Genomic DNA, 114,764 nt, shown 5'->3' with positions numbered 1-114,764 from the left:
AGCGCCAGGGTCAACTCGTTCTTGGCGAACTGCTTGCGCACCACGTCGATCTGGACGCGGTAGGCCTCCGACTGCGTCGTCGACGCCTCGCTCAGCATCACCTCGGCGTCCTTGACCAGGCCCGGGACGGCCTTGCGACGCGCCTCGTTCTGAGCCTCCACCAGCGGCGTCTCCCCGCCCCCGAACAGCGTGGACGCGGACGCGCCGTAGTCCAGGGTCGCCGAGATCGCCTCCCCGGCCGCGGTGGTGATCTCAACGGCGCTCTGTTCGAGTACGACGGTGTAGTTCGAGGCCAACTCGTCGACAATCGCGGTGATCTGGTCCCCGGCCGTCTCCGCGTTGGATCGCACCCGGGCCAGCGCACCGGAAGAGGCGGTGGCGACCAGCCCGCGGCCACGCCCCAGGGCACGAGCAAGACCGACGGTCCCCTCCTGGTACGCGGTATCGACGGTTTCCAGCGCCTGGACGCGCAGATCGTCCAGCTCGCTCTCGGCCCCCGCGACCCGGGAACGTGTCCGGGCGTCCACCTGGTCATGACGGTTCAGCGCGGCCCGGCCGAGCCGCTCCAGCAGCGACAACTGGGCGTCATGGGCACGCCGGGAGCGCTCGACGAGCCTCGCGTACGCCTGCGAGGCCCTGGCGAGCGCGTCCCGGTCGGCGGCGGCGTCCGCCCGCAACGGCGGCAGCGTGGGCGGCGCGTTGAACCGGCGTGCGAACGACGGCAACGAAAGCCGCTGCGGCCCGGCCAGGCTCACACGCTCGACGCGACGGCCGACGACCCCTCCGGCGACCCCGACGACGGCACCCGGCGTCCGGGGGCGCGCGGCTTCCTTCTTCGTCGCCCCCTTGTCCGGGCGGCCCGTGGTGCCCTTCGTGTCCTTCGTGCCATTCGTGTCCTTCTGGTCAGGGCGAAGTGCGGGCGGAACCTTCGCCTTCCGGACAGGCTTCGGCTCCGGCTTCCCCCCGGGCTCCGGCTTCTTGGGCGGCTGTTGCTGTGCCGGCTGCTGTTGCTGTGGCGGGGTGGGTTGCAGTGGCGGGGCGGGTTGTGGCGGGGCGGGTTGCAGTGGCGGGGTGGGCTGCAGTGGCGGGGTGGGCTGCAGTTCCGGGGCGGGTTGCAGCGCGGTGGGCAACGCACCCGCCTGAGCCGCGACGGCCTGGTTACCGATCAGGTCCTGCCCGGCCAACATCAGCTGTCCGGCCCACGCGGGGCCGGCACCCGGAGGCGACCCGTTCATCGCCGCGGTCACCGCCGCGTTTCCGATACCCGCCCGCGCCCGCTCGACCTCCGACGGCCCGGTCTGCATCGCCGAGCCCGACGCGCACACGGCCGGCGCGCGCAGGTCCGACGCCTCCGCCCCGGTCTGCACGCCTGGGTCCCGGCCCGGACACACCACCTGTGTCGCCGGCTGTGGCATACGGGCTTTGAAGGGCACAGACATGGTTGCCGCAGATTCGCACCCTGGGCGTCGCGACCTCGCCTTCACGGCGTCACGGGGGCATCACCAGTGCAGCGGTGACGCCGGGCGGAGGCGTCCGCCCGGCGCAAGAAGGGTCCATGAGCTCGGATCCCCCCTCCAAGGTGCAGAGTCTCCGCCCCGGGTTTGAGATCCGTCCGTCCCGGTTCACCGACGCGGCGGTCACGTCGATCACAAGACAAGGGGGCAACTGTGGGAGCGGACGGGGTAGTTGGGGACGGCGGGAACGGGGCTCCGTTCTTGGGCCGCTCCGTCGAACCGGCCCGGTTCGACGCGCTGCTCGACCGTGCGGCAGACGGCGCGCGCGGCACGCCACGGGGCGAGGAGTTCCGGGCCAACGGCCGTTCCCGGCTCGTCGACATCACCGGTGAGGCCCGCATCGGCAAGAGTCGGCTGCTCGGCGAGGTCCGCGCAAAAGGAGGCGGAACGACCGGGGCCGGCGATGCAGCGGGCGTCCGCGCTGCTCAGCGCCGCCCATCTGCCGCTGGCGCAGGGGGACACGGCAGCGGCGGCGGACCTGTTCGCGGAGGCCGCGGCGGAGAGCGCCCGCTGCGGCGCGGTCTTCTGGAAGGCCCACTCCCTGCTGCTCGGCGCCCCGCTGGAAGCGGCGGCGGGCCATGGCTGGGGCGGCCGCACGCCTGGCTCAGGGGGCGCCGGCTCGCCGAGGCGGGCGGCAGCGGAATGCTGTGGTCGGCCTCGCCGACGCCACCCGTCCGCCCGGTGGCGGCTCCGAGGCTCCGTACGGCCCCCGGACCGCGCCGAACTCACCCAGCGGCCGGCCGCCCTGACCGCCCGGGAGCTGGAGACAGCCGAGCTGGTGGCGCAGGGGCTCACCAGCCAGGCCATCGCGGACCGGCTCTACGTCAGCCGCCGTACCGTCGAGACCCATGTCTCCCGCGCCTTCCGCAGGACCGGGGTCGCCTCACGTACCGCCCTCGCCACGCTGATGGCCCGCCGCCGCACCGGGAGCCGTTTTCGGGGACGCCCGCACGGATCAGGAGACTGAGCCCGGTCCAGGTGCCCTCGGGGCGGTGATCGGTCAGCCTCCGCGAACCGGCCTCCGCGAACCGGCCACCGCGATCCCAGCCGGGAAGCCGCCTACCTGACGTCCACGAAGTCGCCGGGCGCCGTCGCGGAGCCGGTCGTGAAGGTGCCGGCGAAGACGAAGCGGTAGTCGCCGTCGGAGCCGGCCTTGGTGGTGGTGCTCAGGGCGCCGGTGCGGCTGGTCTTGATCGTCTTGAGGGTGGTCCAGGCGCTGCTGCCCTTCTTGCGGAACTGCAGCTTCACCGGCTGGGTCGCGTATCCCGTGGTCCTGCCCGTGGACCAGTCGGCGCGCGTCAGCTTGCCGGTGACCGTGATGGTCTTGCCCTTCTTCACCGGCTCCGGGGAGGCGTTGACGGTCAGCTTGGCGGCACGCTTGATGCTGGCCTTGGCGACGTCGTCGTCGGCGCTGGCGTTCGCGTAGAGGTCGTAGGCGCCCAGGAAGAGTTTCCAGGGCCCCGCGATGCCGTTGCCGTCCTTGAAGTCGACCGCGGGGTCGATGGTGAAGACCGTCTTGCAGCTGTAGCTGTAGCCGCCCTCGACCGTCGTCTCCGTGCAGACGGGGTTGTCGTCCGTCCCCAGGGCGCCGGTGATGGTGTCCGTGCTCGAACTGTCGGTGCCCTGCCACAGGAACGCCATGGTGAGGGCCAGGCCTTCCTCGTCGAAGGCGGTGAACGTGACGGGAACGGCCTTCTTGCCCGTCACGCCGAGAACGATGTCCTTGCCCTTGTTGACGACGCCGTTCTTGAAGGTGGTGCCGCCCAGCGCGTCCTTCGGCTGGACGCTCTGCGAGGCGAGGGCTCTGAGATCCGTCGCCGCGCCAGGGTGCTCCGCCGCCTGGGCGCCGCCCGGAAGAACGAGCGCCGAGAGTACGAGGGCGCCGGAAAGGACGGTGGCCGCAGTGCGCATACGCATGTGATTCCCCCCAGGGTGAGATGAAAAGGTGAGGTGAAAAGAGGTCAAGAGGTCGGTGCACGCCCGGATCCGTGGAAGGGGATCAGGGCGTGGGAGAGCGGAGGACGTCGTCGATGTCGAAGCTGTGGTCGGGCGTCGGGTAGAGCTCTGTCGGATAGAGATCTGTTGGATAGATGTCCGTCGGCTGGGAGCCCGGTGGGGGTACGTCGGCCGGGTCGGCGGTGGGCTTGCCGTCCGGGCTGCACACCTGCGGCGCCGAGGGCTCGGACAGTTCGTAGTCGGCGACCCGCTGGGACCGGAAGTCCACGGTGGCGCCACGCCAGACGGACCCTCCGCCGCCGACCTCGACCTCGACCTCCTCGGGCAGTTCCTTGCTCGTCAGCGGCTTGCCCACGGTGATCGAGAGGAGGGCGCCCTCGCAGGGACTGCGGTCCGTCGCGTAAAGGGAGGCAGGCAGGGCGATCTTCCGCTCGACGCTCGCGTCCGCATGGAGTTCGACGCGTTTCACCCGGCGGATGTCGAAGTAGTAGTCGGGCCGCGCCCCGTCCGAGAGGCGCCCGCCGTCGGCGCCGTTCGCGACTCCGTACACCAGCTTCCAGAACTCGACCTGCACGGTGATCTTCCGGCAGAGCGGTCCGTTGTACCCCGGCAGACTGACAACCCTCAGCCCGGCGCTCGCATAGTTCTCCTTGGGCGTGTCGACGACGAGCCGAACCCAGTCCCTGGACTCCTCGGCCGTCCACCCCGTGTTGTCGTGGCAACCGGACGCCCCGGTCGGATACGGAGGGGTGAGAGACGGGGTCGGCGAAGGACTCGGCGACTCGGACACCCCCGTCGCGCTCTCCGACGGATCCCCGGAAAGGGAGGTGCCGTGGGCGCTCGAACACCCCCCGGTGAACAGGACGGCCACGGCGAGGGCCCCGACGACAGGCACGACGGAGTCTTTCCGCGCTTTCATGCTCGGTGTCGTCATGAATGCAAGAAAACGGCATACGTGTCAGGGAGGCGTCGGTAGGAGTACGTAGTCCATGTACGTATGTGCCGACTGTAGGCTTGTCTGCTCGTTGACCTGCTGGCGGCGGCCGGCCGCCTGGAACGACGCCGTCGTCCGGGACCAGCTCCATTCGCGGTGTCGGGCGAGGGACCGGTCGGCTCCTTCTGAGTCAGCCGTCGCAGGGCGTCCGCTCCGGCGGACGCCCCTCTCGCGTGCTGTGGCTGACCGGGCCGGCCCTGTGTCAGCCTCCGGAACGCGCTGCCGCGACGTCCTCGCGCAGGGCGGGAAGGTCGCCGTAGAACGTGGTGCCGGGGCACTCGGTGGCCAGCCAGTCGCGGTGGCCGCTGATCATCTGGACGTTCTTCTTGACGCCGTTGACAGGGTTGACGAAGGTGACGGCGGCCTCGGGGTCCAGGTCGTGGTAGTCGGACAGCGCCGCGAGCAGCTTGGTCAGCGACGCGCGGGCCGCGGCGGTCGGGGCCTGGCTCTCGAAGGTGCCGAGTACGGCGATGCCGAGGTTGCCGGAGTTGAAGCCGGTGGCGTGGAAGGCGGTCACCATCTTCCCCTCGGCGTTGTGGGCCGGGATGCCGTCCGTGCCCGTGTAACGGCCCTCGTAGACGAGGCCTGCCTCGTCGATGAGGAAGTGGTAGCCGATGTCACCCCAGTCGTTGGTGATCGCGTGCAGGTAGTAGTACGCGCGAATGGTGGCAGCCGGGTCCAGGTCGCCGTTGGCGCCCGCCGTGTGATGCACCGTCAGCGTCTGGGCCTGGTAGTAGGTCTGCGGCGAGTTCTCGGTGCCGTCCGCCTTGAAGCGGAGGGATTCGTCGGCGCCCCAGCCGGCCCGGGTGATGAACTCGACGCCCCGGAACGACGCGGTCTCGGTGGCCACGGAGACCTTGAAGGTCGGACCGTTGACCGTGTCGATGGCGGTGGAGCGCACGTCGGTCGCCCCGTCCGGCATCGTGAGTTCGTAACCGGCGGCCCCGCCGGTCGGCACCAGCACGCTCGCGTTCTTCGCAGGTGTCCCGGCATCCCCGTCCGCTCCGGCGGCGCAGACCGGCTTCAGCGTCTGCCACGCGCCCGCCTTGCCGTCCTGGTCGAGCAGTCTGATCGCGGCCCCGCGCTGGGCCCCGGTCCAGGTGACCCCGACGTATTCGACGGGGAAGCCCGGCTCCGCGGACTTGGCTGCCGCGCCCGAGAACGTCTTCGCCCGGGTACGGGGCACACTCTCCTGCCGCGTCGTGGCCTTGGTCGGGGCGGCCGAGGCTAAACCCGGTACTGCGGCTGCCGCGCCGGCTGCGAGACCGGCCGCTCCGAGGACGGTGCGACGAGTCATGGCGCGCTTCTTGTGACTCAAGGACTGATCCCTTCGGGTCGTGCACGGCGTGACGAACGCTGCCCTGACGTCCCGTCACCTCGCATGGCCACGGGACAGGAGACAGGAGACAGCATCTGCCACTCCCTTCTCACCTTTAACATGCGTATCGCGCCGCACCGGTTGCTATGAGCCGCACCACATCCGTCCCCGCCAGACAGGCCCCAACTCCGTTGCGGTTTCCGCTATTTGACGGTCTTTCTGGACACTTCAGGCTGGGTCGACCTGAAGGGCGTGAGCCTCGACTGCTGGTCGCGCGAGGAGGCGAACGGGTTGTGGCCGAGGGGGCGTACTTGTGGGGCATGTTCTCTGGCGCGGACGGGCAACTCCGCGTCCGGCCAGGCCCATGCCTTCGTGGCGCTCATTGATCGAACTCCACACCATGTGATCCTGTGCCGCCTGTCGATGAGGCTCTGCCGTTGCCCGTGGCCCCGTCGTGCGCCGGTGTCGCCGTGCGCGAGTTCCCACTCCCAGGAGATGCGCGCGATGACAACCGCCCGCGACGAACCTTCGGAGCTGCCCCCGGTGCGGGAGCACCCGGTCCCCTGGCGGGCACTGAGCGTGGCCCGGAGGATCGTGACGCCGGGGGTCATCGAGTGGGAGCAGCCGCCCTCGGACTGGTTCCGGATCGTCGCGCATCTGCGGGGTACCGCCCGGTTCGAGGCGGACACCGGTGACGGCCGGTGGCGTTCGGCGTCGTGTGCGCCCGGCGACGCCTGCCTGGTTCCTCCCGGACGCCGCGTCAGGCTGCGCTCCCGGCTGCTCGGACCGGGCCCCCTGGAAACGGTGCACGTCCTCCTGCCTGCGGACGTCTTCGAACGCCATACGGCCGAGGTGCCGGCCGCCGGCCCGCCGATCTCCAGTCCCTGGAGCGGCTGGCGGAACAGGATCCGCTGATCACCTCCATGGCCGCCGCGCTGCTCCGGGCCCGCGACGCCGGAGCCGGGCAGCTCTACGCCGACTCCGCCGCGGAGTATCTAGCGGCACACCTCCTTGCGCCGCCGCACAGCGGACCCGCCGAGCCCCGTGCCCTCGGTACCCGGCAGATGGACACGGTCACCGCGTACATGCGGGCCCATCTCCACGACCGTATCGGCCTGGACGACCTGGCCCGGGAGGTAGCGATGAGCCGGTTCCACTTCCTGCGTCTGTTCTCCGCGGCGACCGGGCAGACACCCCATCAGTTCCTCACCGGACTGCGGATCGAGGCCGCGCGCCGGCTGCTGGAAGCCGGTGACGAACCGGTGGGCAGGATCGGCCTGTTATGCGGGTTCAGTACGGCCAGCCACTTCACCACCGTGTTCCGCCGGCACGTCGGTCATACGCCCACGGACTACCGGCGGCTTCGGCGGGAGACGGGTGAACAACGGGACAGGCCCGGCCGAGGGGGGCACCCGGCCGGGCCTGCAGAGGAAAGGGAATGGAAGGGAATGGAAGGGAATGGATCAGATGTAGTCGGCCCAGTAGGTGCTGAACCTGCCGACGCCGAGGTCAGCGATCACGCCGAACGCGGCGGGGCTGAGGTCCACGTCGTACGCCGCGCATTGCGCGCACCTGTCGACGATCTTGGCCCACGTGGCCTTCCCCGTCGGACCATAGACGATCACGTACTTGCCGCACACAGGGGAGTTGTTGGGGTTGGGGTAGCTGCCGTACATCTGCGGGGAGACCGCCGCCACCAGCTCGTTGTCACCGTGCCACTGACCGCACGCCCCGACACCGGCGCTCGGGTTGTACCAGGTGACGCTCCCGTAGTGCCAGGTCTCGGCGGAGGCGGGGGATGCGCCCAACGCGGTGGTGACGGCGACACCGGCGGTAACTGCGCCGACCGTGAGAGAGCGCCGGGTGGCGCTCTTCATGGCTTTGAGGGACTCCATGATTCTGGACACGTTCCAACTCCAGGGGAGAGAAGGCGAGTTCGCGGAGTCCGGATCCGGGACTGTGCACTTGCTGTGGCCAGCGCAGACAATACGCAATTTCTACGCGGGAACTCTGTCGCAAAATTGCGGTCAGTTGTCGGGAAGTTGCGGCATTCTCGATGCGCACAACCGCCCTGCACGACTACCGAGCGGCAACGTCCCGAACCGCCACCAGGCCGGACAAACCCTCGACCATGCCCGGTGCCCCATGCCCGCGATCGGCACCCTCACCGGTGCGACCGACGCCGCGACGGGCGGGCCGCGCTCACGGCATCCTCGTCCACGATCGTCTCCGCTTCCAGGAACGTGCCGTCGGTCTCGGGGACGCGGACGAGAGTGGCGCCCTTGAACGTCAGCACGGTCCGGATTCCATCCGCGCCGTGGACGGTACGCACCCGCAGCTCCCCACCCGCCTTCTCCAACGCCTTCAACATCCTTCGGAACCCTCGGAACAGGGGCCCGTGCGCCGTCTCCATCACCTCGTACGTCACGCTCTCGTGGCCCTCCCACCCCGAGTCGAAGGCGCTGACGAACATGGCGGCGTCCATGCGGATGAGCCGCCAAGTGGGCAGCATGCGGTACCGGTACACCTGGATGTCGCAGTCATCGGCAAGCAACTCCCGCAGCCGGGCCTCCGTCAGGCGTACTCCGCCGACGAGGGACTCGGCGGACTCTCCGATCTCGGCGGCTCGCCGGGTGAGCGCGTCGGAGTCCGGGGTCGAGGAGCAGCACCCGGACGCGGAGCCCCTAAACGCGGACGACCTCACGAACGCGACAAGGTCGAACTCGGAACCACCGGTGCGCTTCTCGCAGCTCGCGGCGAGGCCGAGCAGGTGCCGGGCGCCGTCCGGCATGTGGAGGCCGTCGGCGATCCGCTCGTACACAACGAGGCGGGACACTTCACAGTGGCCGTTGATGATCTCGTTGACGCGGTGGAGGTCGCCTGAGAGCACGTGAACTCCGGACCCGGCCGCAGCATCTGGGCCCACCGCGAACACGCCGACCTCGTCGAACCGATCGGCCCCGACCCCCTGCGCACCCTGACTACTGAACCGCCGCCCCGCACCCCGTGGAGCCAACGATCACCGAAGACGAAAAAGGCCCCTCGCCTCCCGAGGGGCTGACCACCCGTCCACAGGTGAAAACGTTCCTGCGCCAGTGACACCGAGGTGGGGCGGGTGGGACTCGAACCCACGGCCGACGGATTATGAGTCCGCTGCTCTAACCGGCTGAGCTACCGCCCCATTACGGCGCGTCGCGCACATTTGTGCGCGCCGTCTGCCGCAGCATAGCCGCTCATACGATCTCCTGCTTCGGATGGTCGACTTCGCATGACCATGAGGACCCTGGCGCGGCTCGCGCGGTTCCTCCGGACATGAAAAAGGACCCCAACGGGGTCCTCGTTCAGGTGCTCTCCCGACTGGACTCGAACCAGTAACCTGCCGGTTAACAGCCGGCTGCTCTGCCAATTGAGCTACGGAAGACCGAAGCTCCCCCGACTGGACTCGAACCAGTAACCTGCCGGTTAACAGCCGGCTGCTCTGCCAATTGAGCTACGGAGGATTGCCTCGTTTGCATCGAACGTACCTCCCTGGGTATTCGCCAGGGGGCGTGTGCTCGCTGCGACACATACATTAGCGCAAGCAGGGGGGTGCTCCGCCAATCGGTTCCCCGCGCCGCGCACCCCTCGCCCGTCGTCAGCCACTCGTCTCACTCGTCTGCTACTGGTCTCACTCGCCTCACTCGACACTCGTCAAGGAAAGGTGGCCGTCATGCGCTACCGGCTCACGTTCGTCGCCGGACTGGCCCTGGGTTACGTGCTGGGCACACGGGCCGGGCGCGAGCGCTACGAGCAGTTGAAGAAATCCGCCCGTCAGGTCGCGCAGAACCCGGCCGTCCGCAACACCGCCGAGTCGGCCGCGCTGCAGGGACGGGAGTTCGCCGGCAAGGCGTTCCACACCGTGAGCGAGAAGGTCGGCGACCGGGTACCCGACTCCGTGGCCGACCGGGTGCGCTCCCTGCGCGAGCGCAACGCCACGGGAGGTGGCGAGGACGACTGGGGCACCAGTAACACCTGAGCCACCCGGGGCGGAGGTGTCCGGGGTATCGGGAGTGCCTGGGGTATCGGGAGTGCCTGGGGTGTCGGCATCGCCACATCTGGCGCATCCGCACGGCCTCTGGACACCGACAACGCACAGCTTGTCCCTGACGGAACGGCGACCCGGCGCGTTCACCTCTCCGCGTACGGCAGAATTTTCGCCATGGGGATAGTCGCCGGGTTGGACAGTTCGCCCGATTTCACTCGTATCGTCGTCTGCGACGCGGACACGGGGTCCGTGCTGCGGCAGGGCTATGCGCCGCATCCGATGGAAGGCGCCGAGGGTGGGAGCGGCGGGCGGCCGTCCGATGTCGATCCGCAGGCGTGGCTGCTCTCCCTCGGTGAGGCCGCCGGGGGCGGGCTCCTCGAAGGCGTGCAGGCCATCGGTGTGTCCGCGCAGCAGAACGCGCTCGTGCCGGTCGACGCGCAGGGCAACACCGTCCGGCCGGCGATGGTCGGTGGGGACAAGCGGGCGCAGGTCGCCGCCGCCGATCTGATCGACGCGCTCGGCGGGCGCGAGGCGTGGGCGCAGGCCGTGGGGTGTGTGCCGCAGGCCGCGCAGCCGGTGACCAAGCTGCGCTGGCTGGCACGGAACGAGCCGGAGGCCGCCCAGCGGACCGCCGTCCTCATGCAGGCGCACGACTGGCTGGTGTGGCAGCTGCTCGGGCGGCCTGTGCGGAGGACCACCGACCGGGGTGGGGCCTCGGGAACCGGGTACTGGTCCGCCGCCATGGGTACCTATCGCGGCGATCTCGTCGAACTCGCGCTCGGGCGTCAGGCGATGATGCCCGAGGTGCTCGGACCTTCCGACGCCGCCGGTACGACGCCCGAGGGGCTGCTCATCTCCGCCGGGACCGGGGAGACCATGGCCGCCGCCTTCGGGCTCGGCCTGGGGCTCGGGGATGTCGTGGTGTCGCTCGGGGCCTCCGGGTCCGTGATGGCCGTACACCCCGAGGCGCTCTTCGACTCGACCGGGATGATCACCTCGCTGGCCGACGCGACCGGGCTGCATCTGCCTGTCGTCACGACGCTGAACGCCGTACGGACTCTGCGGGGGACCGCCGAGTTGCTGGGGTTGAGTGATCTGGAGAGTCTCTCCGACCTCGCCATGAAGTCGACTCCCGGCGCCCATGGGCTCGTCATGCTGCCCTACCTGGAGGGTGAGCGGACGCCGAATCTGCCGCACACCGCCGGGACGCTCGCCGGGCTGCGGCGGGAGTCCATGAAGGCCGAGCATCTCGCGCGGGCCGCCTTCGAGGGGATGCTGTGCGGGCTCGCGGATGCCTTGGATGTGCTGCGGGGGCGGGGGGTGGACGTACAGCGAGTCTTCCTGCTCGGGTCCGCCGCCGAGTTGCCCGCCGTACAGGCCGCGGCGCCGATGCTGTTCGGGGCGCAGGTCGTCGTACCGCAGCCCGCCGACTACGCGGCCGTCGGTGCCGCGCGGCAGGCCGCCTGGGCGCTCGGGGTGACGCAGGGCACGCTCGATCCGCGTACCCCGCCGGCCTGGCAGGGGGCCACCGCGCAGGTGCTGGAGCCCGGTGAGGAACTGGCGGTGGGACAGGCGGTGCGGCAGCAGTACGTGTCCGTGCGGGAGCAGACCCATCCCGGGGCGTTTCGTAGCTGAGCCAGTAGCTGAGCCACCAAGAAATGTCCTGCCGTTGGATTAATCGGTTGAAGTAACACGGGTGGAGTGTTCGACGATGGGGGCGTGGGGCACTCCCCATGGTCCGTCATGGACAAACCGCCGACTCCGAGAGATTCAGCGTGCTCATACGACTTCTGCGCACTTACCTACAGCCGTACAAGAAACCCATCGGCCTGCTCGTGCTGCTCCAGCTCCTGCAGACCTGCGCCACCCTCTATCTGCCCACGCTCAACGCGGACATCATCGACGACGGTGTGGTGAAGGGCGACACGGGCCACATCCTGACCCTCGGTTCCCTGATGATCGGCATCTCGCTGGTGCAGGTCGTCTGCAACATCGGTGCCGTGTACTACGGCGCGCGTACGGCCTCGGCGCTCGGCCGGGACGTACGCGCGGCCGTCTTCGACCGGGTGCAGTCGTTCTCGGCGCGCGAGGTCGGGCACTTCGGCGCGCCCTCGCTGATCACCCGTACGACCAATGACGTCCAGCAGGTACAGATGCTCGTGCTGATGACGTTCACGCTGATGGCGTCGGCGCCGATCATGTGCGTGGGCGGCATCATCCTCGCGCTGGGCCTGGATGTGCAGCTGTCGGGCGTGCTGATCGCCGTCGTACCGGTGCTGGGCATCTGTGTGACGCTGATCGTGCGGCGGCTGCGGCCGATGTTCCGGTCGATGCAGGTGCGGCTCGACACCGTCAACCGGGTACTGCGCGAGCAGATCACCGGCAACCGGGTGATCCGCGCCTTCGTGCGGGACGAGTACGAGAAGGACCGGTTCCGGAAGGCCAACCACGAGCTGACCGAGGTGTCGCTGGGCACCGGGCGGCTGCTCGCGCTGATGTTCCCGATCGTCATGACCGTCGTGAACGTCTCTTCCATTGCTGTCGTGTGGTTCGGTGCTCATCGCATCGACAGCGGTGGGATGGAGATCGGGGCGCTGACCGCGTTCCTCGCCTATCTGATGCAGATCGTCATGTCCGTGATGATGGCCACCTTCATGTTCATGATGGTCCCGCGCGCGGAGGTGTGTGCCGAGCGGATCGAAGAAGTCCTCGGTACGTCGTCGAGTGTGGTGCCACCCGTCGCCCCCGTCGTCGAGTTGCCGCGGCACGGGCATCTGGAGATCCGGGGCGCCGGGTTCCGCTATCCGGGCGCCGAGGAGCCGGTGCTGCGGGCCGTCGACCTGGTGGCGCGGCCCGGTGAGGTGACCGCGGTGATCGGGTCCACGGGGAGCGGGAAGTCGACGCTGCTGGGGCTGGTTCCCCGGCTGTTCGACGCTACCGACGGGGAGGTGCTCGTCGACGGCGTGGACGTGGCGACCGTGGAGCCGAGGCTGCTGGCCAGGACGGTGGGGCTGGTGCCGCAGAAGCCGTATCTGTTCGCGGGGACCGTGGCGACCAACCTGCGGTACGGAAATCCGGACGCCACGGACGAGGAGCTGTGGCACGCGCTGGAGGTGGCGCAGGGCAAGGGGTTCGTCGAGCGGCTGGAGGGCGGGCTCGACGCGCCGATCGCGCAGGGCGGTACGAATGTGTCGGGCGGTCAGCGACAGCGGCTCGCGATCGCGCGGACGCTGGTCCAGCGGCCCGAGATCTACCTCTTCGACGACTCCTTCTCCGCGCTCGACTACGCCACGGACGCGGCCCTGCGGACGGCGCTCGCGCGCGAGACCGCCGAGGCGACCGTCGTGATCGTCGCCCAGCGGGTGTCCACGATCAGGGAGGCCGACCGGATCATCGTCCTGGACGAGGGCCTGGTCGTCGGCACCGGCCGCCATCACGAGCTGATGGCGGACAACGAGACCTACCGCGAGATCGTCCTGTCCCAGCTCACGGAAGCGGAGGCTGCCTGATGGCCGGGCCCATGGGGCGCATGATGGCGGGCACCGGACCCGACCACCACTCACTGGACTTCAAGGAGTCGGGCAAACGGCTCCTCGCCCAGTTCAGGCCCGAACGGGCCACGATGTACGTGATGCTGCTCGCGGTGTTCGTGAGCGTGGGCCTGTCGGTGGTGGGCCCGAAGATCCTGGGGCGGGCGACCGACCTGGTCTTCGCCGGCATCATCGGACGGCAGTTCGACAGCGGGAGTACGAAGGCCGAGGTTCTCGCCGGGATGCGGGAACGCGGCGAGGGCGGCATGGCCGACATGCTCTCCGGTACGGACTTCACGCCGGGCAAGGGCATCGACTTCGGCGCGGTGGGTGAGGTGCTGGGGCTGGCGCTTGTCGTTTTCGTGTTCGCCGGGTTGCTGATGCTGGTGGCTACGCGGCTGGTGAACCGGGCGGTCAACCTGACCGTGTCCCGGATGCGTGAGGATCTGCAGGCGAAGCTGTCGCGGCTGCCGCTTTCGTACTTCGACAAGCGTCAGCGGGGTGAGGTTCTCAGTCGTGCGACGAACGACATCGACAACATCGGGCAGACGCTCCAGCAGTCGCTGGGCCAGCTCATCAACTCCCTGCTGACGATCGTCGGCGTCCTGGCGATGATGTTCTGGGTGTCGTGGCTGCTGGCACTGGTCGCGCTGGTGACCGTACCGCTGTCGTTCTACGTCGCCACGCGCATCGGCAAGCGGTCGCAGCCGCACTTCGTGCAGCAGTGGCGGACCACCGGCAAGCTGAACGCCCACATCGAGGAGATGTACACCGGGCACACCCTGGTGAAGGTGTTCGGACGCCAGGACGAGTCGGCGCAGCAGTTCGCGGAGCAGAACGACGCGTTGTACGAGGCGGGGTTCAAGGCGCAGTTCAACAGCGGGGTGATGCAGCCGCTGATGCTGTTCGTGTCGAACCTGAACTATGTGCTGGTCGCTGTGGTGGGCGGGCTGCGGGTCGCTTCAGGTGCGCTGTCGATCGGCGACGTGCAGGCGTTCATCCAGTACTCGCGCCAGTTCTCGATGCCGCTGACGCAGGTCGCGTCGATGGCGAACCTCGTGCAGTCGGGGGTGGCCTCGGCCGAGCGGATCTTCGAGCTGCTGGACGCGGAGGAGCAGCAGGCCGATCCGGTGCCGGGGGTGCGGCCGGAGGAGCTGCGGGGCTTGGTCTCGCTGGAGCATGTGTCGTTCCGGTACGACCCGGAGAAGCCGCTGATCGAGGATCTGTCGCTGGCGGTGGAGCCGGGGCACACGGTGGCGATCGTCGGGCCCACGGGGGCCGGGAAGACGACCCTGGTGAACCTGCTGATGCGGTTCTACGAGGTGTCCGGCGGCCGGATCACCCTCGACGGGGTGGACATCGCGGCCATGTCCCGGGAGGAACTCCGGGCCGGGATAGGGATGGTGCTCCAGGACACCTGGCTGTTCGGCGGGACCATCGCGGAGAACATCGCGTACGGGGCCGCGCGGGAGCGTGAGGTGACGCGCGGGGAGATCGAGGAGGCGGCGCGGGCGGCGCACGCGGATCGGTTCATCCGGACGTTGCCGGACGGGTACGACACCGTGATCGACGACGAGGGGACGGGGGTGAGCGCGGGTGAGAAGCAGTTGATCACCATCGCGCGGGCGTTCCTGTCGGATCCGGTGATTCTGGTGCTGGACGAGGCGACGAGTTCCGTGGACACGCGGACGGAGGTCCTCATCCAGAAGGCGATGGCGAAACTCGCCCATGGGCGGACGTCGTTCGTGATCGCGCACCGGCTGTCGACGATTCGGGATGCGGACACGATTCTGGTGATGGAGAACGGGGCGATCGTGGAACAGGGGGCGCACGGGGAGTTGTTGGGGGCGGACGGGGCTTATGCGCGGCTGTACAAGGCGCAGTTCGCGGAGGCGGTGGCTGAGGTGGATTAGGGGTTTTCTCGCCCCCGCCGCCCCTACCCGTCCCATCCCTGGGGGCTGCGCCCCCAGACCCCCAAGGGGGTTCGGGGGCGGAGCCCCCGAGGATGGGAATGGGTAGGGGCGGCGGGGGCGAGGAAAGTGGGCCTCAGTCCAAGTAGCCCCGTAGCTGGTCTGCGAAGGCGTGGTCCCTCAGCTTGTTCAGGGTTTTGGATTCGATCTGGCGGATGCGCTCCCGTGTGACGCCGAAGATCCGCCCGATCTCCTCCAGCGTGCGCGGACGCCCGTCCGCCAAGCCGTAACGGAGTTGGACGACCTTGCGTTCCCGCTCCCCCAGCGTCGACAGCACCGCCTCCAGGTGCTCCCGCAGCAGCAGGAACGCCGCCGACTCGACCGGCGACGCCGCGTCGCCGTCCTCGATGAGGTCGCCCAGCGCGACGTCGTCCTCCTCGCCCACCGGTGCGTGCAGCGACACCGGTTCCTGGGCCAGACGCAGTACCTCGCTGACTCGCTCGGGGAGCAGGTCCAGGTGGGCGGCTACCTCCTCCGGCGTCGGCTCGTAGCCGCGCTCCTGGAGCATCCGGCGCTGCACCCGGACGACCCGGTTGATCAGTTCGACCACGTGTACGGGGACACGGATCGTACGGGCCTGGTCGGCGAGGGCGCGGGACATGGCCTGGCGGATCCACCAGGTCGCGTACGTCGAGAACTTGTAGCCGCGCGCGTAGTCGAACTTCTCGACCGCGCGGATCAGGCCCAGGTTTCCCTCCTGGACGAGGTCGAGCATCGTCAGACCGCGGCCCACGTATCGTTTCGCCACCGATACGACAAGGCGCAGGTTCGCCTCGATCAGGCGGCGCTTGGCCATCCGGCCCATGACGACCAGTTTGTCCAGGTCGAGGGCCAACTGGCTGTCCAGGTCGGAGGCGAGGCGCAGTTTCTCCTCGGCGAACAGACCGGCCTCGACCCGGCGGGCGAGTTCGACCTCCTCGGCGGCGGTGAGCAGCGGGATACGGCCGATCTCCCGCAGGTACTGGCGGAACAGGTCGGAGGAGGGCCCGCTGGTGTCGGCGCGGGCGGGGGCACGGACCGGCGCGATCACCTCGACCGGTTCGATCACCTCGATCTGCCCAGCCGGCTCGATCGGTTCCGCGGTCTCGACCACGTCCACCGCGTCCGCAGGAGGGCCGTCCGGTTCGGGCGGGCTCTCGGGGTGGTGCGCGACACGGCTCTGCGGAGGCACGGCCGCGATGACCTCGGCGACGTCGGTGACGTCCGCGATCTCGGTCTCGGCGTCGGGCTCCGTCACCGCGGTACTGCTGTCGGTCTGGGTGAGGGTCTGGGTCTGCACGGGGGCGACCTCCAGGATGATCGCTGCTGAGGCGTACGGCAGCGGTACTCGGGGGGCGGAGTGGGCGGCCTCGCCGCTGTCCGTCCCGTACGCGTTGAGCGGAACCGCGGGGGTGTCGGACCCGTTGTGGACGGGCCGGCCGCGCTCCGAGGACTCAGGCACCGGAACCCAGTGTGGAGTACGACACATCGCCGCCACGAGGGGCGTGCGACCACTTTTTGGGTCCGGTCCGTGACCACGCGGTTACCGTCGCAGCAAATCCGAGTGCTTGTTCGGGGTCCGACCTGGCACGATCGGCGCGTGTCCAGTTCACTCCGCTCAACTCACGTCTACGAAACGCATGTCACCGTCCACTGCCAAAGCGCTGCCGAGGCGGAACGGCTGGGCCGCTGGGCGACCGGGGCGGGGCTCAAGTTGACGCACATCGTCCTTGCCCGTGGCCGGATGACGACCCAGCCGATGCTCACCCTGTCGGGTTCCCCGTCGTACGCCGACGAATCGGCTCGGGCGCGTGAAGTCGCGGCGCGGCTGCGGGCGGACGGGTTCGATCCGGTGCGCGTCAAGATCGAGTCGTCGCCGTGGGCTCCCGAGGTGCCGCGTGAACCGTGCGCGGACGGACGGTACTTCGAGCACCACGTGAAGGTGCGGCTGCCCGTGGACACGGATCTCGACGTCCTGGCGGCGCGGGTCGTCCCGTACGGCGCGCATCTGTCGTGGAACGCCCGTCGGGTGGTGCGGAGCGGTCGGTGGACCGAGCGGTTCGTGACGCAGCGGTGCCGGGGCGTGGACGCGACCGGGGCGGGGCGGGCGCTGGAACGGCTGCTTGCGGAGCTGCGGCGACACCGAGCGGTGGAGCTCGAAGTGGTCGACGTGGAGCGGGAGTTCGTGCTGTACGACAGTGATCTGTCCGTCGACGACGGATGGATCGACGGATGGGTCGAGGGATGGGTCGAGGGGAGCGGAGGCTTGGTCGTGGCGGCGGCGCGGGTGCGGGAGGTGCGGGGATGAGGAACAAGTGGACCTGGCGAAGGGGCGTCGTGGCAGGCCTCGACGCGCCCAAGGACACCCTGGACGACAGGACCCGGGAGGCTCAGGGGCTGCCCCGGACGCTGCGTACCGTGCCGGGTGAGGACGTGGTGCAGCGGCTGATCTTCGAACCGGCGCTGAAGCAGCACCACAACGCCTTCCGGGCTGCCGACCCGGGCTTCGCCGATCCGGCGCGGGGCGAGGACTGGCGGGCCGCGCGGCGCCGGGCGCTGGAGCTGGTGCTCGACGCGATCGCGGGGTCCGAGTGGGCCGAGTCGCTGGTGCTGCGTGGGAGCGTGCTGATGGCGGCGTGGTTCGGCGAGGCCGCCCGCGAGCCCGGTGACCTGGACTTCGTCGTCGTACCGCCCACCTTTTCGATCGATGACCCACGTGCGGGGCAGATGCTCGCCGGGATCGCGGCGGCCGCCGAGGCCCGGAGCGACGGCGAGGTGGGGTTCTGCGCGCGCGACGCGGTGGTCGAGGACATCTGGACCTACGACCGGGTGCCGGGCCGCCGTATGGTGCTGCCCTGGTCCGCGCCCGGGCTGCCCGGCGGCCATGTACAGCTCGACTTCGTCTTCAACGAGCGGCTCGCCGAGCCGGCGGTGCCGGTGGAGCTGGCGGGCGGCGCGTCGGTGCGGGCGGCGACGCCCGCGCTGTCGCTGGCCTGGAAGCTGATGTGGCTGATCAACGACATGTACGCGCAGGGCAAGGACCTGTACGACGCCGTGCTTCTGGCCGAGCGGTATCCGCTCCCCCATGAACTGCTGGACGAGGTGTTCCGGCTCTCGGGCGAGTGGCCCCACTACGGCCGCGAGCGAATCCTGTTGGAGGACGTGGTGGACGCGGTGGGGTACGTCGAGTGGCCTCACTTCGTCATGGAGTATCCGCAACTCGCGGACAGGGAGCGGGAGTTCACGGAGCGGTTGATACGGGCGGTGACGCCGACGTTCGACGGGCGGGAGTGACGGCAGGCGGCGGTGGCGGTCAGAGTGCCGCCGCTCCCTGGTTCTGGAGTGCCAGGTCGTACTGCTGGAGCACCCACAACTCGTTCTGTACGGCGGCCAGTTGGGCCGGGTCCCCCTGGGTGGTCAGGCGGGCGTGGGTGCCCTGGACCTCGTGGATACGGCGTCCCACCGCTCTGCGGCGGACGGTGACCAGCACATCGCCGGCGTACACGTCGTCGACCGTCCGGCGCATGATCGCCTCCACCGCCAGCTCCGTCACCATGGAGCGGACCGTGTTGTCCGGGGCCACCTCGCGGACCCGGACCAGATACTCCTGGGGGTCCTGGACGCCGTACTCCGCTCCGCCCGCCTCCATGATCGCCTGGCGTACGGCCGCGTAGGGGGCGGCCGTGAACTCGTCGATGCCGTAGGCGTCGAAGGCCGGGGAGACCAACTCGGGGCGCTGGAGGGCCAGTTTGAGGAGTTCGCGTTCCGTGGCGTAGACCGGGTTGCGGAGGTTCAGGGCCGGGCCCGGGGGGCCGCCCGGGCGCGTTGTCCGCTCGTACGGCTGCTGCTGGTGCTGCCCGCCGGCGGGGGCCGGGCCCTTGCCGCCGCGGTCCTTGGCCCAACGGGCCAGCTGGGCCACCCGCTTGACCACGAACTGCGTGTCCAGGATGCCGAGCATGCCCGCGAGCTGGACCGCGACCTCGTGCTGGGCGCCGCTGTTCTTGATGCGGGCCACGATCGGGGCCGCCTCGTCCAGCGCCGACGCTCGGCCCGCCGGGGTTTCGAGGTCGTAGCGGGTGGCGATCTGGCGCAGGGCGAACTCGAAGAGGGGGGTACGGGGTTCGGCGAGGTCGGCGACAGCCTGGTCGCCCTTCGCGAGGCGCAGGTCGCAGGGGTCCATGCCGTCGGGCGCGATCGCGATGTAGGTCTCGGCGGCGAACTTCTGGTCGTCCTCGAAGGCGCGCAGGGCCGCCTTCTGGCCGGCCGCGTCGCCGTCGAAGGTGAAGATCACCCGGGCTGAGCCGTTGTCCATCAGGAGGCGGCGGAGGATCTTGATGTGTTCGGTGCCGAAGGCCGTTCCGCAGGTCGCGATCGCCGTCGTGACGCCGGCCAGGTGGCAGGCCATGACGTCCGTGTAGCCCTCGACGACGACCGCGCGGCTGACCTTCGCGATGTCCTTCTTGGCGAGGTCGATGCCGTACAGGACCTGGGACTTGCGGTAGATCGCCGTGTCGGGAGTGTTCAGGTACTTGGGGCCCGTGTCCGCCTCGTACAGCTTTCGTGCGCCGAAGCCGACGACCTCGCCGCCGATGTCGCGGATCGGCCACATCAGGCGGCCCCGGAAGCGGTCGATGGGGCCCCGGCGGCCTTCCTGGGAGAGGCCGGAGAGCAGGAGTTCCTTGTCGGAGAAGCCCTTGCCGCGGAGGTAGCGGGTGAGGTGGTCCCAGCCCTGGGGGCTGTAGCCGACGGAGAAGTGTTCGGCCGCCGACTGGTCGAAGCCGCGTTCCGCGAGGAACTTGCGGCCCGCGTCCGCCTCGGAGGTCGTGGCCAGCTGTTCCATGTACCACTGGGCCGCGATCTTGTGGGCCTCAACCAGGCGGATGCGCTCGCCGCGCTGGCCCGCGGGGTTGTAGCCGCCCTCCTCGTACCGCAGGGTGATGCCGGCCTGGCCGGCCAGGCGCTCGACCGCCTCGGAGAAGGAGAGGTGGTCGACCTTCATCACGAACGTGATGGTGTCGCCGCCTTCCTGGCAGCCGAAGCAGTGGAAGAGTCCCTTGCTCGGGCTGACCTGGAAGGACGGAGACTTCTCGTCGTGGAAGGGGCACAGGCCCTTGAGGTTGCCGCCGCCCGCGTTGCGCAGCTGGAGGTACTCGGACACCACGGCGTCGATCGGGACCGCGTCCCGAACCGCCTTCACGTCCTCGTCGTTGATCCTTCCGGCCACGCAGTGATTCTACGGGGGTCCACCGACAGTCCCGTGCCCTGGCGTCGCTACGGGACGAGGCTGTCCAGCGGTACGTGCGGGTCCGCCAGGGCCTCCGTGTCCACCTGGGACCGGGAGCGGATGAGCTGCTGGACGGTCTCTGTGACGTCCCACACGTTGACGTTCATCCCGGCCAGCACCCTGCCCTCCTTCACCCAGAAGGCGATGAACTCGCGCTTGCCCGCGTCTCCCCGGATCACCACCTGGTCGTAGGAGCCAGGGGGCGCCCAGCCCGAGTACTCCATGCCCATGTCGTACTGGTCGGAGAAGAAATACGGCACACGGTCGTACGTCGATTCGCGGCCCAGCATCGCGCGGGCCGCCGCAGGGCCGCCGTTGAGGGCGTTGGCCCAGTGTTCGACGCGCAGCCTGGTGTCGAAGAGGGCGTGGTGGAAGGCGGCCACGTCACCGGCCGCGTAGATGTCGGGGTCGGAGGTGCGCAGGCGTTCGTCGACCGCGATGCCGCCGCCGTGGGCGCGCTCGGCGAGGGTCAGGCCCGCCGCCTCCGCCAGTGCCGTGCGCGGGGCGGCGCCGATGGCCGCCAGGACGTCGTGGGCCGGGTGCTCCTCGCCGTCGTCCGTACGGGCCGCGAGGACCATGCCGTCCTGGCCGACGATCTCCGTCAGCCGGGCGCCGAAGTGGAAGCGGACGCCGTGCTCGCGGTGCAGCTCGGCGAAGAGGTTGCCCAGCTCGGGGCCGAGCACCGAGTGCAGCGGGGTCGCCTCCGGTTCCACGACGGTCACCTCGGCGCCGTACTCGCGTGCCGCCGCCGCGACCTCCAGGCCGATCCAGCCGGCGCCGGCGATCACGATGTGGCCGTTGTCGCGGCCCAGGGCCGCCAGGACGCCCTTGAGGCGCTCGGCGTGCGCGAGGCGGCGCAGGTGATGGACACCGGCCAGGCCCGTCCCCGGGATGTCGAGGCGGCGCGGCTCGGCGCCGGTGGCGATGAGCAGTTTGTCGTAGTGGACAAGGGTGCCGTCGTCACCGAAGCGGACCGTCTTCGCCGTACGGTCGATGGCGTCGACGGTCTGGCCGAGGTGGAGTTCGATGTCGTTGCGCGCGTACCAGGCGGGTTCGTGGACGAAGACGCTGTCGCGCTCCTCCTTGCCGAGGAGGTAGCCCTTGGAGAGCGGGGGCCGCTCGTACGGGTGGTCGCGTTCGTCGCCGATCAGTATCACGCGGCCGGTGAAACCCTCCGTCCGGAGCGTCTCGGCCGCTTTGGCGCCGGCCAGTCCGCCTCCGATGATGACGAATGTCTGATCCGCGTCGACCACTTGATGCCTCCTCGTAACGATGCCGCCACATGCGAGCCTCCCGCACGGAGCGTGATGGGGGAAGAGGGAGTGGGCCGATCAGACCCACGGAGGGTCACATTCGGGCAGGTCCCGTGTGCCGGGCGGCAGGTGCGGCGCACGCGCGGCATGCGGGCCAAACCGGCGAATCCGAACACGAGTTGCAGATGCCCTCTTCTCGTGAACCGCGTAGCTCGCTACCGTCCCTCCCACCTCGTTCGCACATCCCTGGGGAAGGACCTCTGTGAACGTATTGCCGAAGGCATCGTCCCACTCGCACAGAGCCGTGGCGGTCATCGCCGCCACCGCTCTCGCGACTCCGCTGCTGCTCGCCTCGGCCGGAACAGCCGGCGCCCACGGCGGCCACGGCAACCCGGCCGCCGACGCCAGGAAGCTCGCGAAGACCCTGGTCAAGGAGTCGTCCGCGAAGGACGCGTACAAACACCTCAAGGCCCTGCAGGCCATCTCCGACGCCAACGGCGGCAACCGCGCGGCCGGTACACCGGGTCACGACAAGTCCGCCGAGTACGTCTACAGGGTGCTGAAGAAGGCCGGTTACAAGGTCTCGTACGACAGCTTCGACTTCGACTACATCGAGACTCTCGCCGAGAAGGCCGCCGTGATCTCGCCGACACCGCGCGAGCTCGGCATCACGGCGATGACGTACACGAAGTCGACACCGGTGGGCGGCATCACGGCCGCGCTCGCCGCCGCCACGGTGGACGCCACTCCCGGCTGTGAGGCCGGGGACTACGCGGCCGGTGCCTTCACGGGCAGGATCGCGCTGATCAAGCGCGGTGGCTGCACCTTCGCGCAGAAGCAGATCGTCGCCTCCGAGGCGGGGGCCGTCGGCGCGATCATCTACAACAACACCGCGGGCGTCCTCTCCGGCACCCTCGGCGACGCGGCGAGCGGCCGGATCCCGACCGCAGGGCTCAGCCAGGCCGAGGGCGAGGCCCTCGCCGCCGATGTCGCGGCGGGCGAGGTCACGGTCGGTTTCGAGGTCCGTCAGCTGATCGAGACCCGTACGACGAACAACGTCGTCGCGGAGACCCGTGGCGGCGACGCGGACAACACGGTGTTCCTGGGCGCCCACCTCGACTCGGTCACCGAGGGCCCCGGCATCAACGACAACGGCTCCGGCTCGGCCGGCATCCTGGAGGTCGCCGAGGAACTCGCCGACAACACCTGGTACGGCAAGCAGCCGCCCAACAAGGTGAAGTTCGCCTTCTGGTCGGCCGAGGAGCTCGGTCTGGTCGGCTCCGAGTCGTACGTCTCGCGGCTCACCGAGGAGCAGCGGGCGCAGATCAAGCTCTATCTGAACTTCGACATGATCGCTTCCCCGAACTACGCCCAGTTCGTGTACGACGGCGACGACTCGGACGCCGAGGGCGCGGGTCCAGGGCCGGAGGGGTCGGCCCAGCTGGAGCGTGACATCAACGCGTTCCTCGACTCCAAGGGCAAGCCTCACCAGGGCACCGACTTCTCCGGCCGCTCCGACTACGGGCCGTTCATCGCGGTCGGCATCCCCTCCGGCGGCACCTTCACCGGCGCCGAGGGCATCAAGACCGAGGCCCAGGCCGCACTGTTCGGCGGCACCGCCGGCGTCGCGTACGACGCGTGCTACCACGCGGCGTGCGACGACCTGGACAACATCAGCATGAAGGCGTTCGGCATCAACATCGGGGTCATCGCCAACGCGGTGGGCACGTACGCCCATGACCTCAGCTCGCTGAGCACGCCGGTCGTCTCCACGCCCACCACGGGCGGCGACGGCAGCGGCGGTGGGCTGCACCCCAGCCACGACGAGGTCGTGGCGGAGTAATGCGGTAATGCGGTACGCGGGAGAGGCTCGCTCTCCCGCGTGCCGTGTCAGCCGGTCAGGCGTTCGTGGAGCGAGCGGGCGGCGGCGTCCGTGAGCGAGGCGATCTGGTCGACGATCACGCGTTTGCGGGCGCGGTCGTCGGGGGCCTCGTCGAAGAGCGCCCGGAACTGGGGTTCCAGGCCTTCCGGGGCGCGGGCGGTGAGTGCCTCGGCCAGCTCCGCGACGACGATCCGCTGGTCCGCGCGGAGCACCTCCTGCTCGGCACGCTGCATGACGTACCGGTCGGCGACCGCCTTGAGGACCGCGCACTCCAGCCTGGTCTCGCGCGGTACGACGAGTTCGGCCGTGTACCGGGTGAGCGGGCCGCTGCCGTACGCCGCGCGCGTGGCGCCCTCGGCGGCGAGGCAGAAGCGGCCGATCAGCTGGCTGGTGGCGTCCTTCAGGCGGGCCTGGGCGACGGCCGAGCCGTCGTAGCCGTGCGGCCACCACGGTTCGTTCTGGAGCCGGTCGAGGGCCTCCGCCAGTTCCGCCGGGTCGGTGTCCTGCGGGACGTACCGGCCGCGGGCGACCGCGAAGACCTCCTGCCGTTCGGGTTCCGCGTGCAGGACGGCCGGGTCGAGGTGGCCGGCGTGCAGGCCGTCCTCGACGTCGTGCACCGAGTACGCCACGTCGTCGGCCCAGTCCATGACCTGGGCCTCGAAGGTGGTGCGGGTGCCGGGGGCGTCCTTGCGGAGCCAGTCGAAGACGGGGCGGTCGTCCTCGTAGACACCGAACTTGGGGGACCCGGGGTCGGTGGGGTGGGCGCCGCGCGGCCAGGGGTACTTGGTGGCGGCGTCCAGGACGGCCCGGGTGAGGTTGAGGCCGACCGAGCCTTCCGGGGTGAACCGCTTGGGCTCGATGCGGGTGAGGAGTCTCAGGGACTGGGCGTTGCCCTCGAAGCCGCCGCAGTCCTCCGCGAACTCGTTCAGTGCCTGTTCGCCGTTGTGGCCGAAGGGTGGGTGACCCAGGTCGTGGGCGAGGCAGGCGGCTTCGACGAGGTCGGGGTCGCAGCCCAGGGCCGCGCCCAGCTCACGGCCCACCTGGGCGCATTCCAGGGAGTGGGTGAGGCGGGTGCGGGGGCTGGCGTCCCAGCTGTGGCTGCGGGTGCCCGGGGTGACGACCTGGGTCTTGCCTGCGAGGCGGCGCAGGGCGGCTGAGTGGAGGATTCGGGCGCGGTCGCGTTGGAAGGCGGTTCGGCCGGGGCGCTTGTCCGGTTCCGGGGCCCAGCGTTCGGTTGACGACAGGTCGTACGACATGTCTCGACAGTACGGGCAGGGACTGACAAAGGGGGTGCGCTCCGCTGGGGTGCGCCGTTTCGTCTGCCAGGTGCGCCTTTCCGTCTGCCGGGTGCTGTTATACGGCGAGTGCGGGCCGGTGGGGGCTGGTCGCGCAGTTCCCCGCGCCCCTTACGCCAGTCATCTGGTCGTACCTGTGGAGGAGGAGGTTTGCCATCGCGGGGTGTGTGCCCAAGGGGGCCGAGGTGATCCATGGGGCCGTCTCCGCGCACTCTGTCGCGAAGCGGCCGGGGGCCGTGAAGTAGGAGGCGATCGCCACCCTGGTGCGGCCGCTTGCCCTCAGGGCCTCTATGGCGTTCGGGACCGTCGGGGCCGCTGTCGTGGCGTAGGCGGGGATCACCGGGACGCCCAGGCGGTCGGAGAGGAGCTGGGCCGTGCGGCCCGTGTCGACCTTGGACTCCGGGTCCCGGGAGCCCGCCGCCGCCAGGACGACCGCGCTCTGGCGCCGCGTCTCGTGGTCCGTCCGCGTGGGCCAGCCCGCCTCGACCAGGCGGGCGTACAGGGCGTCCACCAGGAGGGGGTGCGGGCCCAGGGCGGGGGCCACGCGCGCGTGCACCCTCGATTCGGCGGCCATCTCGGGGATGTCGCGCTTGACGTGGTAGCCGCGGCTGAGGAGGAGCGGGACGAGGATCGCCTCGCGGTCGCCGAGGGCGGCGAGCGTGTCGGGGAGCAGGGGCTCGTTCAGCTCGATGTGACCGAGGTGGACCGGCAGGCCGGGGCGCAGGGCGCGGACCTGGTCGAGGAGCATGCGTACGGTGCTCAGGGCGCGCGGGTCACGGCTGCCGTGGGCCACGACGACGAGCGCGGGCGGCTCGGGGCGCCGCATGCCGTCGAGGGAGACGAGGCCGAGCTGACCGGCGAGCTGACTGCTGATCCTGTTCATGAGGTGCGCCGTACTGTCGAGGTCGGTCCCCGGGAGCGGGTGGGCGTCGGGGTTGGGGGTGGACTCGTCGCGTGGTGGGTTCGACGGCGTCATGGATCGATGGTCGCGGGGGGAGGTTGCCACCCCGTTGCGCGAAGATATCGATGGTTTTCCACAGGTTCACGGTGGGACCGGGGGTCACTGTGAGGTGGCTTGACCTGCGGATTCGGTCGGGCGAGTGAGGCCGGTCACGTGCGTTGCCGTGAACCGTGGGGCCTCGTGTCACGTCCCTGACTGTCGTAGGCCGACCTGGAGGGACCGCCCGTGAGACTCCGCAGACCCCGTCTGCCGCGCACCCGTACCGGGCAGCGGAGGCTTGTGCAGGCCGTGATGCTCGGGTGCGTGGTGGCGTTGCTGCCGGCCACGTGGATGTTCGTCGCCACGGGTGACCGGCTGCGTGATGTCTCGGACGTGCCGCGTACCGATGTCGCCGTCGTCTTCGGGGCCGGGTTGTGGGACGGGGAGCCGTCTCCGTATCTCGCGCACCGGTTGGACGCGGCGGCGGAGCTGTATCGGGCGGGGCGGGTGAAGGTGGTGCTCGTCACCGGGGACAACAGCCGGGAGGACTACGACGAGCCGGATGCGATGCGGGGGTATCTGACGCGGCACGGGGTGCCTGACGGGCGGATCGTGAGTGACTATGCCGGGTTCGACACGTGGGACTCGTGTGTCCGCGCGAAGAGGATCTTCGGGGTGGACCGGGCCGTGTTGATCAGTCAGGGGTTTCATGTTCGTCGGGCGGTGGCGTTGTGCGAGGCGGCGGGGGTGGAGTCGTACGGGGTCGGGGTCGAGGATCGGCATGATGTGACGTGGTACTACGGCGGGGTGCGGGAGATTTTCGCGGCGGGCAAGGCTGCGGTGGATGCGGTGTTCGAGCCTGATCCGCGGTTTTTGGGGCCGGTGGAGGTGGGGGTGGAGCGGGCGTTGGGGGGTGGGTGAACGTGGGGGGATTTTCGCCCCCGCCGCCCCTACCCGTCCCATCCCTGGGGGCTGCGCCCCCAGACCCCCGCTGTCGGCCTGAACGGCCTCGTCCTCAAACGCCGGACGGGCTGAAAGACCAGGCGCGGGGGTTCGGGGGCGGAGCCCCCGAGGATGGGAACGGGTAGGGGCGGCGGGGGCGAAGGAAACCTCACCGGCCGTGGCCTCGTCCCGGGAGGTCCCCGTGCCCCCTGTGTAACGGGGTGCGTTCCGGGGTGTAACACGGGCGTCGCACGCTGGCGGTATGGAGACCTCCGTGACGCCCACGCACTGCCCGTACTGCGCCCTGCAGTGCGGTATGAACCTCACGCCGGCAGCAGGCGGGGGCGTCACGGTCTCCGAGCGCGTCGACTTCCCCGTCAATCGTGGCGCACTGTGTGGGAAGGGGCGCACCGCACCCGCACTGCTCTCGCCGTCGCTGCGGCTGACCGAGCCGCTCGTCCGGCGGGACGGCGTCCTCGTACCCGCGACCTGGGAAGACGCGCTGGACCGCGTCGCCGAGGGACTGACCCGCACGCGTACGGAGCATGGCCCGGACGCGTGCGGTGTCTTCGGCGGGGGCGGGCTGACGAATGAAAAGGCTTACGCCCTTGGGAAGTTCGCCCGGGTTGTACTCGGGACCTCCCAGATCGACTACAACGGGCGTTTCTGTATGTCGTCCGCTGCTGCGGCCGGGAACAAGGCATTTGGGCTCGACCGGGGGCTGCCCTTCCCCATGGAGGACATCCCCAAGACCGGGTGCGTCATCCTCGTCGGATCGAATCTCGCCGAGACCATGCCTCCCGCCCTCCGCTACTTCACCGAACTCAAGGAGAACGGGGGGACGTTGATCGTCATCGATCCGCGTCGGACCCGTACCGCCGAGCAGGCCGATCTGCATCTCGCGCCGCGTCCCGGCACCGATCTCGCCCTCGCCCTGGGCCTGTTGCACCTGGTCGTCGCGCAGGGGCGCACCGACGAGGCGTTCATCGAGGAACGGACCAGCGGGTGGGAGGAGACCCGGGCGGCGGCCATGGCCCACTGGCCCGAGTACGTGGAGCGGATCACCGGTGTGCCCGTGCCTCAACTCCGGGACGCCGTACGGATGTTCTGCGAACCTGACACTGCGATGGTGCTCACCGCGCGTGGGCCCGAGCAGCAGTCCAAGGGGACGGACACGGTCGGGGCGTGGATCAACCTGTGCCTGGCAACCGGGCGTTCGGGGCGGCCGTACTCCGGATACGGGTGTCTGACCGGGCAGGGCAACGGGCAGGGCGGGCGTGAACACGGGCAGAAGGCCGACCAGTTGCCCGGCTACCGCAAGCTGACCGACCCCGACGCGCGGCGCCATGTGGCCGGCGTGTGGGGCGTCGACCCGGACTCGTTGCCGGGGCCCGGGCTGAGCGCGTACGAGCTTCTCGACTCGCTCGGTACCGGCATTCGCTCGCTGCTGCTGATGGGGTCCAACCCGGTGGTGTCCGCGCCCCGGGCCGCGCACATCCAACAGCGCCTGGAATCACTGGACTTCCTCGCCGTCGCGGATGTCGTGCTGTCCGAGACGGCCGCGCTCGCCGATGTCGTCCTGCCGGTCACGCAGTGGGCCGAGGAGACCGGCACGACCACCAACCTGGAGGGGCGGGTGCTGCTGCGCCGGCAGGCCATCACTCCCCCGGAGGGTGTGCGGAGCGATCTGTACGTCCTGCATCAGCTTGCCGCCCGGGCCGGGGTGGAGAAGGGGTTCCCGGTCGAACCCGAGGAGGTCTTCGAGGAGTTGCGCCGGGCCAGCGCGGGCGGGATCGCCGACTACTCGGGGATCACGTACCAGCGGCTCGCCGAGGAGAACGGCGTCTTCTGGCCGTGCCCCGCGCAGGATTACCAGCCGGCGCAGGACGATCAGCAGGCGCAGGGCGGACAGCCGGCGCGGAGCAGCCAGCCGGCGCAGGACGGCCAGCCGGCGCAGGACGATCAGCCAGCGCAGGACGATCAGCCAGCGCGGAGCAGCCAGCCGACTCAGGGCGGCCAGCCTGCGCGGAGCAGCCGGCAGTCGCAGGACGGCCAGCCAGCGCGGAGCGACCAGCCGGCGCAGGGCGGCCAGCCGACGCAGGGCAGCCAGCCGACGCAGGACGGCCAGTCGGCGCGGAGCGACCAGCCGACGCAGGGCAGCCAGCCGACGCAGGGCAGCCAGCCGGCGTGGAGCAGCCAGCCGGCGCAGGGCGGACAGCCGGACAGTCACCCGCTTGAGCACGGCGGCGACCTGCCGTCGGTCTCAGTACATCCCGGCTCTCCCCGGCTCTTCCTCGACCGGTTCGCGACCGAGGACGGGCGGGCCCGGTTCGTGCCCGTCACCTACCGGCCGATCGCCGAGGAGCCGGACGCCGAGTATCCGGTGCTGCTGACCACCGGGCGGGTCGTGGCGCAGTACCAGTCCGGGGCCCAGACGCGGCGTGTCGACGAGCTGAACGCCGCCGCGCCCGGGCCGTTCGTGGAGCTGCACCCCCGGCTGGCCGCGCGGCTGGGGGCCGGGGAGGGGGACGCCATCACCGTCGTGTCGCGGCGCGGGCGGGCGGTGGCGCCGGCGCGGATCACGACCGCGATCCGCCCCGACACCGTCTTCATGCCCTTCCACTGGCCGGGCGAGGGCCGGGCCAACACGCTGACCAATCCGGCCCTCGACCCGGTCTCCCGGATGCCGGAGTTCAAGGCCTGCGCGGTACGGCTGGAGGTCGTACGCCCCTGAACTCGGCGCCTGAGCCGATGACTTGGGCAGCCGACCTAGACCGCTGTCAGTACGGTCGCCGCATCGACCGCGTACGCCGCCATCTCCTCCTCGGTGAACTCGCGGGGTTCCTTGAAGCCGATACCGACGACGGCGAGGAGCCTGGTGGGGTCGTCGGGGGCGAAGACGGGGAGGGTGAGGGAGCCCTTCGCCTGGGAGGCGCGGGCCGGCAGCCGGGCAACGCCCGAGGTGTCGGTCTGGAGGTCGGGAATGTTGACGGCGGCCTTGCGCTCGGCGGTGACGCCGGCCATGCCCTTGCCGATGACGACGACGGCGGCGCCGTTCGCCACGGCCGACGGCAGATTGTGCGTGGCGACGAGCACGATCTCGCCGTCCTCGGCGGGCTCCGACAGATGGACGGAGCCGACGAATCCGGCGTGTCGCTCGACGAAGGCGGACAGCCAACTGCCCACTTCGGGAACGGCGTTCTTCAGGACGGTCGCATTGAAAGTGGTGGCGGTGGTCATGGCGGGGGGTCTCCTTCACCAGGTGACGGGGAGGGTACGGACGCCGTGGATGGCGCTCGTGGAGAGGGCGAGGCCCTCGGGTGGAACGGTCGCCCGCAGGCCGGGCAGCCTGCGGAAGAGGGTGGGCAGGGCGGTCTCCAGCTCTGCGCGGGCCAGGGACTGGCCGATGCACTGGTGCGGGCCGTGCCCGAAGGCGAGATGCCGGCCGGCGTCACGGGTGACGTCGAGGTCGTCCGCGTCCTCGGGCGGGCGGGCGGGGAAGGCCGCCGGGTCGCGGTTGGCCGCGTGCACGGCGACGACCACTCCCTCGCCCGCGCGCACGAGGACCCCGGCCACCTGGACGTCCTCCGTCGCGATCCGGCACAGGCCGGGGCGGACCTCGGTCAGGTGGCGCAGGAGTTCCTCGACAGCGTCCGGCCAGGCGGTCCCGTCCGCGTCGGCGTGCAGGGCCGCCAGTTGGGCGGGGTGTCTCAGCAGGGCGGCCACCGACAGCGCGATCAGGTTGGCGGTCGTCTCGTGGCCGGCCGCGAGCAGCAGCGAGACCATGCCGGTGGCCTCGTCGAGGGTGACCTCGCCGGTGGCGATCCGGTCCGTGGCCAACCGGGAGACCAGGTCGTCGGCGGGCTCATGGACCCGGCGGGAGAGCAGCGCACGGAGGTTGGCGTAGACGGCGGCACGGGCGGCCGTCACCTCGTCGGGGGCGGCCGTGAGATCGATCACGACCTCGTATTTCGCCAGGTAGAAGGCACGGTCCTGGTCGGGCACGCCGAGCAGTTCGCAGATGGCGAGGGTGGGCAGCGGCAGGGCGTACGCCGCTACGAGGTCAGCCTCGGCCACGCCGCCGGCCGGCGCGGCCCCGACCATGGCGTCGATCAGGCCGTCGCAGATCCGCTGGAGCCGGCCGCGCAGCGCCTCCATCCGGCGGAAGGAGAACTCGGGGATCAGCATGCGGCGCAGCCGGGTGTGGTCGGGCGGGTCCATCAGGTGGAAGAGGCCGGGCCGGGGCAGCTGGGTGTACTTTCGGCGGCCGGGAAACCCCGGACGGCTCGCGTCCGCGCTGAACCGGGGGTCGGCGAGCACGGCCCGGGCGTCCTCGTGCCGGGTGACGAGCCAGGGGATGCTGCCGTCGGGCAGGGTGACCCGCCGCAGCGGCTGCGCCGGCTCCTCGGCGCGCCAACGGGCGTATTCGGGGGCGGGGTTGAGGAGGGTGCGGGGCAGGGGCAGCGCCGGGGAGGTCGTCATGCCCGCTCCTCGGCGGCCATGCGGTCCGCCGCGAGTCCCGCCAGCCGCAGCAACAGCGGCTTTACGTCCGTAGCCGCCAACTCCGGCTGCGCGGCGGCCGGTTCGGAACACAGGAGTACGGGGCCGTGGTCGGGGTCGGCCGGGAGGCGCCCGTGGCTGCCGCGGACGCCCGCCGGGTCGAGCGGGACCGTCTGCATGCGGTAGCGGAACCCCAGCTTCTTACGGGCCACTTGGCTGATCGCGCGCAGTTTCACCGCCGGGACGGTGTCGTCCCACAGCAGTTCGGCGGGGTCGTAGCCGGGCTTGCGGTGGATCTCGACCTGGCGGGCGAAGTCGGGGGCGCGGTCGTCGTCCAGCCAGTAGTAGTACGTGAACCAGGCGTCGGCGTCCGCCACGACGACCAGCTCTCCCGAGCGTTCGTGGTCCAGGCCCTGGGCCGCCTTGCCGGCCGCGCCCAGCACCTGCTCCACACCGTCGAGTTCACCGAGGATCTTCGCGACCTCCCGTACGTCCTCCGGGTCCCGTACGTACACGTGCGCCACCTGGTGGTCGGCGACGGCGAAGGCACGGGAGGTCCAGGGGTCGAGGTACTCCATGCCGTCCTGGGTGTGGACCTCCAGCAGCCCGGCGCGGCGCAGGGCGCGGTTGAGGTCGACGGGGCGGGAGACGGGGGTGATGCCGTACTCGCTGAGCGCGACCACCGTGGCGCCGGCGGTGAGGAAGTGGTCGATCAACGGACGCAGGGCGTCGTCGAGTTGGCGGGCGGCACGGACGGACGCCTCGGACTGCGGGCCGGAGCGCTGGGGTTCGTAGTCCATCTGCGGGATGTAGACAAGGGTCAGGTCGGGGTCGTGCTCGTCGAAGATCTGGCGGGCGGCGCCCAGAATCCACTGGGTGGAGGGCATACCGGCGTTCGGGCCCCAGTAGGTGAACAGGGGGAACGGGCCCAGGCGTTCGGTGAGTTCGTCGTGCAGGGAGGGCGGCCAGGTGTAACAGTCGGGTTCCTTGCGGCCGTCGGAGTAGTAGACCGGGCGCGGGGTCACCGTCCAGTCGACGTCGGCGCCCATGGCGTACCACCAGCAGATGTTGGCGACCGTGTAGCCGGGTGCCTGCTTCCGGGCCGCGTCCCAGATCTTCTCGCCGCCGACGAGGGCGTTGTGCTGCCGCCAGAGGAGTACCTCCCCAAGGTCGCGGAAGTACCAGCCGTTGGCCACCGCGCCGTGGGTGGAGGGGAGTTCGCCGGTGAGGAAGGTGGACTGGGCGGTGCAGGTGACGGCGGGGAGCGTGGTGCCGAGGGGGGCTTTGAAGCCTCGGTCGCCGAGGGCGGCGACGGCGGGCATGTGGCGCAGAAGGGCGGGAGTGAGGCCGACGATGTCCAGGACGACGAGTCGGTTGGCGTTTCGGTTGGCGTTTCGGCTGGCGTTTCGGCTGGTGTCCGGGGTTTTGGTCATGAGTGGTCCTCTTTGAGGCCGAGACCGGTCAACCGGTCGCGGGCCCAGGCGAGTTCGGCGGCGATTCCGGCGGCGAGGTCGGCGGGCGGGCGGGGCAGGACGGACCAGGTGTAGGTCTCGACCTCGATGTGGTCGCAGGTGGCCGTCGGGCCGCCGAGGAGTCCGGCGAGGACGCCGGTGAGCGCGCCGGTGGTCGTCCGCAGGGGCGGTTCGGGCTCGGCGTGCAGAGGGGCGTGGAAGTGGGTGCGCCAGGGGCTGTCGGCGCCGGTCGCCGGAAGTCCGCCGCCGTCCAGGGCGTCCGGCAGGTCGTCGACACCGACCACCGCGCCCTCGGCGACGGTTCGGGTCTGGTGGAGGAACCGTCGTTCGGCCAGGTCACGCAGGGCGGCGTGGGCGCGCGGATCGGTCGGGTCGGGGGCCTCGACCGCGCAGGATGCCTGGAGCTTGACGACCGGCAGTCCGGCGTCGGCGAGCCGCCCGAGGGCGTCCCCGGGTTCCTCGAACTGAACGGCGAGATGGCAGGCGTCCAGGCAGACGCCGAGATAGTCGCGGTCGACGTCGGCGAACTCCCGTACCGCCTGGGTGGTGGTCTCCACGACGCACCCTGGCTCCGGTTCGAAGCCGACGCGGATACGGCGGCCGGTTTCCGATTCCAACTCCGCCAGCCCTGAGGCGAGTTGGACCAGTGCGCGGCGGGCCGTGTCCGCACGTTCGTCCGGCCATGGGGTGCGCCAGGCGAGCGGGAGGGTGGAGACGCTGCCGCGTCGGGCGTCGTCGGGGAGGAGGGCGGCGAGGACGCGGGCGCAGTCGAGGGTGTAGGCGAGGCGGGCCGGGTCGGCCCAGTCAGGGAGGTACACGTCCTTTTTGACGACCTCGCGGTGGAACCCCTCGTACGGGAAGGCGTTGAGGGTGACGGTCTCCAGGCCGCGCGCCGCGAGTTCGGCCTTGAGGATCGTCAACGCCCGCTCGTCGGCAGCGAGTTCGGTGACAGCGGTACGGGCCAGCCAGAGGCCGATGCCGAGCCGGCCGACGCCGAGCCGTTGCCGTACGGGTTCGGCGTGGGCGCCGAGTTGGGCGATGATCCCGGCGAGGTCCTCGGCCTGGTGGACGTTGCTGCAGTACGCGAGGTGGACGGGGGTGCCGTCGGGGTGGAGGAAGCGCACGACCGGCTCACTCTCCCCCGCGCCGGATGGAGTTGCCCTCGAACGACGAGGTGTCGTCCGGCTTCGGCTCGTCCAGGTCGAGGCGTCCGCTCTGGCCGTAGAAGGCGACCGGGTTGCGCCACAGGACGCGGTCGACGTCGTCGTCCGTGAAGCCGTCGTCGAGCATCGCGTCGCCGGTCTTGCGGGTCTTCAGGGTGTCCGAACTGCCCCAGTCCGCCGCCGAGTTGATGAGAACGCGGTCGAGGCCGTGTTCCTGGAGGATGCGGACCATACGGTCCTCGCTCATCTTCGTCCTCGGGTAGACGGAGAAGCCGGCCCAGCAGCCGCTGTCGAGGACCATGCCGACCGTCAGCTCGTTCAGGTGGTCCAGGACGACGAGTTCGGGGGCGATGCCCGACTCCCGTACGACGTCCAGGGTCCGTCTGGTTCCGGCCGCCTTGTCGCGGTGCGGGGTGTGGACGAGGGCGGGCAGGCCGTGTTCGACGGCGAGTTGGAGCTGCCGGGCGAGGACCTCGTCCTCCTCCCTGGTCATCGAGTCGTAGCCGATCTCACCGACGGCGACGACCCGGTCCTTGGCGAGGTAGCGGGGAAGTTCGTCGAGGACGGGGAGGCAGCGCGGGTCGTTCGCCTCCTTCGGGTTGAGGGCGATCGTGCAGAAGTGCTGGATGCCGAACTGGGCCGCCCGGTACGGCTCCCAGCCGAGCAGCGAGTCGAAGTAGTCGTAGAAGGTGTCGGGCGAGGTACGGGGCTGGCCGAGCCAGAAGGCGGGCTCGACGACGGCCCGTACGCCGGACGCGTACATCGCCTCGTAGTCGTCGGTGGTGCGGGAGGACATGTGGATGTGGGGGTCGAAGATGCGCATGGTCACACGGCTCCGGGGGTGGTGGTGAAGGGGCGCACTCGGTGCACGAGAGGGGCGATGTCCACGGGTACGGGGCGTCCGGCCGCCGTCCGCTCGCGCGCGAAGTCGCCGAGCATACGGGCGAGTTGGGCGTCCGCGCGGACGTCGAGTCCGGCCACGCGGGCGAGCGGGATCTCGCAGAAGACGCACTTCAGGACGGCCTGACGGTACTCGTCCGCCGGGAGGTGGGCTGCCGCGTACGGGCCAAGGGCGGCCTCGATCAGCGTGTTGTCGTTGCCGCGCAGGGTCTGCCGTACGAGGTCCAGGAACCGGCCGGTGCCGTCCCGGTCGATCTGTGGCAACGCCCGTAGGACGGCCCGCTGTTCGGCGGGGTCGCCGTAGCGGTGCAGCGCTGCCACCTCGTCGACGAGGGCCTGGTCACGCAGGGGCAGCGCGGTCAGGAGCAGGGCACGGACGGCTTCGTCGACGGTCCCGCCGTCGGGCAGCGGGGCGCGTCCGCAGTGGCGGCGGACGGCGGGGAAGAGGGTGCTGATGATGGTGGGGGCGGCGGCGATTTCGGCCAGGGCGGTGTCGAGCCAGGCGCGGGCTTCGGGAGTGAGGGGAATGGGGACAGAGCCGGAAAAGGGCATGAAGGGGTTCCAGAAAGGGAGTTGGAGAAGAGGAGAAAAAAAGGGGGCAGGGGAATATCAGAGAAAGTGATCGCAAAATGCTCGTGCGAGAATTGCGAAAGGGTGGCCGCTCAGGAGGCGAGCAGGCTCCGGACCTCGGCCCGGCGCAGGAACTCCAGGGAGTCGCGGGCGATGTCGGGGGCGTCCAGGGCGCCGCCCTGGATTTCGACGGACACCAGGCCACGGTGTCCCAGATCGGTCAGCGCCGCCAGTACCGGCGGAAAGTCGATCTCTCCCACGCCGAACTCCACATGCCGGTGGACACCGCGGACCATGTCCTCGATCTGGACGTTCAGCAGGTGCGGCGCGGCCAGGTCGACGCAGTCGAGCAGCGGCGGCTCCTCCACGCAGTGCGCGTGTCCGATGTCCAGCGTGACACCCAACAGCTCGTGTCCGCCGGTCAGTTCGCGCAGTCGCAGACACTTCGCGACGGTGTCGACGAACATGTGCGGCTCGGGTTCGAAGGCCAGCGCGACCCCGTACGCCTCCGCCGTCTCCAGTGCCGCCCCGACACCCGCGGTCAGCCGCCGCCAGGCCTCCGGCTCCGGAATGTCGTCCGGGGCCGGTCCGCTGCACAACTGGACGGTGGGCGAGCCCAGTTCGGCGGCGATGCCGATGGCTCTCCGCACCAGGTCGACCCGGCGGTCCGGTACACCGGACATCAGCGTCGGCTGGTGCTTGCCCCAGGGGTCGAGGAAGTAGGGAGCCCCCGTCTCGACGGTGACGGTCAGCCCGAGCCGCGCCAACCACCTTCGCACTCGGGCGACTTGACGGTTCAGGTCGTCGGCGTACGGGTCGAGGTGGTTGTGGTCGAGGGTGAGGGCGACGCCGTCGTAGCCCAGGTCGGCGAGGATGCCGAGGACGTCGGAGAGACGGTGGTGGGTGAAGCCGTTGGTGCCGTAGCCGAATCTCAGGCCCATGACCCGCCCTTCATGCCGCCCGGATGAACAACCTGCCGCACATGGCCCGCACTTCTCGCACGGCTCATGTCGGGGACACCCGTCTCGCCAGGCGCTGCGCCACCGGGTGCACGGCGCCCAGGAGTGCGGCGGCAACGGGCGCTCCGGCGCGCGCCGTGAGCGCCGCCTGCAGGGGGACCATGGCGAGGATGCCCGCCCCCACGGCCCGCCGTACGGAACTCGCGCGTGGATCGCGTACGGCCTGCGCCTGGGCCCTGCCGTACGTCCCCAGGTAGGCCAGAACTCCGGCGGAGGCTACGGCCGTTCGGGCGACCGCCTCGCGGGGCAGCGCATGCCGGGGCGGCAGCACCGCCGGGAGCACGGAGGGCAGCACCGTCGACAGTGCCGTGGCCGACGAAACGGCCAGTGTCGTGGCGGGCAGCCGCGTCGGCGCACCGGAGATCTCATGGCGGCTGAGGGCGGTGATCGTGTAGGTGTGCACCCCGGTGAGGAGGGCGGGGACGGCGCCGCGAGCGAGCGCGCCGCCCGTGCCACGTCCACGGGACCCGTGCGTCGGGGGGGTGCCGCCGCCCGCCACCGCGCCCGCCAGTACGTCGAGCGCGCGTGCGCCCGCCATCGCCGCCGGACCGGCCGGAGTCGACTTCAGTTTCAGGTCGTACGCCCATATCAGCGCTGTCAGCGGCAGGGCGACGGCGAGTCCGCGCCGCCCGCCCGACACCGCGGCGAGGCCGAGGCCGGCGCCGGTCAGGCCGGTGGCGACGGTCAGTGCGGTCCGGCGCGGCACCCGGCCGGAGGGCACCGGGCGTTCGGGCCGCTCGACCGAGTCGACGGCGGCGTCGGCGTAGTCGTTGAGGGCCATACCGGCCCAGTAGAGACAGACGGAGGAGGCCATCGCGCCCGCCGTCCGGGGGCCGAGGGGACGGCCCGCCGCAGTCGCGCCCGCAAGGATGTCACCGGGGACACTCAGCGCGGCCGGGGCTCGGACAAGGCTCAACAGGTCGGAAAGTGGGGGTAGTTGAAGCTTGGCGCTTAGTAGGGGTGGTCGGAAACCGGCGTGGGGAGATGCTTTCCGGTCACTCATGGCTCAATCATTTCCGCATAATTTGAAAGCTAATACTCTGAGCCCATATTGCCTCTTGTGAGGAATGTGACAACAAGACAATATTGACAGGGCCCCCGCCAGGGGGCCCATAGATGGCGTTACCGGTAAGGCACTTGACGCTCGGCTCAGCTGGGCGACCCGCTGGGCGGCATGCCACTCGGCGGCCGGCTGCCTCCGCCGCCCGTGCCCGCGCCGGTGTTCTCCTTGTCGGGGTCGATGCCGACGGTGAGAGTGCCGGTGAAGCCCTTCGAGATGTCGCCGGTGACGGTCATCAGACCGTCCTTGGCGCCGCCCCCGCCGTACACCATGTCGTCGTCCAACTTGGTGAAGGTACCGACGTGTTGGCTGTACGGCGTGACCTTGTAGACCTCGTCGCCGTACTTGTCCTCGAAGAAGAGCTGGCCGGTCCAGTTGACCTTGCCGCCCTCGTAGGTGTTGTCGGCCTTCTTGCCGCCGGTGTGCACCTTGACATGGATGTGTGTGGTGCGCGGGGTGTACCAGCCGGGGTAGATCGTCGTGAACTCGACGATCCCGTCGGCGTTCGTGGTCTGGAAGCCGCGCAGGAAGGTCTTGTCGTTCGCGCCGCTGGTGTCCTCGCTCTCGGAGGGCACGGAGGTGCCGCCCGGGCTGGTGGTGGTGTACCCGGAGTAGTAGCCCCAGGCGTCGCAGTGCCAGATCTCGACGGCCGCGCCCACCACCGGGCCACAGTCCTCGGTCTGGTCACGGACCGTCAGCTGCACCGTGAGCGGTACGCCCTTCTTGCCCTCCGTGATGTCCTTCCGGAAGAGCTGGTCCTCGAGGTAATAAGGCCCCTCCGTGACACTGGAGTTGAGCACGCAGACGTCGCCCGGGGCGACGGCCGCGGACGCGGAGGACGTCGGGGAGGCGGCCGCCGTGGAGGTGTCCGTGTCGGAGTCCGAGGAGCACGAGGTGAGCGCGAGGCCCAGTCCCGCCCCGGCGGTCACGCCGGTGATCGCGAGGGCACGGCGTCGGCTGAGGTCGGTCCTGCTGGTGATGTCACTGCCGGTGATGTCACTGTCGTTCATGGGCGGAGGGTAGGTGTGGGCCGGTGCGTGGGCCGGGCTGGCGCACAGGGCGGTCGCCCACACGGACCAGCCCCGTTGCCTGCTGCCCTTCGGCTTCAGCGGCAGGCGTGCCAGTCCCCGCCCTCGATGCGTCTGCCGTGCGCCCGCAGCCTGACGGCCACGGCGGGTGCGGCGACGTACACCCAGGCGCGTACGACGGTGCCGTCGGCGTCGAGTGTCACCGGGCGCGCCACCCGCTCGTACAGGCTGCGCGGGTCGCCCGGCACGCACTCCTCCAACTCGTCGAGTACGGCGAGCAGTTCGTCGTACGCCTCCGGCAGCGCGGCGACCACTTCCCCGTGCACGACCCCGCCGGATTCCGGCACGGCGTACGGGTAACCGGGCCCGTCGTACAGCGCCGCGTCCGCCAGCCGTCCCGGACGCTCCGACTGCGTACGGCCGCGCAGGAAGTGGTCGTGGTTGTGCTCGCCGGGCCGGAGGGTGCCGTAGACGAAGAAGGGGAGTCTCACCGGTCGTTCTCTCATTCGTGAGGCGGGGTCGGCGGGGACGGCGTTCGTGTGGATGGGGAAACGATTCTCGCCATAAGTCGAGGTGAAGGCGTACGCGGTCTGGACACGGCATGTCATGGCCGCTTAAACCTGAGCGATCACCGCCGCCTTCGTCCCCCTCCCCCCACCCAAGGAGACCGATGACCTCCCGTCTCGCCGCGGCCGGCGTGGCCGCCACCACCGCCGCCCTCCTGGCCGCCGCACTCTCCCCCACCACCGCCGGTGCGGCCGACAGACCGACCCGGGACACCGCGATCAGGAACGCGGTCGCCGCACTCGTGGACCAGGCCGCTCACCTGGGCCTGACTTCCGTACAGGGCACGGCAGTTCGGGACGTCATCGTCGACAAGGACGGCAGCCAGCACGTCCGTTACGACCGGACGTACCGTCAGCTCCCGGTCCTGGGCGGCGACTTCGTCATCCATCTGACCCCCGAGGGCACGTACCGCGGCGCGAGCCGCGCGACGACCCGCCCGATATCCCTGTCCACGATCCGCCCGGCGGTGTCGGCCCCGAGGGCGGCGGACCTGGCGACGGCGGCGCTGCGCGCGGTGAACGTGGGCGAGCTGCTGAAGAAGATAACGACCAAGCAGGAGCTGGTGGTTGACGCCCTGCACGGCGCACCGAAGCTCGCCTGGCGGACGAACGCGGTGGCGCAGGACTCGGCCGGCAACCCGGTCGCCCGGACCGTGGTGACCGACGCGACCACCGGTGCCGAGATCAACGCCTGGGACAGCATCGAGACGGCGACGGGCGACGGTCAGTCCCTGTACGGCGGCACGGTCCCGCTGGAGACGACGGTGTCCGGATCGACGTACCAGCTGAAGGACGCGACACGCGGCAACACGTACACGGGCGACGCCGAGAACGGCACCGACCTGTGCATTCTCGGGATCTGCATCATCCGCGCGCCCGCGACGCTCTTCACGGACACGGACAACCACTGGGGCACGGGGACGACGGCGGACCGGGCCTCGGCGGCGGTGGACGCGCAGTACGGCACCGACGAGACGTGGGACTACTACAAGGACACGTTCGGGCGCAGCGGCATCAAGGGCGACGGGGTCGGCTCGTTCAACCGTGTGCACTACGGCAGCAGCTACAACAACGCGTTCTGGGACGACACTTGCTTCTGCATGACGTACGGCGACGGTGACGGTACGACGTTCGGTCCGCTGGTCTCGCTGGACGTGGCCGGACACGAGATGACGCACGGCGTGACCTCGGCGACGGCGGACCTGACGTACTCGGGCGAGCCGGGCGGCCTGAACGAGGCGACGTCGGACATCTTCGGCACGCTGGTGGAGTTCAACGCGGCCAACTCCACCGATCTCGGGGACTACTTGATCGGCGAGAAGATCGTGAAGTCGGGCTTCGGCCGCTCGGCCCTTCGGTACATGGACGAGCCGTCGAAGGACGGGAACTCGGTCAACTGCTGGAGTTCGAGCGTCGGGAACCTCGACGTCCACTACTCCTCGGGCGTCGCGAACCACTTCGCGTACCTGCTGGCGGAGGGCAGCGGCGCGAAGACACTGAACGGCGTCAGCTACAACTCCCCTACATGCAACGGCAGTTCGGTCGCGGGCATCGGCCGGGCCAAGCTGGGCGCGATCTGGTACAAGGCGCTGACGACGTACATGACGTCCTCGACGAACTACGCGGGCGCCCGCACGGCGACGCTGAACGCGGCGCGGGATCTGTACGGGGCGAGCAGCACGGAGTACGCGGCGGTGGGCGCGGCCTGGAGTGCGGTGTCGGTGGGCTAGCGGGCCGGCGGGCCACGCGAACGGCCGGCCCCGGGCCTGAAGCGCCCGGGGCCGGCCTCGTGTGTGTCAGGGACGCCAGCCGTTCTCGACGCGGCCCTGCTGCACCTGGTTGGTGCCGCTGCACTTCCCGTCGTCGGAGGTACCCCAGATAACGATCGTGTCGACGTCGTTCGCCCAGGTGCCGCGGGCGCTGACGGGGTGGGCGTAGTTGCCGAGGTTGACGGCGGTGTTCGCCGGGATGCAGATGTACGCATCCGGGGAGGCGCCCGTGTCGAGCAGCCAGACAGAGTCGTTACGGGTGTTGGCGACCGCGTCCGGATCGTTCTGTATCGAGCTCGGCATGTTCTGGTAGCCGATGTCCTGGAACCAGCCGATGATGCTGCCGTTGGAGTAGGAGCCCCCGTACACACACACTCGCGGGTACGAGCAGCCGTGCATGCTGGCGGCGGCGGCGGGCGAGGCCAGCAGCGGGGTGAAGCTCGCGGCCAGTCCGACGGTGAGCAGGGTCGATGTCAGGACGCCGGGCAGTTTCCTCACGGGTGTCTCCTCGATGATCTGTTGGGGTGGGGCCCCCGCGGCCATGAGCCACGGAAATCTTCGGTACGGCACCCGTCGGCTTTCGGAATTCCGAGCCCGGGAAAGGGCGGTCGGTAGTCCTCTTCTGCCGACAGGTCGCGAATTCTTCGGGTTCTTCGGGCTGATCACGCGGCGCCCTTTCGCTTTGTTCGCTTTCGGGCGGCCCGGTCCAAAAATTACATGGCGGACCGAAAAAGGGCATGTCACGCGATCGCGTGACAGCGCCGCCACCCCCGCGCTCATCTGCGTCTTTGCCTGGAGGCAGGCTCCATGGCCGCGTGCCGGCAGCGGCGAGATGTCGTACATGCCCCTGTCGGTCCCGCTCGTGTTGATCTAAGCTGGGAAGCGAGTCTTCATCGACGTGCGGGGGAAGCATGGTGAGGGATGGGGTCGATTTCCTCACTTCTCTTGGGGGAGGCAGGAATTCCTTTGGTGGAGGAAGTGTGTCGGCGCCCGGGCCCGCCCAACTCCAGCTTCGGCGCAAGTCCGCACGCCTGTCCGCTGTCCTGAGAGCAGCCAGTGCCGTCGGGGCGAGCGTGGTCGCCGTGGTCGGTTTCGCACCGCCCGCCCGCGCTGCGTGGGTGGCCGTCGCGGTCGTCGGACTGCTTCTGTGGAGCGGCCTGTTCATCGTTCTGATGTTCAGGCCGGACCCTCACCCCTGGCTCTGCGCCGTTGACACCGCCGTCGTGGTGGCGCTCTGCCTCGCGCACGGCAACCTCGTCCCGGCCGAGGTCCTGGGAGCGAGCGCGGGCAGCGGATGGATCGACATGGTCGCCGGCAGCGGCATCTTCATCGCACAGTTCGGTCTACGGCAGCCCCTGGCGACGGCGGCGGCGATCGCCATCACGGTGGCTTACGCGGTGGGCGTCCCCGGCATCCGGGACGCCCCCCTGATCATGGTGCTCCAGGGACTACTCGCCGCCTCCGTCGTGGTCCTGCTGCGACACGGAGCGCGCAGGGCGGACCTCGCGCTGTCCGAGGAGGCGTCGGCACGCGCGTCGGCGCGGGCCCGGTCCGCCGCCCGCTCCGACGAACTGGACCAGCAGCGGCTGCTGCACGACACCGTGCTCGCCACGCTCACCATGGTGGGCACCGGCAGCATCACCCGTGACTCCGCCGCGCTGCCGGAACGGGCCGCGGCCGACCTGGCCGTCATCGAAGACCTACGGGCGCACCCCGGCGTGGCACGCGATGTGGCGCACGACCCGGCACCGCTGGATGTCGCACTGCGCACCGTCGTACTGACGCGCCGCGTCGGACTCCCGCCACTGGACGTCGAGTTCGACGTGCCGCCGCTGGACCTGCCCCACGAGGTCGTGGTGGCCCTCTCGCAAGCGGTCGCCGAGGCCCTGGCCAACGTGGCCCAGCACGCGAACACCCGCGCTGCCCGGGTCACGGCCCGACGTGCCGGCGAGAGCGTCACCGTCGAAGTCCGTGACAGCGGAAGCGGGTTCGACCCCATGACCGTCGCCTCCCACCGGCGCGGCCTGCGGAAATCGGTCTACGGCCGGATGCGTGCCGTGGGCGGCAGCGCCCAGGCGGACTCGTCCCCCGGCGCCGGCACCCGGATCGTGCTGAGGTGGGAACCCTGACCGCCGGCGTCGCCAAGGGGATGGTCGCCACCCGCTTCGCCAAGGCCGTCAATATCGGGCTGGTGGTGATCGTCGGCGTCTGGCACCTGGGTCTGGACACCCTGCTGATGCTCAGAGGCTGGCGGGAGTACGAGCCACAGTCCGCGGCCGCGGGCTCCTGGCTGGCCCTCGCGGTCATCCAGACGGTCGGGTCGATCCTGCTGCTGCGTTCGGCGCTCAGCGGACACACCGCACGGTTACTTGCGGGGGCGGCGCTGGCCACCGGCGTCGTCGCCACCGCCACGTACCCGGCGGGCGGGATGATCAGCGACGTGAGCTGGGCGTGGAACACCGTGGGCTGGTTCGGCGTACTGCTTCTGATACAGCGTCCGCTGTGGGAACTGGTCGCCCTGCTCGGCGCCAACACGGCGGTCACGATTGGCTTCCTGGTCGGCGGCGGCGCGCTCGACCAGGTCATGGTCGCCCGTCTGCTCGCCGTGATCTACACCACCGCCGGTGTCCAGTTGACCTTCGCGTACCTGGCACGGCAGCTCAACGACGGTGCGAGGGAAGCCACCGAGATCGCTTCGGGCCAGGCGGAGCGCCTCGCCCGTACGACCGCCGACGAGACCGTGCACGCCGAGCGCCGGCGCCGTTACGAGTACCTGCGCAGCAGAGTGGAACCGCTGCTGCGTGGTCTGGCGGAACGTCAACTCGACCCGGGCGACACCGTCGTACGCCATCGCGCAGCCGTGGAGGCGGCACGTCTGCGGAGGCTGTTCGTGGAGACGGACGACACCCCGCACCCGCTCCTGCACGAACTGCGGGCCTGTGCCGATGTCGCCGAGCGGCGCGGCGTACGCGTGACCCTGCTGAGCTACGGCGACCTGCCCGACCTGCCGACCTCCACCCGCCGAGAACTGGCCGAAGGCGCCCTGCTGGTCCTGGCCACCGCCGTCACCCGAGCGCGGGTGACCGTGGTGACGACGCCCGAGGACGTGGTGGTGAGTGTGGTGGCCGACGCCCCGCCGAAGACGCTCGTGGAATCGCCTGGCCCGCTCACCGTATCCGCTGTGTACGACCAGGAGGAGGATCAGTTGTGGTGGGAAACCCGATGGCCCGTACGACCGGCCCCCTGACAGTTGCCATCGTCGACGACCACCCTGTCGTCATCGAAGGCATCCAGACCTGGCTGTCCGAGGAGCCACGGATCTCGGTGGGGCACACCGGCGAAACCGCGGACGTGGAGGCCGGCATCGCGGATCTCCTGATCCTCGACCTGAATCTGCACGGCAGCCTCGTCATCGGCGACATCGCCACACTGGCCGCGGCGGGCCAACGGGTCATCGCCTTCTCGCAGTTCACCGAGCAGCGGGTGGTGCTCGAAGCGCTGGAGGCCGGCGCATGCGAGTTCGTCGCGAAGAACGAGGGAAGGGCGCACCTGGTGAACGCGGTGCTGGCGGCGGCAGGCGACAGGCCGTACGTCACGCCGACGGCCGCGGGCGTCCTCGCCGGTGACCGCGGCGCGAGCAGGCCCAGGCTGTCCTCGCAGGAACGTACCGCGCTGCTGTGGTGGTTCCAGTCCATGTCGAAGGCTTCGGTCGCCCGGCGCATGGGTGTGTCGGTCCACACGGTGGACGTGTACATCCGTCGGGCGAGAGTCAAGTACGCGCAGGTCGGCAGGACCGCACCGACGAAGGCGGACATGCTGGCCCGGGCGATCGAGGACGGCTTGGTGAAGCCCGACGACATCACGGGCTACGAGTCGGCGGCGGTCGGGGTGGGTTGACCAAGCTGACTGGGTGAAGAGGGATGGGGATGGGGATACGTATCGTTGCCCTCGGGCCTTAAGTTGAACCCTGCACGAACGCGTCCGCTGCGACCGAGGAGACGATGCCACCATGTCCGAAGCCGAGCAGAGGATCGACACCTCGGTACCGCATTCCGCCCGCATCTGGAACTACTGGCTGGGCGGCAAGGACAACTACCCCGTGGACGAGGCGGCCGGTGACGCGTACACGGCCGTGTTCCCCGGCATCGTCACGATCGCGCGCAGCAGCCGCGCGTTCCTGGGCCGGACGATCCGTCATCTGGCCGGGGAGGCGGGCATCCGCCAGTTCCTGGACGTCGGCACGGGCCTGCCGACGGTGGACAACACGCACGAGGTCGCGCAGGGGGTCGCTCCCGACGCGCGCATCGTGTACGTGGACCATGACCCGCTGGTCCTGACCCACGCCCGCGCCCTTTTGACGTCGACCCCCGAGGGCGCGACGGACTACGTGGACGCGGACCTGTACGACACGGAGCGCATCCTGGAGGCGGCGGCCAAGACGCTCGATTTCTCGCGCCCGACCGCTCTGATCCTGAGCGGCATCCTGGGTCACGTGGGGGACTACGAGATGGCCCGCGGAATCGTCCGCGACCTGATGTCGGGCCTCCCGGCGGGCAGTTATCTGTCCCTGAACGAGGGCTCGCGGGGCACTGACCCGGCCTACGAGCAGGCGCAGGACGCTTACAACGAGACGGGCGCGGTGCCGTATTTCCTGCGGCCGGTCGAGCAGATCGAGGCGTTCTTCGAGGGCCTCGACCTGGCGGAGCCGGGGGTCGTCTCGGTGCCGCTGTGGCGGCCGGAGGCGAGCGCGTCGGGGGTGACGGCGCCGGCGATCGGCCAGCACGGCGGGGTGGGGCGCAAGCGCTGACCGCCGTTGCCGGGGCGCGCCGAGTACGACTACCGCTACTGCGGCTCGGCGCGCCGCGACGGCGGGCTCAGCCCTGCTTGGGGGCGGCCTGCTGGACCACGTCGAAGGACCAGAGGGTCGATGCGGAGGCAGCGGGCTTGGGCTGCTCCCCGCCGGGGGCCGCCGGGCGGTGCGCCGACTGCATCGGGCCCGCCATCCAGGCCTGGAAGTCCTCCTCGCTGCGCCAGCGCGTGTACACCAGGTAGCTGTCGGTGCCCTCGACGGGCCGAAGCAGCTCGAACCACTCGAACCCGTCCGACCCCTCGACGGCCCCGGCCCGCGACGCGAACCGCTTCTCCAGCGTCTCGCGCTGCTCTTCGGGAACCGTGAGTACGTTGATCTTTACGATGCTCATGAGGCCCATCTTGCCGCAGGGCGCCCACGGTTTCGCGAGGGGGCGGTGACTGGCGTGGGACGCGGCTCCTGCTTGTTCGCAGACTGACGTACGGCGCGTACGACGTCCAGCTCGCACCAGACGAGCTTGCCGACGGTCAGCTCGGTGACGCCCCAGCGGTCGGAGAGGGCACCGACGATGAGAAGTCCCCGGCCGAACATCTCGTCGGGGGCGGCGTTGCGGGGGCTCGGCAGTAATTCACCTCGCGGGTCGGAGACGCTGACGCGGACGGCGTGCTTGGTGAGGGCGAGTTCGACACGGAAGAAGCGGTCACGGAGACATCCGTGCAGTACGGCGTTGCCGCCGAGTTCGGAGACCAACAGGGCGGTGTCGGGGGCGAGTTCGGGGTGACCCCAGTCGGTGAGGAGGCGGTGGGCTCGGCGGCGGGCGAGGGTGACGCTCTTGGGGAAGGGGGTGTAGTCGAGGCGGTCGTAGCGGAGCCGGAGGGGGTCCTCGGTCATGGCGCTCACTTTCGGGCAGGGGGAGCTGCGCCGCGGGGTAACTGGCGCCACTCTGCGAGCAGTTCGTCACCGACGGTAGAGGCGGCTCACCCGGCTTCGCAAGTTACTCTCGGATGAATTCCTCCGATTGAGTTTGCGGCGCCCCGCAGCAGCACGCCAGACTGACCGCGCACCAAGGCCAGGAGGAGCACACCCGTGACCACACGCCAGCCGACGCAGGGCTACAGCACATCCACCGTCCTGGGACGTCGACTCGGCGGCGAACTCACGAAGTTGCGCACAGCGGCCGGCCTCAACCAGACCCAGGCGGGCAAGGCACTCACCGCTTCCACGACCAAGGTCGCGAAGATGGAGGGCGGCTGGGTTCCCATGCGCGACCCGGACATCCGAGCGTTGTGCGAGCTGTACGGGGTGCACGACCCGGGGACCGTCGGAGGGCTGCTGGAGCTGGCGCGGATCGACCGCGAGCGGCGTAAGGCGAGCGGCTGGTGGGACGACTACGCGATGCTCGGCACCATGCAGGAGTACGTGGCGCTGGAGAACGCGGCGACGACCATCAGGGCATGGCAACCCGCGTTCATCCCCGGCTTGCTCCAAACTCCCGCATACGTACGAGGGTTGAGGAACTCCCCCGCCGACACGGCGACGGTGGCTCACCGCAGGGATCCTGACGAGCAGTTCATCGCTTCACGACTCGCACGGCAGCAACGGCTCACCGACGATCCGCCGCTCGCGCTACGGGCGGTGCTCTACGAATCCGTGTTGCGCAACCTTCCAGGGGACGCAGAGACAGCACGTGGGCAACTCGACCACCTGGCGAGGGTCGCCGACCTGCCGAGCGTCACCCTCCAGGTGTTCCCCTTCAGCCACGGCACGCACCAGGGGCTGAACGGCTCGTTCAACATCATCTCCTTCGCCGAGCCCGGAGCCATGGACGTCGTGTACTCCGAGGCCGCGTTCAAGCAGACATGGGTCGAGGGCGGGGAAGCAGCAGCAGCGTACGACGAGTTGTTCGAGCTGATCGCCTCCCGCTCCCTAAGCGAACGAGAATCCCTCTCATTCATCCAGGACCTCAGTAAGGATCTCTGAGCCGTGCCCAATTTTCAGTTCCGCAAGTCCAGTTACAGCGACGACAAGGACGAGTGCGTCGAGGTAGCCACCAACATCCCCACCATCATCGCGATACGCGACTCCAAGACTCGGACGACCCCGCCCCTCCATCTCCACCCCACCACCTGGGAGACGTTCCGAACCGCCGTCGCAGACGACTGCATGTGAGCGAGTCGTGACGCTACAAGGCGTACGGCCCCCGGGTAGTCCGACGTGAACTGCGCACACGCCGGATCATGCCGGTCATCTCCCTGCCGAGCCGCCGGCTGCCCCAAGGTCTCTGCAGATCCATTGGTGGCGGAGTCGTTCCCGCCTATCGCAGCCCCGACGGTTCGGCCGGTCGATTCGGCGGAGCCTTGGCATTCTTGGCGGCGGCTGCCGCGACGGTTGCCAGGTCTTCGCCCGAGAAACCGGCGCGGCTCAGCACTGCCAGAGATTTGTTCGTTGCCAGCGTGCACAACGCCAGCTCTGCCGCCTCCTGATCATCGGCCCCCGCCGCCAGCAACGCCTGCTCCAGCATCGCCCGCAAACCGTCGATCATGGCGCGGACCATCGCCCGGCCCTCCGCGTCGAGGGCCGGGAACTGCGTTGCCGACACCGTGAGCAGGCAGCCATCCGGGACCGTCGGGTCGGCGATGCGGTTCAGGGTGACCTGCAGGTAGGCGGCCACAACGGCGCCCGGGCTCGGGTGGGGGCCGGACAGTGCCCGGTCGTACAGCGGGTGGTAGGTCTGCGCGTACCGTTGGAGGCTTTTCCGGAAGAGGGTGCTCTTGTCGCCGAAGGTGCCGTAGAGCGAGCTCCGGCCCAGGCCCGTGCCCTCGGTCAGGCGGTCGATCGAGGCCTCCGCATAGCCCCAGCGCCAGAAGACGTGCATCGCGCGTCGTAGCGCCTCGTCCTCGTCGAATTGCTTGCGGCCTGCCATGGTTCGTCAGCCTACACATCTTGCACCGATCGTTTCAAGATGCGTATGGTCGTCGGCATGACATCTTGCACCGATCGTTCCATGATGGGTACGGCCGACGGCACGACAAGCCTGAGTTCGCTGCGGCTGCCCGACGGGTTCACCGACGTCTTCACCAGCCGGCTCGTGGAGGTGAACGGGCTGCGGCTGCACGCGGTCACCGGTGGGGACGGCCCGGCGCTGCTGCTGGTCGGCGGGTGGCCCCAGACCTGGTACGCCTGGCGGGAGGTGATGCCCGCGCTCGCCCGCCGGCACACCGTCGTCGCCGTCGACTCGCGCGGGGCCGGGCTCTCCGACAAGCCCGACGACGGGTACGACGCCGGCACGCTGGCCGCCGATCTGGTCGCGTTGATGGCCGCACTCGGGCACGACCGGTTCGACGTGGTCGGCCACGACATCGGTACGTGGACCGGATACGCCCTCGCCGCCGATGACCCCGAGCGGGTGGGCCGGCTCGCCATCCTCGAAGCAGTGATCCCCGGTCTCACGCCGTCCCCGCCGTTCTTCGGCCCGGCCGCGGCCAACCTGAAGCTCTGGCAGTTCGGCTTCAACCGGCTCACCGACCTCAACGAGGAACTGGTCCGGGGACGGGAACGGCTCTTCTTCGGCTGGCAGTTCGCCACCAAGGCCGCCACGCCGACCGCGATCCCCGCGTACGCCGTCGACGTCTACGTCGACGCGATCACCGCGGATCCTCGCGCGCTGCGAGCGAGCTTCGCGTACTACCGCGCGCTGGACGAGACGATCGCGCAGAACGAGCAGCGCAGCAAGACCCGGCTGACGCTGCCGGTGCTCGCAGTCGGCGGCGCGCTGTGGAGCGGCGCGAATGCCGCCCAGACGATGCGGCTGGCGGCCGACGCCGTCACGGAGGTCGTCCTCGACGACTGCGGCCACTACCCGGCCGAGGAGCAGCCGGCGCGGTTCGTCGAGATCCTGGAGGACTTCCTCGTGGCCAACCGGTAGCAGGCACGCCACACAGCTGAACTTTGCGAACGACAGGCGGAGCTTCACAAACTCCGCTACGTCGTCGAGCAGGCGTTCGCCCTCCTCCACCAGTTCAAACGCCTCGCCATCCGATGGGAACGACGGCGCGTGGGACGACCAGCAGGACGTTCAGCCCGCGCAGACGCCGAAGGGTCCGCCACTGGGGCTGCCGATGTGAGCGCGCCAGGGCGTCAACCGTCCTCACACGCCCTCGCCTTGAACTCCGCCACCGGGACAGTGACCGCGGACTTCTCGCCCTCGTAGCGAACCGTCCCCGGGGTTAGCCCGTCCAGGTCGGTCAGGGTGAACGAGACGCTGCGCGACGACCAGGAGTTGTCCTCGGTCCAGCCGTAGAGGGTGTAAGTCGTCTTTGCGGTGAGGGGTTTGAGGGATGTGGTCGCCGTCCAGCCGACGGCAGGGGCATCGAGGGGCCAGGTGGCGAGACCGGCTTTGAGGGGGCGGGCGGTGGACCAGGAACCGACGTCCGCTTCGCTGTCGGAGTCGGCCACGTACAGGGTCGCCCCGTCGATCCGGTGCCCGCAGACCATCATGACGCCGAGCAGATCACCGTCGGCGGTCACCGAGATCCCGGCGACGGCATCGACGGGGACCCCGCACCCCGAGGTCTCGGCCAGGGCCGCGCAGGCCGCCAATGCGCCGACGAGACGTCGGACCGGCGGCCACGAAATGGTCGACTGCACGGAGGCCCCCCCTCGCCGAGGGGCCGCTACGTGTACCCCCGTACACCGGATGGTAGGTACGCCCCGCGTCGAGCCACGGCGCCGCCGCCCACCCGTTGCACCCTCGTTGTTGCCTCGTAGCCGACGCGCCGTCAGAACCAGTGCAGGCAGTGCGGGGAGCGGTCGGTGCGGAAGAGGTCGTCGGCGAGGGTGGCCGCGCCCGGGTGGTGGGCCTGGATGTGGCCGGCGCGTACGAGCGTGCTCGGGGTGGTGCCGCCGAGGTAGACGGAGCCCAGGTCGCGCACGTCCAGGGACAGGTCGGGCGTACGGTCCGTAAGAACGCAGTCGGCCTTGCCGTCCCGGACGGTCAGGAGGTAGCGGCCGTGTTCGGCGAGGAACGGGTCGTCGACGTCGAGGACGAGTTCGCCGTCCGTGAACCAGCCGCGCGCGGTCAGCGCACGCGGGATGTCCAGCAGCCGTACCCAGAGCCAGTCCATGACGCCGCTCACCTCGCCGGCGCGGAAGTCCGCGAGCTGCCAGCGCAGCGGGTGCTCGGGCGGGACCTGCTTGAACACGACCTGGGAGACCAGGTCGTGTCCGAGTACGAAGCGGGCGAGGGCCGTGAAGACGGCGTCGTCGGCGGTGATGGTCTCGTCGACCGTCAGGGTGCCGGACTCGATCGAGTAGCTGGCGTACCCGTCCGGGACGCCGTCGGAGTCCCGGTGGACGGCGACGTAGCGCGGCGCCGGCGAGATCGGGGGCTGCCCCGCGCGCAGGGCCCACCAGCGGTGCGGGCGGGACAGCGCGCCGGGTTGGGCGCGGCGGTACCGGTCGTAGACCTCCTCCAGGATCTCGCCGCACTCGGCGCGGCGCAGCACCTCGACCGAGCCGTTGTCCGAGCCGGTCGCCTGCGTGTCGGCCGTTCCGCGCGCTCGGGGAGCGGTGAGGGCGGCCTTGTGGCGTGGCACCGTCAGACGGGCCGTGTAGGTCGCCGGTCCGTAGCCGAACCTGCCGTAGATCAGGGCCTCGGAGGCCAGCAGTACGGAGAGGAACTCCCCGCGAGTCCGCAGCTCGGCGAGTTGATGCCGCATCATCGCGCTGAGCACACCTTGCCGCCGGTGCGAGGGCAGGACGCCGACGGCGGTCACCCCGGCGACCGGGACTAGGTTCCCACCGGGCAGGGTGAGCTCGAAGGGGTACGTGGCGGCAGTGCCGACGGGCCGCCCGTCCGCCGTCAGGGCGAGCAGGCAGCGGTCCGTTTCGAGCGCCGACCACCAGCGCCCGCCGCCCTCGACCGGGGGTTCCGGGAAGAGGCCGAACGCGGCGTGGACAGTGTCGACGAAGACGTCGAGATCCTTGTCGGTCGTGGGACGGATCTCCATCGTTACCGCTGCCTCCTCGGGATTCGGGATACCGCCACCACGACTCATGATGTCCGGCCAGGCCACATTGCAGCGTCAACCCGTGGGCAGGGCAAGCGAATTAAGGTCGGGCAGGGTGAGGGCCGAGTGGGCCGGTCGTCCCTTCCCAGAGGGAGCGGTGGGCATCGTGCTGAGGTCGCGGAGCATGTTGTTGCGGTGTTCCAGGGCTTCGGCGGTGGTCGGGAAGAGTGTGGCGTCGCCCTTGCCCACCTGGTTCTGGTTCAGGGTGACGAATTCGCGGGTGCTGTGTTCGTAGGCCGCGAAGGCTGCGTTGTGGTCCCGGTGGTCGGCCAGGGAGGCGGCCAGCATGTACGCGCCGACCAGCGCGAGGCTGGAGCCCTGGCCGGTGAGGAACGAGGGTGCGTACGCGGCGTCGCCGAGCAGGGCGACCCTGCCGCTGGACCAGTGGGGCATGCGGATCTGGCTGACCGTGTCGAAGAACAGGTCGTCCGCGTCGTGCATAGCGGCGAGTATGCCCGGGACTTCCCAGCCCGCGTCGGCGAAGACCTTGGCTACCAGGTCGCGTTGGGCCCGCGGGTTGCGGAAGGCGTCGTAAGGCGGCTCCGGGTGGGCGAAGTTCAGGAAGGCGTGTACGGCTTCCGAATCACCCACGTCCCCCACTGCGTACAAGGCTGCCGCCCTGCCCGGGGTGTTCCACATCGTCGCCTCGCGGGAGAGGCCGAAGGTGTTGGGCATGGTGAATCCGGCGAAGCAGTAGCCGAGGTAGTGGTGGAACTGTTCTTCGGGGCCGAAGAGGAACCCGCGGGTGCGTGAGTGCAGGCCGTCCGCGCCGAAGACCAGGTCGTACGTACGTGTGCTGCCACTGCGGAAGGTGACGTCCACCCCGTGGCCGGAACGGCCGGACTGGTCGAGGGTGTCTACGGAGTCGTCGAACAGGAACTCCACGTCGTCGCGGACCCCTGCATGGAGAGCAGTCGTCAGATCCCCGCGTCGTACCTCCAGGTCCTGCCTCGCGACGCCGCCGGTGACGGTGTGCGGGTCGACCGAGGCCACCTCGCTGCCGTCCTCGTCGAGGAAGGTCATGCGGCGCAGGTCGATGTGGGCGTCCCGCAGTCGCGGCAGGATTCCCATCCTGCGGACGACCTCGAGTGCGGTGCCCCGTACGTCGATGGGGTAGCCGCCGTCGCGGATCGTGGCCGACTTCTCGACCACCGTGACCTCGTATCCGTAGCGGTTCAGCCAGAACGCGAGGGCGGGTCCCGCGATGCTGGCCCCGGATATCAGGACCTTGCGCCTCTGCCTCGTACGGCTATGCCTCAACAGACCAGTGCTGGTCATTCCTTGACTCCTTTGCTCATGGTGCGGGTGACGAGCAGGGACAGTGCCGTGACGGCGCCGGCTATGACGAAGCCGACGACGAAGGAGGATTCGGCCGGTACGTCCGACCCGGCAGGGGTTCCGGCGGTGAGGATCGCGCCGCTGATCTGCACGCCGACGGCGTAGCCGATCACGCGGGTGACCAGGACCAGGCTGGTGGCGATGCCGGTGTCGCCCTGGTCGACGGAGGTGGCGGTGCTGGTCACCAGTGCCGTGACGCACAGGCCGTTGGCGAGCGCGATCAGCATCTTGCCGATGACGAGGTGCCAGACCTCGGTGTGCGCGGCGGCCAGGGCGATCAGGGCGGCGGTCATGATGACGATCCCGGCGGTGACCACGGCTCGTGAGCCGAAGCGGCGTGCCCCGATCCCGCCGAGCGGGCCGGCGAGTGACGCGGCCACGGCGCCCGGCAGCAGGAAGAAGCCGATCGCGGTGGCGCTCGCCCCGAATCCGTACTCGTCGGTGGGGACGGCGAGCAGTTGCGGGACCAGATAGACCGCCACCGACGTACCGACGCAGATCACGAACGTCAGCACACTCGACTTCCAGACGGCGGGCCGCGCCAGCATGCGCAGGTCGACCATCGGTGAGGCCGCGCGCCGTTCGACGGCCGTCCATCCGGTCGCGAAGGCGGCCAGCACCACGATGAGGGCGCCCAGTACGAGTGGCTGCGAGCCGCCGATGTCGGGCGCCAGCGCGAGGACGAGCATGAGCGTGACGAGCGTTCCGCTCAGGAGGAGCAGGCCGGGCCAGTCGACTCCGGTGTCGTCCGACCGGCTGGGCGGGTCGTGCGGCATCAGCCTGTTGACCAGGACGGTGGACCCGATGACCGCGATCGTCGGCAGCGCGAACATCCAGTGCCGGGACAGGCTTTCCGCCACGGGCCCGGCGGACAGCGTGCCCACCATCCCGCCGCCCACGAACAGCCCGCTGACGACGCCGATGGCGACCTTCGACTCCCCGGCGGGGAGGTGCTCGCGCACCAGGATGAACGACAGGGGCAGCGCGCCCACCATCGCCCCCTGCAGTACCTGACCGAGCAGCAGCACCGGCAGGTTCGGTGCGAGGGCGGACACCAGGCCGCCGGCCGAGACCACCGCCATCAGCCTGATCAGGATCCGTTTTCCGCCGTAGCGGTCGCCTAACTTGCCCGCGAGCGGTGTGACGAGCGCGCCGGTGATGAGGAGCGTGATGCTGAGCAACGCCCCTTCGGCGGGGCTCATGTCCAGTTCGCGTTGCAGGAGCGGGAGTGTCGGCGTGACCACCGACTCCAGGGCCCCGGTGGCGACCGCCAGCATGCCGAGGGCCCAGACAGCGGCCTTCCCTATGCGGATCGGCGGAACAAGGGTTGCGGTCATGGACATCCTTTTCTTCCTTCCGGCTTTCCGGCTCTCCGTCCTTGCCGGGTCATTACTACACTACACCGTGCAGTGTAGAACGTTAGGATGTGCCCATGCCGAACACGAAGACACCGACCACGAAGACACTGCGCGAGGGGTCCACGCGGAAGCGGGCCGCCATCCTCTCGGCGGCCCGCGAACTGTTCCTCGCCGACGGCTTCGACCGGACCAGCGTCGACGCGGTGGCCGCACGCGCCGAGGTGTCCAAGCGGACGGTCTACGACTACTTCGGCGACAAGCAGACGCTGCTGCGCGCGGTCGTCGACGCCGTCGGCCAGTCACTGATCACGACGATCCGGCGCACCCTCGACGACACCCTCACCGAGGTCCCCGAGGCCGCCGACCTGGAGGACGCCCTGGTCACGTTCTCGATGCGCATCGCGACCGACATGCTCGGCTCGGCGGAGCACGCCACGCTGCGACGGCTGGTCCGCGAGGAATCCGGCAACCTGCCGCACCCGGGCTACAACTCCATGGCCGACACCCCCGACGAGGCACTCGCCGAGCGCTTCGCCGCCCTCGCCGCGGCCGGGCTCCTCGAAGTCCCCGACCCCCGCCTCGCGGCCGACCAGTTCATCGCCCTGACCTTCGGCGTCGCCATGGACAGACTCGGCTCGGCGAACGCCACGGAGGACACGCGCGTACGGCCACTCGTCGTCGAGGGAGTACGGACCTTCCTCCGGGCGTACCGGACCAGGTAGGCGAGGGAACCGACACCACCCCGCCCCCCAACTCCCTACCCCCCGTACGCCCGTACCGCCCGTCCCTCCCTCAACGTCCGTCCCCACCACACCACTTGGTCCAGCATCGTCTTCGCCGCCGCGTCCGGGCCCGACGGGTCCCTCAGTCGGCCCCCGTCGTCGAACGACGCGCCCGCGTTGTGGAACGACACCGTGTCGCGGACCGTCGTCGCGTGGAGTTCCGCGAAGACCTGGCGGAGGTGTTCGACCGCGCGGAGGCCTCCGGAGACGCCGCCGTACGAGACGAAGGCGACCGGTTTGGCCTGCCATTCCGTGTAGTGCCAGTCGATGAGGTTCTTGAGGCCTGCCGGGTAGGAGTGGTTGTACTCGGGGGTCAGGACGACGAATGCGTCGGCGGACGCCAGTTTCGGGGTGATCGCCGCCAGCTGGGCCTTCGCGTCCGCGTCGGTCGCGAACGTCGTCGGGAGTGCCGTGTCCGCCACGTCCACTACCTCCGTGACCAGGTCGTCACGGTCCTCGATCCGGTTCAGGAGCCAGGCGGCCACCACCGGGCCGAAACGGCCCTCGCGGTTGCTGCCTACGACCACCGTCACGCGTACGGGCTCGATGGGGTCAGTTCGTTCAGTGGGTGTCTGCATGCGGCACAGCCTCTTACCTCAAGCTTTCTTGAGGTCAAGGCCCGAGCCCGCGTCCGCCCGCGCCCCCTCCGGTCACCCGTTCACACCCCCGGTCCCCGCCCATCGGGTTCTTTTCCGCGAGTCATCGGCTGTACGGCCATGACCTGCCGGAATGTCGACGCGCCCCGCGCCTCCCGCGGCCTCCGGCCACCCGTTCACCGTATTTCTGACGGGCCCTCAGGAAGCGCTCCCCGCCCCGTGCCACTTACCTCGGAAGCAGACCACCCCGTTCGCAAGCTCTCGGAGGAGCAAGCCCGATGCGACGTACCGCCGCCGCCCGTCTGCTGACCGGTACCGCGCTCGCCGTCGCCGTCGCCGGGCCCGCTCACGCGGGGACCGGCGGTTCCCTCGAGGTGTACCCGGCGGCCGTCACCCCCGGCTCCCAGGTCACCGTCAACACGACGGCCTGCGGTACGGGCGGTACCGCCGCGGGTGACGCCAGTGCGGTGGGCGCCGGGGCCTTCGTGCTCGCGCCCACCACGCACAAGGAGGTCGCCGTCGGGCAGTTCCGGGTGCCGCCGGGCGCGCAGCCGGGGACGTACGAGATCGTCGCCCGGTGCGATGGCGCGGGAGACGGACGGCGGGTGAGCGGGGATCTTGTCGTCACTCTCACCTCGACCCGGCCGCCCGTCGAGCGTCCCAGGGGGAGTGTGAAGACGGGGGTCGGTGGCGCGCTCGGTCCCGACCCCGTGCAGACCGCGGCCGGTGTGGCGGCTCTCGCCGTCGCCGCCGCGGGCGGTACCTGGCTCCTGCATCGCCGGGCGAGAGGCGACGGGATCTGACGGACACCCTCCGCCGTCCGTCCGCCGGTACCGCATGTCCCCCTCCCCTCCGGGTCCGACGCCCCTCGCGGCCCGGAGGGGGGCGGGGGTGAACGTCAGGGTGAGACAACCGGGGTGAATCAGGGGCATCCAGGAGGCCCACGTGCGCAGATTCAGCAACCTCGTCATAGCCGCCCTCACCCTCGCCGCCCTCCTCTCCGGCGCGTGGCTGGTGCGCAGCGGCGGTGAGACGCACGCCCCGCCGCAGCCCTCCCCCGCCCAGGCCCGTACGGAGACGAACCGCCCCGAGTCCGCCGTACCGGAGTCCCCCGCGCTCCCGCCCTCCCCTCCCCTCCGTATCCGCATCCCCGCCATCCGCGTGAACGCCCCGCTGATGGGCCTCGGCCTCACCCCCACCGGCAGCCTGGACGTACCGCCCCCCGAGCGCGAGAACCTCGCCGGCTGGTACGAGGCCGGCACGGCCCCCGGTGAGACGGGCACCGCGATCGTCGCCGGGCATGTCGACAACGCCGACGGCCCCGCCGTCTTCTACCGCCTCGGCGCCCTGCGCAAGGGCGGCGCGATCGAGGTCGAGCGGCGCGACGGGACCACCGCCCGCTTCACCGTCGACGCCGTCGAGGTGTACGACGCTGACCGTTTCCCGGACGAGAAGGTGTACGGCGCCGCATCCCGGCCGGAGCTGCGCGTCATCACGTGCGGCGGCGGTTACTCGCCCGGGACGGGGTACGAGGGGAACGTCGTCGTCTTCGCCCACCTGACCGGCAGCGGCCCCAGCGGCCCCAGCGGCCGAAGCAGCAGCGGACACTGAGGCGCCGCCCGCCGTCGATCAGATCTGGTTCAGGCCGCCGTCGGCGTACAGGCTCGAACCGGTGTGGGCAGGCAGGACAGGCCGGACCCGCCGCCTACGCCACCCACTGCTGATACGCCAGATTCGCCACCAGCGTGAACACCACCACCAGCAGCACCACCCGTACGAACCCGCTCCCCTTCTTCAGCGCCGTGTGCGCCCCGACCGTCCCGCCGACCAGGTTGAACCCGGCCAGCAGTGCGCCCAGCTGCCAGTACACCGTGCCCTGCCAGGCGAAGATCGCGAGGGCGCCCGCGTTGGTGCAGCAGTTGACGATCTTGGCGGTGGCGGAGGCGGTCACCAGGTCGAGGTGGAGCAGCGCGGTGAGCGCGAGGACGAGGAACGTGCCCGTGCCGGGGCCGATGAGGCCGTCGTAGAAGCCGATGCCCAGGCCGGCGAGTCCGATCGCGGCGAGGACACGGCGGGCGGAGACCGGGGTGGTCGCCGGGGCCGTACCGAAGGCGGGCCGGAAGATCACGAAGGCGCCGACGCCGAGCAGGACGACCATGATGACCGGCTTCAGGGTGTCTGTGCTCATACCGGCGGCCACGAACGCCCCGGCCGTCGAACCGGCGACCGCCGCCAGCCCGACGCGTACCGCCAGGCGTACGTCGACCGGTGTCTTGCGCGTGTACGTCACCGCCGCGCCCGTGGTGCCGACGATCGCCATGGCCTTGTTGGTGCCGAGCGCGTACTGCGCCGCCGACGACGTGTCCGGCAGGCCCAGCAGCAGGACCGGCATCATCAGCAGGCCGCCACCTCCCACGACCGCGTCGATCCAGCCCGCCGCGAGGGCGGCGGCGCACAGGGCGGCGATCAGGGGCAGCGATATGTCGGGCATGATCGCGAGCCTATGGAGGCGATAGGTGCGCGCACCAAGGATTTCCGGAACCTTGAGGATCTTCAGAGGTTGCGCACCTCACCGTGGCGACCGTGGGAACCGTGGGAACCGTGGGAACCGGGGTGATGGTGGCAGTAGCGGCCGGGCGCCCATCCGCCGTATCGTTCACCCACCTCACAGGCATCCCCCGCACGCCCACCGAACCCTCACACCCACTTCCCGCCCCCGCTGAGGGAAGCGTGCCCCCCGGGAAACAGACGTGATGCGGCCGGGTAACACCGACAACGCACGCTGCCGTACATGACCTCGAATGCGCGTGTGGTGGTGATCGGCGCCGGGCTCGCGGGCGTACGGCTCGCCCGGCGGCTCGGCGAGCTCGGTATGTCCCCCTCGGACGTCGTGCTCGTCGGTGAGGAGGAGCACCGCCCGTACAACAGGGTGCTGCTCGCCGAAGTCCTCGCCGGGCGGTACGCCCCCGAGGTGATCGCCCTGCCGTCGCCGGACCGGCTGGTCAGGGCCAGGGCCGAGTCCGTCGACCGTGCCACGCGCGTCGTGCACTGCTCCGACGGGTCGTCGATCGCATACGACACGCTGGTTCTCGCCACCGGGTCGAACCCCGTACTCCCGCCCCTGCGTGGGCTGTTCACGCCCGATCATGAACTCCCGCTGGGCGTCCACGCGTTCCGGACCATGGACGACTGCCTCGGCCTGTCCAAGGACGTACGTCCGGGGGCGCGGGCCGTCGTCATCGGCGGCGGGCTGCTCGGTGTCTCCGCCGCGCGCGCACTCGCCGTACGCGGCGCGCAGGTCGTGCTCGCCCAGCAGGCCGAGCGGCTGATGGAACGTCAGCTGGACCCGGGCGCCTCGGAGTTGGTGCTGCGGCACCTCAAGGAACTGGGCGTCGAGGTGCACACCGAGTGCCGGGTGCGCGATGTGCGCTGCGTGGGCGGCAAGGTCCGGTCGGTCGAGCTGGCCGACCACTACGCCCTCGACGCGGACCTCGTCGTACTGGCCTGCGGGGTCCACCCCCGGGTCGGGCTCGCGCGCGATGCCGGACTCGCCGTGCACAAGGGCATCCTCGTCGACGACGAACTGCGCACCTCCGACCCGCACATCCGGGCCCTCGGGGACTGCGCCCAGCACCAGGGAACGGTCTACGGTCTGGCCACTCCCGCGCTCGAACAGGCCGAGGTCCTGGCCGAGTTGATCGCCCACGAGGGCAACGAGGGTGGCGACTCCGGCGCCCGCTACACCGGCACCCGCGCCCTCACCCGGCTCACCCTCACCGACTTCACCGCCGAAACCGGCGACACCGGCAACAACGGGGGCGTCGGCAACCCCTTCGATCTCGCCGCCTTCGGCGAGACCACCCCCCGCCCCGGCGACGACGTCATCCAGCTCGCCGACGCGACCCGGGGCACCTACCGCAAGGTCGTCGTCCGTGACGACCGGCTGGTCGGCGGCGTGCTCGTCGGCGAACTCGGCACCGTCGGCGCCCTCGCGCGCGCCTGGGAGGGAGCAGAGCCGCTCCCCGCCGACGGCGGCCCGCTGCTCCACCTGCTCACCAACGATGGAGGCTCCTAATGCCCGCCACTGATGGGGCCACCCCCACGATCGTCCTCGTCGGCCACGGCATGGTCGGCCAGCGCTTCCTCGAAGCCCTCGCGGACCGTGGTCTGACCGCCGCGCACCGCGTGGTCGTGCTGTGCGAGGAGCCGCGTCCGGCATACGACCGCGTGGCGCTGACCTCGTACTTCTCGGGCAAGACGCCCGAGGACCTCTCGATGACCGACATGGAGTTCATCGAGAAGGAGGGAATCGAGCTGTACGTCGGTGACCCGGCGGAGACCATCGACCGCGAGGCGAAGCGAGTCACCGCCCGCTCGGGCATGGTCGTCGACTACGACATCCTCGTCCTCGCCACCGGCTCCTACCCCTTCGTGCCGCCGGTCCCCAACAAGGACGCCAAGGGCTGCTTCGTCTACCGCACGATCGAGGATCTCCTCGCGATCGAGGAGTACGCCAGTACCCGTACGACGGGTGCCGTGGTCGGCGGCGGGCTGCTCGGCCTTGAAGCGGCCGGTGCGCTGAAGGGGCTCGGACTCACCTCCCACATCGTGGAGTTCGCGCCGCGGCTGATGCCGGTGCAGGTCGACGACGGCGGTGGCGCGGCGCTGCTGCGGACCATCCAGGAGATGGGCCTGTCCGTCCACACCGGTGTGGGCACGCAGGAGATCGTCGTCGACGAGGACGGCGCGGTCACGGGCATGAAGCTGTCCGACGGTTCCGAACTCGCCACCGATCTGGTGGTGTTCAGCGCCGGTGTCCGGCCGAGGGACCAACTCGCCCGCGACTGCGGCCTGTCGGTCGGTGAGCGCGGTGGCATCGCGGTCGACGACCAGTGCCGTACGGTCAACGACCCGCACGTCTTCGCGATCGGCGAGTGCGCGCTGGCCTCCGACGGCCGGGTGTACGGCCTGGTCGCCCCCGGTTACGAGCAGGCCGAGACGGCCGCCGCGACCATCGCCGCCGATGAAGCGGCCTTCACTGGTGCCGATCTCTCCACCAAGCTGAAGCTGCTCGGCGTCGACGTGGCGTCCTTCGGCGACGCGCACGGCGCCACCGCCGACTGCCTGGACGTCGTCTACTCCGACTCCCGCTCGGGCCTGTACAAGAAGCTGGTCATCGGCCGCGACGGGACGCTGCTCGGCGGCATCCTCGTCGGCGACGCGGAGGCCTACGGCACGCTGAAGGCGTTCACCGGCTCGGTGCCGCCCGTCTCCCCCGAGTCCCTCGTGCTGCCGGCCGGCGCCGGGGAGTCCGTCCAGCTCGGCCCGACCGCGCTGCCGGACGACGCGATCATCTGCTCCTGCAACAACGTCCGCAAGGGCACGATCCGCGGCGCGGTCACCGAGCACAACTGCACGACCGTGCCCGAGGTCAAGAAGTGCACCAAGGCCGGTACGACGTGCGGCAGTTGCGTCAAGGTGCTCGGCCAGCTCGTCACCGCCGAGCTGGAGGCGAGCGGCGTAGTCGTCGACAAGGGCCTGTGCGGCTGCTTCTCGCAGACCCGCGAGGAGCTGTACGAGATCGTCCTCGCCCTGCGCATCAACAAGTACCAGGACCTGCTCGACCGTTACGGCCGTGAGGACGCCCGGGGCGGTGACGGCTGCGAGATCTGCAAGCCGGCCGTGGCCTCGATCATCGCCTCCCTCGCCCCGACGATCGGCGCCGACGTCTACGTCCTGGACGGCGAGCAGGCCACCCTGCAGGACACCAACGACCACTTCCTCGCCAACCTGCAGAAGAACGGTTCGTACTCGGTCGTCCCGCGCATCCCCGGCGGTGAGATCACCCCCGAGGGCCTGATCGTCATCGGCGAGATCGCCCGCGACTTCGGCCTCTACACGAAGATCACCGGCGGTCAGCGGATCGACATGTTCGGCGCCCGCGTCGAGCAACTCCCGCTGATCTGGACCCGGTTGGTGGACGCGGGCTTCGAGTCGGGGCACGCCTACGGTAAGTCCCTCCGTACGGTGAAGTCCTGCGTCGGCCAGACCTGGTGCCGTTACGGCGTCCAGGACTCCGTCCGGATGGCGATCGACCTGGAGCTGCGCTACCGGGGGCTGCGGTCGCCGCACAAGCTGAAGTCGGCGGTGTCGGGCTGTGCCCGCGAGTGCGCCGAGGCCCAGTCCAAGGACTTCGGCATCATCGCCACCTCGGGCGGCTGGAACCTGTACGTCGGCGGCAACGGCGGCGCGACCCCGCGCCACGCTGACCTGCTGGCCCAGGACCTGAACGACGCCGAACTCATCAAGCTCATCGACCGGTTCCTGATGTTCTACATCCGTACGGCGGACCGTCTGGAGCGCACGTCGACCTGGCTGGAGCGCATCCCCGGCGGCCTGGACCACGTACGCGACGTCGTCGTCGAGGACTCGCTCGGTATCTGCGAGGAGCTGGAGTCGCTGATGACCGCGCATGTCGCGCACTACCGCGACGAGTGGTCCGACACCATCAACGACCCCGAGAAGCTCGCCCGGTTCGTGTCCTTCGTGAACGCGCCGGACACCCCCGACCCGGTCGTCGGCTTCGTCCCCGAGCGCGACCAGATCAAGCCCGACCTGCCGCTGCTGTCCATCGGCCTGCGCCCCGCCGACGACGTCCTGGAAGGATCCGCCCAGCGATGACCCTGGCACCCGAGACCACCGACCTGAAGATCCAACTGCTCATCGACAACAGCTGGTTCACGGTCTGCGACCTGAACGTCCTGCTCCCGGGCCGCGGTGTGGCGGCCCTGCTGCCGGACGGCCGGCAGGCGGCCATCTTCCGCGACCGCGCGGGCACCCTGTACGCCATCGACAACCGCGACCCGTTCGGCGGCGCCGCCGTCCTCTCCCGCGGCCTGACCGGCACCCACCAGGGCAGCCCCTTCGTCGCCTCCCCGCTCCTGAAACAGCGCTTCGACCTGCGGTCGGGCCAGTGCCTGGACGACGAGACGGTGAGCGTGACGGTGTACGAGGTACGCACCGCCGCCTGAATCACCCGACTGATGTCCGTGAGGGGCGCCCCAGCCATCGGCCGGGGCGCCCCTCACGCCTTCAGGCCCTCGTACGTCACCCCGGTGAGCTGTTCGGAAGCGGCCCAAAGCCGTTCCCCCGCACGGTCGTTGAGCGTCCAGGAGGCCCGCCAGGACTTCGCGGGCGCGCCGCGCCAGCCCAGGAACCTGGGGCCGATGAACGCGTCGGGCCGTACGTCCGGTGCCGTGGCCGCGTACAGCGTGGGCAGGGCGCCCGCCTCGGCGGACTGGGCGAAGACCCGGTTGCCGATCTCCATGAACCGCTCGGCGCCCTTGCGGCCCTGCATCTTCGGCGCGGTGGCCTGGAGATTGGTGGCGGCGTACCCGGGGTGCGCGGCGGCGGCCACGACGTCGGAGCCGATCGCGGCCAGCCTGCGCGCCAGTTCGTGCGTGAAGAGCAGGTTGGCGGTCTTGGAACGCCCGTACGCGATCCAACGCCGGTAGTTCCGCTCACTGTTGAGGTCGTCGATGTCGATGTTGGCGAACGCGTGGGTACCGCTGGAGAGGTTCACGATCCGGGCGCCGGGCGTACCGAGCAGCGCCGGGAACAGCAGCCCGGTGAGCGCGAAGTGCCCGAGGTGGTTGACCCCGAACTGCGTCTCGAACCCGTCGGCCGTCGTCCCGTACGGCAGCGCCATCACGCCCGCGTTGTTGACGAGGAGATCGATCCGCTCGTACGGCAGCCCGGCCGCGAACTCCCGTACGGAGCCCAGGTCTCCGAGGTCAAGCCGCCAGAACTCGGCGATGGCGTCCGGCACTTCACCCAGCAGCCGCCCGACCGCCTCGTCTCCCCGCACCTCGCTCCGGCACGCGAGCACCACCCGGGCCCCCTTGCGCGCCAGCTCCCGCGCGGTGACGTACCCGAGCCCACTGTTGGCACCGGTGACGACGGCCGTACGGCCGCTCTGATCGGGGATGTCCCGCGTGTTCCAGCCCGACATGTCCGGGTCCCTCCATGGGCGAGTCTGGCGGATCTCGTCGTGCCCGGGAGATCCAGGTCCGAGTCCCAGAGTGCGCCGGAAGCGCCCCGTTCGCCAGTTCCACGCCCTGTGTGTCAGGGCTTGCGGCCCACTCCGCAGTAGGCGTCCACAGCCGACGCGGGGGCTGCCGGGTCCCGGTGGTCGGGGCGCCACTCGGGTACCTGGACGATGCCCGGGTCCACCAGGTCGAGGCCGTCGAAGAAGCCGGCGATCTCGCCGATGCTGCGGACGTAGTACGGCACGGCGCCGCTCGCGTTGTACGCCTCCGACGCGGCGATCATGCCCTCGCTGGTGGCGGTGCTGTCGCTGATGACCAGGTGGCTGCCCGACGGCAGGCCTGCCATCAGGCGGGCCACCAGGTCGCGGGCCTGGTCGTGGTCGGCGACGTGGCCGAGGGTGTTGAGGATCATCAGGGCGACCGGCTGGGAGAGGTCGAGGGTGTCGGCCGCCGCTTCGAGGATGGCCTCGGGGGCGTAGAGGTCGGCGTTCAGATAGACCGTGCGGCCCTCGGGGGTGCCGGCGAGCAGGGCGTCGGCGTGGGCCAGCACGATGGGGTCGTTGTCGACGTACACGATCCGGGCGTCGGGGGCGGCGCGCTGGGCGACCTCGTGGGTGTTGTCGGCGGTCGGCAGGCCTGTGCCGACGTCCAGGAACTGACGTACGCCCTGCTCGTCGGCCAGGTAGCGGACGGCCCGCCCTAAGAAGTGCCTGCTGGTGACGGCCACGTCGACGAGACCCGGGAAGATCTCCTTGATGTGGTCCCCGATCTCGCGGTCGACCTCGTAGTTGTCCTTGCCGCCGACGAAGTAGTTCCAGAAGCGGGCCGAGTGCGGCTTGGTGGTGTCGATACGGGTGCGGGGGCGGGCGCCCGTGCCTGTTCCGGTCTCGGTCTCGGTCGAGGGGGTGGGGTCGTCGTCCGACACGGCAGGGCCTCCTGAGTTCCGGTGCTGATCATCCGGGACCAACGTAGGTGAACTCATGGGCTCCGCCCGGGAGTTGTGAAGATCCGCGTTCACGCACCGTAGGGTTCTGGCCATATGCGGTCGTGTCCAGGTAGAACCACTCGGCGTCGGGGCCCGGGACCGGCGGCATCAGCTTCCCCTCGATGGGTTCGGGGAAGGCTGGTTCCCTGGTCGGCGTCTCCGCGCCCGGCATCAGCAGTTCCACCTCTGTCCCCAGGCCCCGCTGCTGCGCGGTGAACTCCTCGACCTGGCTGCGGCAGGCGTGGTCCAGGTGGGTCACGCCGGTCAGGTCCAGGCGGATGCGTGGCTTTCCCGACGCGGCGGACGCCTCCAGCGCCTCGATGACCTGCGGCAACCGCAGGAAGGTGGCGTTGCCCGCCATGACGACCTGGGCGACGTCGGCATCGCCTTCGACGTCCTGGCGGATGACCGTCCGGGACATGCGCAGGGCGGCCAGGACGACCCCGGCGGCCAGTCCGATGAGGACGCCTTCGAGCAGCGCGGTCGCCACGATGACCAGCGTGGTGACCGTCATGACGGCGAACTCGCCCCGGTCCTGCCGCCACATCTTCGGGAACTCCTCGGGCGCGAACAGCTTCCAGCCGCTGTGTACGAGGACTCCCGCGAGCACCGAGATCGGGATCAGCGCGAGGACCTGCGGCAGCAGCAGCGCGAAGGCGAGCAGCCAAAGGCCGTGCAGCGTACGGGAGATACGGGTCTTCGCGCCCGCCTGCACGTTGGCCGAACTGCGCGCCACCACCGCCGTGATGGGCAGTGCGCCGAGGAGCCCGGCGACCGTGTTTCCCGCGCCCTGGGCGACGAGTTCGGCGTTGTAGCGGGTGCGCGGACCGCTGTGCATCCGGTCGACGGCCGCCGCCGTGAACAGGCTCTCCGCCGAGGCGATGACGGTGAAGGTGAGGATCGCGGTGAGGATCCCCACGTCGGCCAGTCCCGCCAGCTGCCCGGGCCCCGGCACGTCCACGGAGGCCAGCAGGTTGCCCACCTGGAGCGTCTTCACGTCCACGCCGGGCAGCGCCGCGACACCGATCCCGATCCCTACGGCGACCAGCGCGGCCGGGATCTTCTTCACCGGGCCCGGCATCTTCTTCCACAGGAAGCTGAGCACGATGGTGACGACGCCGAGCAGGGCCGCGGTCATCGCCTGACGGTCGGCCAGGGTGGCGGCGAGCAGTCCGGGCACGCCGGCGATGTTCTCCAGCGGGGTGCCCGGAGCCCTGGAGTCGGACATCGGGTACAACTGGCTGAAGATCAGCGGGAGTCCGATACCGGCCAGCATGCCCTGGACGACGGCGAGCGAGATGGCCTGGAACATCCGGCCGAGCCGTACGAGGCCGAGGATGATCTGCAGGATCCCGGAACCGAGGACGATCACGCCGAGCGAGGCGACGCCGTACTCCAGGACGGTCTCCGCGACCAGGGCGGCGAGTCCGGCGGCGGGCCCGCTGACCTGGAGGGTGCTGCCCCGGGCCGCCCCGACGACCAGCCCGCCGATGACCCCGGAGATGATGCCGAGTTCGGCGGGCACCCCGGACGCGACGGCGACACCGATGCAGAGCGGCAGCGCCACGAGGAAGACGACGAGGGAGGCGGTGATCTCGGTGGCGAGGTCGGCACGGCCCGAGGCGGGTGCCGGCTTGCGCAGAGGGGTGGTGGGAGTCGGAGACGGCGCTTTCGGACGCGTACGGGTGCCCAGTCCATGGCGTGCGTGCTGGCCGCTCATGCCGCGTGCACCCGGAAGCGGTCGTCCTCGTCCAGCTCGGACACCCGGCCGGTGTCGATCTCGTAGTACCAGCCGTGCAGCCGCAGTCGGCCCGTGTCGAGCCGCTGCCGCACCACCGGGTAACTCCGCAGCACGGCAAGCTGGTTGACGACGTTGCGCTGAACCACCTCGGGCAGCGAAGACGGATGGTCGGAGGACTCCGTGAGCACCGGGGCCAGCTCCGGGCGCGCCAGCTCCAGCCAGGCGTCGACGCCGGGCAGCGCGGACAGGTCGTCGCCGGACTTGAGGGCGCCCATCGCCCCGCAGTGGGAATGGCCACAGACGACGAGGTGCTGAACGCCGAGCACCTCCAGTGCGTACTCGATGGTGGCGGCCTCACCGGAGGCGGCCCCGTACGAGCTGTGCGGCGGCACGATATTGCCCGCATTCCGCAGCTCGAATATCTCGCCGGGCCGTGCGCCGGTGATCAGGGCGGGTATGACCCGCGAGTCCGAACAGGTAATGAACAATACCTCCGGATATTGCCCTTCGGCCAGTTTCCGGTATTCACCGCTCTCGAAGTCCACGTGCCGTTTGAACGACCGGGCGCGGTCCAGCAACGCCTTCATGATCCCTCCAGATACCACTTGACGTGGGGTTACTCCTGCCACCATGAACGCTAGAGGGGCGCTGCCCAGGGGACGGCCAGCGGAAGGTTAGAGGAACACTAAATCGAGGCCAGATTGTCGTGAGGGGCTTTTCACACTGTCCTGAATTCGCTCGGCAGAGGATTATGACGTCTTGTAGCGTGTCGACTTCGGGAATTCATGGACACCATGGGAGTGGGAGACAGGACGTATGGGCGTACGGGTGCTGCTCATCGAGGACGACGAGACGATCGCCGAGCCGCTGGCCGAGGGCCTGCGGAACTTCGGGCTGACGGTCGTGCACGTCGCCACCGGTGCCGAGGGCCTGAGAGGACCGCACGGCGACGTCGTCCTGCTCGACCTGGGCCTGCCGGACATGGACGGCATCGATGTGTGCCGGGGCATCCGTCAGACCTCCGAGGTCCCGATCATCATCCTCAGCGCACGCGGCGAGGAGGCCGACCGCGTCCTGGGCCTGGAACTGGGCGCCGACGACTACCTGGCGAAACCTTTCAGCCTGCGCGAACTGGTCGCCCGGGTACGGGCGGTGACACGGCGCGCACGACGGCCGGATCCATACGCGCACGACCCGTACCCGACAGCTCAGGAACCGGCCGTCACGTACGAGGCTCCCGTGTACACGCCTCCCGCTCCCCCACCGACCTCGTACGAGGCCTACGAATCCTTCGACTCATACGCCGCCTCGCACACCTCGTACACCTCGCAGGACACCCCCGAGCCGACCCCTGCCACCCCCACCCCCGGCCCCCTCGTCGTCGACCGCCGTACCCGTCAGGTGTGGGTCGGCGATGTGCCCGTCGCGCTCACGCCCAAGGAGTTCGAGCTGCTGGCGCTGCTCTCCGAGGACCCGGGGGCCGTGTACTCGCGGCGGGAGATCCTGACCCGGGTCTGGGACACCCACTACCAGGGGCCGACCAAGACCCTGGACGTCCATGTCGCCACGCTGCGGCGGAAGTTGGGCGACCCGGCGTGGATCCAGACGCTGCGCGGGGTCGGTTTCCGGCTCGCCGTACGCGCCCCCGGCGCGCCCAGGGCCGCGGCCTCATGACCCGCCGTCTGCTGCTGAGTTACCTCAGTCTGGCCGCCCTCGTCCTGCTCGGCCTGGAGATCCCGCTGGGCTTCGTCTACTCACGGGCCGAGCGGGAGCGGATCGTCAACTCCGCCAACGAGGAGGCCGAGTCGGTGTCGGCGTACGCCGCGCTGTCCCTGGCGTCGGGGCGTCCGGACGAGTTGGCGGCCCGCGCCGCGCACTGCGCACGCCGGATCGGCGGTCAGGTGTTCATCGTCGACGCGCGCGGCCAACTCATCGCGGCGTCACATCAGTTGACGGGCGTGGAGCAGCGGGAGCTGATCTCGCGCCCGGAGGTGACGGCCGCGCTCGACGGCACGGCGACCACCCATGTCAGTACGTCCACGATCGGCGGGGTGCGGTATCTGTCCGTGGCGTCGCCGGTCGGGCACGGGGCCGGCCAGGTGAAGGGCGCGGTACGGATCACGCTGCCCACGGAGATGGTGCAGTCCCGGGTCCACCAGGTGTGGCTGCTGCTGGCCGCGGTCGGGCTCGCGGTGCTGGCGGCGGTGGCCGTCGTGGCGTTCGCGTGCGCGCGTTGGGCGGGGCGCCCGATCCGTGAACTGGAGCGGGCCACGCACGAGTTGGCGGACGGCGGTGCGGCGACGCCGGTCGCGGTGACGTCGGGTCCGCCCGAAGTCCGCAGTCTGGCAGCCGCGTTCAACCGTACGGCCGCCCGGCTGGCCCATCTCCTCGCCTCGCAGCGGGCGTTCGCGGGCGAGGCCTCGCACCAGTTGAAGACCCCGCTGGCCGCGCTGCGGCTGCGTCTGGAGAACCTGGAACCCGACATCGCCCAGCACGCCCGGGGCAGTCTGACCGCAGCGATGACGGAGACGGACCGGCTTGCCAGGATGGTCGAGGGGTTGCTCGCGATGGCCCGCCTGGAGGAGGACGCGGCGCCGCCCGGCCCGGTCGACCTGGCCGGCATCTGCGCGGAGCGACACGGCACCTGGGCTCCGCTGTTCGAGCAACAGGGCGTGTCACTGGTCCTGTTCACGGGCGGAACGGGACCGGTGGGTCCGGCGCTGGCGCTGCCGGGGGCGATCGAGCAGATCGTCGACAATCTTCTGTCGAACGCCCTGCGGGTCTCGCCCGCGAACAGCACGGTGGCGATGGAACTGCGTTCCGTCGCGCCGCCCCACCCTCGCCGTCCCCACCTCAGCCATCTCAACCACCGTGAGAACCGGGCCACTTGGATCGATCTGCACATCACGGACGAAGGCCCGGGAATGGCGGCGGAACAACGTGCCCGCGCCTTCGACCGCTTCTGGCGTGCACCCGGCGCCCCCAAGGGCGGTACGGGGCTGGGGCTCGCCCTCGTACAGCGGCTCGCGCTGGCCAGTGGCGGGGAGGCGAGTCTGCGGGCGGCGGCAACAGGCGGACTGGACGCGGTGGTTCGGTTGCCGTCGGCCCAACACGCCATGCAGGGACAGGCGTTCGGCGGCAGGGATTCGGGGGTGGGGGTACGGCGACGGGAGACGTCGGCGCTGCGGGCGTAGGACGGACCCCGCCGACCACACCCCTTGACCGGACACATCCCTTGAGGCGAACTCCCGGCGGCCGGAGCATCCCGTACGACCACCGACGGGACATCGCGCGTACATGACAATTCCACCCGGTCGCCCTAGGGTCCCTGACGTCACGGCACGTCACGCCACCCCCCTTGGAGCGAGAGTGGACGCACGAGTCAACGCACACGTGGAACGCCGTACCCTCCTGCGCGCCGCCGTCATCGGCGGTTCGGCGGCCGTCTTCGGCGGCACCCTGTGGCGCGGCGCCGCCCACGCGGCCCCCGCCCAGCCGGGCACCGGCCCGTACGGAGCGCTCGCCGCGCCCGACGCCAACGGCATCAGACTCCCCGCCGGCTTCACCAGCCGGGTGATCGCCCGCTCGGGCCAGACGGTCACCGGAACGTCGTACACCTGGCACAACGCCCCTGACGGCGGGGCCTGTTACGCCGACGGCACGGGCTGGATCTACGTCTCCAACTCGGAGATCAACCCGTCGGGCGGCGCGAGCGCGGTCAAGTTCTCCGCCACCGGGACCGTCACCTCCGCGTACCGCATCCTCTCCGGCACCCGCCAGAACTGCGCGGGCGGACGCACCCCTTGGAACACCTGGCTGTCCTGCGAGGAGGTGTCGCTGGGGTACGTCTACGAGACCGACCCGTGGGGCACGAACGCGGCGACGCAGCGCGCGGCGATGGGCCGCTTCAAGCACGAGGCGGCGGCAGCGGACCCAGTGCGCAAGGTCGTCTACCTCACGGAGGACGAGACGAACGGCCGCTTCTACCGCTTCGTTCCCACGACTTGGGGCGATCTGTCGGCCGGCACCCTCCAGGTCCTGGTGGCCGGTACGGCGACCTCGGGCTCGTACACCTGGACGACGATCCCCGACCCGGACGGCTCCCCGACGACCACCCGCACCCAGGTCTCCGGCTCCAAGTCCTTCAACGGCGGCGAGGGTTGCCACTACGCCGACGACAAGGTCTGGTTCACCACCAAGGGCGACAACAGGGTCTGGCAGCTCAACCTCCTCACGAACACGTATGAGTTGGCGTACGACGACTCCCTCGTCACCTCGGGCACGGCCCCGCTGACCGGCGTCGACAACATCACCGGTACGTCCTCCGGCGACCTGTTCGTGGCCGAGGACGGCGGCAACATGGAGATCTGTGTGATCACGCCGGACGACGTGATCGCCCCGTTCCTGCGCATCGACGGCCAGTCGGGCTCGGAGATCACGGGCCCGGCGTTCTCCCCGAACGGCAGCCGCCTGTACTTCTCCAGCCAGCGGGGCACGAGCGGCAGCTCCTCGGGCGGGATCACGTACGAGGTGACGGGCCCGTTCCGGTCATAGCCGCTGGTCATACGTTCATACGTTTCGTACTGCGCATCGGCGTTGTCAGTGGTGCGCAGTACGTTGCGGTCATGGGCATTTACCTGGTCGATGTCGGTGCGGAGGAGTGGTTCAGTGAGGACGAGGACGAGGAGGGGCACGCGGAGATCGCCGCGGGGCTGAACGCGGAGTTGGTCCGGCGTGGGCTGCCCCGGTACGAGTCCGTGCCGGTGGCGGCAACGGAACTCGTACGCGGCTCGGGCCAGTCCTTCGAGGAGAAGATGGTCCCGTCGATGGAGAGTTTCCTGGCGCTGTGCCGGGCGCAGCTCTCGGACGCGGAGACAGAGCTGCTCTGCGGCTGGTCCGTGCTGGTGCCGGTGTCCCTGGACGAGGAGATCGAGCTGCCGGTCGAGTCTTCGTACTCCGAGTCGACGGTGATAGCCGGCGCCCCGCAGGTGCTGGTGATCGCCGAGAAGCTGGCGTCGGCGGTCGCGCTGCCGCTGTCCAAGGTCCCGGAGATGTGCGACAACCTGGTGCTGACCGGCTGGTTCCTGGACGGCGCGGCGAAGGAACTGTCCGCCGCCGCGCCGGGCCCCTGGAGCGAGGATCTGGACGCGTCCTTCTACGTGGCGCTGTACCTGCGTGCGGCACAGCACTCACTCAGACGTGGGTGTCCGATGACCTACTCCTAAGGGGTCGTCATCCTGTCGTCAGGCCGTATCCGTAGGGGAAGAGGGGGTTGTAGTTCCGGTCGCCGACGTTGATCGGTTCCTGGGTCTCGCTGCGGGGCCAGCTGACGGGCAGTCTGCCGGTGAAGGGGCGCTTGCCGAAGAGGACGTCGGCGACGCCGTCGCCCTCGCTGCCGGGGAGCCAGGACATCACGAAGGCGTCGGTCTTGGGCAGTTGGTCGGTGACGATCTGGGTGCGGCCCGCCACGTCGAGGACGACGCAGGTCCTGATGGCGGAGCAGACGCGGTCGATGTTCGCCTTGTCGGTCGCGGAGAGGTTCAGCGTGTGGCCGCCGACGCCCACGTCTCCGACGCCCTCGGCGTAGGGGGTCTCGCCGATGACGACGACGCCGACGTCGTGACCGGCGGTGGGGGCACTGGCGTCCGCGCTGTACGTGACGTTCTTCGCGGTCTTCCGGATGCCCTGGAGGATGGTGGTGCCGGGGAAGGCGGTGTTGCCGGACTGTCCCTGCCAGGTGACGGTCCAGCCGCCGGCCTGGTTGCCGAGGTCATTGGCGTTGACGCCGGCGACGTAGAGCCGCTGCGAGGACTTGAGCGGCAGCGCCTTGCCGTCGTTCTTCAGCAGCACCTGCGACTCGGCGACCGCACGGCGGGCCACGGCACGGTGGGCAGCCGAGCCGATGGTGTCGATGTGGGAGCGGTCCGTGTACGGGTGCTCGAACAGGCCGAGTTCGAACTTGGCCTTCAGGATGCGGGAGACCGCGTCGTCGATCCGGGACATCTTGACGCGCCCTGCCTGCACCTCGGCGGTGAGGGCCTGGATGAACTGGGGCGCGTTGTACGGCTGCATGAACATGTCCATGCCCGCGTTGACGGAGGTGCGGACCTGGGTGGCGAAGTCGCCCGGGAGTTCGGTGATGGCGTCCCAGTCGCTGATGAGGAAGCCGTCGAAGCCGATCTTCTGCTTCAGGACGTCGGTGAGCAGCTCCTTGTGCGCGCTCATCCTGATCGGCTCGCTGCCGGGCACGTCGGTCCACTGGACCGAGGAGTACGAGGGCATGACGCTGCCGACGTCGTGGACCTGGACGGCGGTCACATAGGGGGCCAGGTCGATCTCGGCGAAGCGCTTGTGGCTGGTCTTCGTGATGCCGCGGTCGATGATGTAGTCGCCGGTGGTCGACGTGCCGTAGGTGGTGTCGCCGTCGCCCGCGTAGTGCTTGACGGTGGCCAGGACGCGGTCGTTGCGGGCGAGGTCCTTGGTGCTGCGGCCCTGCAAGCCCTCGACGGCGGTGGTCATCCGCGTGACGAGGCGCGGGTCCTCGCCGAAGCTCTCGTAACTGCGGCCCCAGCGTTCGTCGCGGGTGACGCAGACACAGGGCGCGAACACCCACTGCGGGCCGGTGGCGCGGGTCTCGGTGGCGGTGATGTGCGCCGCCTCGCGGACCAGCGCGGTGTCGCGGGTGGCGCCCATGCCGATGTTGTGCGGGAAGATCGTGGCGCCGACCAGGTTGCCGTGGCCGTGTACGGAGTCGACGCCGTACAGGATCGGGATGCGCAGCCGGCTCGCGAGCGCGTGCGACTGGTAGCCGTCGACCATGTCGGCCCACGCCTCGGGGGTGTTGGGCGTGGGGACCGAGCCGCCGCCGGACAGCAGCGAGCCCAGGGCGAGGCTGGTGATCTGCGTCTGGTCGCTCTCGACCGACCCCCGCTCGGCCTGCGTCATCTGGCCGACCTTCTCCGCGAGGGTCATCCGGCCCAGCAGATCGACGACCCGCTGCTTCACCGGCAGCCGGGAGTCGAGATAGGGCCGCGTACCGCTGAGGGCGGTGGCCGAGGCGCCGGGCTCGGCGACGGCCGACGAGGCCGGGATCGCCGTGACGACCAGGGCGGCGGCCGCCAGTAGCAGGGCTGCGGGGTGCTGTTGTCTCACGTCGGTGCTCCTTGAACGTGGCCGCCTCATTGCGGCACGAGCGGAGGTGCGCTGCCGGACTGCTGTCGGGGGGACGCGATCGGCGTCCTGTCCACCCCGCCGATCCCACCCGCCGACCCCATCCTTCCCGCCAGTCATTTCATTTCAAACGAGACCGTATCGAATGAGCCGATTGGCTGTAATGTGACCCCATGACCGCCGACGCTCCCCACGGAACCGCCTCCTCCCCCTCGCGGGTGACCGACCGCCCCGGGGACGCCTCGCCTTTCGCACTCGGCCTGTTGCTGCGCCGGGCCCACTGGCGGGCGGCCTCGGTGATGGAGGAGGCGCTCCGGCCGCTCGGCATCGAGCTGCGGCACTTCGCCGTACTGATCGTGCTGGCCGACCGTGGCCCCACGGTCCAGCGGGACCTGGTGGCGGCGACGGGCTCGGACAAGGCGGGCATCATGCGGGTCGTGGACGACCTGGAGCGCAAGGGGCTGGCCGTACGGAGGTCCGTCCCGGGCGACCGGCGGGTACGGGCGGTGGAGATCACGCCCCAGGGCGTCGAACTCTTCGACGCGGCCCATGTGGCGGCGGAGCCGCTGGCCGAGCGCATGGTCGCGGAGCTGGGGGCCGGCGAGGCCGAGCAGCTGGCCGATCTGCTGACCCGGTTCGCGCATCCGTCGGGCGGCGAGGTGTAGGCGAGGATCAGCGGCCGGTCCTGGTGAGTTCGGCCAACACCTGCTCCAGCCAGCGCACATGCGCTTCCAGAGCCCGGTCCTTGTAGTCGTGGACGTGATCCAGGAACTGTGACATCCGGGCCTGGTCGATCCCGGACAGCCAGGGCTCCTCACGGATGCCCCGGGCCCGGAACCGGTCCAACTGGGCGCGGCGGGCGTCGGGTTCGATCTACACGAGCCGGACGTGCTCCTCCGGTTCCAGGAAGATCGCGAGGGTGCAGCGGATCAGGAACTCGGGGTCGCTGAAGTCGGGCGACGGCGCGTACGGCACAGCCAGCGCCCGCCTCAACACCGAACAGCGCGCGCTCGCCGACCAGATGACCGCCTACTGGGCGTCCTTCATCCACGGCTCGGCCCCGAGCGCCCCCAGCCAGCCCGTCATGCCGGACCAGAAGTCCGCCCCGGGCACCGTGCTTCAGCTGCGCACGGCCTCGCGGGGCGGCAACTCGGCCACCTCGGAAACCGGGAAGGCGCACAACTGCGACCTGTGGGACGCGGCGGCCGGCTCCTGACCGCCGTCACCGCCCCACACGCGGGCTCGCCCTCGGCATGATGCCGAAGGCGAGCCCGCCTGCGGCGATCTGCCCGACACGGCCTAGGCGGCGGCGACGCGCTCCGCGAGCTCCTTGGCCTTCTTCGCGGCCTCCTCGAAGGCGCGCTCGCGGGAGGCCTCGTACAGCGGAATCAGGTCGGACATGGCCGGGACGCGGGTGGACAGGGTGAGTTCCGGGACGATGAACTCGAGGTCCAGGCCGAAGGTGTCACGGAGGACGGCCTCCAGGTAGTTCTGTACGAACTCGAAGCCCTCGCGCGGCGTGCCGGGCGCGTAGGAGCCGCCCCGGCTGGCGACGACGACAACCGGGGTGCCCTTGGCGGACGGGGTCTCGCCGGCGGTGCGGCCGACCATGTACACGCTGTCCACCCACGCCTTGAGGGTCGACGGGATCGAGAAGTTGTACATGGGGGCGCCGATCAGGACGGCGTCCGCCCCCTCCAGTTCCCCGATGAGCGTCTCGCGCACGGCGAACGCGGCGGCCTGCTCCGGCGTACGCGCGGCCGGCGCGGCGAAACCGGCGCTCCAGGCGTCGGCGGTGATGTGCGGGACCGGGTCGGCGGCAAGGTCGCGGTAGATCACCGTGCCGCCCGGGTGCTGCTCCTCCCAGACCTCCCGGAAGGCGGCCGCGACCGAACGGGACGAGGACGCCTCGCCCGGGAACACGGACGAGTCGATGTGCAGCAGCGTGGCCATGACTTTCTCCTGCGGATAGGCGATGTGACTTGTTCTCACCCATAGTTAAACACAAGAAAGGTATCGAATGATACCGTCGCGATCGCAACGGAGCTGAACACGTCGAGCAAACGAGAGGCAGACGATCATGGACGTCCATGAGGCGGTCAGCAGCCGACGAGCGGTGCGCGGATTCACCGACCGGCCGGTCCCGAGGGAGGTGCTGGAGCGCGTCATGGCCTACGCGGCCTGGGCCCCGTCCGCGTCGAACCTCCAGCCGTGGCACGTCTACGTGGCGACCGACGCGCCCCTGGCCGAACTCAAGAAGCGCGCCGGCGAACGCGTGGCCTCGGGCGACCCCTGGGACGAGCCGGAGTACGAGCAGTACCCGCCCGACCTCAAGTCCCCCTACCGCGACCGCCGTTCCGCCTTCGGCGAGCAGCGCTACGGCGCACTCGGCATCCCGCGCGGCGACCTGGAGGCACGCCAGCGGGCGGCCTCCGCGAACTGGGACTGCTTCGGCGCGCCCGCCGCCCTGTTCTGCTACATCGACCGCGACATGGGCCCGGCCCAGTGGTCCGACGTCGGCATGTACCTGCAGACGGTGATGCTGCTGCTGCGCGCCGAAGGGCTGCACAGCTGTACGCAGATGGCGTGGGCGAAGTACCACCGGACCGTCGCGGAGGTCGTGTCACCGCCGCAGGAGCTGCTCCTCTTCTGCGGCATGTCGATCGGCTTCGAGGACGCCACGGTGGACCAGCCGCGCACGGGCCGGGCACCGCTGGACGAGACGGTGACGTTCGTGGACGGCCACTGACCGCTCCGTCCCGCCCCCTCTCCTACGCCGGGTAGGGAGTGGCCGCCCGTGCGGTCCTGAGCGCACCCGCCCACCAGGCCAGCTGCTCCAGCAACGTCTTGGCGTACCGGGGAGTCTCGGGGTCGACCGGACGACCGTCCTGCCATGCGGTGAAGTAGTTCGGGAAGGCGAGGCCGTCGCGGATGGTCACGGCGTGCAGTTCGGTCAGCACGTTCTCCAGGTGCAGGACCGCGTGACGGCCGCCCGCCGCGCCCCCGTAGCTGACGAAGGCGACGGGTTTGGCGATCCACTGGGTGAAGTGCCAGTCGACGGCCGCCTTCAGGGAGGCGGGATAGCTGTGGTTGTACTCGGGCGTGACCACGACGAACGCGTCCGCGCTCTCCAGCGCGGCGGTCAGTGGCCGCATCCCGGCCGGGCGCGGGTAGTCGTCACCGGCGTACTTCGGCGAGGCCGCGGGCAGCGACAGCGGGATCTCGAAGCCGGCCAGATCGACGACCTCCACGTCGAACCCGCCGTGCAGACGGGCCTGTTCGGCGACCCAGGAGGCGACGACGGGCCCGAACCGTCCCTCCCGAACGCTCCCGACGACGATCACCAGCCTGTGCGGGGTGTTGTGCTGGTTGTTGTGCGTGCTGCTGTCCTTGTTGTTGTCCACGTTGTTGTCCATGGCCACCACGATCGGGGCGCCCCCCGGCCGCAGCCAGACCGGGCTCAGGCAGGCCCCCGCAGGGCCAGCCTGAGCCCACCGCGACCGGCAGGGCCCGTCCTATCCTCGAAGGCATGGGTACGCCGCTGGGGGACTTCATCCGGACCAAGCGCGACAGCATCCAACCGGGGACACTCGGCCTGCCGGACCGGGGCCGCCGCCGCTCACCGGGGCTGCGGCGCCAGGATCTCGCGGCGCGCGCGGGCATCAGCGTCGAGTACCTGACCCGTATCGAGCAGGGCCGTGACCGCAATCCCTCGGTGGCGGTGGTCAACGCCCTCGCCGACGCGCTCAGCCTCTCCCCGTCCGAGCGCGCCCATCTGCGCTACCTCACGAAGATCTCCGGCGGGGAATGCGTCACGCACACCCGTCCCGAACCCCCGTCCCGACAAGTACGGGCCACCGTCCTGCGGACACTCCGCCTCCTGGAACCAGGCATGGCCGTGGTGACCAACAGACTGGGCGACATCCTCGCCCGCACTCCCGCGTACGACGCGGTGATGAGCGCGAGCGGCCTGCTCGACACCGAGTCCCCGAACCTGACCCGGTACGTCTTCACCGACCCTCGCGCCCGCACCTTCTTCGCCGACTGGGACGAGGTCGCCGACGAACAGGCCTTCGACCTGTGGCTCGCCCCCTCCGCCGAGAACTCCGAGTGGCTCCGCTCGGACCTCACCCCACTGGCCGGCCCCGACCTGACCCGCCGCCTGAACCGGCACGTGGTCCCACAGCGCGGCGTCCTCCGCATCGACCACCCAGCCGGACAGGAGCTGCAACTACTCCGAGAGACACTCGAATTCACCGCGGAAGCACAACAGTTGATCATCTTCCTCCCCGCGGACGACCAGACCGCCGAGGCCGTCGAACAACTCCACCACGGCTCCCGGCACGGCACGCTCCGGGCGATCTCGTGACTCGGCCATCGTCTTGGCCCGGTCAGCTGTGTCGTACCCGCGCGGAGCGAAGTGGCTCATGGATCCGGTCCAGCCCCAACGGCACGGCCGGGGGAAGCCGTTCCGCGCCGTCCGCCCGAAACGAGTGCAGAAGGTACGCCACCATGCGCCGGGAAGCGGCCGGTGACAGCCGCTGGGCCCCTCCGACCACGCCGCCGTTGGCCAGCATCAGAAGGGTGACGTCGGAGACGTCGAAGTCGTCGCGCAACTGGCCAGCGTCCTTGGCGCGTTGTACGAGTTGCGCCAAACGCGCCTCAGCGCGGGCCCGTTCGCGGTCGAACTCGGTGTTGTCCGGGAACTCCGCGAGGAACGCGGCCGTGAACGCGTGGTCGCGGGCCTGCGTCGCGCACACCTTCTCTATGAGGGAGCAGAAGCCGCGCCAGGGGTCCGGATCCGCCATCGCCTCGTCGAGCGCCCTTGTGCAGACGGCGAGTTGGCCGGAGAACGCCTCGCTGACGAGTGAGGCGCGGGTGGGAAAACGGCGGTAGAGGGTCGCGACGCCGACTCCGGCCCGTCGGGCGATCGCGGTGACGGGTACGCCGGTCCCGTGAGCGAGATACGCCTCGCGGGCGGCCTCGAGGATGCGGTCGCGGTTGTGCCGGGCGTCCGCACGAAGCCCTTCCCCCGCAGGACGAAACCCGTCCGCCGCAGCACCTAGGCCGCCCTCGTCTGCGGAACGGGCGGTCTCGGCCGGGCCCTTGTGAGAGGGCTGATCAGGCATGTCTCTCACTTTAACGCGACCGGACGGCGTCGTACTCATGCCGCGTTAGCTTGGATCGGCGGCCCAGAACGACGGCAGCCCAGGTGAACTCCCTTCCCCCTTCCCCCCATTGACGGGACAGCTACGTGAACGACATGCGCGCGGCGCTCTACGACAACTACGGCCCGCCCGAGGTGCTGTACGTGGGCAAGGTCCCCGCGCCCGCCCCCGAGCAGGGCGAGGCACTGGTCCGGGTCCACGCGGTCAGCGTCAACGGCGGTGAGCTGCACGGCCGGGCGGGCCGGGTGCGCCTGGTGACCGGCCGCCGGTTTCCCCAACGTACGGGCCTGGACTTCGCCGGAGAGATCACCGCGGTCGGTGCCTCCGCTGCCGAATCCGGACTGCGGGAAGGCGACCGGGTGTGGGGCGTCCTGCCGCGCGGCCGGTTCGGCAGCGCGGCCGAGTACGTCGCCGTCCACCCCCGGCAGATCTCTCCCGTACCCACCGGCCTCACCCTCGTCGAGGCCGCGACCCTTCCCGTGACCGGTACGACCGCGATCACCGCCCTGCGCGACAAGGCACGGCTGAAGCCGGGCGAACGGCTTCTCGTACGCGGCGCGAGCGGCGGGGCCGGCAGCGTGGCCGTTCAGCTGGGCAAGGCACTCGGCGCCCATGTGACCGCGCTCGCGGGCCCGAGGAACCTCGGCTTCGTCCGTGACCTGGGCGCCGACGAGGCGCTGAGCTACGCCACGGTCAGCCCGTCCGACCTGGGCGCCTTCGATGTCGTCCTGGACACCGTCGGCACCGGGCACGCCACCTACCGCGGGCTCCTGGCCCCGGGCGGGCGCATGGTGGCCATCGCCTTCGACACCGAGCGCATCCTTCCCAGCGTCTCCTACATCCTGGCCTCAGCCCTGTACGGGCCGCGCCGGGTGCGCTTCTTCAGCGGCAACCCTCGGCACGAGCTCTACGCCGAACTCACCCGGTACGTGGAGACCGGCGCCGTCCGCCCGACCGTGGACACCGTCCATCCCCTGGCCGACATCGCCACTGCCCACCGCGCCCTGGAAGCCGGTGGCGTACGCGGAAAGCACGTGATCCAGATCGTGTGAAGCCGCCGCCCGCACGGACACGTACACACCCGGGCGCAGCGAAAAGGCGGCACCCCCCGCACAGGGGTGCCGCCCTCTCTCGTGCTCCGGAACCGCCGCCATGTCGCTGAGGGTCGGGGTGACAGGCAGTTGTTCCGGCGTTTTGAGCGCCCCTAAATGGGCCCTGTCAATGGGTCCTAGCGGTGATCGCTCCCCGCCGAAGAGGACGCCGCCCGCCCCGCCTCCAACCGCGCCACCGGAATCCGGAACGGCGAGCAGCTCACGTAGTCCAGGCCCACCTCATGGAAGAAGTGCACCGACTCCGGGTCACCCCCGTGTTCGCCGCACACTCCGAGCTTCAGATCAGGACGCGTTGCCCGGCCCGCCTCCACCGCCGACTTGACCAACGCGCCGACGCCGTCGCGGTCGATCGTCTCGAACGGGGAGACGCCGAAGATGCCCTTCTCCAGGTATGCCGTGAAGAACGAGGCCTCGACGTCGTCACGGCTGAAGCCCCAGACCGTCTGTGTCAGGTCGTTCGTGCCGAAGCTGAAGAACTCCGCCGCTTCCGCGATCTGGCCCGCCGTCAGAGCAGCGCGCGGCAGCTCGATCATCGTGCCGATCGCCAGCTTCAGCTGCGTGCCCGTCGCCGCCTCGACCTCGGCGATGACCTGGTCGGCCTCCTCGCGGACGATCTCCAGCTCCTGGACGGTGCCGACGAGCGGGATCATGATCTCCGCGCGCGGGTCGCCCTTCGCGTTCTTGCGCTCGGCGGCGGCCTCGGCGATCGCCCGTACCTGCATCGTGAACAGGCCGGGGATCACCAGGCCCAACCGCACACCCCGCAGGCCCAGCATCGGGTTCTGCTCGTGCAGCCGGTGCACCGCCTGGAGCAGGCGGAGTTCGTTCTCGTGCGGGTCCTTGCGGGACTCGGCCAGGGCTACTCGTACCGACAGCTCCGTGATGTCCGGCAGGAACTCGTGCAGCGGGGGGTCCAGGAGACGGACCGTCACCGGGAGGCCGTCCATCGCCGAGAACAGTTCTACGAAGTCCTGCTTCTGGAGCGGGAGCAGCGCCTTGAGGGACTCCTCGCGCTCGGTGTCCGTGTCGGCCAGGATCAGGCGTTCCACCAGCTCGCGCCGGTCGCCGAGGAACATGTGCTCCGTACGGCAGAGGCCGATGCCCTGCGCGCCGAACCGCCGTGCCCGCATCGCGTCCTCGGCGTTGTCCGCGTTGGCCCGGACCCGCAGGCGACGCTTCCGGTCCGCGAAGGCCATGATCCGGTGGACGGCCTCGACCAGTTCGTCGGCGTCGTTGGCGCCCGCGTGCATCCGGCCCTCGAAGTACTCCACCACGGGGGACGGCACGACCGGGACCTCGCCCAGGTAGACCTTGCCGGACGACCCGTCGATGGAGATGAGGTCGCCCTCCTCCACCACATGCCCGCCCGGCACCGTCATCCGGCGCCGCTTGGTGTCGACCTCCAGCTCCTCCGCGCCGCACACACACGTCTTGCCCATGCCCCGGGCCACCACCGCCGCGTGGGACGTCTTGCCGCCCCGCGACGTCAGGATGCCCTCCGCCGCGATCATGCCGTCGAGGTCGTCGGGGTTGGTCTCCCGGCGGACCAGGATGACCTTCTCGCCCGAACGCGACCACTTCACCGCGGTGTACGAGTCGAACACCGCCTTGCCGACCGCCGCGCCCGGGGAGGCGGCGATGCCCCGGCCGACCTGCGCGACCTTCGACTCCTCGTCGAAGCGCGGGAACATCAGCTGGGCGAGCTGGGCGCCGTTGACGCGCTGGAGCGCCTCCGCCTCGTCGATCAGGCCCTGGTCGACCAGCTGCGTCGCGATACGGAAGGCCGCGCCCGCCGTGCGCTTGCCGACGCGCGTCTGGAGCATCCACAACTGGCCGCGCTCGATGGTGAACTCGATGTCACAGAGATCCTTGTAGTGGTTCTCCAGCGTGTCCATGATCTTCATCAGCTGGTCGTACGACTTCTTGTCGATCTGCTCCAGCTCGGCCAGCGGGACCGTGTTGCGGATGCCCGCGACCACGTCCTCGCCCTGCGCGTTCTGCAGGTAGTCGCCGTACACGCCCTGGTGGCCGGAGGCCGGGTCGCGGGTGAAGGCGACGCCCGTGCCCGAGTCGGGGCCGAGGTTGCCGAAGACCATCGAGCAGACGTTGACCGCCGTACCGAGGTCGTGCGGGATGCGCTCCTGGCGGCGGTAGAGCTTCGCGCGGTCGGTGTTCCAGGAGTCGAAGACCGCGTGGATCGCGAGGTCCATCTGCTCGCGCGGGTCCTGCGGGAAGTCGCGGCCCGCCTCGGTCTTGACGATCCGCTTGAACTTGGTGACGAGCTTCTTGAGGTCCGCGGCCTCCAGCTCCGTGTCGACCGTGACCTTCTTCGCCGTCTTCGCCGCGTCCAGCGCGTCCTCGAACAGCTCGCCCTCGACGCCGAGGACCGTCTTGCCGAACATCTGGATGAGGCGGCGGTACGAGTCCCACGCGAAGCGCTCGTCGCCGGCCTGCTTGGCGAGGCCCTGCACCGACTTGTCGGAGAGGCCGATGTTCAGCACCGTGTCCATCATGCCCGGCATCGAGAACTTCGCCCCGGAACGGACGGACACGAGAAGGGGGTTGTCGGCCTGGCCGAGCTTCTTGCCCATGGCCTCTTCGAGGGCCGCGAGATGCGCGCTCACCTCGTCACGCAGTGCCGCCGGCTCCTCGCCGCTGTCGAGGTAGGTCTTGCAGGCCTCGGTCGTGATGGTGAAGCCGGGGGGAACGGGGAGTCCCAGGTTGGTCATCTCGGCGAGGTTCGCGCCCTTGCCACCAAGGAGGTCCTTGAGGTCCCTGTTGCCCTCGGTGAAGTCGTAAACGAACTTCGCTACGTGGGGTTCTTTGTTTTCCGACACGGGTCTCGACTCCCTCGGGACGCGGTGGCTGCCCTGACGGCGAGGAACATACCCAGATCGAAGGCGTCTGGGTACGTCCACTTGCGTGTCATGCGCCTGTAACCAGCCGTCCGCCAGCAGATCCAAAGTCAAGGCTTGGCAAGCAGTGGAGGAGGCATGTTTTCACTTCTTGAACACACTGGCAGGCACATGCCCATTTTGTCGCTCACATGAGCAGATGGCAACACGTCTGAGTTTTATCGATGAACGATCAAAGGGTGGCACTCAGTGCCACCCTTTGAGAAGTGCAGTCGCTCATGATCCGCTCATCTGAGCGCAACCCCGATCAGGGGTGGTGAGAATCACGCACGAATCAGGGACCGGATTTCACCATGCGGACGCCGAACCGAAGGGGAAACACCCCTGTCACAGACTCACACCCCGAGCGCCGACAGCCGCTCCTCCACCCGCTCCGGCGCGTACAGGTACTCGACGACCATCGCCCCAGCCCCCACCAGCCCCGCCCGCTCCCCCAGCCTCGACGTCACCACGTCCAGATGAGCGGTCGAGCGCGGCAGCGCCCGCTGGTACAGCAACTCCCGTACGCCGGTCAGGAACGGCGTGCCCGCCAGGTCCCCGGCGATCATCAGCACGCCGGGGTTGAGCAGCGTCACCACCGTCGCCAGTACGTCCCCCACGCTCCGGCCCGCCTCCCGCGCGAGCGCGACGGCCTCCGGATGCCCGGCCGCGAGCAGGTCCCGTACGTCCGAGCCGGACGCCGCCGGCACCCCGGTCTCGACGAGCCGCCGGGCGACGGCGCCACCGCTCGCGACGGCGGCCAGGCAGCCGTACGACCCGCACCGGCACAGCGCCTCGGCGCCCTGCGGAACCCGGATGTGGCCGATGTCCCCGGCGCCGCCGTCGATGCCCCGGAAGACGGAACCGCCCACCACGACACCCGCGCCGATACCGGTCGAGACCTTGACGAGGACGAAGGCCGAGCAGCCCGGGTACCCGGTGCGCTGTTCGCCGTACGCCATGAGGTTGGCGTCGTTGTCGACCAGGACCGGGACGTTCGCGGCGGCCGGTTTCCCGGTCTGTTCCGCGAGGGCGCGGGCCAGGCGGGCGCGTATGTCGTAGCCGTCCCAGCCGGGCATGATCGGCGGCTGGACGACGCGGCCGGCGTCCGTGTCGACCGGGCCCGGTACAGCGAGGCCGATGCCGCAGACCTCGGACGGGCCGTGGCCGGCCTTCGTGAGGAGTTCAGCGAACCAGCGGCCGATCTCGCCGAGTACGACGTCGGGGCCGTCGTCGACGGCCAGCGCACCCGAGTGTTCCGCGAGGAGTTCACCCGTGAGGGTGAGTACGGCGGCGCGGGCATGACGGGTGTCGAGGTCGGCGGTGAGGACGACAGCGTGGGCGTCGTCGAACTCCAGAGTGATCGAGGGGCGTCCGCCGAGCGGCGAGTCGACCGGGCCCGAGGCTCCCTCGCGCAGCCAGCCCGCGCGGAACAGCCGGTCCAGACGGTGACCGACGGTCGCGCGTGAGAGACCCGTCACTTGTTGCAGGGCACCGCGAGTCGTGGCGCGCCCGGAGCGCACCAGTTCGAGCAGATCGCCCGCGCTCGCCTGAGCACGACTACTCATGCGCACCCCCTTGTGTTTCTCAAGCTTGCATTACATATTGAGTTCTGCGTGTTAAATAGACGTAACTCTATGGTGGCCGCGACCGAACTGGTCAGGCCGAACGTCTTCGGGGAGCCCCGAGTGGATCGCACTGCCCAGTTGACCGCCCGCGCCGCGACGCACTCCGTCGTATACGAACCGGACGTTACGACACATTCGCTGCACAGCCTGCACGTCAGAGCGGCGGACGTGCTGGAGGCCAACTGGACCGGCAGCTCGACGGTCCCCTCGCGCGGCCTGTATCCGCACCAGTGGTCCTGGGACTCCGCGTTCATCGCGATCGGCCTGCGCCATCTCTCACCGCTGCGCGCGCAGACGGAGCTGGAGACGCTGCTGTCGGCCCAGTGGGACGACGGACGCATCCCGCACATCGTCTTCAACCCCTCCGTCCCGCTCGACGCGTACTTCCCGAGCCCCGACTTCTGGCGCTCCTCGACCGCGGGGCGTGCCGCGGGCGCCCCGCGCACCGTACAGACGTCCGGCATCGTGCAGCCACCGGTGCACGCGCTGGCCGTCTGGCTGGTGCACCAGGCCGACCCCGGGCTGTCCCGCTCACGCGGCTTCCTCGCCCGCGCCTATCCGCGGCTCGCCGCCTGGCACCGCTATCTGCTGCACCGCCGTGACCTGGGCGGGGGCGGCCTGGCGTCGGTCGTGCACCCCTGGGAACAGGGTATGGACAACAGCCCCTGCTGGGACGCCCCGCTGAGCCGCATCACGCCGGCCCCGGCCCGCTCCTTCCGCCGCGCCGACCTCGACCACGGCGCCGCCGAGGACCGTCCGACGGACCTGGACTACGGGCGGTACGTGCGGCTGGCGACGGACTACAGGGACGGCGGATACAGGGATGGGCTGGGCGGGGGCCATGGGGACGGCGCGAGCGAGTTCGCCGTCGAGGACCCCGCCTTCAACGCGCTGCTGATCGCCTCCGAGCACGCGCTGGCCCGGATCGCCCGCGAGCTGGGCGCGACGGGGACGGCCCGGCACGCGCGCGCGGAGCGGCTGACGGCGGCGCTGGTGGAGCGGCTGTGGGACCCGGCGGAGGGCATGTTCTTCTGCCGCGACGTACGGGACGGCTCGCTCATCCCCGAGCGCAGCGTCTCCGGCCTCATCCCGCTCCTCCTCCCCACGCTCCCCCGGGACATCGCCGACACCCTCGTCCGTACGGCGCGCGGCCCGCACTTCGAACTCGGCGGCGCCGCCCGCCTCGTACCGTCCTACGACCTGCTCGGCGAGGCCTTCGACCCGCACCGCTACTGGCGCGGCCCGGCCTGGTTCAACACCGGGTGGCTGGTGGAGCGCGGGCTGCGGCAGCACGGCGAGCGGGCGCACGCCGACAAGCTGCGCACGGCGCTGCTGGAGACCGCCGACGCCACCGACTTCGCGGAGTACGTGGATCCGTACACCGGAGAGGCCTGCGGGGCGCTCGGCTTCGGCTGGACGGCCGCGCTGACTCTCGATCTGCTCCACCAGCAGCCCATCGCCGACATAAGTGCCGTCGGCGCATTCGACATGAGCGAGATGAGTGACAAGGGAGGGGAACGGCGATGACGGACCGGCATCATCTGCTCGTGCACGGCGGGACGTTCGCGGCCGTCGGCGACGGCGGGGACATCAGCGGTGTACGCGGTGGCAGCCACCCCGACGGGTTATTCGTACGTGACGCACGGCACTTGAGCCGTTGGCAGCTCACCGTCGACGGCGCCGTGCCCGAGACGCTCAGCCCGGTCGCCGACGGGGACACCGCGCGCTGCATCCTCGTACCGCGCGGGGGCCGGCAGGAGCCGCCCGCGTACACGCTCTTCCGTGAACAGGCCGTAGGGGACGGGGGGTTCGTCGAGTCTCTGCGCGTGACCAGTAACCGTCCGACGCCGACGACGGTCCGGATCGCGGTCACCGCGGACGCCGACTTCACGGACCAGTTCGAGCTGCGCTCCGACCACCGTACGTACGTCAAGTCCGGCGCCGTCCGGGGGCGCGAAGTCCGGGACGACGGCGTCGAGTTCAGCTACCGGCGCGGTGAGTGGCTGTCTTGTACGACGGTCACCGCGGAGCCCGCCCCCAACGGCGTCGAGGAGACCGGCACGGGTGCCCGACGCCTGGTCTGGACACTGGAGTTGGAGCCGCACGGTTCGGCGGAGCTGGCGCTGCGCGTGGCGGCCCGTCCGCACGGCGCGACCCAGGAACCGCAGGTCCCCGTCTCCCCCGCCGCCGCGAACGACCAACTCCTCGCCCTCGAAGGGGAGTTCGTCGAGGGTATCGCCTTCCCCACCGGCTGGCCGGAGTTGGCGGCGGCCTGCGCACGAGGCCTCTCCGACCTGGCAGCACTCCAGGTCCCCGCAACCGGCCCCGACGGCGAGGAGTTGCGCGTACCGGCGGCAGGAGCCCCCTGGTTCCTGACCCTCCTCGGCCGGGACGCACTGCTCACCTCCCTCTTCGCGCTCCCGTACCGCCCCCAACTAGCCGCCGCCACACTGCCCGCGCTCGCCGCGACCCAGGCAACGGAGGTGGGCCCGGACTCCGTCGCCCAGCCGGGCAAGATCGTGCACGAGGTACGGCACGGCGAGCTGGCGCACTTCGGGCAGGTGCCGTACGGGCGTTACTACGGCTCGGTCGACGCGACACCGCTGTTCCTCATCCTCCTCGGGACGTACGTAGAACAGACCGGTGACACGACCCTGGCCCGCCGTCTGGAGGCCAACGCCCGCGCGGCGATCGGCTGGATGCTGGACCACGGCGGTCTGACGTCCCGTGGCTACCTGGTCTACCGGGCCGACCAGGGCGGCCTCGCCAACCAGAACTGGAAGGACTCCCCCGGCGCCATCTGCTCGGCCGACGGCACCCGCGCAAGCGGCCCGGTGATGGCGGCGGGGGCCCAGGGGTACGCGTACGACGCGCTGCGCCGCACGGCGTGGATCGCGCGCACGGTGTGGGAGGACGAGACGTACGCCGCCCTCCTGGAACAGGCGGCGGGCGACCTCCGGGACCGTTTCCAGCGGGACTTCTGGATGCCGGAGCACTCCTTCCCGGCGCTGGCGCTCGACGGCGAGGGCAACCAGGTGGACGCGCTGGCCTCGGACGCGGGCCACCTGCTCTGGTCGGGACTCCTCGACAAGGAGTACGGAGAGAAGGTCGGCCGCCGCTTGCTGGAACCGGACTTCTTCTCGGGCTGGGGCGTACGGACGCTGGCGTCGGGCCAGTCGGCCTACCACCCCCTCTCCTACCACCGGGGCTCGGTCTGGCCGCACGACAACGCCCTGATCACGCTGGGCCTTTCGCGGTACGGCCTGCACGACGAGGCCCGTACGGTCGCGCACGCCCTGGTCGACGCGGCGACCGCCACCGGTCACCGCCTCCCCGAGGTCCTCGCCGGCTACGGCCGCGACACCCACGGCGAACCGGTGCCGTACCCGCACGCGTGCGTACGCGAATCCCGCTCGGCGGCGGCCCCGTTGGCGCTGCTCACGGCGGTCGGGGGCGCCTGAGGGGTGCGGGAAGGAGACGTGTGGTCCGTCGCTTGGTGAGGCGTTTGCCCGGTGTTTGCCGGGTGCTTGGGCGCGGAGGCTGAACGGAGGCCGAGGGCCCGCCGTACGGGATGGTGGCGGACCCAGGCTCCCGCGCCAGGGTCCGCCGCTCCTGCACGGGCTCCACACGGAAGGACCTTCGGGGTGCCTCTGTTCACGCGCATCAACCCATCGACGGATACGGCGGCTGAGGCGACGCCTGCTGAGGAAACCCCGGTCACAGAGACGCGCCCCAAAGGGGCGCGGGGAACTGCGCGAGAAGCCCCCACGGCCGACAGCCAACCACTACCGGAAGACTCGGCCGCCTCTGTCGACTCAGCCGACAAGTCTGCCCAACCCCCCAAACCCGACTGGCGTACCCGTCGCCCAGTCGCCGCCCGGAATCTCCGCTGGGCGGCCACCGCCCTCTCCGTACTCCTCGTACTGTTCGCCCTCCAAATGCCGAACACCGTCGGCAACTTCCGGATCACGGAGTTCCTGCGACTCCCCGCGGAAGCGATCGTCGGGGCCGTCGTACTGCTCGCGATGCCACGCCGACCGCGGGTGATCACGGCGGCGAGTATCGGCGCGTTCCTCGGTGCGCTGACCGTGCTGAACCTGCTGGACATGGGGTTCGTCGAGTTCCTGGGCCGGCACTTCAACGTCGTGCTGGACTGGGTGCTGCTGGACGACGCCCAGTCGTACATCTCCGACGCCATCGGCACGACGGGCTCGATCGCCGTCACCCTCCTCGTGATCCTGCTGACGCTGCTCCTGCCCATCGGCACGGCCCTCGCATGCGTACGGCTCAGCAACCTGCTCGCCCGCAACAACACCGTCGCCACCAAGGCCACGCTGATCGCGGGCACCGTATGGATCACCTGCATGTCCCTCGGGCTCAGCATCGGCGGGGTGCCCATCGCCTCGGACCACACCGCCGGAGTCGTGAAGGTGCATCTGCGGCGGGCGAGTGACACCTTCCGCGACGAGGCGGCGTTCGAGAAGTTCGCCAAGAACGACCCCTTCGCCAAGACGCCCGGCGACCAGCTGGTGCCGGACCTGCGCGGCAAGGACGTCATCTTCACGTTCATCGAGAGCTACGGCCGCAGCGCGATCGAGGACCCGGACATCTCCCCCGGCGTGGACAAGACCCTCGCCGACAGCAACCAGGCCCTGACGGACGCCGGTTTCGCCGCGAAGAGCGGCTGGCTGACGTCGGCCACGTTCGGCGGCAACAGCTGGCTCGGCCACTCCACGTTCCTGTCGGGCCTGTGGATCAACAACCAGCAGCGCTACAACACCCTGGTGAACAGCGACCGTCTCACCCTCCCCGAGGTCTTCCGGCGCACCGGCGACTGGCGGACGGTCGGCGTGATGCCGGGCGTCCAGAAGGGCTGGCCGGAGTGGAAGTTCTACGGCCTGGAGAAGAATTACACGTCGAAGGATCTCGGCTACCAGGGACCGAAGTTCAGCTGGTCGACCATGCCGGACCAGTACACGCTGGAGGCCTTCCAGCGCATGGAGCACGGCAAGAAGAGCGCCAAGCCGCTGATGTCGGAGATCATCCTGACCTCAAGTCACCAGCCGTGGGCGCCTCTTCCTACGACCGTCCCGCAGGACCAGCTCGGCGACGGCTCGGTGTTCAACTCGATCCAGAAGGCGGGCAAGGACCCGAAGGACGTCCTGTACGACGGCACCGCGGCCAAGCAGGAGTACGGCAAGTCGATCCAGTACTCGATCACCAGCCTCATCGACTGGCTCACCCGCTACGGCACCGACGACACCGTCCTCGTCTTCCTCGGCGACCACCAGCCCATGTCCCGAGTCAGCGGCAGCAACGCCAGCCGCGACGTCCCGGTGTCGGTCGTGGCCAAGGACCCGAAGATCCTCGACAAGATCACCGACTGGAACTGGACAGACGGCATCCGCCCCGCCGACGACGCCCCCGTCTGGAAGATGAGCGCCTTCCGAGACAAGTTCCTCACGGCGTACGGCTCAACGCCTCACCCGTAAGCGCCCCGTAGGGGCGCGGGGAACTGCGCGACCAGCCACAACGAACCCGCAGACGAAAACCCTTCACCCCCCGGACGTATCCAACTCCGCATCCTCGCCAACACCCGCACAGTCATACGGATCCTTCAACCACCCGTCCGGCAACACCACCCGGTTGTTGCCGGACGTACGCCCCCGAGGGCCATCCGCACCGAGGGGCCAAGCCTGGTCGAGGTCCAACTCGTCCAGGCCAACCCGGAGTTCCTCCAACGACGACGTGATCGCAAGGCGCTTGCGCATCTCGCTGCCGACCGCGAACCCCTTCAGGTACCAGGCCACATGCTTGCGGAAGTCGATGACCCCGCGCGCCTCGTCCCCGATCCACTCACCGAGCAGCGTGGCGTGCCGCACCATGATGTCGGCGACCTCGCGGAGCGTCGGGCGGGCGATGGCCTCCGTACGGCCCTCGAAGGCGGCCACCAGGTCCGCGAACAGCCACGGGCGGCCGAGGCACCCGCGGCCGACCACGACCCCGTCGCAGCCCGTCTCCCGGACCATCCGCAGCGCGTCCTCCGCCGACCAGATGTCGCCGTTGCCGAGTACGGGGATCTCCGGCACGTGCTCCTTGAGGCGGGCGATCGCGTCCCAGTCCGCCGTGCCGCCGTAGTGCTGGGCGGCGGTGCGGCCGTGCAGGGCGATGGCCGTCACGCCCTCCTCGACCGCGATCCGGCCGGCGTCGAGGTAGGTGATGTGGTCGTCGTCGATGCCCTTGCGCATCTTCATCGTGACCGGGATGTCCCCGGCGCCGGACACCGCCTCGCGCAGGATCGCGCGGAGCAGGTTCCGCTTGTACGGGAGGGCGGAGCCGCCGCCCTTCCTCGTCACCTTCGGGACCGGGCAGCCGAAGTTGAGGTCGATGTGGTCGGCCAGGCCCTCCTCCGCGATCATGCGGACGGCCTTGCCGACGGTCGCCGGGTCGACGCCGTACAACTGGATCGAGCGCGGCTTCTCCGTCGCGTCGAAGTGGATCAGCTGCATGGTCTTCTCGTTGCGCTCGACCAGCGCCCGGGTCGTGATCATCTCGCTGACGAACAGCCCCTTGCCGCCGCTGAACTCCCGGCACAGGGTGCGGAAGGGCGCGTTCGTGATCCCCGCCATGGGAGCGAGGACGACGGGCGGCTGCACGGCGTGCGGACCGATCCGCAGCACGTTCACAAGCGAGGTCACGGACGAGATCACGGGCGTGGACATTGCGCCATTCTCTCGCACTCTCGCACCGAATGGAGTACAGCCAAAGTCGTTAGTTAGCCGTACTATGGTTCGCATGTCCGAGCTGAGTCCCCGCCGCCGCATGCTGGTGCTGGCGATCTGCTGTATGAGCCTGCTGATCGTCAGCCTCGACGTCACCGTGCTCAATGTCGCGCTGCCTTCCATGGAGAAGGACCTGGGCGCGAGCGTGGCCGGTATGCAGTGGGCGCTCGACGCGTACACGCTGGTGCTGGCCTCGCTGCTGATGCTGGCGGGCTCGACCGCCGACCGGATCGGCCGCCGCCGGGTCTTCAAGACCGGGCTGGTGCTGTTCACCCTCGGCTCGGTGCTCTGCTCGCTCGCCCCGAACCTCGACTCGCTCATCGTGTTCCGCATGATCCAGGCGATCGGCGGCTCGATGCTCAACCCGGTCGCCATGTCGATCATCACCAACACCTTCACCGACCCCCGCGAGCGGGCCCGGGCGATCGGGGTGTGGGGCGGGGTGGTCGGCATATCCATGGCCGCCGGCCCGATCGTCGGCGGCCTGCTCGTGGACTCCGTCGGCTGGCGTTCGATCTTCTGGCTCAACCTGCCGGTGGGCCTCGTCGCGTTCCTGCTGACCTGGCGGTACGTCCCCGAGTCCCGGGCGCCGAAGGCCCGCCGCCCTGACCCGGTCGGCCAGATCCTGGTCATCGCTCTGCTCGGCTCGCTGACGTACGCGATCATCGAGGCGCCCAGTTCGTCCGTCACGCACACGCTCGTCTTCGGGGCGGTCACCCTGGCCGCGCTGCTCGGGCTGCTGTACTACGAGCCCCGGCGCACCGAACCCCTCATCGACCTGCGGTTCTTCCGGTCGGTGCCGTTCAGTGGGGCGACCGTGGTCGCGGTGAGCGCGTTCGCCGCGCTGAGCGGGTTCCTGTTCCTGTCGACGCTGTATCTGCAGAACGTGCGGGGGCTGTCCGCGCTGCACGCCGGTCTGTGGATGCTGCCGATGGCGGTGATGTGCTTGGTGTGCGCGCCGATATCGGGGCGGCTGGTCGGCAGCCGGGGACCACGGTTCTCGCTGATCACGGCGGGGGTCACGATGACGGCGAGCGGGGTCCTGTTCGCGGCGTTCGACGGCGAGACGTCGAACGGGACGCTGGTGATCGGCTACTTCCTGTTCGGCCTCGGCTTCGGCTTCGTCAACGCGCCCATCACCAACACGGCCGTCTCGGGCATGCCCCGCGCCCAGGCCGGGGTGGCCGCCGCGATCGCCTCGACCAGCCGGCAGACCGGCGGCACGCTCGGGGTTGCGGTGATCGGCGCGGCACTGGCGTCGGGCATCGGATCGGGCCCGTACAAGGAGGTGTTCGCCGCTGCGGCGCGGCCCGGCTGGTGGATCATCGCGGGCTGCGGTCTGGCCGTACTGGTCCTGGGTGCCGTCACGACCGGCGGCTGGGCCCGGCGGACCGCCGAGCGGACGGCGGAGCGCCTGGAGATCGAGGACGGCGGCAGCGGGAGTGGGGCCGGGGAGGGTGGGGCCCGCGAGGGTGGGGGCGGGGAGAAGGGCGTGCGGGGCTCCGCGGGGGCGCGCACCTCGATGTGAGCCGTTGTTGTAACCCATTGCTGATGATCACCGTTGGGGAAGACGCAAGGGCACCATCAACTCGACGAACTCGAAGAGGGCGTGGCCGATCTTGGGGGCAGCCGGGTCGCGGCGGACGGTCGGATTTCCCGTCACAGGCACGAGTTTTGTGGGCCGGCGCCATGAACTGACGCAGGCCAGGCGGCTGTTGGCGGCCACCAGGCTGCTGACGCTCACCGGTCCTGGCGGGGTGGGCAAGACCCGGCTCGCGGGACGGGTGGCGGAGGGGGCGGTACGGGGTTTCCCGGACGGGGTGTGGCTGGTGCCGCTGGCCGCTGTACGGGACGGCACGCTGGTGCCGCACGCGGTGGCGGACGCGCTCGGCATCCGGGACGAGACGGGCCGGGCGCCGCTGGAGACGGTCGTCGAGCATCTGCGTACCCGGCGGCTGCTGCTGGTCCTGGACAACTGCGAGCACGTGGCGGAGGCGTGTGCCTCGGTGGTGGCCGCCGTGCTCGGGGCGACGGAGGGGGTCGGTGTCCTGGCCACCAGCCGTCACCGGCTCGGTCTCCCCGAGGAGCGGCTGCTCCCGGTGGCCCCGCTGGCCACCCCGGCGCCCGGGGACGACCTCCCCGGGACGGACTTCCCCGCACTGCGCCTGTTCGCCGACCGGGCGGCGGCGGTGGCACCCGGCTTCGAGATCACCGACCACAATCGGGCGGCGGTGGCCCGTCTCTGCCACCGCCTGGACGGCCTCCCGCTGGCGATCGAACTGGCGGCCGTACGGATGCACGCGCTGGGCGTGGAGCAACTGGACGAGCGTCTCGGCGAACGCCTGGGCGACCGCTACCGCCTCCTCACCTCCGGCAGCCCGACCGCACCGCCCCGCCACCAGACCCTCCGCTCGGCGGTGGACTGGAGCCACGACCTCTGTACGCCGGAGGAGCAACTCGCCTGGTCCCACCTGTCGGTGTTCACCGGCAGCTTCGACCTGGCGGGGGCGGAGGCGGTGTGCGAGTCTTTCGCGGGGCGGTCGGGCGGGAGGAAGGGGTGCCGTTCCGGGGCCGGAGCCGATCCGGCGGACACGGCCCACGCCGACGACACATCCGGCCCGGCGGACACGGCCCACGCCAGCGGCACATCCGGCCCGGCGGACACGGCCCACGCCAGCGGCACATCCGGCCCGGCGGGAGCGGCCCACGCCACAGGCCGGGCAGCCCGCCCGGACACGGTCGGCCCGCACGGCGGGCCGACCCAGGCGGGGACAGCCCGCACGGGCGGCAGGGCACCGGCCCGCGCCGGAGCCGGAGTGGGCGCTGCCGGAGCCGGAGTGGGCGCTGCCGGGGCGGGAGCAGGGGACGCCCGAGTCGCTGTGCTGGCCGCCGTGACCGGGCTGGTGGAGAAGTCCGTGCTGGTCAGGGAGGAGGGGGGAGACGGGAGCGGCAGCCGGTATCGGATGCTTGCCCTGCTTCGTGAGTACGGGCTGGAGCGGCTGGAGGCGCGCGGAGAGGCCGAGGACACGCGGCGGCGGTTGTGCGCGCACTTCGTGCGGGTCGCGGAGGAGCACGAGCGGCGTTGGTTCGGGCCGGACCAGCCGGGCACCCTGGCCGGGCTGCGTGCCGAGCACGACAATCTGCGGGCGGCGCTCGACTTCTGTCTCACCACCCCCGGCGAGGCCCCGCGCGGGCAGCGTCTGGTCGGCAGCCTGTGGTTCTACTGGATCGCGCGCGGCGCCTGGGCGGAGCTGCGGCACTGGTGGCAGCGGCTCGCCCTGCGCGAGGGCGGGCGCCCGTCGCCCGAGCTGACCCGGGCACACTGGGCCGCGGCCCTGATCCCGCTGGTCCGCAGCCGTACGAACGCCGTCCTCCTGACCGGCACCCCGCACACCCCGACCCTGGCCCCGCACGAGATACCGGACGTCCGCCCCCTCGCCGAAGTCCTCGGCGAACACACCGGGGACGACGCGGGACCACTCCTCGCCTTCCACGTCCTCAGCCGCGTCGAGATGGCGACGACGTTCAACTTCCACGGCCGACCCGAACTCGCCGTCCCGCTGTGCCTGGACGCCCTCGCCGTGTGCGAGGCGCACGGCGAGCAGTGGGTGCGCTCGTACGTCCTGGGCGCACTCGCCACCGCCCGCTGGGCCCTCGGCGAGCACGAGGCCGCCGCCGAGAGTGTCCGCCGCTGTCTGCGGCTGCCGTACGTCACCGGCGAGCCGCACGCCGTCGGCGGCGCCCTGGAGATACTGGCCGTCGCCACCGCCGCCCACGGCGACGCCGAACGGGCCGCCGTGCTGCGGGGCGCGGCACACCGCATCTGGTACGACCTCGGCCACGACCCACTGGCCGGCCAACGCCAGTCGGGCCACCTCCCGGCGACCGAACCCCAGGCCCGCGAGACGCCCGGCGACGACTGGTACGAGTACGGCGGCGATGCCCACCGGCGGGGCTACGAGCTGTCGGCCGGGGAGGCTCTTGCGTACGCGCTGGGCGAGGCGGACACCGCCGCGGAAACCGAGCCCACCGCAGCGGAGAACGAGCGCGCCTCGGCGGCAACCGGGCGCACCTCGGCGAAGAACAGGCGCACCGCAGCGGAACCCGGGCGCGCTTCGGCGGGAAGCAGACGCGCCTCGGCGGGGAACGAGCGCACCTCAGCAGGGGCCGGACGCGGCGCATCGGGAGCCGGGGGCGAAACGCCAGGAACCGGACGCACCGCAGCGGGACCCAGACGCGCCTCGGCGGGGAATGAGCGCACCTCAGCAGGGACCGGACGCGGCACATCGGGAGCCGGGGGCGAAACGCCAGGAACCGGACGCACCGCAGCGGAATCCAGGCGCACCTCAGCAGCGAACGAGCGCAGCGCATCGGGAGCCGGACGCACCTCTGTGGGAGACAGACGCACCACAGCGGGACCCGGGCGCGCCTCGGCAGGGAACGAGCGCACCTCGGCAGGGAACGAGCGCACCTCGGCAGGGAACGAGCGCACCTCGGCGGGGAACGAGCGCGGCACACCAGGAGCCGGACGCACCGCAGCCGAACCCGGGCGCACCGCACCAGGAGCCGGGGCCGGGGCCGCCGCAGCAGGCCCCGGACTCACCCCAGCGGGAAATGGGCGCCCCGCGCCGGGAGCCCGGCGCGCCGTGCGGGCCGCTCCCCCGGCGCGCACCGCACCCCCCGCACCCCCCGACACCGGCCTCACCCGTCGTGAGTGGGAAGTCGCCGCGCTGATCGCCTTGGGTATGACGAACCGGCAGATTGCCGAGCGGCTGGTGATCTCCCGGCGTACGGCTGAGGGGCATGTCGGGCGTGTCCTCGCCAAGTTGGGGTTCGCGGCACGGAGTCAGGTGGCGGCCTGGTTCAGTGGGCCGCCCGCCCGGTGACCGTTCCCGTCTCTCTTCCCGTCTCCGTACGGAGTCTCAGTTGTCGTACGTCGTCGGAGCCCAGGCCCCGCAGGACCGCTTCGAGGATCGGGCCGCAGCGGACGTCGAGGGTGTCGCCGTCGGGCAGGCCGCGGGCGAAGCCGATGAGTTGCCAGGCGGCGTGGGCCTCCATGTAGAAGAGGTCGGTCAGGTCGAGTTCGTACCGGAGGGGGGTTGAGGCGATGGCGGAGCGGCGGGTCAGCAGTGCGCGCAGGGTCGCCGTGAACTCCTCGCGGGTGCCGGGCTCGGCGGAGCCGGCGATCCGGGCGCCGCCGTCGGTTCGGGTCACTTCGAGCGCGTCGAGGTGGGTCATCACCTGGAGTGGGTGGACCGTCCGCATCGCGGCCACCAAGTGGTCGGTGTACTGGTGGCGGCTGTACCAGCACATCGCGGTGAGCCGGGGATCCACGAACAGCGGTTCCATGAATACCTCGTAGTCGAGGAGTTGGTCGTCGCTGACGCCGGTCCGCTGTCCCCAGGCCATGTCTGCCCCGACCCGCAGCCCGGTCAGCCCCTCGGTCCGCGCCCGCTCCAACTCGGCGGAGTAGAGCCGGAATTGGCGCTCCTTGGAGAAGCTGCCGTCGGGGACGTACACGGCGGTGTTGCGTACGATCTCCAACTGGCCGCTCTGCCAGGCGTCTTCGGCCTGGCCGGTGCCGCCGTCGAGCCGGGCGAGGGCGTCGTCGTCGCTCACGTCGGCCGGGTCGAGGACGACCATCACCCGCTCGCCCCGGGTCAGTCCGGTGCGGGTGTAGGCGGTCAGGACCTGCCAGTGGGCCTGCGCGTCGGGCACGTCCAGGCAGGCGTGGTCGCCCGGTCGCAACGCCTCCACGGGGACGCTTCGGGCAGTCGCGTGTGCGTGCTCAGGTCCGTGTTCCGTCATCGAGGGCCTCCCCAGGTGCTGATGATCCACTCAGCACGACGGTAGGGAAGCGCCTGCGCGCACCACTGCCGCCACCACCAACACCCCTCATTGCGAGCGGAATTGACCAATCACGATCGGATGTCCAACCTGGATGGATCACCTTCCACCCCTTCGCGACTACTCCCCGTCCGCGAACATCTCGTACAGCTTCTCCATGCGCTCGCGCGTCTCCTCGTCCGACGGGACCATCGTCACCAGGCGGGTGCCCAGCTCCGGGGCGAGCCACAGGTCCGTGTGGTCGACGGTGAGCAGGCCGACGTACGGATTGCGGAACTGCTTGGTCTTGCCGCGGACGTTGATCACCTCGTACCGCTCCCAGATCTCGCAGAACTCCGGGGACTCCGCACGCAGCCGCCTCAGCATCAACTTCCAGGCAGGGTCGCCGAGATGGGCCGCCTGCTGGACCCGGAGCTTGGCCGCCATCACGCGAAGGGTCTCTTCGAGCAGGACGACCGACTTCCGCCACTCCTCGTTCGTGCAGACGAGCAGCAACAGGTTGCGGTCCTCGGGCGGTACGGCGTCCAGGTCGCCCATGAGACGGCTGTACGTGCGGTTGTACGCCTGGATGTCGTACCGGCTGTTCTGGATGCAGGCCGGGATGGGGTCGAGGGCGCGCAGGAGTTCACGGAGGGCGGGGGTGATCGTCGGGCAGCTCGCGGCGGGCGTGGGGTCGACGGCTCCGGCCAGTTGGAAGAGGTGGGCGCGTTCGCTCGGGTCGAGGAGGAGGGTGCGGGCCAGGGCGTCGAGCACCTGTTCGGAGACCTGGATGGCGCGGGCCTGTTCGAGCCAGGTGTACCAGGTCACGCCCACGGCGGAGAGCTGGGCGACCTCCTCGCGGCGCAGACCCGGCGTACGGCGGCGCCTGCCGCGCGGCAGCCCGACCTGCTCGGGGGTGATGCGCTCGCGGCGGCTGCGCAGGAAGACGGCGAGTTCGTGGCGCCGGATCTCCGAACCGCGCCCGCCCGGCCGCTGCGCCTCCCGGCTCTGTTCCTGCTGTTGCTGAGCGATGGTTTCCTGGGCGATGGTTTCCTGGGCGATGGTGGTCACCTTCCCACTTTCTCTCCGCGCGGACCCTGTTTCCAGGTACTCCTACTACCAGGATAAAGACACTCTGGTACCCCTCTCAGGAGAGGCGGACGCTGGTCGACGTGACCGAAACAAGCACCTCACCCACCGTCTCCGTCCGCTCCCCCGCCGGGTCACCCGTACTCGGCGGGCTCGGCCTGTTCACCGTGCTGCTCGGTGCGGCACTCCCTCTGATCGACTTCTTCATCGTCAACGTCGCCCTGCCCACCATCGGCCGGGACCTCGCGGCGAGCGAGTCCGTCCTCGAACTGGTGGTCGCCGGGTACGGGGTCGCGTACGCCGTCCTGCTCGTCCTCGGCGGGCGGCTCGGCGACCTCTTCGGCCGACGCCGGCTCTTCATCGGCGGCATGGTGGCCTTCGGCATCACCTCGCTGGCCTGCGGGCTCGCGCCGACCGCCTGGACCCTGGTGGCGGCCCGGATCGCGCAGGGCGCGGCGTCGGCGGCGATGCTGCCGCAGGTGCTCGCGACGATCCAGTCGGCGACGGCGGGCCCGCGTCGGGCCAGGGCCATGGGTCTGTACGGCGCCACAGCCGGGCTCTCGATGGTGGCGGGCCAGATCCTGGGCGGCGTACTCGTCGCCGCCGACATCGCCGGTACCGGCTGGCGCGCGGTGTTCCTGGTGAACGTACCCGTGGTGCTGCTCGGCCTGGTCCTGGCCGCCCGGGCCGTCCCGGAGACCCGCTCGCAGCACCCCGAGCCGGTGGACGTGCCCGGCACGTTCCTCCTCGCGGTGTCCCTGATCACGCTGCTCGCACCGCTCACCGAGGGCCGGGCGGCGGGGTGGCCGCTGTGGACGTGGCTGTCGCTGGCCGCGTTCCCGTTCGCGGCGGCGGCGTTCTACGCGGTCGAGCGCGGCGCGGACCGCAAGGGGCGTACGCCGCTCGTGCCGCCGACCCTCTTCGCGCTGACCTCGTTGCGGCGGGGTCTGGTGATGATCGTGCCGTTCTCGATCGGCTTCAGCGGGTTCATGTTCGTGATCGCGGTGGCTCTGCAGCGGGGTGCGGAGCTGGGGCCTGTGCAGGCGGGGTTGGCGCTGGCGCCGATGGCGGTGACGTTCTTCTGCGTGGCCCTCGCGGGGCCGCGGCTGGTCAGCCGGTACGGCACGCGGGTCGTGACGGCCGGTGGGCTGATCCAGGGGGTGGGGGTGGGTCTCATCGCCGTCGCGGTGTGGCGGTCCTGGCCGGATCTGGGGCTGGTGGAGTTGTTGCCGGGCGCGGCGGTTGCGGGGGCTGGGCAGGCGCTGCAGTTGCCTGTGCTGTTCCGGATCATCCTGTCGGAGATCGAGCCTGCGCGGGCCGGGGTGGGGAGCGGGGTCATGATCACGACTCAGCAGTCGGCTCTGGCGTTGGGGGTGGCGACGTTGGGGACGTTGTTTCTCTCGCTGTCTCCGGGGATGGGGATGGGGGATGCGTTGGTGACGACGCTGGTGGTGCAGTTGGGGGGCATTGTGTTGACGACTCTGCTCAGCCTGCGGCTGCCTCGGGTGATTGGCTGAGCGGTCAGTACTCAGAGCTCGGGTCAGGCGGTTGGGTGTTGGGTGCGGGTGCGTTGTGGCTGGTCGCGCAGTTCCCCGCGCCCCTGGCGGGAGCGCCCCTTCGGGGCGGCTCCCGGCCCCTTCTTCCTTACTCCGTCCGCAGCGCCGTCGCCGTGCGTGACCTCGCCGCCCAGCCCGCCGGGAGTAGTGCGCCGAGCAGGGCGATCGTGATGCCTGCCAGGCCCAGTAGGGCCAGTTGCCAGAGGTCGTACACGTCCAGGATCGACGGTGGTAGTTCCGTGCCTGCCGCGTGGCCCATCAGGGGGAGGACCATGCCGTGCAGGGCGAAGCCTGTGGGTACGCCGATCAGGCCGCCCAGGATGCCTATGGCGGTCACCGAGGCCAGTACGAGGGTGATCGTCTGGCGTGGGGTCATGCCGAGGGCCTTGCAGACGCCCAGGTCGTGGACTCGCTCCCGGGTGTCCAGGACCACCGAGTTGAGGACGCCCATGCCGGCCACGGAGACCAGCATCAGGGTGAGCAGGGCCGCCATGGACTGCAGGATGATCACGAAGTTGTCCTGTCCGGAGGAGGCGTTGGCCATCGCGTCGCCGCCCAGGGGCCGGACGGCCTCGGCCAGCTTCTGGGCGTACTCGCCGGGAGAGACGCCCGGTTTCACCTCTACGAGGAACATCCGGGGCTCGGTTCCGGGGAAGTCGGCGATGTTCGCGTGGAGTTGGAGCCCGCCGTCCGACGTGTCGAAGGCCTCGCCGACGATCCGCAGGGTGCGGGTGTGTCCCTCGTAGGTCATCCGCAGCGAATCGCCGATCCGGGTGCCTGTTCGTTTCAGGTAGCCGGAGCCCACTACCACCTGACCCGCGCCGTCGAGCCAGTGTCCGGAGAGCATCTCGTAGCTGCCGGTCCGGGTGTCTCCCTGGTAGAGGCTGGCCGGGACCGCGCCGGTGATCCCGGCCACCGAGGCGTCGTTCTTCGTCATGGCGTAGTAGGAGGCGGTGCCTGTCTGTGCCTCGACGGCCGCGCGTATGGCGGCCGGGTCGGCGGCCGGGGCCTCGGGTGTCTCGTTCTCCGTACGGCGGGTGCCGCCGGGGCCGGCCGACGGCCCGACGCCACCGCCGGCGAACACGGTGACCTCGGCGCGCTCCTCCGGGTCGGCCGCCGCGCTGACCGCCGTCAGGGACGCGGTCAGGCCCACCGCGAAGGTCGCCGCGACCGTGCCGAAGGTCACCGCGAGCAGCATCGCGACCGTGCGGACCGGGTGTGCGAAGGGGCTCGCGAGGCCGTACGTCACCGCGCGCGGCAGCGGCAGCCGTCCCGCCGCCCGGTGGGCCCACTGGCCGCGTCCGGTGCGGGGCGCCCTGCCCACCGCGATGGCCTCGACCGTACGCAGCCGCCCGGCGCGCAGGGCGGGGATCAGCGCGGCGACCCCGACGACCAGCAGCGCGCCGCCCGCCACCACGACGTCCACCCACCAGGCGACGCTCAGGCTGGCGGTGCCGTACGCCTGCTCGGTGTCGTCGAGGAGCGGTACAGCGAGCAGGTTGCCGAGGACGACGCCCAGCCCGATCCCGACGGCCGCCGGGATCAACGCCTGGGCCACATAGGCGCGTACGACCTCGCGCGGGGTGAAGCCGACGGCCTTGAGGATGCCGATCCTGCGCAGGCTCGATCCGACCGCGCCGCTGGTCACGCTGGAGACGATGATCACCGACATGACGATGCCGAGGATGCCGAAGGCGACGAGGAAGGGGATGGTCGGCGCCGCGCCCTGGTCCGCGTCCCGCTTGGTCTCCAGGTACGACCGGCTGCTGAGCAGCGCGCCGGACGGTACGGCCGCGGTGATCCGCTGACGGCCGGCGATCACTTGTTTGTCCGTACCGGCCGCGTCGAAGCGGTAGAGCACCTGGCTCGTGAGCGGGGTGTCCGCCGACGCCAGTGCCCTGGCCTGGGCGGGGGTCGTCCACACGTCGGCGGTTCTGCTGACCGAGACGGCGAAGCCGACGATCGTCAGGGTCGGGCTGTCGGCGGCGTCCGTGGCCCTGAGCGTGGAGCCGAGGCCGAGGTTGGGGCCGTCGAACTCCGCGTTCAGCACGATCTCGCCCGGCTTCGCCGCCCACCGGCCGGACTTGAGGTCCAGCTCGTCCACGTCGGCCCCTGGCGCGGACCGTCCGACGAGGGTCAGCGTCGGCAGGTGTCCGTTCGCCGAGTCCACCGGCTGGATCGTAGTGGCCGGGTAGGGCCCGGCCGTCGCGGTGACGCCCTCCAGCTCCCCGGTCGCCTCGATCTGCGCCTCGGTCGCCTTGGCCGGATCGAACTGGACGGTCAGATGCGCGCCGTGCTGCTGCGCGAAGGCGTGGTCGAAGGGCCGGTTCGCGGCGACGACGAGCGATCCGGCGACCACCGCCGACGCCACGGCCATCATCGTGGCCACGGCGATCACCACGGTCTGTACGCGCCGCCGGCCCACCCCCGACCGTACGACCCGGCCGAGCGCACCGCCCCCGAAGCCGATCGAACGGAGCCGGCGGATCATCGGACGGCCTCCGCCCGCGTGTCCAGGGCCAGATGACCGTCGACCAGCTGGATCGTGCGGCTCGCGCACGACTCGGCGAGCGCCAGGTCGTGGGTGACCAGCACGATGGTCTGCCCGCCCCGGTGCAGCTCGACCAGCAGCTCCCGTACGTCCTGGCCGGACGCGGTGTCGAGGGCGCCGGTCGGTTCGTCGGCGAGCAGCAGCGCGGGGCGGTTGACCAGTGCGCGGGCGACCGCGACCCGCTGGCGTTCACCGCCGGAGAGCCGGCCCGGATAGGCGCGGGCGTGCTTCTGGATGCCGAGCACCTCCATGAGTTCCCCGGCGCGGGCGGCGGTCTCGCGCCGTGCGGTTCCCCGCAGTTGGGCGGGGAGCTGGATGTTGTCGGTGACGGTGAGGTCGTCGAGGAGGTTGAAGAACTGGAAGACCATGCCGATCTGTTCGCGGCGGAACCGGGCCAACGCGTGCTCGGTCAGGTCGTCGAGCCGTCGGTCGGCCACGGTCACACTGCCCTCGGTCGCCCGGTCCAGGCCCGCGACAAGGTTCAGCAGGGTGGACTTGCCGCTGCCGGAGGGGCCGGTCACGGCGAGGGCCTCGCCCTGTTCCACGGAGAGCGTGAGCGGCCCGAGCGCGGGCCTGCCCGCGCTGTCGTAGCGCTTTGCCACGCCGTCGAGTTGGATCACCTGGGTCATGAACTCGCCTGCCCCTACGGTTTGTTGAAGATGTGCGAGGGAGAACTTGCCGGACTCGGCGACCGTAGGGGCGGGCGCTGTCACCGCGCGTCGGCCGCGACACCGACGTCCGGCCCTCCCCGCGGAGGACCCGGCCGTGGGGTCATCCCTGCGAAGTACGCCTGAGGAACGGCTTGTTGATCTGTTCGGTACGGAGGGACGCGGGGCGGGGCGACCCGCCCCCACAATGAGCCGATGGAAACGCCGACGGAGACGGAGTACCGGCGCGCCCGGCATTGGCGTCGTTGGCGTGATTGGCGTGATTGGCGTCGGCAACTGTGGGACGCGCTGCGGCCGGAGCCGAAACCCGCTCCGCTGTCACGGCGGGCGGTACGCGCCGACCTGGCGCTGGCGGTCGTACTGACCGTCGTCGCACTGATCGTCGCGGCGCGCTATCCCGGCGACGGCCCGGTGCGCTTCTTCCCGAAGACCGAGTACGGGTACGGAACCGGAGCCGAGACCGCGCCGGTGGTCCCGCAGCCCCCGGAGTTCCCGCAACCGCCTCCCCGTCCGCCGATCCTGCCGACGGACGACGAGGGCTCCGTCGCGCCCTGGCCCCTGGTCGTCCTGTCGGCGCTGCCGCTGCTGGCCCGGCGCCGGTATCCGCTGGCCGTGTTCGGGGTGGTGCTGGCCGCGGGGCTGGCCACCGGCGACCGCGCCTCCTGGATCACGGTGCTGACCTGCGTCATCGGCGCCTACAGCGCGGTCGCGCACAGCCGTTACCGGGCGGGCGCCCTGGCCGCGCTGGTCGTCGGCGCGGTCCTGGCCGGGGTCGCGTTCCAGCGGGCGGAGCCGATTCTGCCGGGCTGGTCGAGTCCCGGGGTCGTGCTGCTGGTCGCCGGGGTACTGGCCGTGACCGTCCGGTTCGGCCAGCGGCGGCTGGCGGCGGGCCGGGACCGGTTCGCGCGGTTGGAGCGGGCGCAGGAGGAGGCGATGCGGCGGGCTGTCGCGGAGGAACGGGCGCGGATCGCCGCCGAGTTGCACGATGTGGTGACCCACAATGTGAGCGTGATGGTGATCCAGGCCGGGGCGGCACGCAAGGTGATGGACGCGGCGCCCGAACGGTCGAAGGAGGCGTTGCTCGCGGTCGAGGCCGGGGGCAGGGCCGCGATGGCCGAACTCCGGCATGTGATGGGCCTGTTGGCCGCCCCGGACACCGGCGGCCTCCACGACACCCCCGCCGACGGTCTGGAGCCGCAGCCCGGCCTGGACCGGCTCGACGCGCTGACGGAACGGGTGCGGGGCGCCGGGACTCCGGTGTCCGTGGCGGTGACGCTGCCGCCGGACCCGTTGCCGCCCGGGGTGGACCTGACGGCGTACCGCGTGGTGCAGGAGGCGCTGACCAACACGATCAAGCACGCGCCGGGCGCCGATGCCTCCGTCGTGATCGGCTGGACGGACGACTGCCTACAGATAGAGGTAGCCAACACGAGCCCCACCACCCTCAACTCCCCACCGCCGGAAGGCGAGAACAGCGGCACCGGGGGCACCGGGGGAACCGGTCGAGGTCTGATCGGCCTGCGCGAACGCCTGGCGGTCTACGGCGGCGAGCTGATCGCCGGCCCGACCCTCGCCGGCGGCTACCGCATCAGAGCCACAGTCCCGTGGCGGACACCATGACCCACAACCAGTCACCACTGCCACCGCCGCCACCCCTCCGAGCGGTCATCGCCGACGACCAGGCCCTGGTGCGTACGGGGTTCGGGATGATCCTGGCCGCCGACGGCATCGAGGTGACCGCCGAGGCGGCCGACGGGGCGGAGGCGGTGGCGGCCGTACGCCGGACCCGGCCCGATGTCGTCCTGATGGACATCCGGATGCCGGGCATGGACGGCATCGAGGCGACCCGGCGGATCCTCGCAGACGACGCCCCGGAGGCGGCGAGAACCCGCGTCGTGATCCTCACCACCTACGACCTCGACCACTACGTCTACGCGGCCCTCACCGCCGGCGCCTGTGGTTTCCTCCTCAAGGACGTGACCCCCGAGCATCTGGTGGCCGCCGTACGCCTGGTGCAGTCCGGCGACGCCCTGCTCGCGCCGGCGATCACCCGCCGCCTCATCGAACGCTTCGCCCATCGCGAGGCGCCCTCACAGACCACGGCCCGGCACGCCGACCTGTCGGGGCTGACACCCCGTGAACTGGAGGTCCTGCGGCTGCTGGCGACGGGCCTGAGCAACGCCGAGCTGGCGGAACGGCTGTTCCTGAGCCCGACCACGGTCAAGACGCACGTGGGCCGCATCCTCTCCAAACTGGAGCTGCGCGACCGGGTCCAGGCGGTCGTACTCGCCTACGAGACAGGCCTGATCGCCCCCGGGGCCGAAGCCTGACCTATCCGGATCCTGTCAACTCTTCACACAGTCGCCCCCCGTTGATGTTGCTCTTGCTGCACACTCACACCTGCACGCACCTTGGACGCCGGAGAGGTCATGTTGCAGATCAACACGAGCAAGGTGAGCCGCTGGGACCAGCACGGGCGGGAACACGTCGTCCACGTCCAGCGAACCGGAGCACATCGCGTCATGAGCTGCGACACCTGCGGCTGGCGGAAGAAGGTCCAGTTCCTCCCCTGGCTGAAGGCGGAGGAACACCTCGCCGAGGAACACCAGGCGACGGTGGACCCGACGGCGGGCTGAACGCCGTTTCGCGCCCCCGCTCACGCACTCGTCGTCGCCAACTTCGCCCCCAGCACGAGGAACGACCCCGCGAAGGCCCGCCGCAGCCAGGTCATCACGCGCGGCCGTGCCATGACCTGGCTGCGTACGGAGGCGGCGAGGATGCCGTACGCCGCGAAGACCACGAACGTGACCAGCATGAAGACCCCGCCCAGGACGAGCATCGTGACGACCGAGTCGGGGTCGTCGGGGCTCACGAACTGGGGCAGGAACGCGAAGAAGAAGACGGTCAGTTTCGGGTTGAGGAAGTTGATCAGCACGCCCCGGACGATCACCCGCCAGGTGGACCGGGGTGCCGTCTCCTCCGTGACGGCGATCGTCCCCTTCTCCCGGAGCGTGGCCCACGCCATGTACAACAGGTAGGCCACACCGGCGTACTTGAGGATCTGGAAGGCGGTCGCGCTGGTGTGCAGCAGCGCGGCGACCCCGGTCACCGTGGCCAACATGTGCGGCACGCACCCGAGCGTGCAGGCGAAGGCCGCGACGACACTGGCCCGCCGCCCCCGCGACAGCCCGGCGGCAAGCGTGTAGACGACACCGGTACCGGGCGTGACGACCACGACCAGCGTGGTCAGCAGAAAAGCGATGCTCATGGGGGCCAGCCTGCCGCCGGTGGGGCCGGACCTACAGGTCCAATGACCGGCCCCTCAAGAGGACCACTTGCACGACCACTTACGGCGTTCAGCCCTGCCGCAGCGGCAGCGCCAGGTCCACCACCGGGCGGTCGGCGTCGAACGTACCCGCGCGCTGCACCGAGCCGTTGAGCAGGTTCACCTGGTAGAGGCGCTGGGCGCCGCCCACGCGCAGGACCGCGTAGCCGGTGTTCGTGCCGGAGCGGTTGGAGCTGTAGATGTCGAAGCCGGCGCCCGCCGGAGCCGCGTCGACGCCCAGCTTGCCCGTGGGGGCGAGGTTGCCGGCGTTCGCCGGGGACTGGATCGAGACCTGGTCGTTGACGGTGTCGACGTCGAACAGGGTGGTGGCCGTCGTCGCGTCCAGGTCGTTGTTCGTGTACGCGGCCGCCGTGACGCCCGTCGCCGTCGCACCCGAAGTCGCGGGCGGGACCGGCGGGTTGGTCAGGACGCCGTCCGTCGCCGTCGTACCGGCGGCCGGTGCGCCCGCCGGGTCGTCGATGTTGTGGCGGAGGTTCTGGCCGGTGTCGCTGATGACCCGGAGCCGGTTGGCGGCGGGGTTGAAGTCGACGCCGAAGCTGCTCCCCTGCAACGGAACGCTCAGCTGGGAGACCTTGGTCGCCTTGGCGCCGATCTCCCGGACGGTGTAGATGCCACCCCGGTCGCCGACGCCGTACAGCTTGTTGTTCTGGACGCGGTAGTCGATACCGATGAGCCGGGTGTCACCGTGCAGCCCGTTCACCTTGCCGAGCGGCACGGCCCGCCCGGGCCGGTCGACCCGGAAGGTGACGAGCCGCTGGTCGGCGGTGAGCCCAACGGCGTTGAGCCGCCCGCCCGTTGCCTGCCCGCTCACTCCGGCGGACTGAACACCGACGTTGGACGACGAGGCCGCCTCGTCCGCGGCCTCACACCCGACCACCCCGATCGCCAGAGCCATCGTGGCAACGCCGATCACTGCTTGCTTACGCATGGTGCCCCCGAGAGGTCAGCGCCGCCCGCACCCTGCGAGCCGCGTATGACCTGTCCTTCGGAGCCCCAAGTGTCCCGGATGGGCGAAACCCCGGTTTCGTTACGTCTGTTACGCCCGTAACGAATCCGGGGTATCTGGAGCGCCCCAAAGGGGCGCGGGGAACTGCGCGACCAGCCCCCACCGGCCCGCGGCTACTAACAGCCAATAAGCCGCTGAGCCAAGTAACCCTCGATCTGGTCCAGCGACACGCGTTCCTGCTTCATGGTGTCCCGCTCACGAACAGTCACCGCGTTGTCATCCAACGTGTCAAAGTCCACCGTCACACAGAACGGCGTACCGATCTCGTCCTGACGCCGGTAACGCCGACCAATGGCCCCCGCGTCGTCGAACTCGATGTTCCAGTTCTGACGCAGCGCGGAAGCGAGACCCTTCGCCTTCGGCGACAGCTCCGGGTTACGCGACAGCGGCAGCACCGCGACCTTGACCGGCGCCAAGCGCGGGTCCAGCCGCAGCACCGTCCGCTTCTCCATCTTGCCCTTGGCGTTCGGCGCCTCGTCCTCGACGTACGCGTCGAGCAGGAACGCCAGCATCGCGCGGCCGACACCGGCCGCCGGCTCGATGACGTACGGCGTCCAGCGCTCCTGGGCCTCCTGGTCGAAGTACGACAGGTCCTGGCCGGAGGCCTTCGCGTGGGCCGACAGGTCGAAGTCCGTGCGGTTGGCGACGCCCTCCAGCTCACCCCACTCGTTGCCGCCGAACTGGAAGCGGTACTCGATGTCCGCGGTGCGCTTCGAGTAGTGCGAGAGCTTCTCCGCCGGGTGGTCGTACCAGCGCATGTTCTCCTCGCGGAGACCGAGGCCGGTGTACCAGTTCCAGCGCTCCCCCATCCAGTACTCCTGCCACTTCTCGTCCTCGCCCGGCTTGACGAAGAACTCCATCTCCATCTGCTCGAACTCACGGGTACGGAAGATGAAGTTGCCGGGCGTGATCTCGTTGCGGAACGACTTGCCCATCTGGGCGATGCCGAACGGCGGCTTGCGGCGCGAAGTGGTCTGCACCTGGGAGAAGTTGGTGAAGATGCCCTGGGCGGTCTCCGGGCGCAGGTACGCGACCGAGCCCGAGTCCTGGGTCGGGCCGAGGTGCGTCGACAACAGACCCGAGAACTGCTTGGGCTCGGTGAACTGGCCCTTGTTGCCGCAGTTGGGGCAGTTGATGTCGGCGAGGCCGTTGGCGGGCGTACGGCCGTGCTTGGCCTCGTACGCCTCCTCCAGGTGGTCGGCGCGGTAGCGCTTGTGACAGGAGGTGCACTCGGTGAGCGGGTCGGAGAAGGTGGCGACGTGGCCGGAGGCCACCCAGACCTCGGGGGCCAGGATGACGGACGAGTCGATGCCGACGACGTCCTCGCGCGACGTCACCATGTAGCGCCACCACTGGCGCTTGAGGTTCTCCTTCAGCTCGACACCCAGTGGTCCGTAGTCCCAGGCGGCGCGCTGGCCGCCGTAGATCTCACTGCAGGGGAAAACGAAGCCACGGCGCTTGCTCAGGCTGACGATGGTGTCGATCTTGTCGGCGGCCACGATGCTCTCTTCATTACGAACGGACGGCGCGAATGCTTCAGGTTACCGGCGGGGGCCGCCCCCCAATCAAATCGGTTCCGGCCAGAGCCCTTGAGGGCACTCCGGGCCTGCCCTTTTGCCCGCTTGTTGACAATCGTTTCCAGAATCATTGAAAATGACTGTCATGAACGTACGACGAGTCATATCGGGCACCGCGATCGCGGCGGCCACCGCGCTCGGCCTCGGCGCCCTGTCCGCCTGCTCCTCGGATTCGAGCGCTTCCGACCGGAACGTCACCGGGCAGCTCGACGTCGTGGCGTCGTTCTATCCGATGCAGTACCTGGCCGAGCAGATAGGCGGCAGGCATGTCTCCATCAGCACGCTGACCGAGCCCGGCCAGGAGCCGCACGACCTGGAGATCAGCGCCAAGCAGACCGCGCAGCTCCAGGAGGCCGACGCGGTCCTGTATCTCAAGGGCCTCCAGCCCGCCGTCGACGAGGCGGTGTCGCAGTCCGAGGCGAAGACGAAGATCGACGCGGCGACCCTCACCACCCTTGAGGACCACGGCAGCACCGAGCACAGCCACGAGGGTGAGGAAGCACACTCCGACGAGGACGCGTCCGCTCTCGACCCGCACGTCTGGCTCGACCCGGTGAAGTACGCCGAGATCGCCGACGGGGTGTCCGCCGCCTTCCAGAAGGCCGATCCGACCAACGCGGCGGAATACAAGCTGAACACCAAGGCGTTGACCGCCAAGCTGACCTCGCTCGACACCTCGTTCGAGGACGGTCTGAAGAACACCGCGTCGAAGGTGTTCTTCACCAACCACGCGGCCTTCGGCTACCTCGCCGAGCGCTACGGCCTGACCCAGGAGGCCATCGCCGGGGTCGACCCGGAGAGCGAGCCGAGTGCCGCGCGGATGAAGGAGCTCCAGCAGGAGGCGAAGGCGGACGGAGTGACGACCGTCTTCTACGAGACACTGGTCTCCGACAAGACCGCGAAGACCCTCGCCGAGGACGCGAACCTCAAGACGGACGTCCTCGATCCGCTGGAGGGCATCACGGAGAAGTCCCGGGGCGACGACTACATCGCGGTCATGGAGGCCAACCTCAAGGCCCTCCAGACGGCTCTGGGCGCCAAGTAAGCGGTAAGTGATGATCGTTACGGAGGATGCAGGCATGGGCGAGCCCGTCATTTCCCTGCGCGGCGTACGCGCCGAGCTGGGCTCGCGCCCGGTTCTGCGGGGCATCGACCTCACCGTGGGTCGCGGTGAGGTCGTCGCGCTGCTCGGCGCCAACGGCTCCGGCAAGTCGACCGCGATCCGCACGATCATCGGCCAAGTGCCGGTCAGCGAGGGCGAGATCGAGCTGTTCGGCGTCCCCCGGCGCCGCTTCACGGACTGGCGGCGCGTGGGTTACGTACCGCAGCGGACGACCGCTGCCGGAGGCGTGCCCGCGACGATCACCGAGATCGTCGCCTCGGGGCGGCTCTCCCGTGCCCGCTTCGGGATGCTGCGCAAGGCCGATCACGCGGCCGTCCAGCGGGCCATCGCGCTCGTCGGCCTCGCGGACCGCGCGAAGGACTCGGTGGACGCGCTCTCCGGCGGCCAGCACCAGCGCGTACTGATCGCCCGTGCCCTCGCCGCCGAACCCGAGCTGCTGATCATGGACGAGCCGATGGCGGGCGTCGACCTGGCGAGCCAGGAGGTGCTGGCGCGGACGCTCAGGGAGCAGGTGGCGCAGGGTGCGACGGTGCTGCTCGTGCTGCACGAACTCGGGCCGCTGGAGCCGCTGATCGACCGGGCCGTCGTACTGCGCGACGGGTGCGTGCTGCACGACGGGCCGCCCCCGCAGGCCGTCGGACAGCACGCGCTGCCCGGTCACGACCACGTACACCCGCACGCGGCTCACGACGCCGAACCGATCCGGACGGGACTGCTGAGCTGATGGAATTCCTCGACTACGCCTTCATGCAGCGGGCGCTGCTGGCCGCGGTCCTCGTCGGCATCACGGCCCCCGCCATCGGCATCTACCTCGTCCAGCGCCGCCAGGCGCTCATGGGCGACGGCATCGGCCATGTCGCGATGACCGGCGTCGGCCTCGGCTTCCTGCTGAACACCTCACCGGTGTGGATGGCGACGGGCGTCTCCGTCGTCGGCGCCGTGATGATGGAACTCATCCGCTGGTACGGCAGGACACGCGGCGACATCGCCCTCGCGATGCTGTTCTACGGCGGTATGGCCGGCGGCGTGATGTTCATCAACCTCGCGCCGACGGGCTCCAACGCCAACCTGACCTCGTATCTCTTCGGGTCCCTGTCCACGGTCAGCGAGTCCGACGTGACCGCGATCTGTGTCCTCGCGGCCCTCGTGGTGTTGGTCACCATCGGGCTGCGACGGCAGCTCTTCGCGGTCAGCCAGGACGAGGAGTTCGCCCGGGTGACCGGGCTGCCGGTCAGGGCTCTCAACCTCCTTACCGCGATCACGGCGGCCGTCACCGTGACCGTCGCCATGCGTGTTGTCGGGTTGCTGCTGGTCAGCGCCCTGATGGTGGTTCCCGTGGCCGCCGCCCAGCAGCTCACCCGGAGCTTCGCGGCGACCTTCGCCGTCGCCGTCGCGATCGGGGTGTCCGTGACGATCGGCGGGACGGTGACCTCGTACTACCAGGACGTGCCGCCCGGCGCGACAATTGTGCTGCTGACCATCGGCGCGTTCATCGCGCTGACCGCGCTCGCGACACCCCTGGCCCGGCGCCGGGCCCGTGCCGCGGCCGCCTCGCAGTCGGCCGGGGACCCGGCGGAGTGTGTGATTCCGGCCAGCAGGGAGGCCGCCGGCAAGGCGGGCGTCTGACCGCGCACAGTCCGGGCTGGCACAATGGCCCGGCAAGCGCGGACGTAAGGAGAACAACGGTGACGACGGCCGGCCCGCCCGTTAAGGGACGATCCACCCGCCAGCGTGCCGCTGTGGCGGCGGCGCTGGACGAGGTCGACGAGTTCCGCAGTGCCCAGGAACTCCACGACATGCTCAAGCACAAGGGCGACTCGGTCGGTCTGACGACCGTCTACCGCACGTTGCAGTCCCTGGCGGACGCGGGTGAGGTGGATGTCCTGCGGACGTCGGACGGGGAGTCGGTGTACCGCCGCTGCTCGACCGGCGAGCACCATCACCACCTGGTCTGCCGTGTGTGCGGCAAGGCTGTGGAGGTGGAGGGGCCCGCTGTGGAGAAGTGGGCGGAGGCGATCGCTGTGGAGCACGGATATGTGAACGTGGCTCATACGGTGGAGATCTTCGGGACCTGTGTGGAGTGCTCTGCGGCTGCGCAGAAGTAGGTTTCGGTCGGTACTTCGTCTGCGGGAGCGTTGTGGCTGGTCGCGCAGTTCCCCGCGCCCCTAAAAGCGGGGCGCGACCTGGCACCGTCTCTCTAGGAATGCCGTTTCGATGGCTTTGGGGGGCCTACGCCACCAGTCTTTTCGGGACCTGGGTGGCCTTTGACGCCTTCCCCCTGATCGCTGTGCTCGTGTTGCATGTCGGGCCCGCCCAGGTGTCGTTGTTGGCTGCTGTTGGGGTGGCTGTCGGGGCTCTGGTGGCTGTGCCGCTCGGGCCCTGGGTGGAGTTTCGGCGGAAGCGGCCCGTGATGGTCGCGATGGATCTGGTGCGGTGTGGGGCGTTGCTCACCGTGCCCGTTGCCTACGCGCTCGGGGTGCTGTCCTTCGGGCAGCTCGTGATCGTGGCTGTCGTTGTCGCCGCTGCCGACATCACCTTCACCGCTGCCAGCGGGGCCTGTCTCAAAGGGTTGCTGCCGCCCTCCCAACTCCTTGTCGCCAATGGGCGGTTCGAGTCCACGATGTGGACGGCGAGTGTGCTCGGGCCGCCGCTCGGCGGAGCCGCCATAGGGCTGCTCGGGCCGGTGACCACGGTGGTGGCGAACGCGGCGAGTTTCCTGTTGTCGGCGGTCGGTATCCGGGCGATGGGTGGGGACGAGCCCCGTCCCGAGGGGGTGCGCAAGGCGGGGCTGCGGGTCGGGGATCTGCTCGACGGGTGGCGGTTCATTCTGGCCGATCCCGCACTGCGGGCCCTGTTCCTCAACACCGTGCTGGTCAGCGGGCTGATCATGGCGACCGCGCCTCTGGTCGCCGTCCTCATGCTCGGCGACCTCGGCTTCGCGCCCTGGCAGTACGCGCTCGCCTTCGCCGTGCCCTGCCTCGGCGGTCTCGTCGGGTCACGGCTGTCACGGCCGCTCGTGGCGCGGTACGGGCAGCGCCGGATCATGCTCACCTTCGGGACACTGCGCGTGTGCTGGCCGGTCGGGATGGTGTTCCTGCACAGCGGCACGACCGGGCTCGTCCTCGTGATGGGCGTGCAGTTCGGGCTGATCGCCTGCATGGGCGTCTTCAACCCGGTGTACGCCACCTACCGGCTCCAGCACACACCGGCGGACCGGGTCGCCCGTACCCTCTCCGCCTGGTCGGTCTCCAGCAAGCTGACCGTCGCCGCGCTCACCGCGCTGTGGGGACTGCTGGCGGCCCTCACCACGCCCCTCGCCGCCATCGGGGCCGCGGGCGTCCTGATCCTCGCAACTCCCCTGCTGCTGCCCCGTACAGAGGCCTGAAAGCGCCCTAGAGGGTTCCTGTCGCGCGCAGAGGGATAACCCTTGACCTCTTAACTTTTGATGACATGAACTCCTCAACACTGCCACTCTTCCGGCAGCCGTCCCCCACGTCTCAGGCACACATCCCGCACTGCTCAGCTCATCCCGGGCAGCACACCCCCGTCCGCCCGGTTCTGTTTCCGGCCGTTGAAGGCGCGGCCGTCGCAGGAGGAGTTTCGAGTGAGACGAACGTCCAGCAACACCCCCCACAGATCCGGCCGCACCCAGGCCCTCCGCTCCCGCAAGGCCACCGCCGCAGGCGCCCTGCTCGCCACCGCGACCCTGCTGGCCGTCGGTGTCCAGACGGTCCCGGCCGCCGCCAAGCCCGCGCCCGCGGCCCCCAGTCCCCTGCGCGCCGGCGCCCTGGCCGCGGACCTCACGCCCGCCCAGCGCACCGCGCTGATCAGGAGCGCCGAGCAGAAGGTGACGCGGACCGCCGGGGCCCTGGGCCTCGGCGCCCAGGAGAAGCTGGTCGTCAAGGACGTCGCCAAGGACACCGACGGCACCCTCCACACCCGCTACGAGCGCACGTACGCCGGTCTGCCGGTCCTCGGCGGCGACCTCGTCGTGCACACCCCTGCGGGCAGCACCGGCACGGTCGGTACGACCTTCAACACCAAGCGCGCCATCAAGGTCGCCTCGACCACGGCGGAGGTGGCCAAGAGCGCCGCCGAGACGAAGGCCCTCAAGGCCGCCGCGGAACACGTCGAGGCTGCATCGTCCAAAGAGGGTGCCGCCGCCAAGCCCGCCGCCGACAGCGCGCGCAAGGTGATCTGGGCCGGGCAGGGCACCCCCACCCTCGCCTGGGAGACCGTGGTCACCGGTCTCCAGCACGACGGCACCCCGAGCCGGCTGCACGTCATCACGGACGCCACGACCGGCGCGGAGCTGTACCAGTTCGAGGACGTCAAGACCGGCACCGGCAACAGCCAGTACAGCGGCACGGTCACCATCGGGACCACGCTGTCCGGTTCGACGTACCAGCTGAACGACACCACGCGCGGTGCCGCGAAGACGTACAACCTCAACAACGGCACGTCCGGCACCGGCACGTTGATGACCGACTCGGACGACGTGTGGGGCACGGGCTCCGGGTCCAACACCCAAACCGCGGGCGTGGACGCGCACTTCGGCGCGCAGACCACGTGGGACTTCTACAAGAACACCTTCAGCCGGAGCGGCATCAAGAA

The 114,764-nt window shown here is 70.3% G+C and carries 100 protein-coding genes, 3 tRNA genes and 1 pseudogene (2 of these 104 only partly in view); 50 read left to right on the top strand and 54 right to left on the bottom strand.

What is annotated here, in order from left to right; all coding sequences use genetic code 11:
• Window positions 1-1,367: the start of a hypothetical protein gene (locus tag LUX31_RS35155; protein WP_235479340.1), read on the bottom strand. 5,533 nt of this gene lie to the left of the window's left edge; 1,367 of the gene's 6,900 nt are visible here — the first part of the coding sequence; its start codon is at window positions 1,365-1,367; its stop codon lies beyond the left edge, outside the window.
• Between the two features lie 550 nt (window positions 1,368-1,917).
• Here LUX31_RS35155 and LUX31_RS35150 point away from each other — a divergent pair.
• Window positions 1,918-2,481, top strand: a complete 564-nt coding sequence (locus LUX31_RS35150) for a helix-turn-helix transcriptional regulator (RefSeq protein ID WP_235479339.1) — start codon at window positions 1,918-1,920, stop codon at window positions 2,479-2,481.
• Window positions 2,482-2,573: 92 nt separating this feature from the next.
• On the opposite strand, the gene LUX31_RS35145 is transcribed toward LUX31_RS35150, so the two are convergent.
• From LUX31_RS35145 to LUX31_RS35135, 3 genes are all read right to left on the bottom strand, one after another.
• Complete coding sequence (locus LUX31_RS35145; protein WP_235479338.1) at window positions 2,574-3,431, bottom strand: hypothetical protein; 858 nt, start codon at window positions 3,429-3,431, stop codon at window positions 2,574-2,576.
• 82 nt (window positions 3,432-3,513) lie between these two features.
• Window positions 3,514-4,389: a hypothetical protein gene (locus LUX31_RS35140; RefSeq protein ID WP_235479337.1), complete on the bottom strand. Its 876-nt coding sequence runs from the start codon at window positions 4,387-4,389 to the stop codon at window positions 3,514-3,516.
• 277 nt (window positions 4,390-4,666) lie between these two features.
• A complete protein-coding gene (locus LUX31_RS35135; protein WP_235479336.1) occupies window positions 4,667-5,761 on the bottom strand; it encodes a peptidoglycan recognition protein family protein in 1,095 nt (364 codons plus the stop codon).
• A gap of 525 nt (window positions 5,762-6,286) precedes the next feature.
• Between LUX31_RS35135 and LUX31_RS35130 the strand changes: the two genes are divergently transcribed.
• Window positions 6,287-6,697 carry a hypothetical protein gene (locus LUX31_RS35130; protein ID WP_235479335.1) on the top strand — a complete coding sequence of 137 codons (411 nt, stop codon included), beginning with the start codon at window positions 6,287-6,289 and terminating at the stop codon, window positions 6,695-6,697.
• An 80-nt stretch (window positions 6,698-6,777) separates the two neighbouring features.
• Here the strand turns inward: LUX31_RS35130 and LUX31_RS35125 are convergent, their stop codons facing one another.
• Complete coding sequence (locus tag LUX31_RS35125) at window positions 6,778-6,939, bottom strand: hypothetical protein (protein WP_235479334.1); 162 nt, start codon at window positions 6,937-6,939, stop codon at window positions 6,778-6,780.
• Here LUX31_RS35125 and LUX31_RS38045 point away from each other — a divergent pair.
• A pseudogene (locus tag LUX31_RS38045) lies at window positions 6,868-7,083 on the top strand (helix-turn-helix domain-containing protein); the annotation flags it as partial. The gene LUX31_RS35125 and the pseudogene LUX31_RS38045 overlap by 72 nt on opposite strands.
• A gap of 162 nt (window positions 7,084-7,245) precedes the next feature.
• Here LUX31_RS38045 and LUX31_RS35120 read toward each other — a convergent pair.
• The 5 genes from LUX31_RS35120 to LUX31_RS35100 form a co-directional block, all read right to left on the bottom strand.
• The gene (locus LUX31_RS35120; RefSeq protein ID WP_235479333.1) at window positions 7,246-7,689 is read right to left on the bottom strand and encodes an RlpA-like double-psi beta-barrel domain-containing protein; all 444 of its coding nucleotides are present in this window, start codon (window positions 7,687-7,689) and stop codon (window positions 7,246-7,248) included.
• Between the two features lie 257 nt (window positions 7,690-7,946).
• Window positions 7,947-8,672 carry an XRE family transcriptional regulator gene (locus tag LUX31_RS35115; RefSeq protein WP_235479332.1) on the bottom strand — a complete coding sequence of 242 codons (726 nt, stop codon included), beginning with the start codon at window positions 8,670-8,672 and terminating at the stop codon, window positions 7,947-7,949.
• A 217-nt stretch (window positions 8,673-8,889) separates the two neighbouring features.
• Window positions 8,890-8,963, bottom strand: a tRNA-Ile gene (locus LUX31_RS35110).
• Window positions 8,964-9,130: 167 nt separating this feature from the next.
• Window positions 9,131-9,203: transfer RNA gene (locus tag LUX31_RS35105), tRNA-Asn, on the bottom strand.
• Between the two features lie 6 nt (window positions 9,204-9,209).
• Window positions 9,210-9,282: transfer RNA gene (locus tag LUX31_RS35100), tRNA-Asn, on the bottom strand.
• A gap of 209 nt (window positions 9,283-9,491) precedes the next feature.
• Here LUX31_RS35100 and LUX31_RS35095 point away from each other — a divergent pair.
• The 4 genes from LUX31_RS35095 (at window position 9,492) to LUX31_RS35080 (ending at window position 15,249) form a co-directional block, all read left to right on the top strand.
• Window positions 9,492-9,797, top strand: a complete 306-nt coding sequence (locus tag LUX31_RS35095; RefSeq protein WP_105968457.1) for a hypothetical protein — start codon at window positions 9,492-9,494, stop codon at window positions 9,795-9,797.
• A gap of 183 nt (window positions 9,798-9,980) precedes the next feature.
• Window positions 9,981-11,441 carry an FGGY family carbohydrate kinase gene (locus LUX31_RS35090; RefSeq protein WP_235479331.1) on the top strand — a complete coding sequence of 487 codons (1,461 nt, stop codon included), beginning with the start codon at window positions 9,981-9,983 and terminating at the stop codon, window positions 11,439-11,441.
• Window positions 11,442-11,581: 140 nt separating this feature from the next.
• Window positions 11,582-13,315 (top strand): ABC transporter ATP-binding protein, encoded by a 1,734-nt coding sequence (locus LUX31_RS35085; RefSeq protein ID WP_235479330.1) that lies wholly within the window; start codon window positions 11,582-11,584, stop codon window positions 13,313-13,315.
• Window positions 13,315-15,249 carry an ABC transporter ATP-binding protein gene (locus LUX31_RS35080; RefSeq protein ID WP_235479329.1) on the top strand — a complete coding sequence of 645 codons (1,935 nt, stop codon included), beginning with the start codon at window positions 13,315-13,317 and terminating at the stop codon, window positions 15,247-15,249. The genes LUX31_RS35085 and LUX31_RS35080 overlap by 1 nt, the downstream gene beginning before the upstream one ends.
• Before the next feature lie 133 nt (window positions 15,250-15,382).
• On the opposite strand, the gene LUX31_RS35075 is transcribed toward LUX31_RS35080, so the two are convergent.
• Complete coding sequence (locus LUX31_RS35075; protein WP_235479328.1) at window positions 15,383-16,747, bottom strand: RNA polymerase sigma factor; 1,365 nt, start codon at window positions 16,745-16,747, stop codon at window positions 15,383-15,385.
• A gap of 138 nt (window positions 16,748-16,885) precedes the next feature.
• On the opposite strand from LUX31_RS35075, the gene LUX31_RS35070 reads away from it, so the two are divergent.
• On the top strand, window positions 16,886-17,593 hold the full coding sequence (locus LUX31_RS35070; RefSeq protein WP_235479327.1) for a hypothetical protein: 708 nt from the start codon (window positions 16,886-16,888) through the stop codon (window positions 17,591-17,593).
• The gene (locus tag LUX31_RS35065) at window positions 17,590-18,579 is read left to right on the top strand and encodes a nucleotidyl transferase AbiEii/AbiGii toxin family protein (protein WP_235479326.1); all 990 of its coding nucleotides are present in this window, start codon (window positions 17,590-17,592) and stop codon (window positions 18,577-18,579) included. Before LUX31_RS35070 ends, LUX31_RS35065 begins: the two co-directional genes overlap by 4 nt.
• A gap of 19 nt (window positions 18,580-18,598) precedes the next feature.
• Here LUX31_RS35065 and dnaG read toward each other — a convergent pair whose 3' ends face one another.
• Both dnaG and LUX31_RS35055 read right to left on the bottom strand, forming a co-directional pair.
• Window positions 18,599-20,509: a DNA primase gene (gene dnaG, locus LUX31_RS35060; RefSeq protein WP_235479325.1), complete on the bottom strand. Its 1,911-nt coding sequence runs from the start codon at window positions 20,507-20,509 to the stop codon at window positions 18,599-18,601.
• A 47-nt stretch (window positions 20,510-20,556) separates the two neighbouring features.
• Entirely contained in the window at window positions 20,557-21,822 is a 1,266-nt protein-coding gene (locus LUX31_RS35055) for an NAD(P)/FAD-dependent oxidoreductase (RefSeq protein ID WP_235479324.1), read from the bottom strand.
• 262 nt (window positions 21,823-22,084) lie between these two features.
• On the opposite strand from LUX31_RS35055, the gene LUX31_RS35050 reads away from it, so the two are divergent.
• Window positions 22,085-23,665, top strand: a complete 1,581-nt coding sequence (locus tag LUX31_RS35050) for a M28 family metallopeptidase (protein WP_235479323.1) — start codon at window positions 22,085-22,087, stop codon at window positions 23,663-23,665.
• 47 nt (window positions 23,666-23,712) lie between these two features.
• On the opposite strand, the gene LUX31_RS35045 is transcribed toward LUX31_RS35050, so the two are convergent.
• Together LUX31_RS35045 and LUX31_RS35040 are read right to left on the bottom strand one after the other, a co-directional pair.
• Window positions 23,713-24,960 (bottom strand): deoxyguanosinetriphosphate triphosphohydrolase, encoded by a 1,248-nt coding sequence (locus tag LUX31_RS35045; RefSeq protein WP_235479322.1) that lies wholly within the window; start codon window positions 24,958-24,960, stop codon window positions 23,713-23,715.
• 97 nt (window positions 24,961-25,057) lie between these two features.
• The gene (locus LUX31_RS35040) at window positions 25,058-25,975 is read right to left on the bottom strand and encodes a sirohydrochlorin chelatase (protein WP_443046028.1); all 918 of its coding nucleotides are present in this window, start codon (window positions 25,973-25,975) and stop codon (window positions 25,058-25,060) included.
• 210 nt (window positions 25,976-26,185) lie between these two features.
• Here LUX31_RS35040 and LUX31_RS35035 point away from each other — a divergent pair, with 210 nt between their 5' ends.
• Both LUX31_RS35035 and LUX31_RS35030 read left to right on the top strand, forming a co-directional pair.
• On the top strand, window positions 26,186-26,860 hold the full coding sequence (locus tag LUX31_RS35035) for a SanA/YdcF family protein (RefSeq protein ID WP_235479321.1): 675 nt from the start codon (window positions 26,186-26,188) through the stop codon (window positions 26,858-26,860).
• A 283-nt stretch (window positions 26,861-27,143) separates the two neighbouring features.
• On the top strand, window positions 27,144-29,615 hold the full coding sequence (locus LUX31_RS35030; RefSeq protein ID WP_235479320.1) for a molybdopterin oxidoreductase family protein: 2,472 nt from the start codon (window positions 27,144-27,146) through the stop codon (window positions 29,613-29,615).
• A gap of 35 nt (window positions 29,616-29,650) precedes the next feature.
• Here LUX31_RS35030 and LUX31_RS35025 read toward each other — a convergent pair whose 3' ends face one another.
• The 10 genes from LUX31_RS35025 to LUX31_RS34980 form a co-directional block, all read right to left on the bottom strand.
• Entirely contained in the window at window positions 29,651-30,121 is a 471-nt protein-coding gene (locus LUX31_RS35025; protein ID WP_235479319.1) for a GAF domain-containing protein, read from the bottom strand.
• A 15-nt stretch (window positions 30,122-30,136) separates the two neighbouring features.
• Window positions 30,137-31,363 (bottom strand): cytochrome P450, encoded by a 1,227-nt coding sequence (locus LUX31_RS35020; protein WP_235479318.1) that lies wholly within the window; start codon window positions 31,361-31,363, stop codon window positions 30,137-30,139.
• On the bottom strand, window positions 31,360-32,703 hold the full coding sequence (locus LUX31_RS35015; RefSeq protein ID WP_443046090.1) for a nucleotide pyrophosphatase/phosphodiesterase family protein: 1,344 nt from the start codon (window positions 32,701-32,703) through the stop codon (window positions 31,360-31,362). Before LUX31_RS35015 ends, LUX31_RS35020 begins: the two co-directional genes overlap by 4 nt.
• A 107-nt stretch (window positions 32,704-32,810) precedes the next feature.
• Window positions 32,811-33,977, bottom strand: coding sequence for a metabolite traffic protein EboE (eboE, locus tag LUX31_RS35010; RefSeq protein WP_235479316.1), 1,167 nt, complete (start codon window positions 33,975-33,977; stop codon window positions 32,811-32,813).
• A gap of 7 nt (window positions 33,978-33,984) precedes the next feature.
• Complete coding sequence (locus LUX31_RS35005) at window positions 33,985-34,839, bottom strand: TatD family hydrolase (protein ID WP_235479315.1); 855 nt, start codon at window positions 34,837-34,839, stop codon at window positions 33,985-33,987.
• Window positions 34,840-34,841: 2 nt separating this feature from the next.
• On the bottom strand, window positions 34,842-35,468 hold the full coding sequence (locus LUX31_RS35000) for an EboA domain-containing protein (protein WP_235479314.1): 627 nt from the start codon (window positions 35,466-35,468) through the stop codon (window positions 34,842-34,844).
• A 110-nt stretch (window positions 35,469-35,578) separates the two neighbouring features.
• A complete protein-coding gene (locus tag LUX31_RS34995; RefSeq protein ID WP_235479313.1) occupies window positions 35,579-36,427 on the bottom strand; it encodes a sugar phosphate isomerase/epimerase family protein in 849 nt (282 codons plus the stop codon).
• Between the two features lie 64 nt (window positions 36,428-36,491).
• Window positions 36,492-37,421 (bottom strand): SCO3242 family prenyltransferase, encoded by a 930-nt coding sequence (locus LUX31_RS34990; protein WP_235479312.1) that lies wholly within the window; start codon window positions 37,419-37,421, stop codon window positions 36,492-36,494.
• Window positions 37,422-37,654: 233 nt separating this feature from the next.
• Entirely contained in the window at window positions 37,655-38,575 is a 921-nt protein-coding gene (locus LUX31_RS34985; RefSeq protein ID WP_235479311.1) for an intradiol ring-cleavage dioxygenase, read from the bottom strand.
• A 95-nt stretch (window positions 38,576-38,670) separates the two neighbouring features.
• Window positions 38,671-39,084: a gamma-glutamylcyclotransferase family protein gene (locus tag LUX31_RS34980; protein ID WP_235479310.1), complete on the bottom strand. Its 414-nt coding sequence runs from the start codon at window positions 39,082-39,084 to the stop codon at window positions 38,671-38,673.
• A gap of 179 nt (window positions 39,085-39,263) precedes the next feature.
• Here LUX31_RS34980 and LUX31_RS34975 point away from each other — a divergent pair, with 179 nt between their 5' ends.
• Complete coding sequence (locus LUX31_RS34975) at window positions 39,264-40,889, top strand: M4 family metallopeptidase (RefSeq protein WP_235479309.1); 1,626 nt, start codon at window positions 39,264-39,266, stop codon at window positions 40,887-40,889.
• Window positions 40,890-40,955: 66 nt separating this feature from the next.
• Here the strand turns inward: LUX31_RS34975 and LUX31_RS34970 are convergent, their stop codons facing one another.
• The gene (locus tag LUX31_RS34970) at window positions 40,956-41,426 is read right to left on the bottom strand and encodes a hypothetical protein (RefSeq protein WP_235479308.1); all 471 of its coding nucleotides are present in this window, start codon (window positions 41,424-41,426) and stop codon (window positions 40,956-40,958) included.
• A 482-nt stretch (window positions 41,427-41,908) separates the two neighbouring features.
• Between LUX31_RS34970 and LUX31_RS34965 the strand changes: the two genes are divergently transcribed.
• From LUX31_RS34965 to LUX31_RS34950, 4 genes are all read left to right on the top strand, one after another.
• Entirely contained in the window at window positions 41,909-43,057 is a 1,149-nt protein-coding gene (locus LUX31_RS34965) for a sensor histidine kinase (protein ID WP_235479307.1), read from the top strand.
• On the top strand, window positions 43,045-44,175 hold the full coding sequence (locus LUX31_RS34960) for a hypothetical protein (RefSeq protein ID WP_235479306.1): 1,131 nt from the start codon (window positions 43,045-43,047) through the stop codon (window positions 44,173-44,175). The genes LUX31_RS34965 and LUX31_RS34960 overlap by 13 nt, the downstream gene beginning before the upstream one ends.
• Window positions 44,139-44,825: a response regulator transcription factor gene (locus tag LUX31_RS34955; protein WP_235479305.1), complete on the top strand. Its 687-nt coding sequence runs from the start codon at window positions 44,139-44,141 to the stop codon at window positions 44,823-44,825. Before LUX31_RS34960 ends, LUX31_RS34955 begins: the two co-directional genes overlap by 37 nt.
• A gap of 112 nt (window positions 44,826-44,937) precedes the next feature.
• Window positions 44,938-45,735 carry an SAM-dependent methyltransferase gene (locus LUX31_RS34950; RefSeq protein WP_235479304.1) on the top strand — a complete coding sequence of 266 codons (798 nt, stop codon included), beginning with the start codon at window positions 44,938-44,940 and terminating at the stop codon, window positions 45,733-45,735.
• Window positions 45,736-45,802: 67 nt separating this feature from the next.
• Here LUX31_RS34950 and LUX31_RS34945 read toward each other — a convergent pair whose 3' ends face one another.
• Together LUX31_RS34945 and LUX31_RS34940 are read right to left on the bottom strand one after the other, a co-directional pair.
• On the bottom strand, window positions 45,803-46,129 hold the full coding sequence (locus tag LUX31_RS34945) for an antibiotic biosynthesis monooxygenase family protein (RefSeq protein ID WP_235479303.1): 327 nt from the start codon (window positions 46,127-46,129) through the stop codon (window positions 45,803-45,805).
• Window positions 46,126-46,629 (bottom strand): ATP-binding protein, encoded by a 504-nt coding sequence (locus LUX31_RS34940; protein WP_235479302.1) that lies wholly within the window; start codon window positions 46,627-46,629, stop codon window positions 46,126-46,128. Before LUX31_RS34940 ends, LUX31_RS34945 begins: the two co-directional genes overlap by 4 nt.
• A gap of 195 nt (window positions 46,630-46,824) precedes the next feature.
• Here LUX31_RS34940 and LUX31_RS34935 point away from each other — a divergent pair, with 195 nt between their 5' ends.
• Window positions 46,825-47,718 (top strand): helix-turn-helix domain-containing protein, encoded by an 894-nt coding sequence (locus LUX31_RS34935; protein WP_235479301.1) that lies wholly within the window; start codon window positions 46,825-46,827, stop codon window positions 47,716-47,718.
• Between the two features lie 3 nt (window positions 47,719-47,721).
• On the top strand, window positions 47,722-47,907 hold the full coding sequence (locus tag LUX31_RS34930) for a DUF397 domain-containing protein (RefSeq protein WP_235479300.1): 186 nt from the start codon (window positions 47,722-47,724) through the stop codon (window positions 47,905-47,907).
• A 145-nt stretch (window positions 47,908-48,052) separates the two neighbouring features.
• On the opposite strand, the gene LUX31_RS34925 is transcribed toward LUX31_RS34930, so the two are convergent.
• A complete protein-coding gene (locus tag LUX31_RS34925; protein WP_235479299.1) occupies window positions 48,053-48,661 on the bottom strand; it encodes a TetR/AcrR family transcriptional regulator in 609 nt (202 codons plus the stop codon).
• Window positions 48,662-48,718: 57 nt separating this feature from the next.
• On the opposite strand from LUX31_RS34925, the gene LUX31_RS34920 reads away from it, so the two are divergent.
• Window positions 48,719-49,663: an alpha/beta fold hydrolase gene (locus LUX31_RS34920; RefSeq protein ID WP_235479298.1), complete on the top strand. Its 945-nt coding sequence runs from the start codon at window positions 48,719-48,721 to the stop codon at window positions 49,661-49,663.
• Window positions 49,664-49,875: 212 nt separating this feature from the next.
• Here LUX31_RS34920 and LUX31_RS34915 read toward each other — a convergent pair whose 3' ends face one another.
• The 4 genes from LUX31_RS34915 to LUX31_RS34900 form a co-directional block, all read right to left on the bottom strand.
• Window positions 49,876-50,385, bottom strand: a complete 510-nt coding sequence (locus LUX31_RS34915; protein WP_235479297.1) for a hypothetical protein — start codon at window positions 50,383-50,385, stop codon at window positions 49,876-49,878.
• Window positions 50,386-50,516: 131 nt separating this feature from the next.
• Window positions 50,517-51,746: a GNAT family N-acetyltransferase gene (locus LUX31_RS34910; RefSeq protein WP_235479296.1), complete on the bottom strand. Its 1,230-nt coding sequence runs from the start codon at window positions 51,744-51,746 to the stop codon at window positions 50,517-50,519.
• Between the two features lie 75 nt (window positions 51,747-51,821).
• Window positions 51,822-53,084: an FAD-dependent monooxygenase gene (locus LUX31_RS34905; RefSeq protein ID WP_235479295.1), complete on the bottom strand. Its 1,263-nt coding sequence runs from the start codon at window positions 53,082-53,084 to the stop codon at window positions 51,822-51,824.
• Complete coding sequence (locus tag LUX31_RS34900; RefSeq protein WP_235479294.1) at window positions 53,081-54,481, bottom strand: MFS transporter; 1,401 nt, start codon at window positions 54,479-54,481, stop codon at window positions 53,081-53,083. Before LUX31_RS34900 ends, LUX31_RS34905 begins: the two co-directional genes overlap by 4 nt.
• Window positions 54,482-54,576: 95 nt before the next feature.
• Here LUX31_RS34900 and LUX31_RS34895 point away from each other — a divergent pair, with 95 nt between their 5' ends.
• A complete protein-coding gene (locus LUX31_RS34895) occupies window positions 54,577-55,224 on the top strand; it encodes a TetR/AcrR family transcriptional regulator (RefSeq protein WP_235479293.1) in 648 nt (215 codons plus the stop codon).
• Window positions 55,225-55,259: 35 nt separating this feature from the next.
• On the opposite strand, the gene LUX31_RS34890 is transcribed toward LUX31_RS34895, so the two are convergent.
• Entirely contained in the window at window positions 55,260-55,862 is a 603-nt protein-coding gene (locus LUX31_RS34890; RefSeq protein WP_235479292.1) for an NADPH-dependent FMN reductase, read from the bottom strand.
• A gap of 296 nt (window positions 55,863-56,158) precedes the next feature.
• Between LUX31_RS34890 and LUX31_RS34885 the strand changes: the two genes are divergently transcribed.
• Window positions 56,159-56,683 (top strand): hypothetical protein, encoded by a 525-nt coding sequence (locus LUX31_RS34885; RefSeq protein ID WP_235479291.1) that lies wholly within the window; start codon window positions 56,159-56,161, stop codon window positions 56,681-56,683.
• A gap of 142 nt (window positions 56,684-56,825) precedes the next feature.
• A complete protein-coding gene (locus LUX31_RS34880; RefSeq protein ID WP_235479290.1) occupies window positions 56,826-57,491 on the top strand; it encodes a class F sortase in 666 nt (221 codons plus the stop codon).
• A 94-nt stretch (window positions 57,492-57,585) separates the two neighbouring features.
• Here LUX31_RS34880 and LUX31_RS34875 read toward each other — a convergent pair whose 3' ends face one another.
• Window positions 57,586-58,371: a sulfite exporter TauE/SafE family protein gene (locus LUX31_RS34875; protein ID WP_235479289.1), complete on the bottom strand. Its 786-nt coding sequence runs from the start codon at window positions 58,369-58,371 to the stop codon at window positions 57,586-57,588.
• 300 nt (window positions 58,372-58,671) lie between these two features.
• Between LUX31_RS34875 and LUX31_RS34870 the strand changes: the two genes are divergently transcribed.
• Genes LUX31_RS34870 through nirD form a run of 3 tightly spaced genes read left to right on the top strand, consistent with a single transcriptional unit; the run spans window position 58,672 to window position 62,911 of the window.
• The gene (locus LUX31_RS34870) at window positions 58,672-59,955 is read left to right on the top strand and encodes an NAD(P)/FAD-dependent oxidoreductase (protein WP_235479288.1); all 1,284 of its coding nucleotides are present in this window, start codon (window positions 58,672-58,674) and stop codon (window positions 59,953-59,955) included.
• Window positions 59,955-62,561 carry a nitrite reductase large subunit NirB gene (nirB, locus tag LUX31_RS34865; protein WP_235479287.1) on the top strand — a complete coding sequence of 869 codons (2,607 nt, stop codon included), beginning with the start codon at window positions 59,955-59,957 and terminating at the stop codon, window positions 62,559-62,561. The genes LUX31_RS34870 and nirB overlap by 1 nt, the downstream gene beginning before the upstream one ends.
• A complete protein-coding gene (gene nirD / locus LUX31_RS34860) occupies window positions 62,558-62,911 on the top strand; it encodes a nitrite reductase small subunit NirD (protein WP_235479286.1) in 354 nt (117 codons plus the stop codon). The genes nirB and nirD overlap by 4 nt, the downstream gene beginning before the upstream one ends.
• Before the next feature lie 53 nt (window positions 62,912-62,964).
• Here nirD and LUX31_RS34855 read toward each other — a convergent pair whose 3' ends face one another.
• From LUX31_RS34855 to LUX31_RS34840, 4 genes are all read right to left on the bottom strand, one after another.
• Entirely contained in the window at window positions 62,965-63,891 is a 927-nt protein-coding gene (locus LUX31_RS34855; RefSeq protein ID WP_235479285.1) for an oxidoreductase, read from the bottom strand.
• A 113-nt stretch (window positions 63,892-64,004) separates the two neighbouring features.
• A complete protein-coding gene (locus LUX31_RS34850) occupies window positions 64,005-64,853 on the bottom strand; it encodes an SAM-dependent methyltransferase (protein ID WP_443046027.1) in 849 nt (282 codons plus the stop codon).
• 28 nt (window positions 64,854-64,881) lie between these two features.
• A complete protein-coding gene (locus LUX31_RS34845; protein WP_235479284.1) occupies window positions 64,882-66,633 on the bottom strand; it encodes a SulP family inorganic anion transporter in 1,752 nt (583 codons plus the stop codon).
• Window positions 66,630-67,241 (bottom strand): carbonic anhydrase, encoded by a 612-nt coding sequence (locus LUX31_RS34840; protein WP_235479283.1) that lies wholly within the window; start codon window positions 67,239-67,241, stop codon window positions 66,630-66,632. The genes LUX31_RS34845 and LUX31_RS34840 overlap by 4 nt, the downstream gene beginning before the upstream one ends.
• Before the next feature lie 229 nt (window positions 67,242-67,470).
• On the opposite strand from LUX31_RS34840, the gene LUX31_RS34835 reads away from it, so the two are divergent.
• From LUX31_RS34835 to LUX31_RS34820, 4 genes are all read left to right on the top strand, one after another.
• Window positions 67,471-68,328, top strand: coding sequence for a response regulator transcription factor (locus tag LUX31_RS34835; protein ID WP_235479282.1), 858 nt, complete (start codon window positions 67,471-67,473; stop codon window positions 68,326-68,328).
• The gene (locus LUX31_RS34830) at window positions 68,325-69,848 is read left to right on the top strand and encodes a sensor histidine kinase (RefSeq protein WP_235479281.1); all 1,524 of its coding nucleotides are present in this window, start codon (window positions 68,325-68,327) and stop codon (window positions 69,846-69,848) included. Before LUX31_RS34835 ends, LUX31_RS34830 begins: the two co-directional genes overlap by 4 nt.
• Before the next feature lie 199 nt (window positions 69,849-70,047).
• Window positions 70,048-71,208 carry an alkaline phosphatase PhoX gene (locus tag LUX31_RS34825; protein WP_235480165.1) on the top strand — a complete coding sequence of 387 codons (1,161 nt, stop codon included), beginning with the start codon at window positions 70,048-70,050 and terminating at the stop codon, window positions 71,206-71,208.
• Window positions 71,209-71,279: 71 nt separating this feature from the next.
• The gene (locus LUX31_RS34820; RefSeq protein ID WP_235479280.1) at window positions 71,280-71,879 is read left to right on the top strand and encodes a hypothetical protein; all 600 of its coding nucleotides are present in this window, start codon (window positions 71,280-71,282) and stop codon (window positions 71,877-71,879) included.
• 7 nt (window positions 71,880-71,886) lie between these two features.
• Here LUX31_RS34820 and LUX31_RS34815 read toward each other — a convergent pair whose 3' ends face one another.
• Entirely contained in the window at window positions 71,887-73,836 is a 1,950-nt protein-coding gene (locus tag LUX31_RS34815; RefSeq protein WP_443046026.1) for a glycoside hydrolase family 3 protein, read from the bottom strand.
• 161 nt (window positions 73,837-73,997) lie between these two features.
• Between LUX31_RS34815 and LUX31_RS34810 the strand changes: the two genes are divergently transcribed.
• Window positions 73,998-74,489 (top strand): MarR family winged helix-turn-helix transcriptional regulator, encoded by a 492-nt coding sequence (locus tag LUX31_RS34810; RefSeq protein ID WP_235479279.1) that lies wholly within the window; start codon window positions 73,998-74,000, stop codon window positions 74,487-74,489.
• Window positions 74,490-74,496: 7 nt separating this feature from the next.
• Here the strand turns inward: LUX31_RS34810 and LUX31_RS34805 are convergent, their stop codons facing one another.
• Window positions 74,497-74,670, bottom strand: coding sequence for a hypothetical protein (locus LUX31_RS34805; RefSeq protein WP_235479278.1), 174 nt, complete (start codon window positions 74,668-74,670; stop codon window positions 74,497-74,499).
• Window positions 74,671-74,743: 73 nt separating this feature from the next.
• Between LUX31_RS34805 and LUX31_RS34800 the strand changes: the two genes are divergently transcribed.
• Window positions 74,744-75,040: a carboxylesterase family protein gene (locus LUX31_RS34800; protein ID WP_235479277.1), complete on the top strand. Its 297-nt coding sequence runs from the start codon at window positions 74,744-74,746 to the stop codon at window positions 75,038-75,040.
• Between the two features lie 83 nt (window positions 75,041-75,123).
• Here the strand turns inward: LUX31_RS34800 and LUX31_RS34795 are convergent, their stop codons facing one another.
• The gene (locus LUX31_RS34795; protein ID WP_235479276.1) at window positions 75,124-75,777 is read right to left on the bottom strand and encodes an FMN-dependent NADH-azoreductase; all 654 of its coding nucleotides are present in this window, start codon (window positions 75,775-75,777) and stop codon (window positions 75,124-75,126) included.
• A gap of 127 nt (window positions 75,778-75,904) precedes the next feature.
• On the opposite strand from LUX31_RS34795, the gene LUX31_RS34790 reads away from it, so the two are divergent.
• A complete protein-coding gene (locus LUX31_RS34790; RefSeq protein WP_235479275.1) occupies window positions 75,905-76,573 on the top strand; it encodes a nitroreductase in 669 nt (222 codons plus the stop codon).
• A gap of 22 nt (window positions 76,574-76,595) precedes the next feature.
• Here LUX31_RS34790 and LUX31_RS34785 read toward each other — a convergent pair whose 3' ends face one another.
• Window positions 76,596-77,240, bottom strand: coding sequence for an NADPH-dependent FMN reductase (locus tag LUX31_RS34785; RefSeq protein ID WP_235479274.1), 645 nt, complete (start codon window positions 77,238-77,240; stop codon window positions 76,596-76,598).
• A 113-nt stretch (window positions 77,241-77,353) separates the two neighbouring features.
• Between LUX31_RS34785 and LUX31_RS34780 the strand changes: the two genes are divergently transcribed.
• The gene (locus LUX31_RS34780) at window positions 77,354-78,193 is read left to right on the top strand and encodes a helix-turn-helix domain-containing protein (RefSeq protein WP_235479273.1); all 840 of its coding nucleotides are present in this window, start codon (window positions 77,354-77,356) and stop codon (window positions 78,191-78,193) included.
• Between the two features lie 22 nt (window positions 78,194-78,215).
• Here the strand turns inward: LUX31_RS34780 and LUX31_RS34775 are convergent, their stop codons facing one another.
• On the bottom strand, window positions 78,216-78,953 hold the full coding sequence (locus LUX31_RS34775) for a TetR/AcrR family transcriptional regulator (RefSeq protein WP_235479272.1): 738 nt from the start codon (window positions 78,951-78,953) through the stop codon (window positions 78,216-78,218).
• 125 nt (window positions 78,954-79,078) lie between these two features.
• Between LUX31_RS34775 and LUX31_RS34770 the strand changes: the two genes are divergently transcribed.
• The gene (locus LUX31_RS34770) at window positions 79,079-80,044 is read left to right on the top strand and encodes an NAD(P)-dependent alcohol dehydrogenase (RefSeq protein ID WP_235479271.1); all 966 of its coding nucleotides are present in this window, start codon (window positions 79,079-79,081) and stop codon (window positions 80,042-80,044) included.
• A 176-nt stretch (window positions 80,045-80,220) separates the two neighbouring features.
• Here LUX31_RS34770 and ppdK read toward each other — a convergent pair whose 3' ends face one another.
• Window positions 80,221-82,941 (bottom strand): pyruvate, phosphate dikinase, encoded by a 2,721-nt coding sequence (gene ppdK, locus LUX31_RS34765; protein WP_235479270.1) that lies wholly within the window; start codon window positions 82,939-82,941, stop codon window positions 80,221-80,223.
• A gap of 413 nt (window positions 82,942-83,354) precedes the next feature.
• A complete protein-coding gene (locus LUX31_RS34760; RefSeq protein WP_235479269.1) occupies window positions 83,355-84,566 on the bottom strand; it encodes an ROK family protein in 1,212 nt (403 codons plus the stop codon).
• 120 nt (window positions 84,567-84,686) lie between these two features.
• Here LUX31_RS34760 and LUX31_RS34755 point away from each other — a divergent pair, with 120 nt between their 5' ends.
• The 3 genes from LUX31_RS34755 to LUX31_RS34745 all read left to right on the top strand — a co-directional run bounded on the left by LUX31_RS34755 (window position 84,687) and on the right by LUX31_RS34745 (window position 90,118).
• Entirely contained in the window at window positions 84,687-86,153 is a 1,467-nt protein-coding gene (locus tag LUX31_RS34755) for an MGH1-like glycoside hydrolase domain-containing protein (RefSeq protein WP_235479268.1), read from the top strand.
• Complete coding sequence (locus LUX31_RS34750) at window positions 86,150-88,087, top strand: amylo-alpha-1,6-glucosidase (RefSeq protein ID WP_235479267.1); 1,938 nt, start codon at window positions 86,150-86,152, stop codon at window positions 88,085-88,087. The genes LUX31_RS34755 and LUX31_RS34750 overlap by 4 nt, the downstream gene beginning before the upstream one ends.
• 477 nt (window positions 88,088-88,564) lie before the next feature.
• The gene (locus LUX31_RS34745; protein ID WP_235479266.1) at window positions 88,565-90,118 is read left to right on the top strand and encodes a CDP-alcohol phosphatidyltransferase; all 1,554 of its coding nucleotides are present in this window, start codon (window positions 88,565-88,567) and stop codon (window positions 90,116-90,118) included.
• 63 nt (window positions 90,119-90,181) lie between these two features.
• Here LUX31_RS34745 and dusB read toward each other — a convergent pair whose 3' ends face one another.
• Window positions 90,182-91,348 carry a tRNA dihydrouridine synthase DusB gene (dusB, locus tag LUX31_RS34740; RefSeq protein WP_235479265.1) on the bottom strand — a complete coding sequence of 389 codons (1,167 nt, stop codon included), beginning with the start codon at window positions 91,346-91,348 and terminating at the stop codon, window positions 90,182-90,184.
• Window positions 91,349-91,421: 73 nt separating this feature from the next.
• On the opposite strand from dusB, the gene LUX31_RS34735 reads away from it, so the two are divergent.
• The gene (locus LUX31_RS34735; RefSeq protein WP_235479264.1) at window positions 91,422-92,936 is read left to right on the top strand and encodes an MFS transporter; all 1,515 of its coding nucleotides are present in this window, start codon (window positions 91,422-91,424) and stop codon (window positions 92,934-92,936) included.
• A gap of 148 nt (window positions 92,937-93,084) precedes the next feature.
• A complete protein-coding gene (locus tag LUX31_RS34730; RefSeq protein WP_235479263.1) occupies window positions 93,085-96,294 on the top strand; it encodes a LuxR C-terminal-related transcriptional regulator in 3,210 nt (1,069 codons plus the stop codon).
• Here LUX31_RS34730 and LUX31_RS34725 read toward each other — a convergent pair.
• Window positions 96,272-97,216 (bottom strand): MEDS domain-containing protein, encoded by a 945-nt coding sequence (locus LUX31_RS34725; RefSeq protein WP_235479262.1) that lies wholly within the window; start codon window positions 97,214-97,216, stop codon window positions 96,272-96,274. The genes LUX31_RS34730 and LUX31_RS34725 overlap by 23 nt on opposite strands.
• Window positions 97,217-97,375: 159 nt before the next feature.
• Entirely contained in the window at window positions 97,376-98,305 is a 930-nt protein-coding gene (locus LUX31_RS34720; RefSeq protein WP_443046025.1) for a helix-turn-helix transcriptional regulator, read from the bottom strand.
• 101 nt (window positions 98,306-98,406) lie between these two features.
• Here LUX31_RS34720 and LUX31_RS34715 point away from each other — a divergent pair, with 101 nt between their 5' ends.
• Window positions 98,407-99,840 (top strand): MFS transporter, encoded by a 1,434-nt coding sequence (locus LUX31_RS34715; RefSeq protein ID WP_235479261.1) that lies wholly within the window; start codon window positions 98,407-98,409, stop codon window positions 99,838-99,840.
• 127 nt (window positions 99,841-99,967) lie between these two features.
• Here the strand turns inward: LUX31_RS34715 and LUX31_RS34710 are convergent, their stop codons facing one another.
• Together LUX31_RS34710 and LUX31_RS34705 are read right to left on the bottom strand one after the other, a co-directional pair.
• A complete protein-coding gene (locus LUX31_RS34710; RefSeq protein WP_235479260.1) occupies window positions 99,968-102,370 on the bottom strand; it encodes an ABC transporter permease in 2,403 nt (800 codons plus the stop codon).
• Window positions 102,367-103,059, bottom strand: coding sequence for an ABC transporter ATP-binding protein (locus LUX31_RS34705; protein ID WP_235479259.1), 693 nt, complete (start codon window positions 103,057-103,059; stop codon window positions 102,367-102,369). Before LUX31_RS34705 ends, LUX31_RS34710 begins: the two co-directional genes overlap by 4 nt.
• Window positions 103,060-103,293: 234 nt before the next feature.
• On the opposite strand from LUX31_RS34705, the gene LUX31_RS34700 reads away from it, so the two are divergent.
• The 3 genes from LUX31_RS34700 (at window position 103,294) to LUX31_RS34690 (ending at window position 105,734) form a co-directional block, all read left to right on the top strand.
• Window positions 103,294-104,718, top strand: coding sequence for a sensor histidine kinase (locus LUX31_RS34700; protein WP_235479258.1), 1,425 nt, complete (start codon window positions 103,294-103,296; stop codon window positions 104,716-104,718).
• Window positions 104,715-105,428 (top strand): response regulator, encoded by a 714-nt coding sequence (locus LUX31_RS34695; protein WP_235480163.1) that lies wholly within the window; start codon window positions 104,715-104,717, stop codon window positions 105,426-105,428. Before LUX31_RS34700 ends, LUX31_RS34695 begins: the two co-directional genes overlap by 4 nt.
• Before the next feature lie 99 nt (window positions 105,429-105,527).
• Window positions 105,528-105,734, top strand: a complete 207-nt coding sequence (locus LUX31_RS34690) for a hypothetical protein (RefSeq protein ID WP_235479257.1) — start codon at window positions 105,528-105,530, stop codon at window positions 105,732-105,734.
• Between the two features lie 20 nt (window positions 105,735-105,754).
• Here the strand turns inward: LUX31_RS34690 and LUX31_RS34685 are convergent, their stop codons facing one another.
• The 3 genes from LUX31_RS34685 to LUX31_RS34675 form a co-directional block, all read right to left on the bottom strand.
• Entirely contained in the window at window positions 105,755-106,366 is a 612-nt protein-coding gene (locus LUX31_RS34685; RefSeq protein ID WP_235479256.1) for a LysE family translocator, read from the bottom strand.
• Between the two features lie 88 nt (window positions 106,367-106,454).
• On the bottom strand, window positions 106,455-107,372 hold the full coding sequence (locus tag LUX31_RS34680) for a DUF4394 domain-containing protein (RefSeq protein ID WP_235479255.1): 918 nt from the start codon (window positions 107,370-107,372) through the stop codon (window positions 106,455-106,457).
• A 194-nt stretch (window positions 107,373-107,566) separates the two neighbouring features.
• Window positions 107,567-108,949 carry a glycine--tRNA ligase gene (locus tag LUX31_RS34675; protein ID WP_235479254.1) on the bottom strand — a complete coding sequence of 461 codons (1,383 nt, stop codon included), beginning with the start codon at window positions 108,947-108,949 and terminating at the stop codon, window positions 107,567-107,569.
• A gap of 163 nt (window positions 108,950-109,112) precedes the next feature.
• Between LUX31_RS34675 and LUX31_RS34670 the strand changes: the two genes are divergently transcribed.
• The 6 genes from LUX31_RS34670 to LUX31_RS34645 form a co-directional block, all read left to right on the top strand.
• Window positions 109,113-110,072, top strand: coding sequence for a metal ABC transporter solute-binding protein, Zn/Mn family (locus LUX31_RS34670; RefSeq protein ID WP_235479253.1), 960 nt, complete (start codon window positions 109,113-109,115; stop codon window positions 110,070-110,072).
• Window positions 110,073-110,106: 34 nt separating this feature from the next.
• Window positions 110,107-110,874: a metal ABC transporter ATP-binding protein gene (locus tag LUX31_RS34665; RefSeq protein ID WP_235479252.1), complete on the top strand. Its 768-nt coding sequence runs from the start codon at window positions 110,107-110,109 to the stop codon at window positions 110,872-110,874.
• Entirely contained in the window at window positions 110,874-111,776 is a 903-nt protein-coding gene (locus tag LUX31_RS34660; RefSeq protein ID WP_235479251.1) for a metal ABC transporter permease, read from the top strand. The genes LUX31_RS34665 and LUX31_RS34660 overlap by 1 nt, the downstream gene beginning before the upstream one ends.
• Before the next feature lie 59 nt (window positions 111,777-111,835).
• Window positions 111,836-112,255, top strand: a complete 420-nt coding sequence (locus LUX31_RS34655; RefSeq protein WP_235479250.1) for a Fur family transcriptional regulator — start codon at window positions 111,836-111,838, stop codon at window positions 112,253-112,255.
• 98 nt (window positions 112,256-112,353) lie between these two features.
• The gene (locus tag LUX31_RS34650) at window positions 112,354-113,535 is read left to right on the top strand and encodes an MFS transporter (protein WP_235479249.1); all 1,182 of its coding nucleotides are present in this window, start codon (window positions 112,354-112,356) and stop codon (window positions 113,533-113,535) included.
• Window positions 113,536-113,754: 219 nt separating this feature from the next.
• Window positions 113,755-114,764 carry the start of a M4 family metallopeptidase gene (locus LUX31_RS34645; protein ID WP_235479248.1) on the top strand. The gene runs 1,453 nt beyond the window's last position, so only the first 1,010 of its 2,463 coding nucleotides appear in the window; its start codon is at window positions 113,755-113,757; its stop codon lies beyond the right edge, outside the window.

Source organism: Streptomyces sp. GQFP (assembly GCF_021545335.1).
Lineage (GTDB): Bacteria > Actinomycetota > Actinomycetes > Streptomycetales > Streptomycetaceae > Streptomyces.
Note: the sequence above shows the minus strand (reverse complement) of the source record. Positions and strands in the feature narration are given on the sequence as shown.

Coding starts and splice junctions, on each gene's coding strand:
- LUX31_RS35150 (WP_235479339.1), top strand. CDS start 1,918: ATGCAGCGGGCGTCCGCGCTGCTCAGCGCCGCCCATCTGCCGCTGGCG.
- LUX31_RS35145 (WP_235479338.1), bottom strand. CDS start 3,431: ATGCGTATGCGCACTGCGGCCACCGTCCTTTCCGGCGCCCTCGTACTC.
- LUX31_RS35140 (WP_235479337.1), bottom strand. CDS start 4,389: ATGAAAGCGCGGAAAGACTCCGTCGTGCCTGTCGTCGGGGCCCTCGCC.
- LUX31_RS35135 (WP_235479336.1), bottom strand. CDS start 5,761: ATGACTCGTCGCACCGTCCTCGGAGCGGCCGGTCTCGCAGCCGGCGCG.
- LUX31_RS35130 (WP_235479335.1), top strand. CDS start 6,287: ATGACAACCGCCCGCGACGAACCTTCGGAGCTGCCCCCGGTGCGGGAG.
- LUX31_RS35095 (WP_105968457.1), top strand. CDS start 9,492: ATGCGCTACCGGCTCACGTTCGTCGCCGGACTGGCCCTGGGTTACGTG.
- LUX31_RS35090 (WP_235479331.1), top strand. CDS start 9,981: ATGGGGATAGTCGCCGGGTTGGACAGTTCGCCCGATTTCACTCGTATC.
- LUX31_RS35080 (WP_235479329.1), top strand. CDS start 13,315: ATGGCCGGGCCCATGGGGCGCATGATGGCGGGCACCGGACCCGACCAC.
- LUX31_RS35065 (WP_235479326.1), top strand. CDS start 17,590: ATGAGGAACAAGTGGACCTGGCGAAGGGGCGTCGTGGCAGGCCTCGAC.
- LUX31_RS35045 (WP_235479322.1), bottom strand. CDS start 24,960: ATGTCGTACGACCTGTCGTCAACCGAACGCTGGGCCCCGGAACCGGAC.
- LUX31_RS35040 (WP_443046028.1), bottom strand. CDS start 25,975: ATGACGCCGTCGAACCCACCACGCGACGAGTCCACCCCCAACCCCGAC.
- LUX31_RS35030 (WP_235479320.1), top strand. CDS start 27,144: ATGGAGACCTCCGTGACGCCCACGCACTGCCCGTACTGCGCCCTGCAG.
- LUX31_RS35025 (WP_235479319.1), bottom strand. CDS start 30,121: ATGACCACCGCCACCACTTTCAATGCGACCGTCCTGAAGAACGCCGTT.
- LUX31_RS35020 (WP_235479318.1), bottom strand. CDS start 31,363: ATGACGACCTCCCCGGCGCTGCCCCTGCCCCGCACCCTCCTCAACCCC.
- LUX31_RS35015 (WP_443046090.1), bottom strand. CDS start 32,703: ATGCCCGCCGTCGCCGCCCTCGGCGACCGAGGCTTCAAAGCCCCCCTC.
- LUX31_RS35005 (WP_235479315.1), bottom strand. CDS start 34,839: ATGCGCATCTTCGACCCCCACATCCACATGTCCTCCCGCACCACCGAC.
- LUX31_RS35000 (WP_235479314.1), bottom strand. CDS start 35,468: ATGCCCTTTTCCGGCTCTGTCCCCATTCCCCTCACTCCCGAAGCCCGC.
- LUX31_RS34995 (WP_235479313.1), bottom strand. CDS start 36,427: ATGGGCCTGAGATTCGGCTACGGCACCAACGGCTTCACCCACCACCGT.
- LUX31_RS34985 (WP_235479311.1), bottom strand. CDS start 38,575: ATGAACGACAGTGACATCACCGGCAGTGACATCACCAGCAGGACCGAC.
- LUX31_RS34975 (WP_235479309.1), top strand. CDS start 39,264: ATGACCTCCCGTCTCGCCGCGGCCGGCGTGGCCGCCACCACCGCCGCC.
- LUX31_RS34950 (WP_235479304.1), top strand. CDS start 44,938: ATGTCCGAAGCCGAGCAGAGGATCGACACCTCGGTACCGCATTCCGCC.
- LUX31_RS34945 (WP_235479303.1), bottom strand. CDS start 46,129: ATGAGCATCGTAAAGATCAACGTACTCACGGTTCCCGAAGAGCAGCGC.
- LUX31_RS34940 (WP_235479302.1), bottom strand. CDS start 46,629: ATGACCGAGGACCCCCTCCGGCTCCGCTACGACCGCCTCGACTACACC.
- LUX31_RS34925 (WP_235479299.1), bottom strand. CDS start 48,661: ATGGCAGGCCGCAAGCAATTCGACGAGGACGAGGCGCTACGACGCGCG.
- LUX31_RS34920 (WP_235479298.1), top strand. CDS start 48,719: ATGACATCTTGCACCGATCGTTCCATGATGGGTACGGCCGACGGCACG.
- LUX31_RS34910 (WP_235479296.1), bottom strand. CDS start 51,746: ATGGAGATCCGTCCCACGACCGACAAGGATCTCGACGTCTTCGTCGAC.
- LUX31_RS34905 (WP_235479295.1), bottom strand. CDS start 53,084: ATGACCAGCACTGGTCTGTTGAGGCATAGCCGTACGAGGCAGAGGCGC.
- LUX31_RS34900 (WP_235479294.1), bottom strand. CDS start 54,481: ATGACCGCAACCCTTGTTCCGCCGATCCGCATAGGGAAGGCCGCTGTC.
- LUX31_RS34895 (WP_235479293.1), top strand. CDS start 54,577: ATGCCGAACACGAAGACACCGACCACGAAGACACTGCGCGAGGGGTCC.
- LUX31_RS34890 (WP_235479292.1), bottom strand. CDS start 55,862: ATGCAGACACCCACTGAACGAACTGACCCCATCGAGCCCGTACGCGTG.
- LUX31_RS34885 (WP_235479291.1), top strand. CDS start 56,159: ATGCGACGTACCGCCGCCGCCCGTCTGCTGACCGGTACCGCGCTCGCC.
- LUX31_RS34875 (WP_235479289.1), bottom strand. CDS start 58,371: ATGCCCGACATATCGCTGCCCCTGATCGCCGCCCTGTGCGCCGCCGCC.
- LUX31_RS34870 (WP_235479288.1), top strand. CDS start 58,672: ATGACCTCGAATGCGCGTGTGGTGGTGATCGGCGCCGGGCTCGCGGGC.
- nirB (WP_235479287.1), top strand. CDS start 59,955: ATGCCCGCCACTGATGGGGCCACCCCCACGATCGTCCTCGTCGGCCAC.
- nirD (WP_235479286.1), top strand. CDS start 62,558: ATGACCCTGGCACCCGAGACCACCGACCTGAAGATCCAACTGCTCATC.
- LUX31_RS34855 (WP_235479285.1), bottom strand. CDS start 63,891: ATGTCGGGCTGGAACACGCGGGACATCCCCGATCAGAGCGGCCGTACG.
- LUX31_RS34845 (WP_235479284.1), bottom strand. CDS start 66,633: ATGAGCGGCCAGCACGCACGCCATGGACTGGGCACCCGTACGCGTCCG.
- LUX31_RS34840 (WP_235479283.1), bottom strand. CDS start 67,241: ATGAAGGCGTTGCTGGACCGCGCCCGGTCGTTCAAACGGCACGTGGAC.
- LUX31_RS34835 (WP_235479282.1), top strand. CDS start 67,471: ATGGGCGTACGGGTGCTGCTCATCGAGGACGACGAGACGATCGCCGAG.
- LUX31_RS34830 (WP_235479281.1), top strand. CDS start 68,325: ATGACCCGCCGTCTGCTGCTGAGTTACCTCAGTCTGGCCGCCCTCGTC.
- LUX31_RS34820 (WP_235479280.1), top strand. CDS start 71,280: ATGGGCATTTACCTGGTCGATGTCGGTGCGGAGGAGTGGTTCAGTGAG.
- LUX31_RS34815 (WP_443046026.1), bottom strand. CDS start 73,836: ATGAGGCGGCCACGTTCAAGGAGCACCGACGTGAGACAACAGCACCCC.
- LUX31_RS34810 (WP_235479279.1), top strand. CDS start 73,998: ATGACCGCCGACGCTCCCCACGGAACCGCCTCCTCCCCCTCGCGGGTG.
- LUX31_RS34795 (WP_235479276.1), bottom strand. CDS start 75,777: ATGGCCACGCTGCTGCACATCGACTCGTCCGTGTTCCCGGGCGAGGCG.
- LUX31_RS34790 (WP_235479275.1), top strand. CDS start 75,905: ATGGACGTCCATGAGGCGGTCAGCAGCCGACGAGCGGTGCGCGGATTC.
- LUX31_RS34785 (WP_235479274.1), bottom strand. CDS start 77,240: ATGGACAACAACGTGGACAACAACAAGGACAGCAGCACGCACAACAAC.
- LUX31_RS34780 (WP_235479273.1), top strand. CDS start 77,354: ATGGGTACGCCGCTGGGGGACTTCATCCGGACCAAGCGCGACAGCATC.
- LUX31_RS34775 (WP_235479272.1), bottom strand. CDS start 78,953: ATGCCTGATCAGCCCTCTCACAAGGGCCCGGCCGAGACCGCCCGTTCC.
- LUX31_RS34760 (WP_235479269.1), bottom strand. CDS start 84,566: ATGAGTAGTCGTGCTCAGGCGAGCGCGGGCGATCTGCTCGAACTGGTG.
- LUX31_RS34750 (WP_235479267.1), top strand. CDS start 86,150: ATGACGGACCGGCATCATCTGCTCGTGCACGGCGGGACGTTCGCGGCC.
- LUX31_RS34745 (WP_235479266.1), top strand. CDS start 88,565: ATGCCGAACACCGTCGGCAACTTCCGGATCACGGAGTTCCTGCGACTC.
- dusB (WP_235479265.1), bottom strand. CDS start 91,348: ATGTCCACGCCCGTGATCTCGTCCGTGACCTCGCTTGTGAACGTGCTG.
- LUX31_RS34735 (WP_235479264.1), top strand. CDS start 91,422: ATGTCCGAGCTGAGTCCCCGCCGCCGCATGCTGGTGCTGGCGATCTGC.
- LUX31_RS34725 (WP_235479262.1), bottom strand. CDS start 97,216: ATGACGGAACACGGACCTGAGCACGCACACGCGACTGCCCGAAGCGTC.
- LUX31_RS34710 (WP_235479260.1), bottom strand. CDS start 102,370: ATGATCCGCCGGCTCCGTTCGATCGGCTTCGGGGGCGGTGCGCTCGGC.
- LUX31_RS34705 (WP_235479259.1), bottom strand. CDS start 103,059: ATGACCCAGGTGATCCAACTCGACGGCGTGGCAAAGCGCTACGACAGC.
- LUX31_RS34700 (WP_235479258.1), top strand. CDS start 103,294: ATGGAAACGCCGACGGAGACGGAGTACCGGCGCGCCCGGCATTGGCGT.
- LUX31_RS34695 (WP_235480163.1), top strand. CDS start 104,715: ATGACCCACAACCAGTCACCACTGCCACCGCCGCCACCCCTCCGAGCG.
- LUX31_RS34690 (WP_235479257.1), top strand. CDS start 105,528: ATGTTGCAGATCAACACGAGCAAGGTGAGCCGCTGGGACCAGCACGGG.
- LUX31_RS34685 (WP_235479256.1), bottom strand. CDS start 106,366: ATGAGCATCGCTTTTCTGCTGACCACGCTGGTCGTGGTCGTCACGCCC.
- LUX31_RS34680 (WP_235479255.1), bottom strand. CDS start 107,372: ATGCGTAAGCAAGCAGTGATCGGCGTTGCCACGATGGCTCTGGCGATC.
- LUX31_RS34670 (WP_235479253.1), top strand. CDS start 109,113: ATGAACGTACGACGAGTCATATCGGGCACCGCGATCGCGGCGGCCACC.
- LUX31_RS34665 (WP_235479252.1), top strand. CDS start 110,107: ATGGGCGAGCCCGTCATTTCCCTGCGCGGCGTACGCGCCGAGCTGGGC.
- LUX31_RS34660 (WP_235479251.1), top strand. CDS start 110,874: ATGGAATTCCTCGACTACGCCTTCATGCAGCGGGCGCTGCTGGCCGCG.
- LUX31_RS34650 (WP_235479249.1), top strand. CDS start 112,354: ATGCCGTTTCGATGGCTTTGGGGGGCCTACGCCACCAGTCTTTTCGGG.